Annotated in this window: 98 protein-coding genes (2 of these 98 running past the window's edge); 54 read left to right on the top strand and 44 right to left on the bottom strand. The window is 64.1% G+C overall.

Annotated elements, in window-relative coordinates:
* From WBP06_RS22015 to WBP06_RS21990, 6 genes are all read right to left on the bottom strand, one after another.
* Positions 1-662, bottom strand: the 5' portion of a protein-coding gene (locus WBP06_RS22015; protein WP_395337232.1) for an SDR family NAD(P)-dependent oxidoreductase. The gene continues 241 nt to the left of window position 1, outside the view; the window shows 662 of its 903 coding nt (coding positions 1-662); the start codon lies at positions 660-662; its stop codon lies off the left edge, out of view.
* A gap of 5 nt (positions 663-667) precedes the next feature.
* Positions 668-1246, bottom strand: coding sequence for a nuclear transport factor 2 family protein (locus tag WBP06_RS22010; protein ID WP_395337230.1), 579 nt, complete (start codon positions 1244-1246; stop codon positions 668-670).
* The gene (locus WBP06_RS22005) at positions 1236-2132 is read right to left on the bottom strand and encodes an SDR family NAD(P)-dependent oxidoreductase (protein WP_395337228.1); all 897 of its coding nucleotides are present in this window, start codon (positions 2130-2132) and stop codon (positions 1236-1238) included. Before WBP06_RS22005 ends, WBP06_RS22010 begins: the two co-directional genes overlap by 11 nt.
* Complete coding sequence (locus WBP06_RS22000; RefSeq protein ID WP_395337226.1) at positions 2129-2659, bottom strand: nuclear transport factor 2 family protein; 531 nt, start codon at positions 2657-2659, stop codon at positions 2129-2131. Before WBP06_RS22000 ends, WBP06_RS22005 begins: the two co-directional genes overlap by 4 nt.
* Before the next feature lie 34 nt (positions 2660-2693).
* Positions 2694-3695 (bottom strand): NAD(P)-dependent alcohol dehydrogenase, encoded by a 1002-nt coding sequence (locus WBP06_RS21995; RefSeq protein ID WP_395337224.1) that lies wholly within the window; start codon positions 3693-3695, stop codon positions 2694-2696.
* 231 nt (positions 3696-3926) lie between these two features.
* Positions 3927-5114 carry a MaoC family dehydratase N-terminal domain-containing protein gene (locus WBP06_RS21990; protein WP_395337222.1) on the bottom strand — a complete coding sequence of 396 codons (1188 nt, stop codon included), beginning with the start codon at positions 5112-5114 and terminating at the stop codon, positions 3927-3929.
* Between the two features lie 258 nt (positions 5115-5372).
* Between WBP06_RS21990 and WBP06_RS21985 the strand changes: the two genes are divergently transcribed.
* Positions 5373-7850, top strand: a complete 2478-nt coding sequence (locus WBP06_RS21985) for an EAL domain-containing protein (RefSeq protein ID WP_395337220.1) — start codon at positions 5373-5375, stop codon at positions 7848-7850.
* Positions 7851-7982: 132 nt separating this feature from the next.
* Complete coding sequence (kdsA, locus tag WBP06_RS21980) at positions 7983-8825, top strand: 3-deoxy-8-phosphooctulonate synthase (protein WP_395337218.1); 843 nt, start codon at positions 7983-7985, stop codon at positions 8823-8825.
* Positions 8826-8865: 40 nt separating this feature from the next.
* Here the strand turns inward: kdsA and WBP06_RS21975 are convergent, their stop codons facing one another.
* On the bottom strand, positions 8866-9897 hold the full coding sequence (locus tag WBP06_RS21975) for a KpsF/GutQ family sugar-phosphate isomerase (RefSeq protein WP_395337216.1): 1032 nt from the start codon (positions 9895-9897) through the stop codon (positions 8866-8868).
* A gap of 266 nt (positions 9898-10163) precedes the next feature.
* The gene (locus WBP06_RS21970; protein ID WP_395337214.1) at positions 10164-11174 is read right to left on the bottom strand and encodes a phytanoyl-CoA dioxygenase family protein; all 1011 of its coding nucleotides are present in this window, start codon (positions 11172-11174) and stop codon (positions 10164-10166) included.
* A 174-nt stretch (positions 11175-11348) separates the two neighbouring features.
* Here WBP06_RS21970 and WBP06_RS21965 point away from each other — a divergent pair, with 174 nt between their 5' ends.
* The 5 genes from WBP06_RS21965 to WBP06_RS21945 all read left to right on the top strand — a co-directional run bounded on the left by WBP06_RS21965 (position 11349) and on the right by WBP06_RS21945 (position 17224).
* Positions 11349-12557, top strand: coding sequence for a DUF2279 domain-containing protein (locus tag WBP06_RS21965; protein WP_395337212.1), 1209 nt, complete (start codon positions 11349-11351; stop codon positions 12555-12557).
* Positions 12558-12601: 44 nt separating this feature from the next.
* Positions 12602-13465, top strand: a complete 864-nt coding sequence (locus WBP06_RS21960; RefSeq protein WP_395337210.1) for an inositol monophosphatase family protein — start codon at positions 12602-12604, stop codon at positions 13463-13465.
* Positions 13466-13485: 20 nt separating this feature from the next.
* Positions 13486-15129, top strand: coding sequence for a beta-3-deoxy-D-manno-oct-2-ulosonic acid transferase (locus WBP06_RS21955; protein WP_395337208.1), 1644 nt, complete (start codon positions 13486-13488; stop codon positions 15127-15129).
* 86 nt (positions 15130-15215) lie between these two features.
* Positions 15216-16418 (top strand): glycosyltransferase family 4 protein, encoded by a 1203-nt coding sequence (locus WBP06_RS21950; protein ID WP_395337207.1) that lies wholly within the window; start codon positions 15216-15218, stop codon positions 16416-16418.
* 164 nt (positions 16419-16582) lie between these two features.
* Complete coding sequence (locus WBP06_RS21945; RefSeq protein WP_395337206.1) at positions 16583-17224, top strand: outer membrane protein; 642 nt, start codon at positions 16583-16585, stop codon at positions 17222-17224.
* Between the two features lie 119 nt (positions 17225-17343).
* On the opposite strand, the gene WBP06_RS21940 is transcribed toward WBP06_RS21945, so the two are convergent.
* Positions 17344-18648 carry a sugar porter family MFS transporter gene (locus WBP06_RS21940; RefSeq protein ID WP_395337205.1) on the bottom strand — a complete coding sequence of 435 codons (1305 nt, stop codon included), beginning with the start codon at positions 18646-18648 and terminating at the stop codon, positions 17344-17346.
* Between the two features lie 275 nt (positions 18649-18923).
* Between WBP06_RS21940 and WBP06_RS21935 the strand changes: the two genes are divergently transcribed.
* On the top strand, positions 18924-19463 hold the full coding sequence (locus WBP06_RS21935) for an RrF2 family transcriptional regulator (RefSeq protein ID WP_395337204.1): 540 nt from the start codon (positions 18924-18926) through the stop codon (positions 19461-19463).
* 174 nt (positions 19464-19637) lie between these two features.
* A complete protein-coding gene (locus tag WBP06_RS21930) occupies positions 19638-20846 on the top strand; it encodes an NAD(P)/FAD-dependent oxidoreductase (protein WP_395337203.1) in 1209 nt (402 codons plus the stop codon).
* Between the two features lie 168 nt (positions 20847-21014).
* Here the strand turns inward: WBP06_RS21930 and WBP06_RS21925 are convergent, their stop codons facing one another.
* Complete coding sequence (locus WBP06_RS21925) at positions 21015-22157, bottom strand: Gfo/Idh/MocA family protein (RefSeq protein WP_395337201.1); 1143 nt, start codon at positions 22155-22157, stop codon at positions 21015-21017.
* Between the two features lie 111 nt (positions 22158-22268).
* Here WBP06_RS21925 and WBP06_RS21920 point away from each other — a divergent pair, with 111 nt between their 5' ends.
* The 14 genes from WBP06_RS21920 to WBP06_RS21855 all read left to right on the top strand — a co-directional run bounded on the left by WBP06_RS21920 (position 22269) and on the right by WBP06_RS21855 (position 38279).
* Positions 22269-22655, top strand: a complete 387-nt coding sequence (locus WBP06_RS21920; protein WP_395337200.1) for a c-type cytochrome — start codon at positions 22269-22271, stop codon at positions 22653-22655.
* Positions 22656-22669: 14 nt separating this feature from the next.
* Complete coding sequence (locus WBP06_RS21915; protein ID WP_395337199.1) at positions 22670-23713, top strand: sugar phosphate isomerase/epimerase family protein; 1044 nt, start codon at positions 22670-22672, stop codon at positions 23711-23713.
* 79 nt (positions 23714-23792) lie between these two features.
* Entirely contained in the window at positions 23793-25097 is a 1305-nt protein-coding gene (locus WBP06_RS21910) for an MFS transporter (protein WP_395337198.1), read from the top strand.
* Positions 25094-26008: a hydroxypyruvate isomerase family protein gene (locus WBP06_RS21905; protein WP_395337197.1), complete on the top strand. Its 915-nt coding sequence runs from the start codon at positions 25094-25096 to the stop codon at positions 26006-26008. The genes WBP06_RS21910 and WBP06_RS21905 overlap by 4 nt, the downstream gene beginning before the upstream one ends.
* A 16-nt stretch (positions 26009-26024) precedes the next feature.
* Entirely contained in the window at positions 26025-26852 is an 828-nt protein-coding gene (locus WBP06_RS21900; protein ID WP_395337196.1) for a DUF1080 domain-containing protein, read from the top strand.
* A complete protein-coding gene (locus WBP06_RS21895; RefSeq protein ID WP_395337559.1) occupies positions 26849-27418 on the top strand; it encodes a gluconate 2-dehydrogenase subunit 3 family protein in 570 nt (189 codons plus the stop codon). The genes WBP06_RS21900 and WBP06_RS21895 overlap by 4 nt, the downstream gene beginning before the upstream one ends.
* Positions 27415-28257: a sugar phosphate isomerase/epimerase family protein gene (locus WBP06_RS21890; RefSeq protein WP_395337195.1), complete on the top strand. Its 843-nt coding sequence runs from the start codon at positions 27415-27417 to the stop codon at positions 28255-28257. The genes WBP06_RS21895 and WBP06_RS21890 overlap by 4 nt, the downstream gene beginning before the upstream one ends.
* 23 nt (positions 28258-28280) lie before the next feature.
* Positions 28281-29963 (top strand): GMC oxidoreductase, encoded by a 1683-nt coding sequence (locus tag WBP06_RS21885; protein WP_395337194.1) that lies wholly within the window; start codon positions 28281-28283, stop codon positions 29961-29963.
* Positions 29964-30042: 79 nt separating this feature from the next.
* On the top strand, positions 30043-31080 hold the full coding sequence (locus WBP06_RS21880) for a LacI family DNA-binding transcriptional regulator (RefSeq protein ID WP_395337193.1): 1038 nt from the start codon (positions 30043-30045) through the stop codon (positions 31078-31080).
* Between the two features lie 88 nt (positions 31081-31168).
* Positions 31169-31561, top strand: a complete 393-nt coding sequence (locus WBP06_RS21875; RefSeq protein ID WP_395337557.1) for a Dabb family protein — start codon at positions 31169-31171, stop codon at positions 31559-31561.
* Between the two features lie 279 nt (positions 31562-31840).
* The gene (locus WBP06_RS21870) at positions 31841-33070 is read left to right on the top strand and encodes a glycosyltransferase family 4 protein (protein WP_395337192.1); all 1230 of its coding nucleotides are present in this window, start codon (positions 31841-31843) and stop codon (positions 33068-33070) included.
* Positions 33071-33208: 138 nt separating this feature from the next.
* Positions 33209-34186, top strand: a complete 978-nt coding sequence (locus WBP06_RS21865; protein WP_395337191.1) for a rhodanese-related sulfurtransferase — start codon at positions 33209-33211, stop codon at positions 34184-34186.
* Between the two features lie 278 nt (positions 34187-34464).
* Positions 34465-37029 carry a TonB-dependent receptor gene (locus WBP06_RS21860; RefSeq protein ID WP_395337190.1) on the top strand — a complete coding sequence of 855 codons (2565 nt, stop codon included), beginning with the start codon at positions 34465-34467 and terminating at the stop codon, positions 37027-37029.
* A 41-nt stretch (positions 37030-37070) separates the two neighbouring features.
* On the top strand, positions 37071-38279 hold the full coding sequence (locus tag WBP06_RS21855) for a histidine-type phosphatase (protein ID WP_395337189.1): 1209 nt from the start codon (positions 37071-37073) through the stop codon (positions 38277-38279).
* Positions 38280-38332: 53 nt separating this feature from the next.
* On the opposite strand, the gene WBP06_RS21850 is transcribed toward WBP06_RS21855, so the two are convergent.
* Complete coding sequence (locus tag WBP06_RS21850; protein ID WP_395337188.1) at positions 38333-39109, bottom strand: AraC family transcriptional regulator; 777 nt, start codon at positions 39107-39109, stop codon at positions 38333-38335.
* 74 nt (positions 39110-39183) lie between these two features.
* On the opposite strand from WBP06_RS21850, the gene WBP06_RS21845 reads away from it, so the two are divergent.
* From WBP06_RS21845 to WBP06_RS21820, 6 genes are all read left to right on the top strand, one after another.
* Positions 39184-40734, top strand: a complete 1551-nt coding sequence (locus WBP06_RS21845) for a TolC family protein (protein WP_395337187.1) — start codon at positions 39184-39186, stop codon at positions 40732-40734.
* A 5-nt stretch (positions 40735-40739) separates the two neighbouring features.
* Positions 40740-41825, top strand: coding sequence for an HlyD family secretion protein (locus WBP06_RS21840; RefSeq protein WP_395337186.1), 1086 nt, complete (start codon positions 40740-40742; stop codon positions 41823-41825).
* A complete protein-coding gene (locus tag WBP06_RS21835) occupies positions 41822-43396 on the top strand; it encodes a DHA2 family efflux MFS transporter permease subunit (protein ID WP_395337185.1) in 1575 nt (524 codons plus the stop codon). The genes WBP06_RS21840 and WBP06_RS21835 overlap by 4 nt, the downstream gene beginning before the upstream one ends.
* 333 nt (positions 43397-43729) lie before the next feature.
* Positions 43730-44602, top strand: a complete 873-nt coding sequence (locus tag WBP06_RS21830) for a sulfotransferase domain-containing protein (protein WP_395337184.1) — start codon at positions 43730-43732, stop codon at positions 44600-44602.
* On the top strand, positions 44596-45117 hold the full coding sequence (locus tag WBP06_RS21825) for a sigma-70 family RNA polymerase sigma factor (protein ID WP_395337183.1): 522 nt from the start codon (positions 44596-44598) through the stop codon (positions 45115-45117). The genes WBP06_RS21830 and WBP06_RS21825 overlap by 7 nt, the downstream gene beginning before the upstream one ends.
* Positions 45101-45862, top strand: coding sequence for an anti-sigma factor family protein (locus WBP06_RS21820; RefSeq protein ID WP_395337182.1), 762 nt, complete (start codon positions 45101-45103; stop codon positions 45860-45862). Before WBP06_RS21825 ends, WBP06_RS21820 begins: the two co-directional genes overlap by 17 nt.
* Positions 45863-45977: 115 nt before the next feature.
* Here the strand turns inward: WBP06_RS21820 and WBP06_RS21815 are convergent, their stop codons facing one another.
* The gene (locus WBP06_RS21815) at positions 45978-46199 is read right to left on the bottom strand and encodes a hypothetical protein (protein ID WP_395337181.1); all 222 of its coding nucleotides are present in this window, start codon (positions 46197-46199) and stop codon (positions 45978-45980) included.
* Between the two features lie 566 nt (positions 46200-46765).
* Between WBP06_RS21815 and WBP06_RS21810 the strand changes: the two genes are divergently transcribed.
* From WBP06_RS21810 to WBP06_RS21760, 11 genes are all read left to right on the top strand, one after another.
* Positions 46766-48919 carry a TonB-dependent siderophore receptor gene (locus tag WBP06_RS21810; protein WP_395337180.1) on the top strand — a complete coding sequence of 718 codons (2154 nt, stop codon included), beginning with the start codon at positions 46766-46768 and terminating at the stop codon, positions 48917-48919.
* A 109-nt stretch (positions 48920-49028) separates the two neighbouring features.
* A complete protein-coding gene (locus WBP06_RS21805) occupies positions 49029-49661 on the top strand; it encodes an energy transducer TonB (protein WP_395337179.1) in 633 nt (210 codons plus the stop codon).
* Complete coding sequence (locus WBP06_RS21800; protein ID WP_395337178.1) at positions 49658-50167, top strand: RNA polymerase sigma factor; 510 nt, start codon at positions 49658-49660, stop codon at positions 50165-50167. Before WBP06_RS21805 ends, WBP06_RS21800 begins: the two co-directional genes overlap by 4 nt.
* A gap of 106 nt (positions 50168-50273) precedes the next feature.
* Positions 50274-51272 (top strand): FecR family protein, encoded by a 999-nt coding sequence (locus WBP06_RS21795; protein ID WP_395337177.1) that lies wholly within the window; start codon positions 50274-50276, stop codon positions 51270-51272.
* A 119-nt stretch (positions 51273-51391) separates the two neighbouring features.
* Positions 51392-53893 (top strand): TonB-dependent siderophore receptor, encoded by a 2502-nt coding sequence (locus WBP06_RS21790; RefSeq protein ID WP_395337176.1) that lies wholly within the window; start codon positions 51392-51394, stop codon positions 53891-53893.
* A gap of 38 nt (positions 53894-53931) precedes the next feature.
* The gene (locus tag WBP06_RS21785) at positions 53932-55497 is read left to right on the top strand and encodes a PepSY-associated TM helix domain-containing protein (RefSeq protein WP_395337175.1); all 1566 of its coding nucleotides are present in this window, start codon (positions 53932-53934) and stop codon (positions 55495-55497) included.
* Positions 55494-55784, top strand: a complete 291-nt coding sequence (locus WBP06_RS21780; RefSeq protein ID WP_395337174.1) for a DUF3325 domain-containing protein — start codon at positions 55494-55496, stop codon at positions 55782-55784. The genes WBP06_RS21785 and WBP06_RS21780 overlap by 4 nt, the downstream gene beginning before the upstream one ends.
* Before the next feature lie 20 nt (positions 55785-55804).
* Positions 55805-56116, top strand: a complete 312-nt coding sequence (locus WBP06_RS21775) for a hypothetical protein (RefSeq protein ID WP_395337172.1) — start codon at positions 55805-55807, stop codon at positions 56114-56116.
* The gene (locus WBP06_RS21770; protein ID WP_395337171.1) at positions 56113-58176 is read left to right on the top strand and encodes a TonB-dependent receptor plug domain-containing protein; all 2064 of its coding nucleotides are present in this window, start codon (positions 56113-56115) and stop codon (positions 58174-58176) included. Before WBP06_RS21775 ends, WBP06_RS21770 begins: the two co-directional genes overlap by 4 nt.
* A 204-nt stretch (positions 58177-58380) precedes the next feature.
* On the top strand, positions 58381-58581 hold the full coding sequence (locus tag WBP06_RS21765; RefSeq protein WP_395337169.1) for a hypothetical protein: 201 nt from the start codon (positions 58381-58383) through the stop codon (positions 58579-58581).
* Between the two features lie 360 nt (positions 58582-58941).
* Positions 58942-59376, top strand: coding sequence for a hypothetical protein (locus tag WBP06_RS21760; protein ID WP_395337168.1), 435 nt, complete (start codon positions 58942-58944; stop codon positions 59374-59376).
* A gap of 31 nt (positions 59377-59407) precedes the next feature.
* Here WBP06_RS21760 and WBP06_RS21755 read toward each other — a convergent pair whose 3' ends face one another.
* The 5 genes from WBP06_RS21755 to WBP06_RS21735 all read right to left on the bottom strand — a co-directional run bounded on the left by WBP06_RS21755 (position 59408) and on the right by WBP06_RS21735 (position 65105).
* Positions 59408-60367, bottom strand: a complete 960-nt coding sequence (locus WBP06_RS21755; RefSeq protein WP_395337167.1) for a hypothetical protein — start codon at positions 60365-60367, stop codon at positions 59408-59410.
* On the bottom strand, positions 60364-62964 hold the full coding sequence (locus tag WBP06_RS21750) for a fimbrial biogenesis outer membrane usher protein (RefSeq protein WP_395337165.1): 2601 nt from the start codon (positions 62962-62964) through the stop codon (positions 60364-60366). Before WBP06_RS21750 ends, WBP06_RS21755 begins: the two co-directional genes overlap by 4 nt.
* Positions 62965-62968: 4 nt before the next feature.
* Positions 62969-63757, bottom strand: a complete 789-nt coding sequence (locus tag WBP06_RS21745) for a molecular chaperone (protein ID WP_395337163.1) — start codon at positions 63755-63757, stop codon at positions 62969-62971.
* A gap of 58 nt (positions 63758-63815) precedes the next feature.
* Positions 63816-64430, bottom strand: coding sequence for a hypothetical protein (locus tag WBP06_RS21740; RefSeq protein ID WP_395337162.1), 615 nt, complete (start codon positions 64428-64430; stop codon positions 63816-63818).
* Between the two features lie 150 nt (positions 64431-64580).
* Entirely contained in the window at positions 64581-65105 is a 525-nt protein-coding gene (locus WBP06_RS21735; protein WP_395337160.1) for a hypothetical protein, read from the bottom strand.
* 610 nt (positions 65106-65715) lie between these two features.
* Here WBP06_RS21735 and WBP06_RS21730 point away from each other — a divergent pair.
* Positions 65716-67128: an MFS transporter gene (locus tag WBP06_RS21730; RefSeq protein WP_395337158.1), complete on the top strand. Its 1413-nt coding sequence runs from the start codon at positions 65716-65718 to the stop codon at positions 67126-67128.
* Here the strand turns inward: WBP06_RS21730 and WBP06_RS21725 are convergent.
* From WBP06_RS21725 to WBP06_RS21715, 3 genes are read right to left on the bottom strand one after another with little or no spacing between them, the layout of a single operon-like run.
* Positions 67097-68080 (bottom strand): nuclease, encoded by a 984-nt coding sequence (locus WBP06_RS21725; RefSeq protein WP_395337157.1) that lies wholly within the window; start codon positions 68078-68080, stop codon positions 67097-67099. The genes WBP06_RS21730 and WBP06_RS21725 overlap by 32 nt on opposite strands.
* Positions 68081-68099: 19 nt before the next feature.
* Entirely contained in the window at positions 68100-69281 is a 1182-nt protein-coding gene (locus WBP06_RS21720) for a YdcF family protein (protein ID WP_395337155.1), read from the bottom strand.
* A complete protein-coding gene (locus tag WBP06_RS21715; protein ID WP_395337154.1) occupies positions 69281-71779 on the bottom strand; it encodes a TonB-dependent receptor in 2499 nt (832 codons plus the stop codon). Before WBP06_RS21715 ends, WBP06_RS21720 begins: the two co-directional genes overlap by 1 nt.
* Positions 71780-71926: 147 nt before the next feature.
* Here WBP06_RS21715 and WBP06_RS21710 point away from each other — a divergent pair, with 147 nt between their 5' ends.
* Entirely contained in the window at positions 71927-73039 is a 1113-nt protein-coding gene (locus WBP06_RS21710; RefSeq protein WP_395337153.1) for an ROK family protein, read from the top strand.
* Between the two features lie 30 nt (positions 73040-73069).
* On the opposite strand, the gene WBP06_RS21705 is transcribed toward WBP06_RS21710, so the two are convergent.
* Positions 73070-74689: an inorganic phosphate transporter gene (locus WBP06_RS21705; protein WP_395337152.1), complete on the bottom strand. Its 1620-nt coding sequence runs from the start codon at positions 74687-74689 to the stop codon at positions 73070-73072.
* A 228-nt stretch (positions 74690-74917) separates the two neighbouring features.
* Here WBP06_RS21705 and WBP06_RS21700 point away from each other — a divergent pair, with 228 nt between their 5' ends.
* A complete protein-coding gene (locus WBP06_RS21700; protein WP_395337151.1) occupies positions 74918-75598 on the top strand; it encodes a pentapeptide repeat-containing protein in 681 nt (226 codons plus the stop codon).
* 43 nt (positions 75599-75641) lie between these two features.
* Here WBP06_RS21700 and WBP06_RS21695 read toward each other — a convergent pair whose 3' ends face one another.
* The 3 genes from WBP06_RS21695 to WBP06_RS21685 all read right to left on the bottom strand — a co-directional run bounded on the left by WBP06_RS21695 (position 75642) and on the right by WBP06_RS21685 (position 78261).
* The gene (locus WBP06_RS21695; protein WP_395337150.1) at positions 75642-76289 is read right to left on the bottom strand and encodes a hypothetical protein; all 648 of its coding nucleotides are present in this window, start codon (positions 76287-76289) and stop codon (positions 75642-75644) included.
* Between the two features lie 190 nt (positions 76290-76479).
* A complete protein-coding gene (locus WBP06_RS21690; protein WP_395337149.1) occupies positions 76480-77334 on the bottom strand; it encodes a LytTR family DNA-binding domain-containing protein in 855 nt (284 codons plus the stop codon).
* Positions 77335-77496: 162 nt separating this feature from the next.
* Positions 77497-78261 (bottom strand): FadR/GntR family transcriptional regulator, encoded by a 765-nt coding sequence (locus WBP06_RS21685; RefSeq protein ID WP_395337148.1) that lies wholly within the window; start codon positions 78259-78261, stop codon positions 77497-77499.
* Positions 78262-78370: 109 nt separating this feature from the next.
* Here WBP06_RS21685 and manD point away from each other — a divergent pair, with 109 nt between their 5' ends.
* Complete coding sequence (gene manD / locus WBP06_RS21680; RefSeq protein ID WP_395337147.1) at positions 78371-79579, top strand: D-mannonate dehydratase ManD; 1209 nt, start codon at positions 78371-78373, stop codon at positions 79577-79579.
* Positions 79580-79721: 142 nt separating this feature from the next.
* Here manD and WBP06_RS21675 read toward each other — a convergent pair whose 3' ends face one another.
* On the bottom strand, positions 79722-82397 hold the full coding sequence (locus tag WBP06_RS21675; RefSeq protein WP_395337145.1) for a glycoside hydrolase family 2 TIM barrel-domain containing protein: 2676 nt from the start codon (positions 82395-82397) through the stop codon (positions 79722-79724).
* A gap of 150 nt (positions 82398-82547) precedes the next feature.
* A complete protein-coding gene (locus WBP06_RS21670) occupies positions 82548-83420 on the bottom strand; it encodes an SMP-30/gluconolactonase/LRE family protein (protein ID WP_395337144.1) in 873 nt (290 codons plus the stop codon).
* Positions 83421-83567: 147 nt separating this feature from the next.
* Here WBP06_RS21670 and WBP06_RS21665 point away from each other — a divergent pair, with 147 nt between their 5' ends.
* A complete protein-coding gene (locus tag WBP06_RS21665) occupies positions 83568-84626 on the top strand; it encodes a DUF2252 family protein (protein ID WP_395337143.1) in 1059 nt (352 codons plus the stop codon).
* Here the strand turns inward: WBP06_RS21665 and WBP06_RS21660 are convergent.
* Positions 84616-86208 carry an EAL domain-containing protein gene (locus WBP06_RS21660; RefSeq protein WP_395337142.1) on the bottom strand — a complete coding sequence of 531 codons (1593 nt, stop codon included), beginning with the start codon at positions 86206-86208 and terminating at the stop codon, positions 84616-84618. The two genes, WBP06_RS21665 and WBP06_RS21660, sit on opposite strands and share 11 nt — an antisense overlap.
* 65 nt (positions 86209-86273) lie before the next feature.
* On the bottom strand, positions 86274-88109 hold the full coding sequence (locus tag WBP06_RS21655; RefSeq protein WP_395337140.1) for a diguanylate cyclase: 1836 nt from the start codon (positions 88107-88109) through the stop codon (positions 86274-86276).
* A 227-nt stretch (positions 88110-88336) separates the two neighbouring features.
* Here WBP06_RS21655 and paoA point away from each other — a divergent pair, with 227 nt between their 5' ends.
* Genes paoA through paoC form a run of 3 tightly spaced genes read left to right on the top strand, consistent with a single transcriptional unit; the run spans position 88337 to position 92151 of the window.
* Positions 88337-89008, top strand: coding sequence for an aldehyde dehydrogenase iron-sulfur subunit PaoA (gene paoA / locus WBP06_RS21650; protein WP_395337139.1), 672 nt, complete (start codon positions 88337-88339; stop codon positions 89006-89008).
* Positions 89005-89955 (top strand): FAD binding domain-containing protein, encoded by a 951-nt coding sequence (locus tag WBP06_RS21645; protein WP_395337137.1) that lies wholly within the window; start codon positions 89005-89007, stop codon positions 89953-89955. Before paoA ends, WBP06_RS21645 begins: the two co-directional genes overlap by 4 nt.
* A 6-nt stretch (positions 89956-89961) precedes the next feature.
* Positions 89962-92151, top strand: coding sequence for an aldehyde oxidoreductase molybdenum-binding subunit PaoC (gene paoC / locus WBP06_RS21640; RefSeq protein WP_395337136.1), 2190 nt, complete (start codon positions 89962-89964; stop codon positions 92149-92151).
* On the opposite strand, the gene WBP06_RS21635 is transcribed toward paoC, so the two are convergent.
* Positions 92117-93244: an NAD(P)/FAD-dependent oxidoreductase gene (locus WBP06_RS21635; protein ID WP_395337135.1), complete on the bottom strand. Its 1128-nt coding sequence runs from the start codon at positions 93242-93244 to the stop codon at positions 92117-92119. The two genes, paoC and WBP06_RS21635, sit on opposite strands and share 35 nt — an antisense overlap.
* 272 nt (positions 93245-93516) lie before the next feature.
* On the opposite strand from WBP06_RS21635, the gene WBP06_RS21630 reads away from it, so the two are divergent.
* Together WBP06_RS21630 and WBP06_RS21625 are read left to right on the top strand one after the other, a co-directional pair.
* Positions 93517-94455, top strand: coding sequence for an alpha/beta fold hydrolase (locus WBP06_RS21630; RefSeq protein ID WP_395337134.1), 939 nt, complete (start codon positions 93517-93519; stop codon positions 94453-94455).
* Between the two features lie 98 nt (positions 94456-94553).
* Positions 94554-95297: a hypothetical protein gene (locus tag WBP06_RS21625; RefSeq protein WP_395337133.1), complete on the top strand. Its 744-nt coding sequence runs from the start codon at positions 94554-94556 to the stop codon at positions 95295-95297.
* 10 nt (positions 95298-95307) lie between these two features.
* Here the strand turns inward: WBP06_RS21625 and WBP06_RS21620 are convergent, their stop codons facing one another.
* Complete coding sequence (locus WBP06_RS21620) at positions 95308-96780, bottom strand: esterase-like activity of phytase family protein (protein WP_395337132.1); 1473 nt, start codon at positions 96778-96780, stop codon at positions 95308-95310.
* Positions 96770-99109, bottom strand: a complete 2340-nt coding sequence (locus WBP06_RS21615) for a TonB-dependent receptor (protein ID WP_395337131.1) — start codon at positions 99107-99109, stop codon at positions 96770-96772. The genes WBP06_RS21620 and WBP06_RS21615 overlap by 11 nt, the downstream gene beginning before the upstream one ends.
* A gap of 333 nt (positions 99110-99442) precedes the next feature.
* On the opposite strand from WBP06_RS21615, the gene WBP06_RS21610 reads away from it, so the two are divergent.
* From WBP06_RS21610 to WBP06_RS21600, 3 genes are read left to right on the top strand one after another with little or no spacing between them, the layout of a single operon-like run.
* A complete protein-coding gene (locus tag WBP06_RS21610; protein ID WP_395337130.1) occupies positions 99443-99937 on the top strand; it encodes a nuclear transport factor 2 family protein in 495 nt (164 codons plus the stop codon).
* Positions 99934-100710, top strand: coding sequence for an SDR family NAD(P)-dependent oxidoreductase (locus WBP06_RS21605; RefSeq protein ID WP_395337129.1), 777 nt, complete (start codon positions 99934-99936; stop codon positions 100708-100710). Before WBP06_RS21610 ends, WBP06_RS21605 begins: the two co-directional genes overlap by 4 nt.
* Before the next feature lie 34 nt (positions 100711-100744).
* Positions 100745-101179: a hypothetical protein gene (locus tag WBP06_RS21600; RefSeq protein WP_395337128.1), complete on the top strand. Its 435-nt coding sequence runs from the start codon at positions 100745-100747 to the stop codon at positions 101177-101179.
* A gap of 88 nt (positions 101180-101267) precedes the next feature.
* Here the strand turns inward: WBP06_RS21600 and WBP06_RS21595 are convergent, their stop codons facing one another.
* Complete coding sequence (locus WBP06_RS21595) at positions 101268-103247, bottom strand: alkyl/aryl-sulfatase (protein ID WP_395337127.1); 1980 nt, start codon at positions 103245-103247, stop codon at positions 101268-101270.
* 285 nt (positions 103248-103532) lie between these two features.
* Here WBP06_RS21595 and WBP06_RS21590 point away from each other — a divergent pair, with 285 nt between their 5' ends.
* Positions 103533-104420 (top strand): exonuclease domain-containing protein, encoded by an 888-nt coding sequence (locus WBP06_RS21590; RefSeq protein ID WP_395337125.1) that lies wholly within the window; start codon positions 103533-103535, stop codon positions 104418-104420.
* Between the two features lie 30 nt (positions 104421-104450).
* On the opposite strand, the gene WBP06_RS21585 is transcribed toward WBP06_RS21590, so the two are convergent.
* The 12 genes from WBP06_RS21585 to WBP06_RS21530 form a co-directional block, all read right to left on the bottom strand.
* Positions 104451-104708 (bottom strand): hypothetical protein, encoded by a 258-nt coding sequence (locus tag WBP06_RS21585; protein ID WP_395337123.1) that lies wholly within the window; start codon positions 104706-104708, stop codon positions 104451-104453.
* A gap of 193 nt (positions 104709-104901) precedes the next feature.
* On the bottom strand, positions 104902-106602 hold the full coding sequence (locus WBP06_RS21580) for a thiamine pyrophosphate-binding protein (protein ID WP_395337122.1): 1701 nt from the start codon (positions 106600-106602) through the stop codon (positions 104902-104904).
* A 263-nt stretch (positions 106603-106865) separates the two neighbouring features.
* Complete coding sequence (locus WBP06_RS21575; RefSeq protein ID WP_395337120.1) at positions 106866-108452, bottom strand: FadD3 family acyl-CoA ligase; 1587 nt, start codon at positions 108450-108452, stop codon at positions 106866-106868.
* Between the two features lie 5 nt (positions 108453-108457).
* Complete coding sequence (locus WBP06_RS21570; protein WP_395337119.1) at positions 108458-109660, bottom strand: acetyl-CoA C-acyltransferase; 1203 nt, start codon at positions 109658-109660, stop codon at positions 108458-108460.
* 15 nt (positions 109661-109675) lie between these two features.
* Positions 109676-110053 (bottom strand): nuclear transport factor 2 family protein, encoded by a 378-nt coding sequence (locus WBP06_RS21565; RefSeq protein WP_395337118.1) that lies wholly within the window; start codon positions 110051-110053, stop codon positions 109676-109678.
* A 10-nt stretch (positions 110054-110063) separates the two neighbouring features.
* Positions 110064-110525, bottom strand: coding sequence for a MaoC family dehydratase (locus WBP06_RS21560; RefSeq protein ID WP_395337117.1), 462 nt, complete (start codon positions 110523-110525; stop codon positions 110064-110066).
* On the bottom strand, positions 110522-111307 hold the full coding sequence (locus tag WBP06_RS21555) for an SDR family oxidoreductase (protein ID WP_395337116.1): 786 nt from the start codon (positions 111305-111307) through the stop codon (positions 110522-110524). The genes WBP06_RS21560 and WBP06_RS21555 overlap by 4 nt, the downstream gene beginning before the upstream one ends.
* Positions 111304-112482, bottom strand: coding sequence for an acyl-CoA dehydrogenase family protein (locus WBP06_RS21550; RefSeq protein WP_395337115.1), 1179 nt, complete (start codon positions 112480-112482; stop codon positions 111304-111306). The genes WBP06_RS21555 and WBP06_RS21550 overlap by 4 nt, the downstream gene beginning before the upstream one ends.
* Complete coding sequence (locus WBP06_RS21545; RefSeq protein ID WP_395337114.1) at positions 112479-113534, bottom strand: acyl-CoA dehydrogenase family protein; 1056 nt, start codon at positions 113532-113534, stop codon at positions 112479-112481. Before WBP06_RS21545 ends, WBP06_RS21550 begins: the two co-directional genes overlap by 4 nt.
* Positions 113535-113548: 14 nt before the next feature.
* Positions 113549-114454 (bottom strand): SDR family oxidoreductase, encoded by a 906-nt coding sequence (locus tag WBP06_RS21540; protein ID WP_395337113.1) that lies wholly within the window; start codon positions 114452-114454, stop codon positions 113549-113551.
* Between the two features lie 5 nt (positions 114455-114459).
* Positions 114460-115104, bottom strand: coding sequence for a phenylacetic acid degradation protein PaaY (locus WBP06_RS21535; protein WP_395337112.1), 645 nt, complete (start codon positions 115102-115104; stop codon positions 114460-114462).
* 2 nt (positions 115105-115106) lie between these two features.
* Positions 115107-115343: the 3' end of an acetyl-CoA C-acetyltransferase gene (locus tag WBP06_RS21530; protein WP_395337111.1), read on the bottom strand. Its footprint extends 915 nt past the window's final position; 237 of the gene's 1152 nt are visible here — the last part of the coding sequence; its start codon lies off the right edge, out of view; its stop codon occupies positions 115107-115109.

Raw genomic sequence — 115343 nt, 5'->3', positions numbered from 1 at the left:
TGGCTGGCCATGCCGGGCACCGTCTTCAGGTTTTCGACCGCGCGCTCCGTATAGGTGAAGCCCTGCCAGAGCGAGACGGCGCTGACGCCGGTGTCGCGCAGCTCGTGGCCCATGTCGCGCATCATCCGGTCGGTCGCGGTCTTGGTGGTGCCGAACACAACGTCGTAAGTGTAGGTCGCACCCACATAGCCGGACAGCGCCGCGATCAGTCCCGAACCCTGCGGCACCATGATCCGCGCGGCGTGCCAGGCGGCGATATAGGCCGCACGCATCCCGGTATCCCAGATCTCCCACTCGCCCAGCGGCTTTTCCCAGAACCCGTCGCGCCGGGTCATCGCATCGGGAATGGCCATGGCGTTGTTGGCGAGGATATCGAGCCGCCCTTCGTCGCGGCGCACCTGATCGAACAGCGCCGCGATCTGGTCATCATCCTTGAGGTCCAGCACGACGGAGACGCCCTTGCCGCCGCGTGCGTTCACTTCCTCCACGGTTTCAACCAGCGTGCCCGGTAGCGGGCTCTGCCCCGCCCCGGTGGTCCGCCCGGTGACGTAGACGGTCGCGCCATGTTCGGCCAAGGCGAAGGCGATGCCTTTACCGATGCCGCGCGTGGCGCCGGTAACAACCGCGACCTTGCCCACCAGTCCGTCCGATATCCGCGCCATCTTGCTCACCCCTTCGCCGGATTGCTGGGCGCGCGCCGGTTGACGAGCGGGCGTTGGTAGGACGGATCGTCGTTGCTGCGGCTGGAAACGCCGTTCAGTGCGATATCCGGCACGTCCGCGAAGGGGATCGGCATCGGCGGAGGCAGGCAGCCCCATTCGATGATGTTGGTCCGCAGGGCGATCTTCCAGACTCCGTCCCGCCGCTCCAGACGGTCGATATAGCGGCCGCCGGCGATCCACAGGCTCTCATCGCGATTGCGTCCGACGAACTGGTAGTAGGTTTCGGTGTGTGCGCTGTCGCCGTCGAGGTCGATGGTGGTCTGGAGCAGCGCGTGATGGGTCAGAATCTGGCCGGCCTCGTGCATCGGCACCGCCCAGTCCCAGCAATCCACCGCAGAGCCCACGAAAGGCCCAGCCGCCATCGTCGCATCGTCCCAGAAAGCCGAGAGGTAAGTTTCGCGGTCGAACCGGTCCATTCCGCGCGAAAAGCGGGCCAGGCATTCAAGGATATCCTGCTTGTCCAGCAGTTCGTCCAGCCGCGCCGCGCGGTCCCGGAGGGCTTTAGGGGGTGCTTCACTTGCCACGGTAGTTCACCTCCGCAATGGGCTTCCAGATCGGCGATCCGCGCGAGGCGCGGGCGGACTGGATCACTTGCCCGTCCACATCGGTCAGCCCGTATTCCTGCGCGAGTTCGGCAGTGACGAACTCGCCACCAGAGCGCTTCATCACATCGGGATCGGCGGCCAGCGCTGCAATCACGCGGCCGGGATGCTCCACGCTGCTGCCATGCATCTGGGTGATCGAGGCGGTCATCTTGTCACCCATCTTGGCAAGGTTGTCCCTGGCCTTCTCGGTCAAGGTCAGCCCCTGCCACAGAGTCAGAGAGGCGACGCCGTGCGGCTCCAATTCGATCGCCATGTCGCGCGCCATACGGTCCACCGCCGACTTGGAGGTGCCGAAGATCACGCTGTAGGTGTATGTGACGGCCGCGAAGCCGGAAATCGCGACGATCAGCCCCGACTTCTGCGGCGCCATGATCCCCGCCGCGTGCCAGGCGGCGACGTAGTTGGAGCGCACGCCCACGTCCCACATCTCCAGGTTGGAGAGCGGCTTTTCCCAGAAACCCTTGGGTTCAAGCAGATCGTCGGAGAGGGTGAAGGCATTGTTGACCAGGATGTCGAGCCGCCCCTGCTCGGCGGCAATCCGTTCGAACAGCGCGGCCACGGCGGCATCGTCGCCATGATCGCAGGCGACGGCAATACCGCGCCCGCCGCTCTCCTTGCCGCGGGCGTCGCACTCGGCCGCCGTCCCGCCGACGGTGCCGGGCAGGTAGTAATCCCCCTCCCGAACGGTGCGCCCGGTGACGTAGACGGTCGCCCCCTGTTCGGCGAGGACCAGCGCGATGCCCTTGCCGATACCCCGGCTGGCGCCGGTAACCAGCGCGACTTTTCCGGCCAGCGGCGCGGTCATACCGTTTCTCCGGAAAACCAGCGTTCGCTAAAGTCGCCTTTGGCGCGGCCCGGGAAATGCTCCGCCGTGAAGGGATAGCCCATCACGCCCTTCGACCAGTCAGCGGCGGCACCCCAGTCCTGCTCCCAATCGTAGAGCATCACCCGGTCGGCGATCCGCCATTCGCCTTCGCGCTTTTCGAAAGTGTCGAGGTAGCGGCCGCCGATGCAGGTATCGCGGTCTCCCTCACCCATATCCACGCGGTGGTAGGAGAAGACGTGGCTTTCGACGCGTGCGCTGTCGCCGTCCAGCTCGATCACCGACTGGCCGATCAGGTGCTGCGTGTCCTTGATGGCATCGGCGCCGGGGACCACCCAGGCAAGATAGGCGTCGAAATCGCCGGCGTAGACGCCGTAATCGAACCGCGCCTCCGGCCACCAGCAGGAGCGGATCAGGTCCGCGCTGCGACGATCCTCTCCGCGAGCGAGGCGGGCAATGCAATCCCGGATCGCCTCGCGATCGAGAAGGGTCTGGATTTCTGGCGTCATTGGTCCTCTCTCGTTTTCGGTATCGCGTCCGAATTCACATCTCGATGCAGATCTTGCCGATCTGCTGACCCGACTGCATGTGGGCGATGGCATCCTCCAGCCGGACCAGCGGAAACACGCGGTCTATGGCCGGATGCAGGTCATGCGCCTCGATCGCGCGGACCATCTCGATCTGGTCGCGCCGGCTGCCCACGGTCACCGCTTGCAGGCACAGCCGCTTGGCCTGCACCACGGCGAAGGGCATGGTATCCCGGTCGAACCCCGCCACCGCGCCGATGATCGCGACATGCGCGCCGGTCCGCGCCGCGCGGAAGCTCTGCGCCAGTGTGTTCGGGCCGCCGACTTCGATCACATGCTCGACGCCCAATCCGCGTGTCAGGTCCAGCACAGCATCGCCCCATTCGGGCGTGGCGAGCCGGTCGATCACGTGATCGGCGCCCAGTTCCAGCAGACGCTGGCGCTTTTCCGGGGTCGATCCGATAGCGACGACCACCGCGCCCGCCGCCTTGGCGAACTGCAGCGCGAACAGCGAGACCCCGCCGGTGCCCTGCACCAGCACGTGCTCTCCGGGGCTGACGTGCCCATCTGTCACCACCGCACGCCACGCAGTCACCGCCGCGCAAGGCAGGCTGGCAGCCTCCACCAGCGAGAGATTTTCCGGCGCGCGGGTGAAATGCCACGCCGGCCGCACCACTTCCTCGCACGCGAAGCCATCGGCGGGGCCACCCGGCGAATTGTTCAGTTCCGCGCGATCGACATGACCGTCGCGCCAGTTGGGGTGGAAGGTGCTGATCACCCGGTCGCCAACGGCAAGTCCGCCCGCACCGGCTCCCTCTCCCACCTCCACCACCTCGCCGGCGCCATCCGACAGAGGAATCAGTCCGGACGGCGACGGAAAGATACCGCCGATCACCAGACCGTCGCGAAAGTTCACCGACGCGCCATGCACGCGAACCCGAACCTCGCCGGGCCGAAGCAATGCCGGCGGCAGGTCGACCAGTTGCAACCGCCCTTCGGAAAGGCGCATCGCCTTCATCGAAAATGCTCCGCGCCTGGCCGCTCAGCCAGGTTCAGGCCCTGGTTAGCTGGCGCGAACGGCGAATGCCTGCATGTCGATTGCCGGCAAACCATCAAGACCTCTCCCGTGCGCCGGACTCGTGCGGCTGCAGAGCGTTGCATCGGCGACCCGGCGCGGCCAAAACTTGACCGATCCGGACAAAATGCGCGACTCCCGAGCATTCGCCCCGGCGATGCCGGCGCGCGCCGGTCAGAACGGCAGTTGCACCTCGTTGACGGAAGTGACCACGATCTTGCCATCCTGATTGGTCATCCGCACTTCCACGCGCACGACCGGGAAACCCCATTCAGACTTCTCTATTTTTTCAATGACTTCCCCCTCGATATAGGTGACATCACCCTCGAAGGCCGGGCCCCGGAATTCGCTCTTGGCGTGGCGCACCATGCCGTCATGCCCGGCCCAGAACGCCAGATAATCGGTATTCCAGGCCGCCATCGTCGCGCCGTAGCCATAGGCGCGATGCATGCCGATCTCGCTGGCGCGGCCATCGTCGATATGCCCGCGTGAGGGGCCGAGGTAGAGCCCATCACGCAGGCGCGGGTCGATCAGTGCGCCCACCTCGTCGAACGAGAAACCCTCGATCCAGCCCATGTCCTGATTGACCCAGCAATCGGGCACGCCTTCCACGCCTTGCCAGTAGAAACTGCCCCAGATGTTGAAGATGAAGGCGCGGTATTCAGTAGTGAAGCTGGCGATCGAGTGCGGACCGATCACCCGGCGCGGCAGCCTCTGGCCTACCGACACTTCCTCGAAATGCGGGGACTTGCCCTCTCGGTTGGAAAGGAACCAGTCGCGGCGGATTTGGTCGATCTCCGCCAGTTCGGCCGGCGTCCACTTGCGCGGTGCACCGGCGGTGGAGGCATACATGCCGCGCTTTTCCGCTTCCTTCGCCAGATAGCGGATCACCGTGGGGCACGATTTGGCAACCAGATCGCCCCGCTGGTTGCGGTGGATGGTGTCGCCCCGCTGGAACAGCGTGGGACCGGCGAACTTGGTATCGGTCAGCTTGTAGCCAGTGAAGATGCGTTCATGGCTGAGGTGGTCGCCGGGGCGGACATGGGTGCCGTACCACCACCACTCCTCGCCGCCGAAGATCATGTGCTGGCCCTCGATCCGCCCGACGCAGGCCTGATTGTTGCCGTGCCCGTAATCGAGCGCCACGCAGATCGACTGCGGCGCGATGATGTCTCCGAACCGGGTTTCCTGCGCGAAGCGCTGGTCCCAATGCAGCGGGTTTACATAGTCCATCGCCATGACCCAGCGGCGGATGTCGGTCTTGTTGCACGGCTCCCAAAGCTCGCCGCCGCCGACGCGGTGGCCAAGACGCCATTCGACGTCGCTGATATCCATGGTGGCAGTGCCTTCGCTGGCCGACATGTCCTTGTTCCTTCAGGCGATTGCGTGTGCGGCCATGGTGGCGCATGGGTCATCGGCAGGACTTGACGGATCGCGACAAAAGCGGGCCGGGCCAAATCCCGCACATCACGCTGATCCGGCCGAACTTTTCCGTTTGCAATCAAGCCTTCGCCCGATGTTCGCGGGATTGATGCGATAAATTGCGCGTCGGTTAACCAAATCTACCGGATTTTCCCTAAGATCATCGACAAAAGGTCGCAGATTCCCGAAGAAAGTCCGATGCCCCCCATCCTGCACTGCATCCGTGATCAGCATGATTTTCCGCTAGTGCTTCTGGCGGCCCTCGTTTGTGTGCTTTCCACGCTGGGAACCGTGCGCTTATGCCGCCAGGTCCGCTGGTCGCATGGGCGCGCGCAGACCGGCTGGCTGACGACGGCCGGCGTGGTCGCCGGCCTTGGCATCTGGGCCACTCACTTCATCGCCATGCTGGGCTATGACCCCGGCTTCGTGGTCGGGTACGATCTGGGCGGCACCGCCACGTCGCTGTGCATCGTGCTGGTCACGTCGGTTGCGGCGCTGGTCGTCGCCGCGCATTACCCATCGCGCCTCGGCTATGTTGCCGGCGCGCTGCTGATGGGGGGCGGCGTCGCAACAATGCACTACGTGGGCATGACCGCGCTGGAAATGCCGGCGCGGATCCGTTGGGATGCGGCCTACGTCGCGGTTTCGATCGTGCTGGCCATCGCTCCGCTCCTGATCGCGCTGCCGCTGGCCCTGACCGGCCGTTCGATGCGGACCGGCGCGGCGGCTGCCGCGCTGATGACGGTGGCGGTCGTGCTGCTGCATTTCACCGGCATGACCGCTATCTCGCTGGTCCCCTCGCGCCTCGGCTTCTCTCCCGCATCCTCGATGTCCCCGCGTGCGATGTCGCTCTGGGTCTTCGTGACGGCGGCCTGCACGCTTGCCATCGCAGCGACGGCGGCCATGATCAGCCGCCGTGCGGAGATCGCCCGGCGCACCTCCGAACAGCGGAACAACGAACGGCTGGAACTTATCGGCCGCCGGCTCGACATGGCGCTGGAGAACATGCACCAGGGCCTGTGCCTGTTCGGCGCCGACGGCCGCCTGATCCTGTGGAACCAGCGCTTCGTCGAGATGTATCGCATGGCGCCGGACGAGATGCGGGCTGGCATGACCATGCGCGAGATGGCCCGCGTCGCCATCGGAAAGCGGGCGCCGGCAGGCGAACTGGACCATCGCGTCACGAAGGTTCTGCACAATCTGGAAGCCGCGCTGGAAGGGCACACGCAAGCGCCGGACGTTTCGGAATACGAAGACTTCATCGTTTCGGTCCGTTCTCGCCCGCTGCCCGACGGCGGCTGGGTTTCGACGTTCGACGACATCACCGAACAGCGAATGATCGAAGCCCGCATCCAGCATCTTGCCCTGCATGACGGGCTGACCGGCCTGGCAAACCGCAGCAAGTTCAACGACCTGGTGGACCGCGCCCTGGCGATCGCCGCCCATTCCGGTGAGCGGTTGGGCCTGGTGGTGCTCGATCTGGACGGCTTCAAGGATATCAACGATTCGCGCGGCCACGCGGCCGGCGACGATGCCCTACGCGCCGTGGCCAAGGCCCTGCGCGGAGCCCTGCAGGAAGGGGAGGGCGTAGCCCGTCTGGGCGGAGACGAATTCGCCGCCACCGTCCTGTTCCGCGAAACGCACGAGTTGGCCGATTTCGTCGATCGCATTGCCGCGTGCTTCAATGGCACGACCGGGTCCGAGGCGGGCGATTTCGTGATCAAGGCCAGCCTCGGCGTCGCTGCCTATCCGGATGACGGGCAGGACCGCGAACAGCTCTGCAACAATGCAGACCTCGCCATGTACCGCGCCAAGGACAATCTGGGCGAGCGCATCTGCTATTACGAAAAGGGCATGGACGAGAGCGCGCGCCACCGCCGCCAGATCGCCGCCGATCTTCGCGGTGCCGCCGAGCGGGATGAACTGGTGATCCTGTATCAGGTCCAGCGATCGCTGAAGGACGAACGCATCAACGGGTATGAGGCGCTGCTGCGCTGGCAACACCCGGTTCGCGGCCTGGTCAACCCATGCGAATTCATCCCGATTGCAGAGGAAACGGGCGAAATCTTCGCGATCGGCGAATGGGTGCTGCGCGAAGCCTGCCGCGAAGCCGCCCGCTGGCCCGAATATCAGATGGTGGCGGTGAACCTTTCCGCGGTCCAGCTGGGCCAGGCAAACCTGCCCGAAATCGTGGCCGGGATCCTGGTCGAAACCGGACTTTCGCCCCGCCGGCTTGAGCTGGAAATCACCGAAACCGCAATCATCGGCGACAAGGTGCGCGCCCTGCACATCCTGCGCAAGCTGAAGAGCATGGGCATCAGCATCGCCATCGACGATTTCGGCACCGGCTATTCCTCGCTCGATACGCTGAACTCCTTCCCGTTCGACAAGATCAAGATCGACAAGTCGTTCGTCACCGATTCCGATGAGCGGCCCCAGGCCCGGGCGATCATTCGTGCGGTGCTGGCGCTGGGCCGCAGCCTGGACGTGCCCGTGCTGGCAGAGGGCGTCGAAACGCCCTCTCACGTCGATCTCCTCCAGGCCGAAGGCTGCGATCAGGTACAGGGCTTCCTGTTCGGACGACCGCAATCCGCCCCCAGCCTCGGCCAGGCGGTGGTCAGCCTTAACGGCGTGGACCTGACCGATCTAGAGGTCGACGTCGGCAGCCTGTCATAGAAACGGCCCGGCCGGCAGCCTGCGTCCACATCGGCGACGGGCTCCGGGCTTGACACCATCGCCGCACGCTTGCTGAGAGCCTGACAGACCATGCTTCGGGCAACCCCTGCCCGCCAAGACGAGGAAGCGCCCTTGCCCACTGCCGTCAGCCTTGCCCAGGGCGTCACTTTCGCCAACGACCGCCCGATGGTGCTGATCGGCGGCATGAACGTCATCGAAGGCCGTGACATCGTTCTGGAAGTCGCCGGGGAATTCGCGCGCCTGACCCGGGAACTCGGCATTCCCTATGTCTTCAAGGCCAGTTTCGACAAGGCGAACCGCTCGTCCATCAGCTCGTTCCGCGGGCCGGGGCTGGAAGCCGGCCTGGAAGTGCTGGCCGAAGTGCGCGATCGTTTCGGCGTGCCCGTCCTCACCGACGTTCACGAACCTTATCAGGCGCAAGCCGTTGCGGAAGTGGCGGATATCCTCCAGCTTCCCGCCTTCCTCGCCCGCCAGACCGACCTCGTCGTCGCGCTGGCGCGCACCGGCAAGGTGATCAACGTCAAGAAGCCGCAATTCCTGGCCCCGCACGAAATGCGACACATCATCCGCAAGTGTGAGGAAGCCGGCAACGACCAGATCCTGTTGTGCGAACGCGGCAGCGCCTTCGGCTACAACAACCTGGTGGTCGACATGCTGGGTATGGACGAGATGAAGGCAATGGCGCCCGTCGTCTTCGACGCCACCCACGCGCTGCAACGGCCGGGCGGCCGCGAATCGAGCGCCGACGGGCGGCGGACGCAGGCGGCCGTGTTGGCCCGATCCGGCATCGCCGTGGGGATCGCCGGCCTGTTCCTGGAAGCCCATCCGGACCCCGACAAGGCCCTGTGCGACGGGCCCTGTGCGCTTCCGCTCGACAACCTGAGGCCTTATCTCGAACAGATGCAGGCAATTGACCGGCTGGTGAAGCAGTTCCCGGCGCTGGAAATCGACTGAAGCCGCATTTTCCAAATAGCCTTTGGCGCCGCCCTCGGCGTCAAAGGCCTATGCGCAGGAAATCGTGCAAGTGGATGATGCCGACGGGTTGCTGGTTTCCGGTGGCGAAACCTTCCTCCACCACACTGACGCGGCACTCTTCGTCATCGGCAATGACGAAGGCGCAGGAAATCTTGGTGTCGTTGAGGAAACGCAGCGCATCTTCGGCCATCATGCCGGTCCGCACCACTTTCGGGCGCCGCGTCATAACGTCACGCGCACGCAACTGGTCCAGCGCACGGAAATGGCGGCGCAGATCGCCATCGCTGATGATGCCCACCAATCGGCCCGCCACGTCGACCACGCCGGCGATGCCGAACCCCATGGACGTCATCTGCGAAATGACCTCTTCCATCGGCAGGTCCAGATCGACCAGCGGCAGCTTGTCCTGCCCGTGCATCAATTCGCCCACCGAAGCGAGGCGCAACCCGATCGTGCCGCCGGGATGCAGTTCCTTGAAACCGTCGCGCGAAAAACCGCTGGCATCCATCAGCACCATGGCCAGCGCATCACCCAGCGCCAGCTGCTGTGCGGTCGAACTGGTGGGCGCGATGTTCGACGTGCAGGCCTCCTTGGCCAGCGGCATCAGGATGCAGATGGTAGAGCGCCGCTCCACCATCGAACCGGCGCCCGAAGTCACGCCCACGACGGGTATGCCCCGCCGTTCGGCATGATCGAACAGCACCTGGAACTCCGCGGTATTGCCCGAATTGGACAGCGCCAGAATGACATCGCCCTCGACGACCATGCCAAGATCGCCGTGTGCGGCTTCACCGGGATGGAGATAGATCGCTGGTGATCCAGTGGCCGCCAGTGTCGCCGCGATCTTGCGGCCGACATGGCCGGACTTGCCGATGCCGGCGACCACGATGCGGCCGGTGGCCAGTCCCAGAAGTTCGCAGGCCAGCACGAAGTTCCGGTCAAGCGAAGATGCCAGCTGATCGAGCGTCCGGGCCTCTATTCGGATGACCTCACGCGCTCTTGCCAGAACGCCTTCGCTACCAACCGCCTTCAGGACAACCGACGATGCCAAAATAAACTCCCCTTTAGGCTCCAAGGGAAAATAAGAATTTCGGCCCCCGCCAGAGGCGATTACAATAAGGAGATTGGTATACCACGTTAGCCAACTCAATCGCTTCGCGGCATCGCCAACATGTTACTGCGTAACTCTCGCAATACAGTATGTAAATCCCCTCAAACCCTTAGCCCGCCCGCTTCGTCGCAATTCCGGGCATGTCCCTCGCAAAAGGGACGTGATGCCCTGAAATGTCCGGGGCTATGACAAAGTTCCCGAAACCCTCACGATTCCCCCGCATTGTCCGCCGGCCCACGCACACCCACGGCTTTCCACGGCTGGCCGATGTAGCCTGCCAGACGATCCCTTGCCGCCCACACCCAGCCCACGCGCCGCTCCGCGATGCCGGGCAGGCTCAGCAGATCGCCCCCCAGCCAGGGAACGAACGGATTGCGCCGGGCATAGGACCAGATTTCGACACGTTCCACAGGGCGAACCGAAGCGCCGCGGGCGTGGAAACCGATCGTGTCCGCCACCACCAGAGTATTGCCCGGAACGGCCAGCGGCTCGCCTTCGCCAAGCCGCATCGCGGCCAGATCCTCACTGCTCACGCGGGGCGATCCCCGGCCCGTCAGGCGGGGCATCTCGCGCGGGTCGACAAGGCTGCGGCGATATTCCCATTCCATGCGCTCCGGCGTCAGCCGATGCGATCCGCGCACGTACGTGAACGGCGCTTCGTCGGGCGCCACGGGATTGAGAAACAGCCAGGCCTTCAGCGAAGAGTGGAAGGCATCGGCGTGCAGCGCCTCCTGCGGATCGACGTGCGTTTCTTCATGATGCGTAACGATCGTCTGGATGTAATGCAGGGGCGCGATGCGAAAACCGGCAACGTAGTGGAACAGCGCCTGCAGGTCGGCCCGATCCAGTTGCTGGCGCAATTCGGGGATGGCCGCCAGCATTCCGGGATCGATCGCCAGCCGGCGCGTCACCGCGTCGCCCTGATGCATTTCCCGTGCCTGCCCGCGATAATCGAGGATCGCACGCCGCAACGCAGCGAAAGTTTCGGGCGGAACGAAATCCGAAATCGCGACGAAACCGTCACGATCGAACGCCTCGCGCCAATCGGCGCGGACATGCCGCGCCAGACGCCGCCGGCGCCACGCGCAAAGCGCACCGGCCAGCTTCACGCGTACTCGATGAAGGCCAAGGCGATTCAGTCGCCGGGAACCGATAAGAGGATTATCCAGGAAACTTTTCGCACCCGTTCCCAGCTGGATTACCCAGATCGGGGACATAAAGAATAACTTGACCGACTTGAAAACAATCATGAAAACAGGACCAATCCTTCGGATCGCTCAATGACCCCAACAAGGGGTATTTGGCAACTTCTTTCGCGAGGCTCGTCGCACGGAATGCAAGATCCGTCGCGCCGGCCCACGCGACGGCATTGTTCAGGGCGACGAATATAGATGAAAATTGGCTCTAGCGCAGGGACCGTTCTGGCGCTTATCGGCGCAATCGCCGCCACGCCGGCCTTCGCCGAAGTCTCGACCGCTCCGGAAGGCGCGCCCGGCCCGATTTCCAAATCGCAAGGCCCCACGGCAATCCCGCTGCCCAGTGCGCCGGATCCGATTCCTCTGATTTCCCCCAAGCCGCTTGTCGGCATCGAGCCCTACAGCTGGAACCTCGCGCAGGTTTCCTCCGGCAACGATACGCCGGGCGTTTCGGCCGAAGTCGCCGCCCTCGCCGCGGCCATGCCGGCCGGTGAACCCGACCACTTCGGTACCGGAACCGTTGCCGCCGATCCGCCGGCCGAAGCGGGCCCTCCAAACCTTGCCGCCACCCCCGATGCCCCGCGAATGCGCTGGTCGGACCACCTTCCCCGCAGCGAAGCGCCCTATAACGGATTCTTCGCGCAGGCCAGCACGGTCAAGACCGAAGCCCTGCTGTTCACCGGCTACTTCATGGCGATCAGCGCCCACAAGTTCTTCGAGGATACGGCCCCGTTCCATTTCAAGGATGAAGGCTATTTCGGCAAGAACACGGACAATATCGGCGTCGACAAGCTGACCCACGCATTCGACACCTATCTGATCGCCGAATTCCTGCACAATCGCATTCACAATCGCACCGGTGCATCGCAGGGCGACGCCATTACCGCAGCCATCATCGCCTCTGGCCTGATGGCGTTCAACGAGATTTCGGACGCGATCGAGCCGGACAGCGGTTACTCGCTTCAGGACGTGTCGATGAACATCGCCGGCGCCGCATTGTCCGTTCTGCGCAACACGGTACCGGGAATGAAGGAAAAATTCTCCTTCAAGGTGGAGATCATTCCCAACGACAAGGTCTGGAGCATCCAGGGCAAGCCGCACTACGCCCAGCAGCGCTACATGTTCTCGCTGAAAGGCGCCGGCTTCGAAAAGCTGCACAACACGCCGCTGCGCTTCGTCGACCTGCAGGTGGGCTATTTCGCGTCGGACTTCCTCAACGAGGACCGGGCTGCCGGCAAGGAACCGAAGCGCCATCTCTTCGTCGGCGTGGGCCTGAATCTTGGCGAATTGCTCTTCGCGAAATCGCAGTCGAAGATTGGCCGGATGGCCTACTCGGTGCTTGACTACGTCCAGATCCCTTATACTTCGGTGCGATACGACACCACGGGACAGTTCGACTTCTAATCGGTCGAGCCTATCTTCCCGTCGGCAATCGACGGGAAGAAACGATGACGGACCCGCTTTCGCACGCGGTCGAACAGGCCATGCGCGATGCGGCGCGGCTGGCAATCATGCCGCGTTTTCGGACGACGGACGCGCGTGTTCTCGTCAACAAGGCGGACACAGTCGGGGGCGGTACGGATTCAGCCGCGGAGGAACCCGTCACCGCAGCCGACCGTGAAAGCGAAGAGCTTCTCTCCAACCGCCTTGCCGCGCTGATTCCGGGCGCCGGCATCGTCGGTGAGGAGGCGGCCCATGCCGATCCCGCTCTGCTGCAGCGCCTGCGCCGCGGCACGTGTTGGCTGATCGACCCGCTGGACGGCACCGCCAACTTTGCGGCGGGCAAGGGCCCGTTCGGCGTGCTGGTCGCACTCGTCGAGGATGGGCTGCCCGTGGGCGGCTGGATTTTCGACCCGCTCTCAGGCCGCTTCTGCGCAGCACGGGCGGGTCATGGCGCGAGCATAAATGGGGAACGGTTCACCGTCACGGACCCCCGGCGCGATTGCCCGCTCGTGGCCGTAACCCGCCTGTTCCGCGATCAGACCATGCGGGCCAACCTGATGGAAGCGCTGGCGCCGGACCATGGGGTGGTGGACAGCCCACGCTGCGCCGCAGACCAGTATCCGCGCATCGCCACCGGCGGCAACGACGTTACGCTGTTCACGCGCACGCTGCCATGGGACCACGCGGCCGGCATCACCTTCCTGAACGCCGCCGGGGGTCGCGCCGCGCGGCCGAACGGAACCGCCTATCGTTGCGACGAGAATTCAGAGGGGCTGATCGCCGCCACGTCGCAGCAACAGTGGGATGCAATGGCGCGCAGGCTTGACGAATTGGGTTACGATCTCACCAAGGCAAATGTAACGTTGTGACCCCTGCGGCCGATATCTCCATGACCACCGTCCCGTTCCTGCGCATCCCCCCCTTCCCTGGCCACCGCGCCGGGCCTCTCGCCGTGCCTCGACCGAACGGCGTGACTGCACCCTCAGACCTTTCCGTCGCGGACACGCTGGTATCAGCGCTACGGCAATCGAAGGTGGGCGGAACGTTTTGGGCGGCTTGGCTCGCGTCCGCAGCCGACCGCGACGTGATCCTTGCAGCCTCGTCGACCGAAGACCTTTCCGCCTGCATCGCCTGCGCCCGCGCGGCTGGACTGCTCGGCCGCGCCGTTTCGGTCGGCCCAGTCAGTTCCGAGGCGCTCCCCTCCCTGCCTTCCAGCCTGGACCCATGGCATATCTGCGCCGGTGTTAGCCGCGTGATTGCCTCAGCCAATGACGAGATCACGCTGATCGCTGCCATTCTTGGCCTGCCCCTCACCGTCGTTGGCACGGGCCGCTTTGCCGCGCTCGCCCAGCCCGAAGCACTGGGAGCTGTGGTCGCGGAGGAGCTTTGCCAGCGATGGACCTACCGTGATCCGTTTGCGGACCGCGAGATAGATGCCATCGAAGCCGTGGCTATTCTCGGGCGCTGGCGCGCCCTCATCGACGCCAACCGCGCGGTTGCATCGGTCCTTGGCATTGCCCGTTGGAAGCGGATCACGGCGGACAACCTGCTGTGGTCCGGCTCCAGTCCGGTGCCGCATGACCGCAAGAACGTGCCGGCAAGCGGCGCACAGGCGCTGGCCTGGATCACCCGTAGCGATCCCGCGGCGATTGCCGCGCTGGAAGCCAAGGGCGTGCCGGTCGGTGAGATCGAGGACGGCATGATCCGCTCGACCGGGCTCGGCGCCAATTGCGTGCCACCGCTGTCGATCGTCGTCGATACACAAGGGCCGCATTTCGATCCCGCCCAGGCCAGCGCGCTGGAAAGCCTGCTGGAAACCGCCGAGATCGATGCGCGGTTGCTCGCCCGGGCGGCCGATCTTCGTCGCCGACTGGTGCAGGCGGGCATTAGCAAATATGAGAATGACGGCAACCGGATCGTCGAACGCGAGGACGCGCGATCGGATGGCCGCCGTCTCGTTCTGGTCACCGGGCAGGTGGAGGACGATCGCGCCGTGCTCACCGGCGGCGGTGGCCTTGGCAATCTTGAACTGCTGCGCCGGGCACGGGCGCAGGAACCCGAATCCCGCATCATCTTCAAGCCACATCCGGATGTGGAAGCCGGCCACCGCAAGGGCCACGTACCCGACGCGCAGGCGCTGGAATTCGCCGATGAGATCGACCGCACATCCTCGATCGCCGCGCTGCTGGACCGCGTGGACGCTCTGCACGTCATCAGCTCATTGGCCGGGTTCGAGGGATTGATGCGCGGACGCGAAGTCGTCACCCACGGCGTGCCTTTCTATGCCGGCTGGGGCCTCACGCGCGACCTTGGTCCGGTCCCCGGTCGCCGCACGCGCCGCCGCACGCTGGACGAACTGGTGGCGGCCACGCTCATTCTCTATCCGCGCTACCTCGACCCGGTTACCCGCCTGCCTTGCGAGGCGGAAGTGCTGGTGGAACGCATTGCGGCAGGTCAGGCGATCGTTCGATCCCCCCAGATCTGGCTGCGCGAATGGCAAGGCAGGTTGAACCGTTTGCTCGGACGGCGATGACGTCCGCTGCATCGCTTGCCAATCGATGCAGCCACTTGCTAAGCGCGACAGCCCCAGAGGCAGGCGCCTCCCGACCGGACCAGATCTTGCCAGAAGCCCGTCTCCACCGACATCAAAACCTTGCCTCGCGGCCCATCGTTCTCGACGTCAGCCGCCTGATCTGGCGCCTTTGGCGTGGCCGGTTGCCCACCGGGATCGACCGCGTGTGCCTGGCCTATCTGGACCATTTCGCCAGCCAGTCCTGCGCGTTCCTGCAATGGCGCGATCGCCGGATCGTGCTGGGTCCACGCGACAGCGATCGCCTGTTCGCGCTGCTGATGGATGGCGTCGGCAAGCTGGACAAGCGCCGTCTCGTCCTGCTGCTGGCCCGCGCGATACCCCGAGCGGCGTTGGCTGCCCCCGTTCTGGCCGGACGGATCTATCTGAACGTCGGCCACACCGGCCTGCACGTCGATAGCCTTCCGGAATGGCTGCAACAGCGCGGATTGCGCCCGGTCTACCTGATCCATGACCTGATCCCCATCACCCACCCGAAATTCTGCCGCCCGGGGGAGAAGGACAAGCATGCCGTGCGAATGCGCAATGCCTTGCGCAGCGCCAGCGGTATCATCGTCAATTCCGCCGATACCGGCCGTGCCCTGACGGTATTTGCCGAACAGGAAGCCATCGCCGCCCCTCCCCAACTGGTCGCCCATCTTGGTATCGAGCCGGCGGCACCAAGCCGCAGCGCCGATCCCCATGCACGCCCCTACTTCCTGTCGATCGGCACGATAGAGGGGCGCAAGAACCATATGCTGCTGCTCGATGCGTGGGACAGGCTGCGCGACGAGCTTGGCCCCGACACTCCCGATCTGGTGCTGGTGGGCCAGCGCGGGTGGATGGCAGAGGCGACTTTCGCGCGCCTGGACGAGCCGGCATCGGAGCATGGCCGCGTGATCGAACTGGGGTCTTGCGACGATCACGCGCTGGATGCATGGATCGCCCATGCCCGCGCGGTACTGATGCCCAGCAAGGTCGAAGGCTATGGCCTGCCCGTGCTGGAAGCCATGCTGCGCGGTACCCCGGTCATCGCTGCCGACCTTGCCATCTATCATGAGATTGCGGCCGGCGTTCCGCTGCTTCTGAATCCCGACGACGCAGCGGCATGGGCCGCCGCCGCGCGGTCCTACCTGCAGGACGGCGCCGACCGTGATCGCCAAAAGGCTGCGCTGGAAAAGTTCCCGACGCCTGACTGGGCCAATCACATGGCGCTTGTGGACCCTTGGCTGGCAGGACTGCGAAATCTATAATAAAGCGCCGATTTCTGCGGGCTTCCCACCTAGATTAGTCCCCACTTATGGTGTGGCCTATCCGTCACAGATTGAGGCTAATACCCATTCTGCGACCAATTTTAATGAAACCAATTCTTGGCCTCTCCTGTTGGGCAGCTAGCGACAACCAAAGGAAGTTGGCTATGATTACCAAATCCCTCACGCTCGCGGCGGTGCTGGTTGCAGGCATCGCATCCCAATCGGCTGCAGCCCAGGATACCGACACCACAACTACCTCCACCTCCACCACCAGCAGTAACGGCACCTCCTTCCGGGGCATACGCGTCGAAGGCAACTTCGGCGGCGACCGCTTCCAGTCCGAAGGCAAGCACGACGACAACTTCGGCTATGGCGGAACGGTGGGATTCGACGGCATGTATGGCGACCGCATCGTGATCGGCGCCGAAGGCAGCTATTGGCGTGCAAGCAGCTGGCCCCAGAACTGCCAGGTGCTGCCCGACGACAACAGCATCTGCCACAAGGGCTTCGAGGAATGGGGCGCCGCCGTTCGTGCGGGCTATCTCGTCACTCCACAGCTGCTGGTCTTCGCCAAGGGAGGCTATGTGAACGCTGAACAGCGCCGCCGCATCGACGCGCCTGATGGCAACCAGCTGGTCTATGACCACTACCGCGCCGATGGCTACCAGGTCGGCGGCGGCGTGGAATATACGCTGACGCAGGGCCGGATGCCGGTCTACCTCAACGCCCAGTACGTCTATTCCGACTATCACGGCCACACTGCCCGCCAGCGCGTGATGGGCGGCGTAGGCGTCCGCTTCAAATAGAAGTCACGTCGAAACGGGGCCCCTGCCCCGTTTCCTGCGCGCGCTCCCTGCCGGTCGGCAATCGTCGCTATCCCCTCGGCAGGGGGCACCGCGCCAGATTACATGGCTCCATCACATAATCACATGGCCTCGCCGATGGCTTCCAGCGAACGCCGCTTGGTTTCGGGGAAGAACATCGCCACCACCACGAACTGCACCGCCATCATCGCCGCGAAGAACCAGAACGGCAGCGCCCGTGCGTGGGCGGCGGCGAGCGGGAACCCGAAGGCGATCACCGCATCCATGAACCAATGAACCGATGAGCCCAGGCTCTGCCCACGCGCACGCACGTCCGTCGGGAAGATCTCGCTGATATAGACCCAGATCACCGCCCCTTGCGAAAACGCGAAGAAGGCAATGAATCCGATCAGCAGCCAGAGCAACCAGTCCTGATGCGTGCCGCTGGCGAAGATCGTGGCGACGCCCGCCAGTGCGGCCGTCAATCCCACCGATCCGATCAGCAGCAGCGTCTTGCGGCCGATGCGATCGATCACCGTCAACGCCAGCGCCGTGAATATCAGGTTGCAGGCGCCGATGGCGATGGCCTGGCGATCTGCCGAAACGCCGGTGAAACCGGCGGCAGCGAAGATATCGTTCAGGTAGTAGAGGATCGCATTGATCCCGGAGAGCTGGTTGAAACCGGCAATGGCAATGGCCAGCAGCATCGGCCGGTGATGCCGCTTCCAACTGAGGCGCGGCGCATGGGTTGCTGCCTCCGCGCGGCGCCAGCGCGCCATCTCGCCCGCAACGTCCGCATTGCCCAGCCTGCCCAGCACGGCAGCTGCCTCGTTCTCGCGCCCCTTGGCGAACAACCAGCGCGGACTGTCCGGGATCGTGCGCATCATCACCAGCAGCAGCACTGCGGGAATGGCGGTTACGCCGAATTTCACATGCCAGTCCAGCGCGCCCAGTTGCAAGCTGGATACGAAGTAATTGCTGAGATAGGCCACAAGAATGCCCAGCACGACGTTGAGCTGGAATGCGCCCACCATCATCCCGCGCCGCTCGGCCGGGGCGATTTCGGCGATGTAGACCGGCGCCAGCACGGACGAGGCACCCACCGCGAAACCGGCGAGCACGCGCATGGCCAGCAGCACCGGCCAGTTCGGCGCGAAGAGGCAACCGATGCCGGAAACGAGGTAGAGCAGCGCAATCACCGCCAGCGAAGCCCGCGCGCCGAAGCGGTCGCCCGGTATACCGGCAAGCAAGGCACCGGCCAGAGTGCCCCAAAGCGCACTGGAAACGGTAATGCCCACCCCGGTCGCGTCCAGCCCGAAGGCGGTGCGGATGCCCTCCGTCGTGCCGGCGATCACGGCCGTGTCGAAGCCGAACAGCAGCCCGGCCAATGCCCCCACCAGTACGCCGCGGAAAAGCGTAGCGTTCATCCAGATAGCCTTTCCCAAGCCATTTTTCGATTTTCCAACCGATATTTCCCTGCCGGCAACGAGGGCAGGCACGCCGGCATATCGCGCGAAAATTGCGATTACCAGCGCGCAACCCGATAGCAGTGGGGATACCTTGCCACGCGCCATCAAGGATGGATGTCATTCGTGCGGCGCGCCGGTTATCCGCCGGCATCGACCCTGGAGCATAAACGACGACAAACTTGGTCCTCGTTATTACCTTGACCTAATAACGCAGACTCAGTATATCCGAGTTCATGGCACACCTGACCACCTCCGTCGAATATGCACTCCACGGCCTGCTCTGGCTGGTAGACAGCGATGGACCGCTGAGCACGCGGGAGATTGCCGAGATCCAGGGCATATCGCCCAGCTTCCTCGCGAAGATCTTTCCCCGGCTGGAAAAGGCGGGAATCGTCTCGGCCAGTGAAGGCGTGCGTGGCGGCTATCGGCTTGCCCGCGCTGCGGACCAAATCTCGTTCCTCGATGTCGTCGATGCCGTCGAAGGCGATAAGCCGCTGTTCGATTGCCAGGAGGTGCGCGGGCGTTGCGCCCTGTTCGGCGGCAATCCACCGCCTTGGGCAACCAGCGGCACCTGCGCTATCCACGCCGTGATGATCCAGGCAGAAAAGGCCATGCGCGACGTCCTGGCGACGCAGACGCTGGGCGCCGTTGCCGAACGCTTCGACCGCAAGGCGCCGGAAACCTACATGGCCGATCTGCGCGACTGGTTCGGCGATCGGCATGACCGGCGCACCGCGCGGACCGGACGCCCCCGACGCGAAGGCCCCAGTTGACCCTCTGAACCACGGCGCGGCGCCAATGTATCGTCGCGCGTCCTGACAAGATCTCCGTTTCTTTCCCGTCGCCCACCGGGCGCGGCCGGGAAAGCCGCCTTGCGCATGGCGCGCATAACAGCCGCGCATGGCGGCGCGATGACCTGTGCCCGGCAAACACCAAGGACATGACCAATGACCAAGCAGACCATCCTTGTCGCCGGCTCCGGTTTCGCCGGTGTCTGGGCCGTGCTCGCAGCTGCGCGCGCCATCGCTCTGGCGGGCCGCGAAGACCATGTCGACGTCATCATGGTGGCGCCCCAGCCCAAGCTGGCGATCCGCCCGCGGTTTTACGAAGCCGTGCTTGAGAACATGGACCCCGACGTTTCCGAACTGCTCGAAGCCGTAGGCGCGCGCTTCATCGACGGCATCGTCGAGAGCATCGGCGCGGAGACGCATGAAGCGACGGTCTTGCGCAACGACGGCACGCGCGAGGCCATGGGCTGGGACCGCTTCGTCCTCGCCACCGGCAGCCGCGTGGCCATGCCGCCGATTCCCGGGCTGGCCGAACACGCCTTTACCGTCGACCAACTCGATCAGGCCCATCATCTGGACGCGCATATCAAGGCGTTGCCCGATCTGCCCGAGACGCCGGCACGCCATACCGTCGTGGTCGCCGGTGGCGGCTTTACCGGACTGGAAGCGGCAACCGAACTGCACGAGCGCCTGCGCACGATGTTCGCTTCGCAGGAGCCGCGCGTCGTGATTGTCGATCCGGCAGCGGAGATCGGTGCCGAGTTCGGTGCCGAAGCCGGCCGCACGGTACGTGAGGCGCTGGCCGAGATCGGCATCGAACAACGGCCTGGCGTTCTGCTGGACGCGGTCGATGCGGGCGGCGCGCAACTATCCGACGGCAGCCGGATCGAGGCGGCTACCGTGGTCTGGGCCGCCGGCGTGCGCGCCCATCCGCTCACCGCCGAAGTTCCGGGTGAACACGACGCCGCCGGTCGCGTGGTTGGCGACCTGTTCCTGCGGGCGCCTGCCGCGCCGGAGATTTTCGTCACTGGCGATACCGTCAAGGCGGCCACCGATGATGCCGGCAATTTCAACCTGATGACCTGCCAGCACGCGCTCAGCCTGGGCCGCGTCGCGGGCTACAACGCTGCGGCCGATCTGGTGGGACTGCCCTTGCATCCCTACAGTCAGCCCAAGTACGTAACCTGCCTCGACCTTGGCGCATGGGGTGCCATGTACACGGAAGGGTGGGATCGCCAGGTCAAGCTGACACGGGCGGAGGGCAAGAAGCTGAAGCAGGAGATCAACGGCCTGTGGATCTACCCCCCTGCCGCCGATCGCGACACGGCCTTCGCGGTGGCCAACCCGGACTTCGTGATCGTGCCCTGAGTGATCGTACCCTGACCCACACGACGCCGACCTGCTGATACGGTCAGCCGCGCAGGGTTCTGACCAACCCGCGCTGTCATTTCCGATGGTGCACCGGCCTGTGGGTGATCGCCCACAGGCCGGTGGCCGCGCCTGATCAGGAAACGCCATTGCAGCGAATTGCCGCTTTCACCCGGCGGCAAGCTCCGTCCACTTCCTGTCCGAAGCATTGTTGGCAATGACGCTTTCGACGAAGGCCATCGTCCGCAACCCGGCATCGACCGATGGGAAGCTGCAATCCTTCCCGACTTCGCCCGCGATCCGATTGGCGAAGGCCCGATAGAGATTGGCGAAGGCTTCGATATAGCCTTCGGGGTGCCCCGCAGGGGTGCGCAGCCGCTGCAGGGTGGAATCGGCCAAGCCCGGCCCACCAGCGCGGATGATCTCGGCCGGGCGATCCAGCCAGCGTAAGTTCAGCGTGTTCGGCTCCATCTGGGCCCACTCCAACCCGCCATGTTCGCCATAGATGCGCAGCTTCAGTCCGTTCTCGTCACCTGCCGCCACCTGCGTTGCCTTCAGCACCCCACGCGCGCCGTCAGTCAGGCGAAGCAGGACGCTGACGTCGTCGTCCAGCCGGCGATCGGGAACATGGGTCGCAAGATCCGCGCAGAGTTCCTGCACCTGCAGCCCCGAGACATGTTCCGCCAGATGAAAGGCGTGCGTACCGATGTCACCAAGGCATCCGCCTAAACCGGCACGGGCGGGATCGGTACGCCATTCCGCCTGCTTGTTGCCTTCGCGGTCAATCGCCTGGCTCAGCCAGCCTTGCGAGTATTCGACCTGCACCAGACGAATCTTGCCGAAGTCGCCACGAGCCACGCGAACGCGGGCTTCTTCCACCAGCGGATAGCCGCTATAGGTGAAGGCAAGGCCGAACTGGCGCCCGGAGCGGGCCGCCGCCTGCGCAATCTGGCGCGACTCTTCCATGTTGAGTGCCATGGGCTTTTCGCAGAAGACGTGAAAACCTGCATCCAGCGCGGCAATCGCCATCGGCGCATGGAGGTGGTTGGGCGTCACGATCGACACTGCATCGATCCGCTTTTCGGGCGGCAGGGCCGCTTCCGCCACCAACAATGCGTCGAGCGAGGGATATGTCCGCTCCGGCTCGATCCCCAGCATTTCGCCTGAGCGCCGATTGCGCTCGGGATCGCTGCTGAACGCGCCGGCCACAAGCCGCCAGTCGCCGTCAAGGGCAGCCGCCGCCCGGTGGATGGATCCTATGAAGGCGCCTTCGCCGCCTCCCACCATGGCGAGGCGCAGGGTCCGTTTCATCACCGCTCTCCTTGTTTTTTCGGCTTGCGATAAAGCCATAATTTCAGGTCTTGATCCGATATGATTTACCGGTAAACGTAAGGCAACAAGAAATAAGACGGAGAGTCGAGGATGCGCATGACAGCAAGCCTCAGCCTGACACGCATCGCAGCTGCGGCGGCGGTGCTTCTTGCCCTGCCGCTCACCGGGCAGACGGCCGGCGCACAAACCGCGCCCGCGCCGTTCAACGCCTGTCGCGCCTGCCACAGCGTGGACAAGGGCGGGAAAAGCGGCATCGGCCCCAATCTGAACGGCGTTGCCGGTAGACAGGCGGCATCGGCGCCCGGCTTCAACTATTCCCCCGCGCTCAAGGGCTCCAAGCTGACCTGGGACGACCAGACGCTGGACGCCTTTCTGGCGGCCCCGGCGAAAAAGGTGCCCGGCACCCGGATGCCGATTGCCACGCCCGATCCGGCCAAGCGCGCCGCGATCATTGCCTATCTCAAAAGCCTGAAGTGACGGGACAATCGGCTATGCGCGGTCCGGCAATCTTTCTGGCGCAGTTCATGAGCGACGAAGCACCGTTCAACACGTTGGACAGTGCCGCGCGGTGGATGGCCCAGGCGGGGTACAAGGGCATTCAGGTGCCCAGCAACGATCCACGCTGCATGGACCTTTCGCTCGCCGCGGAAAGCCAGGATTACTGCGACGAACTGGCCGGGCGCTGTCGCGAGGCCGGCGTCGAGATTACCGAGCTTTCCACCCATCTGCAGGGACAGCTGGTTGCCGTACACCCCGCCTATGACGCCGCGTTCGACAATTTCGCACCGGCCGAACTGCGCGGAAAACCTGCCGAACGGCAGACCTGGGCGGTCGATCAGCTGAAGCTTGCCGCCAAGGCGAGCCGGCGGCTGGGTTTGAATGCCTGCGCAACCTTTTCAGGGGCCTTCGCGTGGCCGTTCTTCTATCCTTGGCCGCAGCGTCCGGCGGGGCTGGTGGAAGAGGCATTCGCGGAACTGGGCCGTCGCTGGCAGCCGATCCTCGATGCCTACGACGAAGAGGGTATCGACCTCTGCTACGAACTGCATCCGGGCGAAGACCTGCACGACGGTCTGACCTTCGAGCGGTTTCTGGACGCGGTAGGCGGCCATGCGCGCGCCAATATTCTGTACGATCCCAGCCACTTCGTGCTGCAGGCGATGGACTACCTCCAGTTCATCGACATCTATCATGACCGCATCAAGATGTTCCATGTGAAGGATGCGGAACTCAATCCCACCGGGCGTGCGGGCGTCTATGGCGGCTATGCCGACTGGGTCGATCGCCCCGGCCGCTTCCGTTCGCTAGGGGACGGCCATGTCGACTTCACGGGCATTTTCTCGCGCCTGACGCAGTACGGGTACGAAGGCTGGGCAGTGCTGGAATGGGAATGCTGCCTGAAGCATCCCGAGGATGGCGCGCGTGAAGGGGCCCCTTTCATCGAGGCGCACATGATCCGCCGGCCGGAACGGGCATTCGACGATTTTGCGGGGGGCGGCGATCCCGCCAACAATCGGCGCTGGTTGGGTCTGACCTGACGGAGACGCCAAAACAAACCCGATAACGAATAACCCCGATAACAAACATCACACGGGGCGAAGGGGTAGAGGAGCGGGCATGACGGGCATTAACCGGAAAAGGCTATTCTGGCTGAGCGTTCTGGCGCTCTTCACGGCGTCCATGAGCGCGTCGTTGCGCGCGGCGATAGCCAGCAGCCTGAAAGCGCAGTGGATCGATCCCATCGCGCCGATTTCGGCAGGCGAAATGATCGGGGCCGCGCTCGGCTCCGCATTCCTTGGCTTTTCGATCACGGTCTTCGTCGTCAGTGCCGTTCTCGATCGGGTGGGTATCCGCCGGGTCCTGATCGGCTGCGGCGTCGCCTTCCTGATCGGAACCACGCTGATCGTGGGTGCCGGCGTCTTCGCCACCGGCATGGCGGTCTACCACCTGGTCTGGCTGGGCATGTTGCTGAGCGGGCTTGGCTGGGGCTTTGCCGAAGCATCGATCAATCCGCTGACCGCCCGGCTCTATCCCGAAGACACCACGCATCGCCTGAACGTCCTTCACGCCTGGTATCCGGGCGGGCTGATCGTCGGCGGGCTTGCCGGTGTCTTCCTGGCGCCGCTGATGCCTTGGCAGGCGATCATGGCGCTGGTGTTTCTTCCGGCCATCGGCGTGATCGTGATTGCGGCGACCACCCGTTTTCCCGAACCTCCCGCAGCGGCCGGCGGCCGGGCGATGAAAGAGATGATGCTGGAGGTCGTTCGTCGCCCCAGCTTCTTCGTGTGGTTCGGCGCCATGTTCCTGACCGCGTCCTCCGAACTGGCCCCGGGCCAGTGGATCGACGTTGCCCTCACCAACCGGGTGGGAATGCGCGGCATTCTGCTGCTGGTCTACGTCAGCGCGCTGATGTTCGTATTCCGCCACTTCGCCGGGCGCATCGCCGGGCGCCTGTCCAATCCCGGGCTGCTCTGGGTATCCAGCCTGCTCGCCGCGATCGGCCTGTTCCTGCTGTCTCAGGCCCAGTCGCCGATTTCCGCGATCCTGGCATCGACCGTCTGGGGTCTGGGCGTCTGCGCGATGTGGCCGACGATGCTGGCCTCCGTTGCCGAACGCTATCCCCGCGGGGACTCCTGGGCGCTGGGTCTGGTCGGATCGGCCGGCGCGCTCGCCAGCTTCTTCGTTCTGCCGCGTCTGGGTGAAATGTTCGATCAGGCGAAAGTGGAGATTGCCGGCGGGCCGGAAGCCTTCACCCAGCTGAGCGGCGCCGCGCTCCGCTCTGTGGAAGACGCCGCTGCGTCCCAATCCTTTGCGCGGCTGACCTTTGTGCCGCTGACGCTGCTGATCGTGTTCGGCCTCATCTGGCTGGCCGAACGCCGCGCCGGGCGCAAGACCAACCGCGTCGCGGAGGGCGTCGCATGAGCCTGACGCGACGCTCGGTGATCGCCACCGGGCTGGCCGTCGCGGCAGCTCCGGCGCTATCGGCCGCCACCGGAAAGAGTGGCTCGAATGCCGCCCATTTCTCGCTTGGCTACGCTCCGCACGAAGGCAGCTTCGCCAGTCGCGGCGATCTGCTGGAGCAGATAGCCTTCGCCGCCGATCAGGGCTTTCGCGCCTGGGAAGACAATGAGGCGCGCAAACGGCCGGTCGAACAGCAGGAGGCGATGGCCCGCGCCCTGTCACAGCGCGGCATGACCATGGGCGTCTTCGTCGCCAGTATGCCGAAGTGGTCGGATTTCCGTCCAGTGCTGGGCAGCAACGACGATGCGGATCGCGATGCCTTCCTGGCGGATATCCGCACCTCGATCGAAGTCGCGAAGCGGCTGAATGCCAAGCACATGACGGTCGTCACCGGCTTCATGGACCGCAAGGTGCCTGAGGCAATCCAGACCGGGCGGATCATCGACTGCATGCGCCGCGCCGGAGACATCGTCGCACCGCATGGGCTGACACTGGTGATGGAACCGCTCAACACGCGGACCAATCATCCCGGCGTCTTCATGCAGTCGATCGCGCAGGGCTATGCCGTGGCGCGCGGCACAAACAGCCCGGGCGTCAAGATCCTGGCCGATCTCTACCATGAGCAGATCCAGTCCGGGAACCTGATCCCGACGCTTGACGCCTGCTGGGCGGAGATTGGCTACATCCAGTTCGGCGACAATCCCGGCCGCAAGGAACCGGGAACCGGCGAAATCAACTTCGCCAATATCGCCAGTTGGCTGCGCGCGCGCAACTATGCCGGCGTGATCGGTATGGAACATGGCAATTCGATAGCCGGGCGAGAAGGCGAGGAACGGCTGATCGCCGCTTATCGGACCATCGACAGAACATAAAAAGGGGAGCGAGAGGATGAAGTGCATCCCGATCGGCGTGCTTATGGTGGGGACTGCCCTCGCCGGCACGCTCGTCCACGCAGAGGACAAGCCGGGTTTCAAGGACACGCCGATCCTGCCGGGAGGCAAATGGCATGTCCATGATCCCGATCGCCCGGCACCGACCGTGGTCACGCCCGCATCTGCTCCCGGCGGGGCGCCGTCTGACGCGATCATGCTGTTCTCCGGCAAATCGCTCGACGCATGGCATGGCGAACGTGCTCCCTGGACGGTCGAGAACGGCGTGATGACCGTTCCATCGCGCGAACGGAGCGGCGGCGAGAACAATCTGATCTCAAATCAGGAATTCGGCGACGTGCAATTACACCTCGAATTCCGGTCTCCCAACCCGCCGGAAAAAACCTCGCAGGATCGCGGGAACAGCGGCATCTGGTTCATGCAGCGTTATGAGGTCCAAATCCTCGACGGCTATCAGAACCCGACATATGCGGACGGAACCGTGGGCGCCGTCTATGCGTGGAAACCGCCGCTGGTGAACCCATCGCGCCCGCCGGGCGAATGGCAAAGCTACGACATCGTCTTCGAACGCCCGCGCTTCGATGCGAAGGGCGGGTTGGTCCGCCCGGCCTACGTCACCGTGCTGCTGAACGGTGTGCTGGTGCAGAACCATCAGGCCATGCTGGGCACCACGGTCTGGCGCAAGGTGGCCCAGTATCAGGCCCATGGCGACAAGGCGCCGATCCAGCTGCAGGATCACAATTCGCCGGTTTCCTTCCGCAACATCTGGGTCCGCCCCCTGCCGGAAGAAGCCATCGCGCAGGATCTGAAAGGGGGAGCACGATAATGGACCGCAGAAACGCGCTTGCCGGCATGGTCGCCATGTTCGGCGCCCAGATTTTCGCCCCCCTCGCCCGCGCCGCAGGACTTGCGCCTGCAGCGGCCATTCCCGTGATCGACCAGGGCGCGCCCAGCGTCCGGGTCTTCACGCCGGAGCAGCGCGCGCTGATGACCGCGCTGTGCGAACGCGTCATCCCGACGACCGACACCCCCGGCGCCATCGCGGCCGGCGTGCCGGACTACATCGAAAAGCTGCTGGCCGACTGGGCCGTTGCGGAAGATCGTGAACCGATCCTGTCCGGCCTTGCGGAAATCGATGCCCGCAGCCGGCAGGACTACAAGCTGCCCGCCGTGCAGGCCAAACCCGAACAGCAGGACGCGCTGCTGACCTTGGCGATGAACGACCAACTTCCCGATGGGGAAGAGTTCTTCAAGGCATTCCGGCAGATGGTGATCGTCGGCTACTACACGTCTGAAATCGGCGTGACGCAGGAACGCGAATATTTGCCCGTTCCCGGCGAATACAATGGTGCCTTCCCTTATTCTCAGGTCAACAAGGTCTATTCCGCATGATGATGAATCGTCGATCCATGATGCTGGCCGGCGGCGTTGCCGCGCTTGCGACGCAGCCCTTCCTTGCCGGCCTTGCCCGCGCCGCGCAGATCCGCAACGTGGGCCTGCAACTCTATACCGTGCGCGAACTGTTCGCCGCCGATCCCGTCGCAACGCTCGAAAAGGTGGCCAAGATCGGCTATCGCGAGGTAGAATATGGCGGCGGCGGTTATGACACCATGGATCACGCGCTGCTGCGCAAGACCATGGACCGGCTTGGCCTGAAAAGCCCCTCGATCCACGTCGCTTACGATGCCTTGCTGGACAATTTCGACGCCAGCCTGACCATGGCCAGGACGCTGGGCGCCGAAACCGTGGTCCTGCCCTATATGGTCGACAAGCATCGCAACGGTCCCGCCTGGGATGCCGCGATCGCCAACATCAACCGCATCGGCGAAAAGCTGAAAGCGGCGGGCATGGGCTTCGCCTATCACAATCACGATTTCGAATTCACGGTGAAGCCCGATGGCGTCAGCCTCTACGAACGGCTGGTGAAGGGCACCGATCCCGCCCTGCTCAAGCTGGAACTGGATCTCTACTGGGCCATCTACGCCGGGCAGGATCCCCAGGCGCTGATCCGCAGCCTGCCGGGCCGCATCTATGCCTATCACGTGAAGGACATGCGTCCTGATCGCAGCATGACCTCGGTAGGGTCCGGCACGATCGATTTCGCCAGCATCTTCAAGCTGAACGCGATTTCCGGCGCGCGGCACTTCTACGTGGAGAACGACCAGGCCCCCGCACCGTACCTGCCGGACATCACCAAGAGCTTCCAGACGCTCAGCGCCCTGCGCTTCTGACCATCGACCGGGAGAGGATTACCATGGCTTCTACGGACAGGTTCGATGCAATCGTTATCGGCTCAGGCATCAGCGGAGGCTGGGCCGCCAAGGAACTGACCGAAAAGGGTATGCGTGTGCTGATGCTCGACCGTGGCCACATGGTCGAGCATGGCGAAGACTACACCTATGACGGCAAGCCTGCCTATGAGGTGCCCGCCCGCAACATCATGCCAGACGGCCTGCGGGAGAGCGACTATTTCATCGCCCAGCACGGCTATGTCGCCCCCAGCAACCAGTCGTTCTACAACAACGACCGGCTGAACCCCTACGATTTCGGGGAAGGCAGCAAGTTCTACTGGATCCGCCCCGGCGCGTTCGGCGGCAAGTCGCTGATCTGGGGCCGATGGTGTTTCCGCTGGAGCCCGGCCGATTTCGAGGCGAACAAGCGTGACGGCGTCGGCGGTGAATGGCCGATCAGTTATGATGACGTTGCGCCGTGGTACAGCTATGTCGAAAAGTATATCGGCGTATCGGGATCGCGCGAAAACCTCGACTACCTGCCGGATAGCGAATTTCAACCGCCAATGCCGATGAACGTGGCCGAAAAGTGGATGAAGCCACGGCTGGAATCCGCGTTTCCCGGCCGCAAGATGATCAATGCCCGCCTGTCCAACATGACCGAGGACAAGCCCGAGCAGAACCGCACCAAGTGCCAGTTCCGCAACCAGTGCAGCAACGGCTGTTCGTTCGGCGCCTACTTCTCCACCCAGGCGGTCACCCTGCCCGCCGCGCGTGCGACCGGGCGTTTGACGGTCCGCTCCGATGCGGTGGTCACCAACCTCGAATACGATCCCGCCAGCAAGAAAGTCACCGGCGTGCGCTTTATCGACGCCAAGACCGGGCAGGCGGAAGTCGTCAGCGCAAGGGTGGTTTTCCTGAACGCTTCGACCATGGGCTCGTTGCAGATCCTGATGAACTCGCGCCCGCAGGGCGGCAATCGCAGCCATTTCGACAGCAGCGGAACGCTGGGTCGCTATGTCATGGACCATATCTTCCGCGTCGGCGTGAAGGGCGACATTCCCGGCATGGAGGAATTCATCGAATTCGGCCGTCGCCCCGGCGCCGTTTATGTTCCCCGCTTCCGCAATGTCGGCAAGGACGAAAACCTCGGCTTCCGGCGTGGCTATGGCTATCAGGGGGGCGCCTATCGCGAACCGGCAAAGCCGGTGGGCTTCGGCGCGTCGATGAAGGAAGGGATGCGTCGGTACAGCGGCTGGAAGTTCCAGATGGGCGCTTTCGGCGAATGCCTGCCTTACGAAGACAACCATGTCGCCTTGAATGCGAACAAGGTGGACCGCTTCGGCGTGCCGCTGATGCAGTTCAACGTCACCTTCCGTGACAACGAATTGCGGATGATGGCGGATGCCCGCGAGCAGGGTGAAAAGATGCTGCGCGCCGCCGGCCTGACGAATATCGAAAGCAAGGTAAAGGAACACGTTCCGGGTGACGCCATTCACGAGATGGGCGGTGCGCGCATGGGCAATGATCCGCGTGCATCGGTGCTCAACAAATGGAACCAGGCGCACGATGCCACCAACCTGTTCGTCACGGATGGGGCACAAATGGCCTCCATTTCCTGCGTCAATCCGTCACTGACCTTCATGGCCCTCACCGCGCGCGCGGTGGATCACGCCGTGCAAGCGATGAAGTCGGGCGCGATCTGACGCACACGCCAAACCGCCGTTTCCAGCGCTATGATGGCGCTGGAAACGCGCTATCAGGGGATATGGGGACCGGAACCTGATGGCGAGACGAAACGAGAATGGCGTAACGATCCGTGCGGTCGCGCAGCGCGCGGGCGTGTCTGCAATGACCGTGTCCAACGTCATCAACGGCGCCGGCCGGGCCAGTGCGGCCACGGTGGCGACCGTTCAGGCGGCGATCGCGGAACTGGGATATGTGCCCAATCTGGCCGCACGAAGGCTCGCCAAGTCGCGGGCGACGACGGTGGGCCTGCTATACAGCAACCGCCGCACGCCCTTTCTGGATGCCGTGTTGGTGGGGGCCTTGCGCGCGACCAATGCCCATGGCCTGCAACTGATACTGCGCGACGGCGACGGTGTCAGCCGCGACGAGGCCGAACGCCTCGCGCAAGACCTCGTACGATCCGGTGCCGATGCGCTGCTGCTCATCCCGCCCTTTGCCGAACGATTGAGCGGATCAGACAGCCTGGCGGCGCTGGGCGTCCCCCTTGCGGCGATCGCCACCGGCACCGCAATGCCCGATGTAACGACCGTCAGGATCGACAACCGTGCCGCCATGACGTCCATCACCCGCAAGGTCATTGCCGGCGGCCACCGGCGCATCGCTTATGTCGCGGGCCCCGATCAATACAGCGTGGTCGCGGCTCGGCTCGAAGGGTTCCAGGCGACCATGCGCGATGCGGGGCTCGTCGAAGAGGCAGACCTGATCGTGCGGCATGGCGAATTCGACTATGAATCGGGCAAGGCAGCGGCGCGCACGCTGCTACAGCGAAAGGACAGGCCGACGGCAGTGATCTGCAGCAGCGACGATCTTGCCGCCGGCGTAGTCGCACAGGCCAATCACCTGGGCCTGCAACTGCCCAGAGACCTGACGGTGACGGGCTTCGACGACACCATCCTGGCATCGCGTCTCTGGCCGCCGCTAACAGTGGTTCAGCAACCCGTCGAAGAAATGGCCTTTCGCGCCGCCCAATGCCTGATCGCCGCGCTAGGCAAGGCCGAACCCGGCGTGACCGATGAAATTTTCGATCATGTAATCGTAGAACGGGAATCCGTCGCGCCCATAGACGCCCCGTGACCGCTGCCATGCCGCGCCCCTCACTGCGCGGCGTCCCATTCACACGGAGAATCGCACCATGGAAACAAGCAGACGCGAATTGGCGGCGATGATCGCGTTGGGAACCGCCGGCATCGCGGTTTCCTCTACGCAAGCGAGTACAGGAAAAGGAGCAGAGGCCGTGCAGCCAAAGCTGGTTCACCACGTTTTCTTCTGGCTGAAGCAGCCCGGATCGCAAGCCGACCGCGAAAGGCTGATCGCTGGTCTTCGCACCTTGCGGGCCATTCCAGTTATCCGCCGGCTGGAAATCGGCATTCCTGCCAGCACCGAAAGCCGCGACGTCGTCGATGCCAGTTACGACGTGTCCGAACTGATGTTCTTCGACAGAGTGGAAGATCAGAAGGCCTATCAGGACCACCCGATCCATCAAGCCTTCGTCCAGTCTTGCGAGCATCTCTGGGCGAAGGTCGTGGTATACGACATGGCGGTCGTTCCCGAATAGCGGGGACAGATGCGCGGCCGATCGACCAGTCAAAACCGGCCGCATCTTCCCGTTTCAGGCAAACGAGGTCCGTGTGGACCGCTCGATCCCCGAGAGGAGGAGCGCGGTGGATAATGCGAGGTAACCCTCTTGGCCGCAACGAATTATCGCGCTCGTCGGGTGTAGATAGAGCTCCGGCATTTTGATGGCAGCTTGCTTGGCGGGAAAAAGTGGATCGGCCCGCCACCGCTTATGCCAACGAAATGGCCTGCAGGGAGGAGTATCTGGACGGCAATGGCAATGAACCGCTATCAGCAAGACATTCCAGGTACGGCTGCGGAACTCGCACCGCAGACCGCCGTTTTCGAGCGTAAACATGCCGCGTTGGTGCTTCCGGGACTGACGGCCGGCGGGGCTGAACGTGTCGTCAACATCATCGCCGATGTGCTTGACCGACGCGGCTGGAAGATCAGCGTGATCTGTTTCGCGGAATCCGACAGCCCCTCCTACTACGGATATTCTGCCGGCGTCGACGTGATACGGCTGGACCTTCCGCCCAGCCGCCAATCAGTCCTGACCAGAAAGATATCGGCGATCCGGCGCGCCATGCGGCTGCGCCGGGCGCTGGACGAAGCCGCGCCCGATGTCGTGGTCAGTTTCCTGACGCGCACCAACATCCTTGCGCTTCTGGCGGGACTGGGGCGGCAGACGCCCATCATCGTATCGGAACGCAACAACCCCAAGGAGCAGTCGGTCGGCCCGCTCTGGTCGTGGCTGCGCGCCCGCCTCTATCCACGGGCCTTCGGGCTGGTGACCATGACGAAAGGCGCGATGGAGTGCTTTCCGCCCGCCATGCGCCCGCGCCAGTGGGTCATCCCCAATCCCGTGCTGTGCTTCGAGCGCCGCGACACGGCGCCGACCGCAGACAAGCAGATCACTGCCGTCGGCAGGCTGGTGCCTCAGAAGGGATTCGATCTGCTGTTGAAGGCCTTTGCCAAGGTGGTCGGCGAATTTCCGGAGTGGAACCTGGTCATCTGGGGCAAGGGCCCGGAGCGCTCCAACCTGGAAGACATGGCACTTCGCCTTGGCCTGCAGGACCGTGTGCGCTTCGCCGGCGTCAGCGAACGTCCGGGAGGATGGGTGGACCACGCGGATATTTTCGTGATGAGTTCGCGGTACGAGGGGTGGGGCAATGCCTTGGCGGAAGCCTTGGCTGCTGGAATTCCGGCGATATCGTTCGATTGCAACTGGGGGCCCGGGGAATTCATCGACCAGAACGTCAATGGCCTTCTCGTTCCGCCCGAAGACATTGAAACGCTGGCCGAAAACATGCGCGAATTGATGCGTGACCCCGAACTGCGCAACCGTCTGGGCAATAACGCCAGAGCCATTGCCGAAGCACTCTCCGCCAACAGCGTGGTCGATGCCTGGGAAAAAGTCATGCAGGAAGCGCGGGACAGCCGCACCAGTCCTGCATCCCGACACACTGCACCCTCAGGCCGGATCGAAACCATAATTCCGGGTTGTTAGGCCAATGAATCCGTTGGCATCGAAACCGCTGTTCCAAGGGACCAATCCGGATCTTCCCGCGCACTATCCGCTGCTGCGGGCTGGCACGTTATCGCAAGCCTGCTGACGAACGCGCCGCTTGGCGCTATGGCGCGCGCCATGCATACGCCCCGCCCCACCTCGGATGAACCCTGGCAGGTTGCCGCCCTCTATCGTTTCGCCCGGTTCGACGATTTTGCCGCCTTGCGCGAACCCGTAGAGCGGCTTTGCCGCGAACAGGGCATTCGCGGCACGCTGCTGCTGGCCCACGAAGGCATCAACGGCACCATCGCGGGAACGGCGGAGGGGATCGACACGGTCATCGAATACCTGCGCAGCCTGCCGGATTGCGCCGACCTCGACGTCAAGCTGTCGACCGCCGCCGAAATGCCGTTCCACCGCATGAAAGTGCGCCTGAAGCGCGAGATCGTGACCATGGGCGAGCCCGACATCGACCCACGCGCCAGCGTCGGCACGTACGTCGACGCGCAGGACTGGAACGCGCTGATCAGCGATCCGAACACGATCGTGATCGATACGCGCAACGATTACGAAGTGGCGGTGGGCACGTTCGAAGGCGCGATCGACCCGAAAACCGCCAGCTTCCGCGATTTCCCCGAATGGTTCCGGCGGGAACGCGAGCGGCTGCTGAACAACGGCAAGCCGACCAAAGTCGCCATGTTCTGCACCGGCGGGATCCGCTGCGAAAAATCCACCGCCTTCCTCAAGCAGGAAGGCGTGGAGGATGTCTACCACCTCAAGGGCGGCATCCTGAAGTATCTGGAAACGGTGCCAGAAACGCAGAGCCTGTGGCGCGGCGAATGCTTCGTGTTCGATCAGCGGGTAACGATCGGCCACGGCCTTGTCGAAGGATCCTACGCACTGTGCCATGCTTGCCGTCGGCCGTTGGACCAGGAAGCCCGCCTTTCGCCGCTCTACGAAGAAGGCGTCAGTTGCCCCGCCTGCCATTCAGAGCGCACCGATGAACAGCGGGCCTCGTACCGCGAGCGCCACCGCCAGGAAACGCTGGCGGCCGCCCGGGGCCTTGCCCATGTCGGCGCCGTCCGCGTCCAGCCCGTGAGCGACGACGCCGACTGATCGCAGACTTCCAATGGCTATCGTGCCTGTTGCACGGGACTGGTGATACCGGCGCCCGACGATGGCGCATGCCCCGAAGAATCAGGAACCGTCCGAGCCCCATTCGAACGGCCTAAACCAGACCTTCACACCCAATTATTTATCATCAAATCACAACAAATCTGTCAAAATAACGATACAATCGTATATCGTCTGCAAATTAATAACACCGTCATCGTTCTGTAATTGCCCGCGAGCAGGAGCCCGCTCGCCAAACAATGTTCAGGGATGACAATTTCATGTTGCTGCGTGCTTCGTTGCTTCATCGTGCCTCGCTTTTCGGTTTCGTCGCCGCCGCCATGACCACCATCGCCGCCCCGGCCTGGGCCGAAGAACCCGCCGCAGAAGCCCCGGCTGACACGTCTGCCGACTCTGGCAACGCAATCATCGTCACGGGCGATCTGGCCGCTCAGCGCAAGGCAATCGAAGAAAAGCGCGCAGCCCTGAACACGGTGGAAACGCTGCAGGCCAACGATGTCGGCAAACTGCCCGATCAGAACGTGGCCGAAGCGGTGAAGCGCCTGCCCGGCCTGTCGGTCGCCAACGACCAGGGTGAAGGCCGCTACGTCATCATCCGCGGCATCGACCCCAATCTCGTCAACGTCACGCTGAACGGCCAGACCTTGCCCGCGCCGGAGCCCGATGGCCGCGTGGTGAAGCTGGACGACCTTCCCTCGGCCATGATCCAGTCGATCTCGGTCTCCAAGTCGGTGCTGCCCAACCAGGACGCCAACGCCATCGGCGGCTCGGTGGACATCAAGACCAAGACCGCGTTCGACAGCGCGGCGCCGTTCTTCTTCGACGCGCGCGGTTCGCTGGGCTACTACGGCATGAACCACAAGGCGCCCTATGAACTGGACGCCACTGCCGGCGGCCGCTTCGGTGCCGAACAGCAGTTCGGCGCGGTAGTTTCGGTCAACTACTCGCGCCGCCCGATCGAATCCGAAAACTACCAGGCGAGCGAGGACTACACCACTTACGCGGGCATTCCGGCCGGCAACGGCCTGCGTGACTACAACCTCGTCCGCCAGCGTCTGGGCGTGGTCGGCAACTTCGATTGGCACCCGTCGGATACGGTGAAGCTCTATCTGCGCACCAGCTATTCGAAGTTCCAGGACAACGAGACGCGCGACCAGAACCGCCTTGCCGTCACCTCGGTCAGCAGCGCCGGCGTCATCGCCGGCACCGCGACGATCCTGGTCCGCCATCGTGAGGAGGACGACAATACCAAGTCCGCCACGCTGGGCGGCGAGTTCGACAATCTGGCCGGCGGCACGCTGGAAATGTCGGGCGGCTTCACCCGCGCGACCAAGGTAGACCCCGTCCGCAGCGAATTCACGTTCACCGCGCCCAAGGGCAAGACCGCGATCACCTATGACGGATCGACCGATCCCTACACCATGGTGCCCAGCGACTCCACGCTGTTCACCACGCCTTCGTCCTTCGCCTTCAGCAAGTACAACTTCGAATATCGCAAGGCGCAGGAAGACCTGTGGCAGGGCCGGGTAGATTACACCCACCCCATCGCATTGGGCGACGATTCCTCGTTCGCGATCGGCGGCAAGTATATCGACCGCACCAAGACCGACGATCACGACAAGGTGGACTACAAGTCGACCAAGACGGCCTGGAGCCTTGCCCAGGGTGGCGGCTACATGGGGAGTGATAGCTTCTATGACGGCATGTTCAACTTCGGCACGCGCATCGACTACGACGCGGCACGCACCTATCTGGCCGCGAACCCCGCGGTAGCGGCGGAGGACACCGCCGGCACCCTGTCGGATAGCCTGGCCAGCGACTATCGCGTGCACGAGAAGATCACGGCCGGCTACATCATGGCCACCTTGAACTTCGGCGGCCTGACGCTGGTGCCCGGCGTGCGTATCGAACATACCGAGGACGATACCAAGGCGAAGGCAGTGGATGCCAATTCCACGCTGGACGAAGGCTACAACGTCTTCGGCCACCAGAGCTACACGGACGTGTTCCCGGGCATCAACGCGAAGTACGATTTCGGCAACAACCTCGTCGCCCGCGCCGCCGTCACCACCTCGATCGGCCGCCCGAACTATCCCGACCTTGCCCCCTACGTAGTGGTGGAGGACGACACCGTGCCGAACATCAGCATGGGCAATCCCGACCTGAAGGCGCTGAAGGCGGTCAATTACGACGCCTCGCTGGAATACTATCCGGCGCCGGGCGCCGTGTTCTCGGCCGGTGCCTTCCACAAGTCGATCGACAACCCGATCTATGGCTACAGCGTCCGCCAGACCGGCGTAACTATCGCCAATGTCCTGTACGATACGGCCGATATCTCCTCGCCGATCAATGCCGACAAGGAACAGCTCACGGGCGTGGAATTCAACGCCCAGATGCAGTTCGTGTCGCTGCCCGGCTTCCTCAGCGGGTTCGGCGTATCGGCCAACTACACCCATGTCTGGGGCCATGCCGACGCATCGTTCGTGCGGGACGGCGACATTCCACTGATCTACCAGTCGAAGAACGTGGCCAACGCGCAGATCTTCTACGAAAAGTACGGCTTCGGCGCGCGACTGGCGCTCAACTACCGCTCGTCGTACCTCGACACCCTGGGTGCGGACGCCTCAACGGACGAATATACCGACGGCAACGCGCAGCTTGACCTGCATGTCAGCTATCAGATCACGCCGCAGTTCACTGTGTTCGGCGATGCCATCAACCTGACCGACGCGCCGTGGCGCCGCTATGTCGGCACCAAGGATCAGCTGGTGGAACGCGAACACTACGGTGCCCAGTACCGCATGGGCGTGCAGCTGCACTTCTGATCGCCAAACCCGGACAAGCATAACAGGCAGGAGCAATGCCGATGAGACGTCAAGCATTCACCGGCATCGTTCTTGCCGCCCTCTGCAACGCGGCCACTCCCGTCGCGGCGAAGGCCCCCACGCCTGACCTGACAGTCGATCGGGTTGTGCTGGTCATGCGCCATGGCGTGCGCCCGCCGACCAAGGAACCGGCAATGCCGCCGGGAACTGCGGCCGATGACTGGCCGCGCTGGCCGGTCGCGCCGGGCTGGCTGACGCCACACGGCGCGGATGCCGTGGCGGCGCTTGGCCGTTCCGATGCCCGCGCCTTTCGCGATGCCGGCTTGCTGCCGACCAGCGGATGTCCCGACGCCAACACCATTCGCGTGGTTGCCGACAGCGATCAGCGCACCATCGCCACGGCTCAGGCCTGGCTGGGCGCGCTGGCGCCACAGTGCGCGCTGTCCGCCGAACACCGTCAGCAGGATGAGCAGGACCCGCTGTTCGCACCCATCGAAACAGGCACGGTCGCGTGGGATCCGGCCAAGGCCAACACGGCGGTCGCAACGTCCTCCGGCCCTGGCGGTTTGGTCGCACAGGATGCGCAGGAAAGCACGCTCCTGACGAAACTGAACGCCATACTCTGCGGCACCGCCGGTTCCGGCTGCGGAATTGCCGCAAAGCCCAGCACTTTTCGGCCGGCGACCGCGACATCCCGCCCTAAACTCTCCGGGATGCTGGACCAGGCCTCCACCGCCGCGCAAATCCTGCTGCTGGAATATGCCGAAGGCAAACCGATGGCGCAGGTCGGCTGGGGGCGTGCCAGCGCGGCACATATCGCCGCGCTTTCGCGGTTTCACGCACTGGAATTCCAGCTTCTCGCACGCCCAAGGCCCATTGCCGCGGCCAATTTCTCCGCGCTCGCCCGCATCGTCGAGCAAGGGCTTGCGGGGCCGGCTCGGGTCACCATGATTTCGGGCCATGACACCAATGTCGCCAACCTTGGCGGCCTGCTGGATGTCCACTGGCGCATTCCGGGATTTGCACAGGACGATCCAGCACCCGGCGGTGCCATCCTGATAGAACGCCTTCACGACCGCGCCGGACGGGCCTTCGTGCGCGTATCCTACCGCGCCCAGACCTTGGACGGCATTCGCGCGGCATCGACAGAAGCGGTCCGCCGCGTGCCGATGAGCCCGCCCGGATGCTCGGTCCCCGGCCGCCCGGGCCTGTGCACGCCGGAACAGTTCGCCCACCTGATTGCGGGATAACCTGTTGCGGTGGCGTGGACGATCCGCCCCGCTCGGTGCTCACCTTATCGGCATCATGCCCGGTTCTCCAGATAGGCCCGGGGGGAGACGCCCATGGTGCGCCGGAACATGGCCGTGAAAGCGCTGGGGCTGTCGTAACCATGCTCCAGCGCGACGGCGAGTACGGAAACGCCCGCCGCCAGTCTGGGCAGACTCAGCAGCAGACGCATGCGCCGCACCCAATCGCCGAAGCTCATGCCGAGTTCGCGATGGAACATCCGTGCCAGAGTCCGACTGCTCACGTGGATTTCCTGGGCCAGCGCCTCCAATGTCACCGGCCGGGCGGGATCTGCGATAAGCCTCTGGCATAACCGGACAAGGCGCTGATCACGCGGCATCGGGACATGCAAGTGCAGACGCGGCGCAGCGGCGATCTCGTCGAGGATCAGTTCCATGACCCGCTCGTCCCGGCCACCGATGGCGTAGTCCAGCGGAATGCGCGTGGCGGCGACGATCGCCTCGCGCAAGAATGGCGAAACTTCGATCACCTCACAGGCCTGCGGCAGATCGGGCCGCGCATCCTCCCGGACGAAGACGGTGCGCATCGGCACATCGCCCGCGATGCGAATGGCGTGATCCTGCGCGGGCGGCATCCAGACGGCGCGGCCCGGGGGAACGATCCAGCTTCCATCGGGCGAGGTCACAGTCATGACTCCGCCCAACGTGTGGATGAGCTGCGCGCGACCATGACGATGCGGCGCAATATGCTCCCCATCCGGATGGTCGCTCGCAAACGCCGCCACCGGCCTTGGTGAGGCCTCACAATCTTCGAGCCTGCGCAGCTTGTCCATTTCGCGACGATGATTGTCATTACAAAGCGAGAATGACAACCGCGAATTGTCTAGCAGGCTGGGCTCGTCACCGATTGGCCTCGCTTATCTACTGGACCGCCATGCCTGTTTTCCTGCGCCGCCCGCGCGCCTGCATCCTCGCCTGCTTGCTGCTTGGCGGCTGCGCGCATGCGCCTTCGACACCACCGCAAACTACCATCGCACTGCCGCCGTCCGATGGAACCATCGACGGAACACTGCCCGCACAGTGGTGGCGGCTGTACCGCGAACCAGATCTGGATACGCTGGTGTCCGACGCTCTGGCGAACAACCGCGATCTGCGGGTGGCAGTGGCCAATCTGCTGAATGCACGCGCGGAACTGGGCGAAACAAGGGCGAAGCGCGGCCCCTCGACCGGGCTTTCCGCCGGTGCCGGATATGGCAGCACCTTGCAGGACCAGATTGCCGCCGCATCCGATGGCAGCGATCTCATCCGCACCGGATCACGCTTCGATGCCGGCACCGAGCTGTCCTGGGAACTCGATCTGTTCGGTCGCCTGAAGTCAGGTGTCGCCGCCGCCACGGCAGATTTCGCCGCCACCGCCGCCGATGCCGACGGCATTCGCGTATTGATCGCTGCCCGCGTGACCGGCGCGTGGCTACGCGCCTGCGGCATCGCGCATCAGACCGCCCTGGCGCAAGAAACGCTGGCACTGGCCGAACGCAACCGCGACATTGCGCGGACTCTGCAGGCGGCGGGGACAAATTCACCGACAGACCGGTTGCAGGCCGAGGCACGGGTTGCCGAAACAGCGGCCGAAATTCCGGCACTCGCAGCCGATCGTCATGCGGCCCTGACGGAGTTGGCGATCCTGACCGGCCAGCCACCGTCGCAGATACCGGCATCGGCTGCGGCCTGCACGCGCATACCTGTCCTGGACGGCCCGCTCTCAGCCGGAGACGCCGCATCCCTGTTGCGCCGCCGCCCGGACGTGAGGGCCGCAGAGCAGCGCCTTGCCGCCGCGACGGCGCGGATCGGGATTGCCGTGGGCGATCTCTATCCGCACGTGTCGCTGGGTGGCGGGCTCGGCCTGTCGTCGCCTTCCGCCAGCGGGCTGACATCCCGCGACAACGCCGTCTGGCGTGTCGGTCCTTTGCTGAGCTGGAGCTTTCCGAACCTTAGCGCCGCGCGTGCCCGGATCGCCGGTGCCCGGGCCGAAGAGGCCGCCGCGCTCGCTCGCTTCGATGCCGCGATTCTGGCGGCCCTCGGCGAAGTCGACCGGGCCGCGCAAGACTATCGCACCGCGCTGGAACGTCAGGCGCAATTGCAGGTCGCGCAGAAGCGTAGCGGAAGGATTGTCGCCATGACCCGAGCCCGCCGCACCGTCGGCGCCGCAACCGCGCTGGACATGCTGGACAGCGAACGCGCCGACCTCTCGGCAAGGGCTGCGCTGGCGCAAGCCGACGCCGATCTTGCCGCCGCGCAAGTGCACTTCTTCGCCGCGCTGGGCGGCGGCTGGGAAGAAGCCCCGGCGGTTCCCCTACCCGCCGCCGAAAAATCGCCCCCCACCAGCAGAAACGCCGCCACGGACGCGATCAACAACGCCACCAACAACGCTACCAGCAACAGGGCCTTCGCAAAGTGACCAAGATGACCCCACGCCCTTCCCGCCGCCATCTGATGCTTTGCGGCGGGGCCCTGATCCTGCTTGCGGGCGGAGCCTGCGCATTGCACTGGTGGACGATCGGACGATTTCACGTCGCCACCGACAATGCCTATGTCCGGGCCGATGTCGTGACGATCGCGCCGCGTATCGGCGGCGACGTCGTGGCCGTAGCGGTCACGGACGATCAGTGGGTCCGCGCAGGCGCCGTCCTGGCGCGCATCGACGACCGCGATTACCGCGCCAAAGTCGAACAGGCCTTAGGTCTTCTGGAGACGGCCAGCGCCGAAGTCGCCGCGCAGCAGGCCCGCATTGCCAACCTCGACGCGCGTACAGCCCGGCAACGAGGGACGATAGCGCAGGCTGCAGCCGGCCTCTCCGCCCGCCAGGCCGACGCCCTGCTGGCCCAGCGCGAATACCGGCGACAAGTGCTGCTTGCGAACCAGGAGGTGACGAGCGACCAGATCCGCCAATCGGCCGAAACCGCTGCGCGCCGCACCGGAGCGGAACGGGACGGAAGCCGCGAGGGGCTGGCCGTCGCGCGCGCCGAATTGCCGGTACTCGCCACCGAAAGGACAGCGGCCGTCGCGGATCTCGACAAGGCGCGCGGATCCTTGCGTCAGGCCCAGGCGACATTGGCCGCCGCCCGTCTCGACCTGTCGCGCACGGTCATCCGCGCACCCGCGTCCGGACGCATCGGCCAGCGCAGTGTGCGCACTGGCCACTATGTCGAAGCCGGAACGCCGCTGATGGCGATTGTCCCTGCCGAAACCTACGTCATCGCCAACTACAAGGAAACGCAGACCCGCCGCATACGCACCGGGCAAAGCGTCAGGATTAGCGTCGATGCATTCGGCGGCAGCGAACTACACGGCCATGTCGAAAGCCTCGCCCCGGCTTCAGGCGCGCAGTTCGCCTTGCTTCCCCCCGACAACGCCACCGGCAACTTCACCAAGATCGTGCAGCGGATGCCGCTGCGCATCCGGATCGATCCCGGCCAGCGCGAAGCTGCCGACCTGCGCCCCGGCATGTCCGTGGAAACCAGCATCGACACGGCGGACTTCGACCGATGAGCACGGCTGCAACGGACTCAGTCCCCGAACATGTTTCGCTGCGCGCCTGGGTGGCCGTGCTGGGCGGGGTGGTCGGCTGCTTCATGGCCGGCATGAACGTCCATGTCACCAATGCCTCGTTACCGCAGGTGCGCGGCTCGCTCGGGGCTTCCTTCGAGGAAGGATCATGGATCACCACCGCCTACCTGGTCGCGGAAATCATCGTCATACCGATGGCGGGCTGGCTGGTTTCGGTCTTCTCGATGCGCCGGGTGCTGATGGTGGGAACGGGCGGCTTCATCCTGTTCTCCATCGCCTGCTCGCTGGCACAGGACATCGACACGATGATCGCAGCACGGGCCTTGCAGGGGGCGTTCGGTGGCGTGCTTATTCCGCTCTCCTTCCAGATCATCGCGACGGAGCTGCCGCCCGCCCGCCTGCCTTTCGGGATGGCGCTGTTCGCGGTGGCCAACAATGTCGCGCAGGCGGCCGGGCCGTCGCTGGGCGGCTGGCTGACCGAAGCCTACGACTGGCGCTGGATCTTCTACCTTCAAGTGCCGCCCGGCCTGCTGCTGCTAGTCGTGATCGGCTGGGCGACGCCGCGATCCCCGGCAGCGCTCGACCGGCTGCGCAAAGGCGACTGGGCCGGCATCGCGGCGATGGCAATCGGGCTGGCTGCGCTCCAGATCATGCTCGAGGAAGGCGGACGGAAGGACTGGTTCGCCTCCACCTTCATCATCGGGGCCGCCGCAGTCGCCGCGCTGGGCCTGATCGCCTTCGTTGTTATCGAGTTGTCCAGCCGCGATCCCTTCATCAACCTGCGCCTGCTCGCCCGCCACAATTTCGGCATAGCCAGCCTGATGCAGTTCACTTTCGGCGCCGTGGTTTTCGGCGTGGTGTTCCTGGTGCCCAACTACTTCGCGCAGACGCAGGGCTATAATGCACAGGACATCGGCCTGACTATGATCCCCTATGGCCTCGTCCAACTCGTCATGTCCTTCGCCACACCGCCGCTGATGCGGCTGACGAGCGCGCGGACGATCATCATTCTGGGCTTCGCGATCATGGCGGCGGGATGCCTGATGAACATCCACCTGGACGGCGATGCCGCCGGCAATGTCATCGTTCCTTCGCTGGTGGTACGCGGGATTGGCCAGTCCTTCATCGTCGTCGCGCTGGGGGTCATGGCGGTGAAGGGGCTGGAAAAATCGGAAATGGGCTCGGCTTCGAGCCTCTTCTCCACCGTGCGTAACGTCGGCGGAGCCATCGGCATCGCGCTGGCCGGCCAGTTCGTGGTTGAGCGCGAGAAACTGCACGCCGCGCGCATCGGTGACGCAGTGACGCCTTTCACCCCCGCGTTCAGGGAGCGGACGGTCGAATGGGTGCAGGCGCTGGCCCACCACCATCTGGATCGGCACGCGGCGCTTCACGCCAAGGCGGCGGAGCCACTGCGCCGGCAAGCGCTGGCAATGATGGAACAGGCTCTGCACCACCAGGCGCTACTGCTCGCCTATAGCGATGCCTTCCTCGTAGCGGGCACATGCATGTTGCTGTGTGCGGGCGGAAGTTTCGTTCTCCGGATGAACGAATAGCGTCCTGCTTGGACATTCGCGTCGTTGCTTTGGTTCAGAAACCGGACCGTCTGCAACCACGCTATCCGTGCCGTTGGGATATCCGCCACAACCAGCCATCGATGATACATCGGAGGTAGCGTTCCTCATCTCGGCTGCCTGGAAGCCGCTCTCCTGTCGATGTAGTCACCCGCATGACGAATAATGCGGACTACCCCTTTTGGTCAGGTCGAATAATCGTGCCTTCCGACGCGTATACATGGCGTATATCTTGGTGCGGAGGCGACGGGGCAGATGAATCGGTTTTGGTTTGATGGTCTTATAGGCGATCCCCGCAAGGTGTGGAATCGCGCGATGAGGCCGCTGCGTCTTCACGCGGCGGCAAGGGCTGCCGATGCCTTTCTGGTTTCCTATCCGAAATCGGGGCGAACCTGGCTCCGCTATATTCTCTCCCACTATTTCAATCTGACGCGCGATCTGGCGGTAAAGGTGGACCTCCACAGCACTTTTGCAATTCTGCCCAATCTGGCGCTGGACAGCGCGCGCGGAGTGCCCGGCTTCCATCATACCGGTACGGTGCCGCTGGTCCCCGTCACCCATCTCGCTTACGAAGACCGCCTTTTCGGGAAGGCGCCGATCATTTTCCTGCTGCGCGATCCGCGTGACGTGCTGGTTTCGTCCTATTTTCACGCCACCAAGCACAAGCATCGCTTTTCCGGATCGATCGAGGATTTCCTCGATTGCCACCAGGGGCTGCCGGATCTGTCCACCTACCTCAACTCGTGGTCGCGCGGGCTTGCGAAGCATCCCCATATCTCGATCAGTTACGAAGCGCTGATGCGCGACACCGTTGCCGTCGTTGCCGAAGTGTTGCGCTTCCTAGGCGAGGCCGTCGATTTCGATGCGCTGGGGGTGGCTGTGCGGCGCTCCGATTTCGAAGCAATGCGCCGGGGGGAAATGGAAACCGGCATTCCCGGCCACGAATACGACCGCCTCGACGACGAAGCCTTGCGGATGCGCCGCGGGAAGGTCGGCGGCTATCGCGATTACCTGTCGGACCAAGCGGTGCAGCATATCAACACCCGCCTGTCGCTGGCACTGGAGCCGGAGACCAAATCGCTGTTGCGGCAGACCGGGCTCTTCCTGACGGACCGGCCGGAGGCGCCGGCGGACAAGGCTTCGCCTGTCGGGCCGAAGCGTCGCCCGGATGCATCGGCGCTATGCTAGAACGGCTGTTCAGCCTGGGCGTGGCGGCGGAGCTTCCGTTTTTGCTGCGCTACGCCATGGCCTTGTCGCGGGACGAAACGGCGGCCGAAGATCTGGTGCAGGATACCGTGTTGCGCGCCTGCGAAGCGCGCGGTGCATTCCAGCATGGTCGCCAGTTGCGCCCCTGGCTGTTCTCGATCCTGCACAATCGCTTCATTAGCGATCGGCGGCGCCAGAATACCGAACGCGAAAAACTGCGACAGCTTGCCGATGAAACGGTGGAGGAAGCATCCGATGCCGCCGTTGATCTGGCCGATCTGGCCGCGGCCATCGAACGATTGCCCGACGATCAGCATGCCGTGCTGCACCTGATCGTGCTGGACGGATTTACTTACCGGGAGGCGGCGGAAGTGCTCTCGGTCCCGGTCGGCACAGTCATGTCGAGGCTGAGCAGGGCGCGCGCGTTCTTGAGGAAGGATGAGGGAGCAGAGAGACGGCTGCATGTAGTTGGAGGAAGTTATGTCCAACGATCCTGAACCGATTACCGAGGCAGACCTGCTTGCCTATGTCGATGGCTGCCTATCGGCCGATCGCAGCCTTGAGGTGGAGGATTATCTGGCCAGGCGGCCGGATGTTGCCTCCCGGATCATGGCGGACCTGCGAAATCAGGCGGCGCTGAAATTGCTTCAACCGGTGACGCCGGTTCCCCGTCGATTGCAGGCGGTGACGCAGAAGCTGGAGCGTGCCCTGATCCGGCGGCGCGTGAGGGCCACCGTACCTTTCGCCGCGCTGATGCTGTTGTGCGTGGGCATAGGCTGGGGGGGAAGTGATACCTGGCACTATATTCGCGCAAGGGAAGCGCCGCACCTGCCGTTCTACGTGCAGGAGGCGGTGATGTCGCACAATGTCGCGCAAGTGCGCGCGCGACTTGTGTCGCAGCGCGAAACCTCATTCTACGATGCCGCGGAAATCGGCTCTGCAACCCAGATCGTCTTGCCACGACTTCCCAACGGATGGGTGGTGCGGGACGTGCAGATTTTCCCATCGGACAACGGCCCCAGCCTCCAGGTCACGGTCGACAGCGGACAGGGCGAGCCGCTGTCGCTGTTCGCCATCCGTGCGCGGACGCGCGCGCCGCAGGAACCGGCGATCGTGAAGGAGAAGGGAGCAAACGTCGCCTACTGGCAGGAAGGCGATTTGGCCTATGCGCTGACCGGACAAGTGCCCGGCGCAGAATTGGATCGGCTGGCCACCGTACTCGCGGATGAAATCACCGGTTAAGGCAGGGGAATTTGGCGACGGCAGCACGAGTACCTGTCGAGGCCTAACGAAAGCGGCCGTGACGACAGGGACATACGGGCAGGTCGGTGAAGATCACCGCTCTGCCCGACAAATTTCACATCCAGGAGCGTCCATCCGCCCCACCACAGCCGTATGGGGGCAATTGTCCTTCAAACCGCGCCTTCAGCTTGTGACAGCCCCAGGCCCGCAACGGGGTCGGCATGTATCCATTGAGGGCGATGCCCACTTCATCATACGGGGTCTCAGCCTGGGCAATGTACATGTACCAGCGACCGCCAAACATCACCGTGATCGCGACAAGTACGACGATCACCATTTGAACTACTTTCCGAATCTCAATTCTCCTCAGGGGGTAATCTGGTCAGGTCGACCGCGAGAAGGGAACCAGCAAGAGGCCGCACGCGAAGCACCTCTTCGGAGAGTTCCCGCCTGACCGGCGTGACATAGAGACCGCCTCCATCCGGGGCACAGCAACAACTTGTCGGGCGTGACACGGGGAGCTTGATCCTCTGGCCGAAAAAACCATCCGGCGCAATCTGTTGGGTTGGCGCCGCCATCGAACCGCGTGCTCCAGATCGCTCCATCGGGAAAATCGCCTGACGAACGAACCGACAGAGGCCATGGCCTTTACCTCTAGGGGCCCCGGAATTGCCGGACCAACGCCATCCCGGTGAAGCATGAGCACCCGGCGTCGCGTCCACTTGGCAAGGCAAGCAAGGACCTTTCAGCAATTGAACCCGGCATGTTGGAAAACATCCCCACAGAGCTGCCGAACAGAAAATTCATGCGCGAATGTGATATTGCGTTTGCAACTCATTCGCATTAGTGGCCGCCCGCATAACGACGCCGGTTCCTCCGGCACGCCAATCAGGGGGCTAAAAAATGACCGTCAGCATCAAGCACCGCAGGGCCTATCGCGTCTCGTCCACACTGGCCGCCGGCTTGCTGAGCTTCGGTAGCGCCCACGCCGAGACGACGCCTGCGGAGACGGACGAGAACCCAATTGTCGTGACGGGTGAGACCGAAACCACGGGCCTCAGCCTTTCTTCGCGGGAGACCCCGCAATCGGTAACTGTCCTGGATAGCGTGCGAATGCAGGAACAGGGGCTTTACGACATCTCCGACGTGATGGCGCAGATCGTTGGCATACAGTCCAATCAATCCAGTGCACTTGGCACTGACGGCACAAACTACACGGCGCGCGGCTTCGCGATCGAAAACTACCTCGTGGACGGCATCGCCCGGCCGACCAACATCTACGGGTTCACCGAAGACACTGCGGACATGATCGCCTACGATCGGATCGAAGTCATCCGGGGATCGGCCGGAATGATGACGGGCACCGGACAGCCCTCTGCGGCAATCAACATGATCCGCAAGCGTCCTGGCACGGACCTCACGGCCACGGCGGCCGCAACCGTCGGTTCCTGGGATATGTATCGGCTGGAAGGTGATCTGGGCGGAGCCGTAACGGCCGATGGCCACGTCCGCGCTCGCGTCGCGGGCGCTTGGCAGGACAACGACACCTTCATCGATCGTGAGCACGTCAAGCGCCAGGCGCTCTACGGCATCGTCGAGGCCGATCTGGCGCCGTCCACTTTGCTGACGGTCGGCGTCGAATACCAGAACTTCGCCAACAAGGGGGCCTCGCGCGGGGGCGTACCGCTGTTCTTCACGGACGGAACCAAGACCGATTTTGCACGATCGACCAACGGCGGCGCAAACTGGTCCGATTTCAAGCGCGAAAGCGTCAATATCTTCGCCTCACTGGCGCACGATTTCGACAAGAACTGGCATTTGCAGATCGACGCCGAGCACAAGTCCGGCTCCTACGACGAGACTATCGGTTATTTCTTCGGCTCCGCAATAGACAAGGACACCGGGGATGGCGGTACCCTTTATTCGACGCGCTGGGCCTCGGACCTCACGCTTAATGCGGTTTATGCCAACTTGCGCGGGACCTTCGAAGTTCTGGGCCAGGATCAGCACATCGCGCTGACGCTTAGCCACGCCCGGTCCGACGATGACCAGACCCTTTATCCCGGCTGGTGGTCGGGGAGCGATTACGCGAGGCCGATCAACGCTTACGCATTCTTCCCCAATGGTGATACGCCAAAACCCGATTTGACGGCAACGGGCGATCTCGGCGGCAATCGCGTCGAAACGAGCGGGATCGCCGGCGTCGCGCGTCTCAAGCCCATCAGCCCCTTGTCGGTGATCGCAGGAGGGCGCCTGACCTGGTGGAAGCAGGACAGCTATTCGCAGCCCGCCGGCGGCGTGCGCACATGGTCATCGGTAACCGACGAAAAAGCCGTGTTCACGCCGTACGCCGGCATTGTCCTTGATTTCAGCAAGGCCATCTCGGCCTATGTCAGTTACGCCAGCGTTTTCGACCCGCAGACCGAACGCACCGTGGACGGCGATACGATTGCTCCGCTGGAAGGTAACACTTACGAGGCCGGCCTGAAGGCGGATTTCCTTGGCGGCAAGTTGAGCGCCAGCGCGGCGGTCTTCCGGATGAAACAGGACAACTATGCCCTGGCCGACGGCCCCGGCATCTTCGCGCCGGACGGCAGTTCGGCCTATCACGCGGTATCGGGCATGAAATCATCGGGCTTCGAGCTTGAAGTCAACGGCGAGATCTTGCCCGGCTGGCGCGTGGCGGGCGGCTTCGCCAATGCCCGGGCCGAGGATCGAGATGGCGCTCGCCAGCTTCCGCAGATCCCCAAGAACACCTTCAAGATGTTCACCACATACCGGCTGCCCGGCGCGCTGGACGCCTTGATGGTGGGCGGAAACCTCAAGTGGCAGAGCAAGACCACCGCCGACGGCACTGGCCCCAATGGCGAAATCTATACGCAGGGCAGCCTTGCAACGCTGGACCTTTTGGCCAACTATCGTTTCTCGGAACACTTCTCGCTAACCGCGCACCTCGATAACGTCTTCGACAAGAAGTACTACTCGGGCCTCTATATCGGCAGCGCACGCTTTGCGAAGCCCCGCGCCTTCACGTTGACGCTTCGCGGCACGCTGTGAGAACCGAGCCTTAAACAAGCGCCCCCTTCCCCCTCCTCCGCGCGTGAACCCGCCGCCTTTCCTCTACCGCTTGCGCCGTTCCAAACAAAAGGGTGGAAACGGCGCATCGGTGCGCGCGGCCGCCTTTGCCATTACAGCCGGGGTTCACGTGGCGGCAGCCGCTGTTGCCGCGATCACGCTCGGCTGGCTGCAGGCAGGGGCCCCGGATCACGCGGCACCTGCCACGCTGGTGACGTTCGACGTACATTCGCCTGCGCCCATACGCGAAAAGCCGAACTCCCAAGCGGCGCGTTCACGACGTATCCCGGCATCGACCCGGCCTCATGTCGCCACGCCCCTGCCCATGCGCACCGCAGTTGTGCGGGGAACAAACACCCCCGAACCGCCCGCCACCGCTGCCGCCGGCGGCCTGTCGGACAATCTGCCCGACGTCGCCCTGTCCTATCGACGGGCGCTGATCGCGCGGCTTGAAAGCCAGCGCCGCTATCCGCCAGGATCGCTTCAACATCACGCGCAAGGGAAAGGCTCCTTGCTCTTCCGCATTGATCGCGAAGGGGATTTGCTGGATGCGGTGATCGTTTCCGGCACGGGACATGCAGCCCTTGACCAAGCTGCACTGGCTATCGTCTCAAGGGCGGCACCCTTCCCCCCGATCCCGACCGGGCTTCCGGACGAACTTGCCGTTACTCTGCCCATCGTCTTCCTGATCGATGACGGGGCTGCGTTGGCGGACACACCGTGAACGGAGGTGATGCCGCCATCGTCGGGTCCCATCAGGCCGCGCTGTTCGCTTATGTCCGCTCGCTGGTGGATTCGCCGCCGATTGCCGCCGACATCGTGCAGGAGACCTGGGCCCGGGCCATTCCGTCGCTCCGTTCGGGTCGGGTAGAGAACCCCCGCGCCTTTCTCTACCGCGTGGCCCGAAATCTGGTGAACGACAGGGCGCGGGACAACGGCAAGTGGCGACCCTGGTTGGCAGACGAGGATGCGGGCATTGCCATCGCCGATGACAGCCCGGACGCCGAGCGTCACGTCCTTGCCGCGGACCGCCTGCGCATGGTGCGCGAACTGGTGGAAGACCTGCCCCCGCGATGCCGGGAAATCTTCATTTTGCGCAAGTTCGACAGTCTCGATCAGGCCGACATTGCCGACCGCCTCGGCATCACCCGCGGCGCGGTCGAAAAGCAATTGCGGATCGCCCTGCTGACGCTGGCCACCCGCCTTGGCGAAATCGAGGGGGAAGTATGATGGCCGGCTCACTCCACAACGATTGCCTACTCATACTTGGCCGCGTCGTGTTTGGCTGCCCAATTCCGTCATGGTTGATGAGAAGGCCGACCGAAGGGACGGGAATGTGACCGAAAACGCACCTCGCGCCCCTATTCCGGCTACCATTGCGGAAACCGCCGCAGACTGGATCGTCCGCCGGGACGGCGGAGAATTGTCGGCGGATGATGAACTCGCGTTCCAGAACTGGTTGTCAGAGCCGGCCCACCGCCACGCCTTCGCGCGATTGGAAGACCTTTGGGGCCTGATAGAGAGCGATCCGGCACCCATTGCCATGCAACCCACCCGGTTGCCACCAATCGCACCCAAACGCCGGAGCATATTCCGCCGCAAACGCCGTTCCTCCACCGCTCCGGCCCGCAAGCCGCAGCGGTGGGCCGGAACGGCCGTCGCCGCATCGATAGCACTGGTGGCATTCGCCTCGTTCGGCGACTGGCCGACCCGTTTGCGCGCGGATTATGCCACGGGAGTAGGCGAACGCCGTGTGCTGGCGCTGGAAGACGGCTCACGTGTGACGCTGGGCAGCAGTTCGGCCATCGTTCACGAATTTTCTGGTGCCCGCCGCAAGGTCCGTCTGCTCGAAGGCAGCGCGTTCTTCGAAGTAGCGCCGGACCGCAGCCGCCCCTTCACCGTCGAAGCCGCGGGAGGCAGCGCCACCGCTCTGGGCACGGCTTTCGCAGTGCACGAACGGGGCGGGATCGCCGAACTCGTGGTGACCGAACATCGGGTCCGGGTTATCGGGGGCGGTCGCTCCGGGATCGTCGACGAAGGCCAACGCGTCGATTTCGATGCCGAGACACTGGGCGTTATCGAAACGGCCGGCAATGGCGCCACCGCGTGGACGCGAGGCCGCCTCGTCGTGGTGAACCGCCCCTTGCGTGAAGTCGTGGCCGAAATCGCGCGCTATCGACATGGCTATCTTTCCGTCGCGGGAACAGCGGCGGACGTGAAGGTCAGCGGCGTCTACGATCTCGACCACCCGCTCGCGGCCGTCGACAGCATCGAGCGCAGCCTGAATCTCCAGTCTTTCCGGATTTCGGATCGCCTGATCGTGCTCCATCGCTGAGCCGCGAAAAAACTTTGCAACCGTTAGTCGTCTTTCCCGGCCCTACCCCGTCTCCATTATTGAGAATGCGTCGCAACATCGCAATTGCGCCGTCTCGCAAACATGTGGGGATCAATTCGATGTACGAGAAAATGGGTCATGGCGGCGCGCGCCTGCTGATAGCCGCACTGCTTGCCGGCACCACCCTGGCCGGGGGCATGACCGTGTTCACTTCCAGTGCGATGGCGCAAGAGACAGGCAGCGTGAATGCCTATGCCATTCCCGCCGGCACATTGAGCGACGCGCTGAACAGCTTTGCCCAGCAGAGTGGATTGCAGCTTAACTACGATGCTTCACTCACGCATGGGCGTCAGTCGCAGGGCCTCAACGCGAAGCTGCCGTGGCGCGACGCACTGGCACGGCTGCTGTCCGGCACTGGTCTGGTGGCGCGCGCCAACGGCCCTGCGGCGGTAACAATTTCCCGTGCCACCACCGGGGCGATGACGCTCGATACGCTGCTCATCCCGGCAAGTGCCGAGGCTGCTGCGGCAGGCATACCAAGCGATGAGGACCGTTTTGACCCAGCGGACGACGCGCGACGCGGCGATTCCATCGTGGTCACAGGTCGCAACGACAAGATCGACGCCCGCTCGGCCTCCGGCCCCTGGGGCGACAAGCTCGTCATCGATACACCCTACGCGATCAGCGTGCTCTCGCAGGATCTGATCGAAAGCGTCGTCGCCGGGGACATGGACCAGATGTTCAAGATGAACCCGGTGGTCCAGAACTCCGCACCCTCGACCGTCTATGGCACGCCCTATGTCACCATCCGCGGCTTCGATTCCCAGAAAGGCGTGGTGGACGGCGTCCGGCTCTCCTCGACGTTGACCGGCATTTCGATGGAGGAACTTGCCAATGTCGAGATCATGAACGGCCTGTCCGGCTTCATGTATGGCGTCGGTAATCCGGGCGGCGTGACCAACTATGTACTCAAGCGGCCCACCTACACACCCACGCGCGACATCACCGTGGGCGACTATGGCAACAAGCAGTTCTTCGTCCATGCCGATCTGGGCGGCAAGATCGACCGGGACGGCGTGCTCGCCTACCGACTGAACCTGTCCTATCAGGACGGCGAAACTGCGAAGAAGAACCAGAACATCGCCCGCAGCCTGTTCAGCGGCGCAGTGGACTGGAACGTGACGCCGGACCTGCTGCTGCAAGTGGAGGCGGCGCATACCTATTACCGCATCGACGGCATCGATTCCCGCTTCTACGCCTATGCCGACACCAGTTATGCGGCGATCGACCACTGGATCGAACCGCTTGATGCCAGCAAGACCTGGACTCCCGACTGGACTTATCTGCAGATCAAGACGGACCGCATCGGCACGAATGCAAAGTGGAAACTGAACGACACTTTCAGCCTGCGCGCCGCCTATCTCTACAAGCGTGACGCGCAGGAATCGATCAACGTCTATCCCGCCTATTTCGAGGATGTGGGCTGGAAAGTCGGCTGGGCCTCGCGCAGCGCGCCGTCCTACAACATCGCGCAGGGCGCCTATGCCTATCTCGACAGCGAGTTCGAAACGCTGGGCATCAAGCATCGCCTGACGCTGGGCGCCTCGGGCGACATCCTGCGGGTGAAGCGGCATGTCACCAACTCGGTCAGTGCCGGCTTCTCGCCTGCCTTCACCGATCCGAACGACATGAACACCTGGGCCATGCCCGATACGCTGAACACCTATTCCTGGGGCGCACTCTACAAGTCCAGCCAGTCGCAGAACACCAACGTCATCCTGGGCGACGATATCCAGTTCACCGAACAGCTCAGCGCCATGGTGGGCGTGAACCGCAGCACCGTGAAGGCCCGCAACTTCGGGGCGACCGGCGCGCGCACGTCCAGCTATAACGAAAGCGCCTATACGCCCACGATCTCGCTGGTGTTCAAGCCGGCCGCGCGCGTGACCACTTACGCTACCTACATGGAAGGTCTGGAACAGGGCTCGACGGTTCCGGACGATGCCACGCTCTACAACAATCCGGGCGAGATCATGAAGCCCTACGTCTCCAGGCAATACGAGGTCGGCGCCAAGTACGCCCCGATCGACGCACTGCTGATCACCGCCGCGCTCTACCGGATCGAGAAGGCCAATTCCTTCGACGAGACGGTGAACGGCAAGATCACCCGCACGCAGGACGGCGTGGAGGTCCATCAGGGCGTAGAACTGACGGTCACCGGGCATGTCACTCCCCGTCTCAACGTGATGCTGGGCGGCACCGTGATGGACCTTAAAGTCACCAAGACCAGCACGGCCTCGCTCTTGGGCAAGAAGCCGACCGGCGTCAGCGACATGCTGGCCAAGGTCTACGCCGATTACGAGATTCCGGGATTGGACGGCTTCTCCATCAGCGGCGGCGTCTATCACGCCGGCAAGATGTACAAGGACAGCGCCAATCTCCAGAAGATCGATGGCTATACGATCGTTGACCTTGGCATGCACTACAAGACCGAGATCGACGGCCATCCGATCCGCTTCGACCTCAACGTCGCCAATCTGGGCGGCCTCGATTATTGGGCCACCTCGACCCAGCTCGGCGGCCCCCGCAATGTGGCCTTCGCGGTCAAGTACGGGTTCTGAGCGATGACGGACCGGAATAGACGCGCAAGGACCGCGTCATGAAACAAAGCCTGCGCCAGTCGATGGCATGGCTGCACACCTGGGCCGGGCTGGTGCCGGGCTGGGTGCTCTACGTCATCTTCGTGTTCGGAACGGCCGCGTTCTTCCAGCACGAGATCGACGCCTGGATGCGGCCCGAACTGCCTTCCGAAACACGCGCATCCCCGCGCGCCTTCGCTTCTGCCGACGCGGTGCTGCGTGCTCGCGCGGCGGGAGCGGAGAGCTGGTCGATCTCGCTGCCCGCCGTGCGCGGCGGCAGCGGGTTGGACGTATCATGGCAGATGCCCGGCCAAGGCCGGCGCGAGGGGACGCGGATCACGCTCGATCCCGTCACCGGCACCGAAATCCCGGTGCGCGAAACGAAGGGCGGCTTCTTCCTCTACCGTTTCCATTTCGACCTGCATTTCATCTCGGTCATGTGGGCGCGCTATCTGGTCTGCGTGGCAGCGCTGGCGATGCTCGTCGCAATCCTGTCCGGTGTGGTGACGCACAAGAAGATCTTCACCGACTTCTTCATGATGCGCTTCCGCAAGGGCCAGCGCAGCTGGCTGGACGCGCACAACGCCACGGCCGTGCTCGCCCTGCCCTTTCACCTGATGATCACCTACACCGGCCTCGCGACCCTGCTGTTCACGCTGATGCCCTGGGCGATCTCCGCGAACTTCCCGGATCGGCAGGCCTTCTATGCCACCAGTTACCCGCAGGGCCCCGAGCGGGAGGCCAGCGGAGAGCCTGCCCCGGTCGCCCCGATCGGCCAGATGATCGCCACGGCCCAGCGCCAATGGGGCGGCGCGATGCCGACATATCTTTCGATCGACAAACCCGGCGACAAGGCCGCCGTGGCGACCCTTTATACCGCCAAGTCCGAATGGGGGAACGGCCGACCCGATACCGTCTACCTCGACGCGGCGACCGGCGCGATCCTGCCTTCCACACCCGCCAGTCCCGGCGGCGCCACCGCGACGCACCGGGTGATGGTGGACCTGCACACGGCATGGTTCGCCGGTTACGGCCTGCGCTGGCTCTACTTCCTTTCCGGCCTTGGCGGCGTCGCCATGGCGGCAACCGGATTGTCTCTATGGTGCGTGAAGCGTCGCCTGAAGTTGCCCGATCCGAACCGCCCGCATTTCGGCTTCCGTCTGGTCGAGCGCCTCAACATCGGTTTCATCAGCGGCGCGCCGATCGGGATCGCGGCCTATTTCCTTGCCAACCGCCTGCTGCCTGCTGCCATGGCAGACCATGCGGACTGGGAGATCAACGCGCTGTTCATCGCCTGGGGCGGCACGCTGGTCTGGGCGTTCCTGCGCCCGGCCCGGCGGGCATGGCTGGAGACGCTGACGGTGGCAGCGACACTCTACGCGGCGATCCCATTGGTGAATGCCCTGACCACCGTGCGCGGCCTTGCCCCCAGCATGATGGCGGGCGACTGGACATTCGCCGGTTTCGACCTGGTGATGCTGGCGCTGGCTGCAGGTTTTGCCTTTACGGGCTGGACCCTGGCGCGGCACAAACCCCGGCAGATGCCCGCGCGCAAACAACGCAAGGGCGAGGAGGTGACTGCATGATCCATACTCCCGTCGCTCTCCTGACGCTTGCCGGCTTTGCGCTGCTGCTCATGGCTATGGCCCGCCACCAGCAGGACTGGCTGCGCCGCAAGCTGGCCCCTCGTACCGGCCGCCTGCTGCGCATCGGTGGCTTCGGCCTGCTCGGCGCCGCGTTCATAGCCGCAGGCACCGGCTTTGGCTGGGCCTACGGTACGGTCGCCTGGTTCGGCTGGCTGTCGTTCAGCGCCGTCCTCACGCTCACCGCCCATACCAATCGCGAGCGCATCCTCGCCCGTCTCCGTCGATGAAACCTTCCGGAAATCCGCGCATGATCAAGCCTTTCACCGCCCTTTTCCCAGCCAGCCATCGCTGGTCGGTCGCATCACGCACATTGGCCGGTACACTCGGCGCTTATGGGGTGACAGCGCTCGGCACCGTGGCGCTTTCGCTTGTCCTCGCCGCGCTGGGGATGCCTCGGGCCGAGGCGGTCACCGCCGCTACGCTGGCCAGTTACGCCGTCTTCGCCGTCGTGGCGATGGCCGTATTCCACGCCGCCAGTCCCGCCCGGGCCTGGGGCTGGCTGGTCAGCGCGGCCGTGCCGCTTGCCCTGCTGACCTGGCTGCTGACGGCGACGCGATGAACCCGTTTTCCCTGCTCGTCGCTGGCGCCGCAGCCATGGCCTCCGGCGCCCCCGGCGAAGAGCCGCAGGCCGGCGATCCCGCGCCGACCAGCACGGCGCATGCCGCCACCCCCAGCGGCCCTGATCCGGTCTATCCTGCCGAGTTCTACAAGCCCTTCCAGCCGCAGACCGCGCTGGACATGCTGGAACGCACCCCGGGCTTCATCCTCAGCGAAGGCTCATCGGTACGCGGTTTCGGCGGGGCGGCGGGCAATGTCCTGATCGACGGCCAGCGCCCCACCGTGAAAGGCGGCGGCATCACCGAAGTGCTGCGCCGGATCGGCGCTTCCCGCGTGGAGCGCGTGGTCCTGCTGCGCGGCAGCGATGCCGCCGAGGCGCAGGGCCAGACGCTTGTCGCCAACCTGATCCTGCGCGCGGACGCGGGTGGCTCCGGCAATGCCTCTCTGGCGCTGGCGCATACTTCCGATGGCCATATCTCACCGGACGCGCGCGTCAGCTACGCAAGGCGGGTCGCCGGCTGGCAGACGAATATCGAGCTGTCCGCCCAGACCGTCCGCTATCCTACTCACGCCGTCTATCTGGAGCGCGATGCAAATGGGGCGCTCACCCGCACGCGCAATGAACGGATATCGGCGAACGCGCCGCAATATGGCCTTGCGCTTTCCACGTCAGGCGGCCTGGCCGGCGGCACGCTGACGGTGAACCTGCGGCTCGGCAAGGATGGCTATTCCTCACACACCGGTTACGACATCTTCAACGGCGCGGATGATGGCCAGCCCGATTCCACCCGTACCATCGCCTACCGAGAGGACAGCCGCAGCGGCGAACTGGGCGCGGACTGGACCCGCCGCCTCGGCAACGACTGGAGCACCAAGCTGGTCGCGCTGGGCACCATCGAACGCTACGTCACTTCGGACGATCTTGTCGAACCGGGCTATCGCAGCGTCTCCGAACAGCGCGAGAAACCGACCGAACTGGTTGGCCGCATCACCGTCACGCGCGAAGGCGAGCATCGGGTCCGCCCCGAATTCGGCGCGGAAGTGGCGTACAATCGCCTCACCAGCACACTTTACTATGCCGAAGATAGCGGCGCGGGCCTTGTTCCCATCCCGCTCAGCAACGCAGACACCCGCGTATCGGAACAGCGGGCGGAGGCTTTCGCGAACGCCACCGTGCGGCTGGCCCGGCGCTTCTCGCTGGAAGCCGGCATGGCAATCGAACTGTCGAAGATCACCGTTAGCGGCGAAGCTGCCAGCGAGCAGAGCCTGTCCTATCTCAAACCGTCGGCCGCCCTTGTCTGGTCGCCGTCAGCCGAAACGCAAGTGCGCCTCGGCGTACGGCGAACGGTCGACCAGCTTGACTTCAGCGACTTCGCAGCGTCGGTCAACCAGACCGATGGCAGACCGCTCGGCGGCAATTCCGGGCTGCGCCCGGCCCGCGTGACCCGCGCGCTTGCCCGGCTTGACCATCGCTGGGGCAAAGGTGGTGCGCTGGCGCTCGAAGCCTGGCATCAATGGCACACCGGCCTGCTCGGCTACGTCCTGCTACCCAGCGGGGACGAGGCTCTGGGCACTATCGGCAATGCCCGCCAATGGGGGATGACCGCGCAAGGTACGCTGCCGCTGGAAGCCATACTGCGCGGCGCGCGCCTGACCGTGGACGCGACCTTACGCGGTTCCCATATGCGCGATCAGGTCACCGGCGACGAGCGCCACATGGACGATGTGCTGCCCCGCAGCCTCACTGCCGAATTCCGCCACGATGTCCCCGCGCTCAAATCCTCCTGGGGGGTGACTTATACGGCCGCCGAATATGCGGATGTGTTCTACACGGCGGAAAAGCTGCGCTGGCGCGATGGCCAAAGCTGGGGCGGCTACGTGGAGACGACCGCCCTACCCGGTTTCAAGACCACGCTGGCCGTCTCGGCGCTGGGGGGACAGGACTTCTATCGGCTGCGGCGCTTCTATGCGCCCAGCCGCGCCGGCCTCTACACCGGCAGCGAGGAAAGGCGGCGCCGACAAGGCGCAACGGCGACGTTGACACTGGCCAAGGCGCTTTGAGAATCTGCCTGAAAACGGGGGTTTTATCATGCCAGCCCAGACGTTTTGACCCCGTAGAATGGCGTGGACTGAAGGCTGCCTTCACCCGAAGAGAGCGGCATATTATTGCCCCAACACCAGCCCCTTGAGCATGATTATTATTCCGCTGGATAACTGGCTTCGCGACGTGGACGCTGAGACGTGATCGGCGCTAGCGGCGCGTGCATGAGTATTATTGCCCAAATCATGAACTCGACGACTGGCGAAATCATCCAGAAGTTGAAATTCGAACGTATGCCCAAGCCGTGGGTCACCTTTCATCTTTCGACCGGCGAGCAGGTCACTGCTGATCGGGTGCATGTCGGGAAGCCCGCTCCCGGCAAGTTCATCACGCCGGTCGAAGTTTGGGTAACGCCCAAGGGCTGAGGAAGCCCGTCTATTCTCATATCAGGTCAGGCGAATCCGGGCTAACGGCTTGGGTTCGCCTTTTTCATGCTGTCAAAGCCGGCGATCACGCCGTGCGGACATGCCCCACCAACCGCAAAAAGGCCCGATGGTCGCCGCTGGGAAGCGGAATACCGCGCTCGTCGAAAAAGATGGGAACCGATGCGCGCCTTCCGCGTTCGCGGGGGCGGCTGAGCAAAGGGTGACCGGCGAACGGCCGGCGCCATGGATCGTTCCGGAAGGGCCAGAAGCACCGTCCAAATAGCTAACAGCCCTTAACCATGCCGTTTAACCGCAGTTTAGCCGGGTTGCGCCATTGAGTACTTCGACAGGAGGATTGTTATGTCCAGGTCTGGAATGAAGTTCGGCACGGCGGCGGCGGTAGTGCTGCTTGGCTGCGCAACGTCTGCCAATGCCTATGATGGTGCGTCGATCTCGATCACGGGACGGGTTCCCACCGTCTGCCAGGTCAGCCTTGCAACGGCACCGGTACAGACGGTCCAGTCGGGCACCAACGACCTCGGCGTCATGCGCGAACTGTGCAACGACCTTTCCGGCTACACCGTCACGCTTTATCATCCAGCCGGTCTGATCGATGCCTGGGTGGACGTTGGCGGCGTGCGCGTGCCCATTTCGCCGGGCGAAACGCACACCGTGATCGTCGACAAGCGCACACCCGCCTTCCGGGAAACGCCCCTGCGCCTGGTTCTGAACCAGACCCCCGACACGACGATGAACCTCAGCCTGGAAGCAGAGCCCAAGGGCGCGGTTTATTGATTTCCGCCAACCGCGCCGGTTGCTAAGGGCATCACTGGCGGGTCGGCGAACACCCATCCCCGCCCGACAGGCCAAGGCGTGGTGAGAAGGTCAGCGTCACCACATCGGCATACTGGCCGGCCGGCAGGCGTTGCAGGTCGCGCGCCGAGAGTTCCACTTGCACTCCGTGGCTGCGGCCGCCCGGGGCCGGCGTCTGGCTGCAGGCGATCGTGGATTGGCGCGTCACGGGAAAGCCCGAAACCTTGAGCGCGTAGGGCAATACGGCATCGTCATTGTCGAAGCGCTTCATGGCGCCGCGTTCCTCGTCCACACGAATCTCGTAAGGCACCGTGGATTGCGCCGTAACCGTCAGCCCGCGCGTCACGTTGCCGCTGGAACCGTCGATATCGCCGAAATCGATCCGCCCGCGCTGATTTCCGGCCGATCCCACGAAGGTGGAAATCCGTTCCGGCACCGTCACGTCCACGGCAACCTGGCTGCCAAGCTGCATGCCCCGATCGATCTCGTCACGCCCCGCCATGCAGGCGAAACGCACTTCCAGCGGCTGGTAGTACCGGCCCGCGACAATGCCCTGCCCGGCCGGGATCTGGATGCGGAAGCTTTCGTTGACGTTGTCGCCCGTAGCACCGGCCCCGAACTCGATCAGCGCGCCATTGGTGGCGTTCGGCTGTTCCGCGCCGGAAACCAGGATCGTGCGCCCACTATCGCGAACCCAGCGGATATCATAGCGAACCGATTCGTTGCGGCCCAGTGCCGCCCCGCGATTGATGGCGCCGGGATTGGCGAGGACGACGCGCACGGCGGTGATCCGGGGATCCAGCCTGCGGACGTGGATGGTGAAAGAGCGCTCCACTTCCGATCGGTTGAACGGATCGTAGTCCAGGCTCAATTCGCTGCTGGAAGCACGGAAGTCCGCGCAAGCTGCCTTGGCGGCCTGCGGCATGGCCCATGCAAGAATGCCGCATGTCAGAAGAGTGGCGGCGATCCTCATGGTGTTCCCTCCGGCTTCAGCGCACCGCCGCGTTGCAGGGCGGCGCTGGTTGTCGTCACGTCGATCATATAGACGAGCGTACCCTCGTCGCTTGGCATTTCGATGCGCCACTTGCCTGCGCGCAGCCCCTGAACGGCGAAGTGGCCGGTCCGGTTGGTGAACATCTCCACTGGCTTGCGATCGGCCGACTGGTGATTCGGGGGCGAAACTTCGATCGCGCGGCCACCCACCAGTGCCAACGGCGTGCCATCCGGCTTCAGCAGTTGCCCGGTGTAGGTCACGAAATAGTCCGAACCGATCTCGATCAGCGATCCCGAACGATAAGGCGGCTTCAGCTGGATAATGCCGGGGCCGATATCGTAACCTGCCGGTGCGCTTGGCACGTCGTACGTCATCAGACGCGGCGAATAGGCGGTAAGCTGCGGCATCACCGCGCCGCCGAACAGGCCGGACTTGGCGATATATTCGTCGTCGCGCGGATCGAGATAGACCGCCTTGCCCTCCAGCGAGCTGTGCGGCTTGACGATGGCGAAGCTGTCGTAGATCGGCCGTGACAGCGCGACGCTGCCCCCGGCATAGGCCAGCGAGAACGCCGTTCGCACCGATGTGCGCTGATCGATGATCGACCCGCTGTTGGAGAACGAAGTGTAGTGCGCCGCGCCTAGTTCGGCCCGGTTGGTCAGCACGTTCACCGCCGCATTGACGCCGATCGAATCGTCCACCCGATCGAGATTGGCCGATGCGTTGTACGATCCCACGCCGGTTCCACTGGAGCGCTGATAGCTCAAACGCGCGCGGTCGTTATCGGTGTCGAAATCGGCGTTCGCGCTGGAATTCCGGTCGAAGCGATAGATCAGCGAGATGCGGGCGCCGGGGCCGGTGCCCCTGTCATTGCGCTCGTAATACCCTTCCGCCGTCAGCAGCAACCGCTGGTTGGGCCGCCAGCCATAAGTGACGCGCCCGGTGGATTGGTCCTTCTTCGCACCGCGGCCGACCGAGTAGTAACCGTCCAGACTGAAATAGTGGTCTGCGCCCAGCGACTGCGAATAGGTCGCGCCGATTTCCACCGAGTAGGGATTGCTGGCGGTGATATTGTCCGGCAGCGAGAAGTCCTTGCTCGTCGCCTGCAGCGATGCCGTGAGCGAACGGGCATTGCCACCCTTCCCCACGCGCGAGAATTCATAGCCGATGTTGATCGCATAGCCGTTTCCGGCGGTGTTGTTGTGCGATCCCGCCGCGTTCAGCGACCAGGTACCGATCGGCGATGCCCAGACGACTTCGGCACCGCCGACGCCGCCCCGGCTCTGGATCTGGAAGTTGCCCCCCAGCGTCAGTTCGTCGGTCAGACCGTGCCGGTAGAAGCCGGAGGCGATCGGATCGTTGGTATAGTGGCGTCCGCTGGTGCGGAAGGGTGTCTTCACACCGGCATAGACGCCGAATTCGCTGAGCCCGGCCGCCAGCAATGTCCGATCGAAATTGATCGAGAACGAGATGACGTTTTCACGGCCGCTGTCGTCCCGCACCAGCAACTGCACGTTGTTCGACCCTTGCGCGAAGGGGAAATCGCCGATGTCGTAAGTGCCGGGGTTGAGGCGCGTGACCTGCACCGACTGGCCGTTGACGATGGTCTCCACCGTGGAGGCGCGCGTCAGCGTGAACGAGCGTTGTCCGCGCGGCTGGATGTTGCGCTGCGGATCAAGGTCCGCATAGACGCGCGACATCGACAGGCCGGCCATCGGGCTGGTGCCGGAAAAACCGCGCGCCACCGGCTCCAGATCGCCGGCGGTATAGCGTGCCGTATGGCGCTCGTCGTCGTAGACCAGGCGCGTGCCTTCGCGGCGGAAGCTGTCCTGAATGCTGCCTTCGTTCTCGAGCACAAAGCCCTTCACCCGCACCGCGCTGTCGTACACGATATTGGGCGTCATGAAGCCGGTTTCGGCGCCGGTGTAGACGTAGTCGCTATTGATGTAGGCGGTGACGTACGCGGAAACGTCTTCGGCCGGCTGGATCGGGCCGGACACCTGCGCGGCCCCACCCATGACCTGGATCGACTGGCGCTGGCGCAATGTGGGATCCACCGACAGCAGCAGGCCAAGCGTGGACGGATCGTAGACCAGATTGATACCGAAACGCGGCAGGTCGGCAGTGGACACGACCTTCTTATCGGCCAGCGCATCCGAAACGCGGGCCAGATTGGCATCGGAAAGGACGCTGTGAAGCAATTCCAGCAGGTCCGGAACTTCGACCAGAATGCGGTCGTCCGCCGTCAGCGTGTAAGAGACCTCCCCCAGCACGAAGCCGCCGTCCGTAACTGGCCCACCCATCGGGATGTCGCGCCCGGTGGTGTTGATGCGCTGTGCACCGAACGTGGGCGTGGGTGCGGTCTTGCGCGCTGCGTTGGCGTCGGGATCGGTATCGGGCGCGGCTGCGCCGGTACCCGTGCCCATCGGCGTGACCGCGACAGTGCCGCTACCCAGCGCCGTGCCTGCCATCAGCCCGGCGGGCGATGCCGCATAGGCAGGCGGGCAAGGCGCTATCGAGCCAAGCGGGGCCAGCCCCGCCAGACCTAGCAGGAAGAGAGAAACCCGTTGCGGCACGGCGTCATTTTCCGGCCGGCGTGAGTTCGATGGACAGCGTGCCCGTCGCGTCCGGAAGCTCCACATTCATCGGCAGCACCCGGCTCGCTTTCGCAGGCACCAGGCCAAGGCCCATGGTTTCGCGGATTTCCTCGGGCTCGAACGTCTTGCGGAACGCTTCCGAACCATCGCCGCGCCGCTCGATCAGGGTCATGCGGTTGTTGGCGACATAGCCGTATGTCGTGCCATCGTTGGCGATAGTGACGACCGGCTGGGGCTTCCCGTTCGCATCCGTGCCGACCTTCGCCTCTACCAGCTTCAGCGAGGCGGCATCACCCGCCGAGCCCACGCTGACCAGCACCTTGAAACGATGGAGCACCTGAATGGTGTTCTGATTGCCTGCCATGGTGACCGGCAACTGGGCGATGGTCACGTAGAAGTGCTCACTTTCGCCCGGCTTGGGTTCACCGATCCACTGGACGCGGAAGGCCTGCGATTGATTTCCAGCCAGCGTGGCCTGGCTGGGGAAGACTAGAATATCGTCGGTATCCTGATCCTCAGCCTCGCGCAGTTCACCGTCGACGACGCGAACGGGATGCACGGTGACTTCGACCGGAACCGGATCGGGAAAAGTGTTCTGCAAGGTGACGATAGCCGATGCGCGGCGACCGGCGGTCTGCAGGTCCACCACAACCGGCTGCACGTTCAGTGCAAAGGAAGGTGCGGTGCTCGCCAGCAGTCCCCCGAACAGCGTCAGGGCAGTCAGCAGCGGGCGCGCGCCATGGCGCGTGAAGCGTGAAGTCATCTTGCTCATCTGAAAATGCCTGAACCGGAAAGGATGGAGGCGGGCCGAAGCCCGCCTCCGGATAAAATCAGGCAGCCGGGGTCAGTTCGATCGAAACATAACCGCTGTAGTTGCCAGCAGCCATCCGACGATCGGTGAGCGAGCTCCAGTTGGTTGCCGTGCGGTCCGAACCGTTGCTCGAAGCAACAGCGGCACCGTCGCTGGTGGCGCGGGCGAACTGCACGTGGGTCGAGGCTTCGCTCAGGCTGTCGTGGCCGCCGAAGCGCTGGGCGACAGTCGAACCGTTCGGGGTCGAGGTCGAGTCAAGGGCCAGGCCGTTGATCGAGGTGTCGAGGTTGTAACGGATGAACTGGGCGAAATCGCCCTGGGCCAGGCTGTTGCCGGTCGCGCCGTCGAGGGCGAGAACAGCGCGCTGAACCTTAACGGTGCTGCCGCCGTTGTTGCAGAACGCGACGACGTTGGCAGCGTTCAGCTTCTGGGCGATCTCTTCGGTCACGGTCGAACGGACCTTGGCGTTGGCGTCGGTCAGGTCTTCGAGCGAGATCGACGAGGCCTGCGACGAGATGCCGCACTTGCTGTTGACCTTGGCGTTGATGTTAATCTGGGCCGAAGTGGCAGCCTGGGCCGAACCGGCAACGGCGAAAAGAGCAACCGCGCTGGCGGCGAGGATCGAACGCTTCATATTCAACTCCCTAGACAAAGTTTGGCGCAGAATGACGCCGGAGAATTCAAGACCGCTTGCGCGGACCATGCGTTACATCGGTTGCCGGGCGGCGCCGATGGCTGAACGGTGCGCCGACCCGCGCCCCGCCCTTCAGATGGTGGGTTGCGTCTATGCGCGTGGCCCAACCACCAGAATTAGAGTGTCCTTGTAGTGCCCCGCGGCCAGCCGCGGTTCGGCGGCGGCCTGCGACGGCCAGTCGATGGTGATCACTGCGTTGCGGCCGACGCTGATCCCTGCGCCGGACTTCAATCCGCGCCCCGGAACCATGCTGGCAAAATCGCAGCGACCGCCTTCTTCCATTTCATCCGAGGTGCAGCGGGTGCTGCGCACCACGCCCTTGTCCGTTTCGAGCGCCACGGAGACGCGATAACGCTTGCTGAAAGCGTATCCCGAACCGTCATCGGCGTTGTCGACGTTGAGCAGTGCCCCGCTCTGCGAGGTGACGCCCAGGGCATAAGGGGTGTTGCAATCGAGGCCGACCGCCAGAGAGAAGTTCGCGGCGGTTTCCAGATCGCGCGGCGCGGCGACCGCATCGGGACCGGCGGCAGCGAAGCCGCAGCGTTCCTTGATGCGGGCGGTGACATCGATCGCGACCGAGTCGGTGTGCGCCTGGGCCGAAACGACCGTCAGCATCGCACCTGCAAGGACACTCCCGCCGCCAACAATAGCGCGCGAAATCCGCCGAAATGGAACGGAAATCATTAAGCCCCCACTTAATGGCGTGCCAGCCTGCCAGCCCCCTGCTGACCGAATCTGAGGCATTTCTGCCGTGACCCGGGGCTTAGAAAGCGTTCACGGATCAGGCAAATGCAAATTGTTAGTTAACAACTGAATTGTCCATTTTGGGACATATTGATTCCAATTGCTTACCAATCTTCGTCTTGTCACTTCTCGATGATCACCGATTCGATCGTCATCGAAATCTCTGTTTTCCGCGCCCAAACCCACCTTTTCGCCACCTTCGACCATAGGTCCCGGCCTTGCGCGGCACCCCGTCCCGCGTTCGCATCGGCGATGCCGTGATTTAGGTCACACCCTTGCCAGCGCGGATTACGTCTTGCGGGATTCCGGATCGCGGATCGGAATCCCGGAATCGTCCCGTCCAAACAGGTGTCCGACGATGTCTGTAATCCCGGCCACCAATCAGCACCGGCTCTCAGGGGAATCGACTGTCCGTGAACTGACATAGTCATGCCCTAGGGCGGCGCCGGCCGACGCATGCCCTGTCGGCGCAGCGGGCAAGATGATGTCGACTTCGGGCCAAACGGCCGAGCCACGCTACCGATCGCCCGGATGGTTCGGCGTGGAAAGCCGCCTGATCACCTATGCGTCCGGAAATTTCGGCAAGAATCTGGTCTTCGCCGGCGCGGACCTGACGTTCCTTTATCTGCTGACCGACCTGTTCGGCTTTTCCGGCACCACTGCCGGTATCCTGATGCTGGTGGCACTGGCCGGCGATCTCGTTTTCGATCTGCTCGCCGCGATGCTGGTCATCCGCCTGCGCCGGTCCGGCCGTGGCTATCGCTGGCTGATCGTTGCAGGGGCAGTGCCGGGTGGCCTTGCCTTTGCGCTACTGTTCGCGATGCCGGCGATGGGCATCGACCGCGCATGGATCCTCGCTTTCGCGCTGCTGGTGTTTCGGGGCGCCTATGCCCTGATCGACGTGCCGCACAATGCGCTGATGACGCGGATCACCGCCGACAGTCGGGCGCGCGGGCGGGTTTCCGGCTATCGCTTCTTCTTCAGTTCGGCCAGTGCGCTGACGGTTGCCGGCGTGCTGACCCCAGCCGTGCAGTCCGCCGTTCACGCGCAAGACTTGCCCAGCCTGGCCCTGACCGGCGGCGTGGCCGGTTGCCTGTTCGCGCTGACGATGATCGCCTGTGGCCTGGCGAGCGACCGGCGCTGCAGCGTGCCCGAACACGGCGATGGGGACGGCGATGGCATCGACGTACCGCTGCGCGATCCGCTGGTGCTGGCCATGGCCGCCATCGCGGCAATCACCGGTTTTGCCATGCCGGCATTCGAGCGGATGCTGCTCTATCTCTGCACTTATGTAATGGAACGGCCCGAACTGGTCACTTCGTTGCTGTTGGCGAAGACGCTGGGCCAGTTTCTGGGGGTCGCGGTCTGGACGCCACTGGCGGGGCGGATCGACAAGGGCCGCGTGCTGGCGGCGGGCCATGCAATCTCTATCGTCGGTTTCCTGTTGTTCGGCCTGGCGATGGACCGGCCAAGCCTGCTGCCCGCCTGCGCGCTGCTGATGGGTTTCGGGCTGAGCTGCGTGTTCATGCTCCCCTGGGGCCTTCTGGCCAATGCCGTGGATTTCGTGGCCCTGCGCCATGGGCGCCGGTTCGAAACCGGCCTTTTCGCGTTCTATCTGGTGGTCGTGAAAGCCAGCGGTGCGGCGGCGTCCGTCGTCATCGGCCTGGTGCTTGGCCGGCTGGGCTATGTTCCCGGCATGGAGCAATCCGCCATGGTCAAAGCCGGCATGATCGCGCTGGGCCTGGGCGTGCCGGTGCTGGGAAGCCTTGCCGCTGTCACGCTGTTGTCTCGCATGGGGATGGGCCACGAACGACACGAACGTGTGCTCGCGGCGCTCGCAGCCCATCGTGCGACCCGATGGTTCAGCCCGGCGCGGAGCCGGTCTCGGGATTGAACTTCGGATTGGTGAAATCGAGCGGGGCGGGCACCACCTTGACCGGCGGTGCCGCGCTTTGGGCCCAGGCACGACAGATCATGTCGCGCAGCATGGCGGCACCGCTGCTCGTCTGGACATAGACCATTTCGCGCGTGTCGTGATCGGCGAAGTTGGTGAAGTGATTGCGCTTCTCCAGCTTGTAGACCTGCTCCATCTTGTCGCCGGCGGTGTCGAGGTAGGCGAGGATCGCCTCGAACATGTCGCCCTCCCGGTGCCCCGGCGCGCCGATGCGCGGCGCGAGATCGGCAACGGTCAGCTTCATGCCGTCCACGAAGCCGCTTTCGAACCGGCCGTGGATCGTGCGATCGCGCGTGTAGTCGTGCGGGTTGTCGCCCCGCCAGCCGTCGCTGTTGACCGAATCGTGCAGCGGCTGTGCGCCATCGCCGATGTAGTGACCAAGGCGGATCACCTGGAATGCGCAGTGCTGCTCCGGCACCGACGCATCGCCGCCCTCCGCATTCGCCTTGCGGACATAGCGCATGCAGGTGATCAGCCGCTGGTAGGCCTCCATCGCCGCATAAGGCAGCGTGCCGGTCCAGCGCACATTGGTGCGCGCGGCGGTGGCGGGATCACTGTCCTTGATCGTCTCGTAATGCTTGTAGAGCGCCAGTACGAATTCGTAGCGCGACCGCGGGATCGGCTTCAGGAACGTGAACTGTTCCCGAAACCAGCCGTGGTTGGGATCCTCTTCGATCTTGGAGAAGTTCTCATCATCCCCGCGCCAACTGTCGGGCAGCGATGCGGAGGCGCCGATGTAGTCCTCATACTTGCGCAGGAAGACCGGGCCATCGGCGGGGATCGCCTCGATCGCCGCGCGGTCGATCACGGCGTGGGCGGTGCCACCCCAGGCATGGGCGGCAACGGAATGGAGGGCGAGCGCGCCGAGCGCGGCGATCACGGGAAAACGCATCTTCGAACGGCCTTTCCTATCAGGGATCCAGCGGATCGCGCGGATCAAGCCGCGCCGACTTGGCGGAAGGACGAAATTCAAGCTCGGTGGGGGACAGCCGACGACCGATTTGGCCCGGTTGATAGCCGAGTTCGTCCAGATTGCGCTGCGCGAAAAGCGGGGTTTCGATGTAGGCGCTCTGCCCCGGGTTGCAGACGATCAAGGTATCGCGATCGAGCGGCGCACCCATCGCCATCAGGCGGCGCGTGGCATTGCGCAAGTTGGTCGTGGTGTGGCGGGCATAGGGCTCGATCACGATGGCATCGGCGGGAATGCCGTATCGCTCGATCAGCGCACGACGCAGTTCCTCCGCCTCGGCGAAGCGCGTTGCGCGGGGATGCGCGCGGCCGCCGGTGACGATGATGAAGGGAATGTCCCCCGCCGCGAAGCGGTTCGCCGCCAGCCGAACGTGCAGCTTGCTGAGCGGGCTGAGCGCCATTTCCGGCACTTCGGGGCCAACGCCGGTGACGATCATCGCCGAATAGCGATAGCGCTTCCAGTCGATCGTCTTCGCCCGCGCCATGGCCGGGGCGTTCAGGCCGCCGGTAATCGGCTCATAGCCGATGGCGTCCGTGCGGTCGTTGGCATCCAGCAGCGCCAGCGCGAATTCCACGCTGGTATCCAGCCCCTGCGCCGATCCCGCACGCGGGGTGCGGGCAAGCGTCAGCGCCGCCATCGTGCGGTTCTTCGCTTCATCGCTATCCGGCGCGATACCAGAACCGTCGATCTGCGGATAGCGTGGAGCAAGGCCCAGCGCATAGGTGCGGATCACGGTGTTGATGCCGTCGATCTCCCGGTCCAGCCCGGCAAGATTGCCGTCGTCGCTTTTACGCGTGGCGACGAGCCCGGCCGCCGCCGTGCCCAGCGTCGCCTTTTCGGCATCGCTCCAGACCAGCGCCTTTGCCGCGCAAAGCGCATCCTCTCCGCAGGCCGCCTCGCGCGCGCGGCGCGCTTCCAGCAATGTTGCCACATCATAGCGGGCCTTCAGCGCCGCCACCGCGCGGGCATCGCTGCCCACTTCGCCCAGCATCGGGAACAGGTGATCCGACAACAGTTCGACCTTCCGGTCGCGAACCGCCCCGGCCGAAGCCGGGACGGTCGAAACCGGAAGCATGGCCGCCATGAGGAGGCTGGCGGCAAGGCCCCGCGAACGCAGTGCCATCACCACGCCTTGCTCACGACGAGACGGAAGTTCCGACCGAAGATCGGACGGCCATAGATCGCCTCCGCACTGCCCTGCCCGCTCAGCGAGTCGGTGCGGGTATTGCCTTCGGTCAGGCCGTGGGCGTTGAACAGGTTGTCACCCACCACCTGCATCTGCCAGGTGCCGCGCGTCAGCGTGAAGCCGGCGCCAACGGTGCCGTAGGCGGGCAACGCCGTGTCGTTGTAGAGATCGACGTAGCGCTTGCCCATGTAGGTGTAGCGCCCATAGATCGATACGTCCGTGCCGCTGGTGGTGAAGTTGAAGCTGGGGCGGATATTGCCGTAGACCTTGGGTTCGCGAACGATCTGGTTGCCTTCCACCTGCTCCGGATCGGCGCCCGTGGTGCTCTGGAAGCTCTTGTACTTCGGATCGCTGATCGTCAGCGCGCCGTTCAGCGTGAACCACGGGGTGACCGACCAGGCACCGTCGAACTCCACGCCCTTCACTTGCGCTTCACCCACGAACGGCACGTTCACGTCGTTGCGGCCCGTTGTCGGGTCATAGGCAAGGAACGAGGCGTTGAGCGGATCGAAGTTGGTGTAGAACCCGGTGACATAGAGGTACGAACGGCCCGAGGCGAGCTTCAAGCCCACTTCGTACTGGTCCGCGATCGTGGTCAGGATCGTGGGATTGATGCTCATCACGGTCTGCACGTTGGGCGGCGTTTCAAGGTGCGAAGCGCGGCCGTAGATGCCGATGTGGTTGCTGAAGTCGTAATTGGCGCCCACCGTCCAGTTGGTGACGTTGGGCTTCAGCTTCTGGTTGATGATCGCCCCGGTGAAGCCGCGCGTGGCATCGTCGGCCAGCGTGGTGGCATCACCCAGGTTCACCTGCTCGGTCAGCGCTGCCCAACCCTTGTAGCTGTAGCGTTCGTGACGGATGCCCGCATCGATGCGCAGGCCGGGCACGATTTCCCAGGTGTCGTTCGCATAGATTGCGAACATCTTGGCGTCGCTATCGCCCTGGTTCAGCGTGGCGGCATAGTTCAGCACGCCATTGTCGGTGACGGAGCCGATCGCGGTGCCGGCTGCGTTGTAGGCCACGAGGTCGAGCGTGCGGGGCTTGCCCGCCACTTCGATCAGGTAGTTCTGATAGAGCGTCTTGCTGTCTTCGCCATAGGCACTGGCATAGAGGCCCAGCTTGATGTCGTGGCTGCCGATCGCGGTATCGAACTTCCTCGCGACGGACAGGTTGCCCTGCGCCGAATAGAACTTGGAGTGGATGTCGCGGTACTGCCCCTGCATGACAAGGCCGGAGGCAGCATTGGGATCGTAGAGGGTGTTGGTGCCGGCGAGCACGTAGCCCATATGATCGACCGCGCCGAACGCCGTCGTCGCACGGGCGAGGTAGCTGCTGGCGAAGGTGTCGGCATCGGCCGGGTTGGTGGTGGAATAGAACGCCGTGAAGTCCAGCTTGCCCTGCGTGTAGCCGGCCTTGGCGGACACCAGCCAGCCGTCGAAATCGGCATCGTATTGCGCGCCGAAGTTCACCATCTGCATGTGGCGGCCATCGGAAAGGTCGCTGTTCCGGCTCTGGATCACGCCGGCGCCATCGCGATACTTCAGGTTCACGTTGCGGAATGCGGGCGAGTTCATCGTGCCGGTGAAGTAGTCGATGTACTTGTCCAGGCTGACGCTGGGATCGCGCGGGTCGGCCGTGGGGATCGGCAGGTAGAAGACGTTGTGATCGTTGACGTAGTTGAGGCTCAGCTTGATCGAGCCGTTCTCAAGGTCATGCTTGATGTTCGCGCGGATCTGGCCGCCCTTGTCGTTGGGGAAGCCGTTGTCGCGATAGCCGTCGTGGTAACGCATGAAGCCGCCCACGGCGTAGTAGGTGTTCTTGCCCAGCGGACCGGCTTGATAGGCATCGAAGCGGTAGAGGCCGGTATCACCCAAAGTCACTTGCGCCTTGCCGCGCGCCACGTCGCTGCCGGTGACGGTGATCGCGTTGATGATCGCACCCGAATAGCTGGCATAGACCGGCGCCGGGCCGCCGCGCACCACTTCCAGGCGGTCGGTCATCAGGTCCGGCTTGATCAGCGCGTCACCGCGGAAGAACACGCCGTCGTTCTCATGGAACAGCGGCAGGCCGTCCTGCTGGAAGCTGACGAAGCCGCCGTCGCTGGGCAGGCCGCGAATGCGGTAGATGTTCTGCACTTCGCCGCCGGTAATTTCGGTCTGGAATCCGGGAAGCTGGCCGATCAGGTCCGCGAAGTTGACCGGGGCGATCTTCGCCATGTCATCCTGAGAAATCGTGTTGATTGCATAGGAGACGTCGAAGCGGCGCTGCGCACGGGTCGACCCGGTAACGATGATGTCGCCGGACGTCGCTTCGCCTGCAGGCGCATCCGCACCATTGCCGGCGGCTGCGGCTTCGTCCGCAGCGTAAGCGGGCGTCGCAAGGACGGTGCAGATGGCGGTAAGCGCCGTGCCGGCGGCGAGAACGGTCTTGAACATGAAGCCCCTCGATTCGAAAATTCGAAAGCCGCCCGATGCGGCGACGTGGGGGCACTTGACGGCTCAAGGTGACATTTTTAAATATTTCATAGAAAATAATTAATATCTGCGACCAGCCGATTTTCACCTCAACGGAACCCGTCGAAAATGCAGCTTCCCCAAATCGACAAGGACCAGCGCAGGATCATCCGCGAACTGCGCAAGGCCGGGCCCCTGTCCCGCTCCGCGCTGGGATTGCGCCTGGAAGTGAGCGGCGCGGCGCTGACCAAGCTGTCCCGCTCGCTGATGACCTTGGGCATCCTTGAGGAGATGACCGGTGCGGAAGCGCAGGCGCGCGGCCGGCCGGCGGTGCCGCTGCGCATTGCGCCGGGCGGCGGCTACGCAGTCGGCGCCACCGCACACAAGGGCCTGCTGGACATAGCGCTGCTCGATCTGGCGGGCGGCGTGATCGCCGCCCATCGCGAAACCATACCGCCGATCACACCCGGCGAATTCGCCGGCAGACTGCGCGGGATCACGCATGGATTGGTGGATCGGCACAACCTGCTGGGCCAACGGATGCTGGGCCTTGGCGTGGCGGTACCCGGCCCTGCCATGTCGATCGATGGCGAGCGTTGGAGCGTGGTGGATGCCCTGCCCGAATGGCGCGATGCCCCCTTGCGTGAGATCATGGCGCGCGAACTGGGCTGGCCGCTCTGGCTGGAAAACGACGCCAATGCCGCTGCCCTTGCCGAATTCTATGTGGACGGCCTGCTGCGGGACTTTTCGACCGTGGTCGTCGTCCTGCTCGGCTACGGCATCGGCGCGGGGGTCATCGTCGACGGGCGGCTGGTGCGCGGACAGTTCGGAGTGGCGGGCGAAGTGGGCTGTCTGTTCCCGATGGATCAGCCGCGCCCCAGCCCGCTCGACCTGCTCACCAACTTGCGCGCAGCCGGTTGCGCGGTGACCTCCGTGGCAGAGATTGATCCTGAAGCGGCGGACCAGCGCGATACGATCGAGGCATGGATGGACCGGGCCGCGCGTCAGCTCGAACTCGTCTGCAACACGGCCTTCGCGTGGCTGGATCCCGGTGCGATCGTGCTGGCCGGGCCACTGCCACCGGCGATCCTGCACGGCCTGGGTGAAAGGCTGGACGGCGCCCACCTTGTCACCACATTCGGCGTGCGGCGGCCACCCGTGCGGGTTTCGGGCTTGCGCGGATCGCCGATCACGCTGGGCGCCGCGCTGCTGCCCATCCACGCCCTTTCAGCCGAGGACTGAAAAGGGCGTGGGCCCGCGCTCAAACGCGCTTCAGACCGCCATGCGGAACAGCCAGTAAAGCAGCGCCGCCAGCGCGATCGATGCCGGCAGCGTCAGCACCCATGCCACGGCAAGATTGCGGATCGTGGACATCTGCAGGCCCGATCGGTTCGCCGCCATCGTGCCGGCCACGCCGGATGACAGCACGTGGGTCGTCGAAACCGGCAGGCCCAACGTGTCCGCCCCCATGATCGTGCCCATGGCCACCAGTTCGGCCGCGGCACCCTGCGCGTAAGTGAGATGGGATTTGCCGATCTTCTCACCCACGGTGATGACGATGCGCCGCCAGCCGATCATCGTGCCCAGGCCCAGCGCCAGCGCAACCGCAACCTTGACCCAGGTGGGAATGAAGCGCGTGCCCTTGTCCAGCGAATCCTTGATGCGCGAAAGGGCGGCGTTGTCGGCCTCCGACAGCCCTGCTGCCTGGTCCTTTTCCAGTCGCTTGATCGCTTCGGACGCCAGATACATGTCGTTGCGCACGTTCTTGACCGCTTCGGCCGGCACCCGCGCCAGCGATCCGTACTGGCGCACCTGATCGTCGATATCGGTCACCAGTTCGGCTACGGCGTGACGGGTATCGGGGCCGTACTGCTTGTCGGCAATGTAATGCGTCACCACGGCGCGCGCGGCCGCCGGTGCCATCCGCTCGGCCGGAGGCTGAAGCACCGAAACGGCCGCGACGGCGTTGACGTGGAACTGTTCCGTATATTGTGCGGGCACGGCGCGGTTCAGCGCATAGGCGGTGGGAACCGTACCGATCAGGATCAGCATGATCAGGCCCATGCCCTTCTGCCCGTCGTTCGATCCATGCGCGAAGCTGACGCCGGTGCACGTGAAGATCAGCAGCACGCGGATCCACAGCGGCGGCGGCACGCCCGGTTCCGGCTCACGATAGAGCGCAGGATGACGCACCAGCGCTTTCATTGCCAGGAACAGAAGCGCAGCCAGCGCGAAGCCGATCAGGGGCGAAAACAGCAGGGCCTGCCCGATCTCCACCGCCTTCGACCAGTCCACGCCGGCCGTACCGGACTTGCCCTCCAGATAGGCATTAGCAATGCCGACGCCGATGATGGAGCCGATAAGCGTGTGCGAACTGGAAGAGGGGATGCCCAGCCACCAGGTTGCCAGATTCCAGATGATCGCCGCGATCAGCAGCGCGAAGACCATCGCGAAGCCAGAGTGAGAGCCCACTTTCAGGATCAGCTCCACCGGCAGCAGCGAAACGATGCCGAAAGCCACCGCGCCGCTGGACATCAATACGCCCAGGAAATTGAAGAAGCCGGACCATACCACTGCCGTCGTCGCCGGCATGGCGTTGGTATAGATCACCGTCGCCACGGCATTGGCGGTATCGTGGAAGCCGTTCACGAATTCGAACCCCAGCGCGATCAGCAGGGCGATGAACAGCAGAACGAAAGGCAGGAACGCCGTCGGGTGAACATGCGCCGCCTGCGCATCCCGGAAAACGCTGGACGCGACGTAGAGGATCGAGGCCAGGATCGCCGCCGAAAACCCGAACACACCGGCCTTGCCAAGCCCTTTGTCCAGATCCGGCCGCGCACTTGACGTGCCCCGCAAATCGGACTGGGCGATGCCGATCGTATTATGCATTCGTGCCTCCGGCCAGGGCCCGGACGCCCGCCTTCTGCAAACGACGATTTTCGCGCGGAAAGGGCGAGCGCAGGCTGCTCGAGATATGACGGCGGACAGTCTGGAGCCGATTCACTGCCGTCTTGTGACAGGTGCGTCACATTTCAGGATTGCCCCTTAGGAATATTCCCCAGGGCATCGCCACGCCCCCCGCCTTGCGACAATGTGCGCGTTGCTCATAATGGGGCCATGAACGATTCAGCGAAGCTGACCGATCGCATCATCGGCCGTGACGACCTCCACGCCGCCTGGTCGGCAGGCACCCGGATCCTGACGGATTGCGATCTGGATGAGGGCGATTTCTCGGGTCTCGATCTGGAAGACCTCGTGCTCGAACGATGCTCGCTACGCGGCGCCCGTTTCGACGGGGCAACGCTGGCAAGCGCGCGATTCCTTGGCTGCCGGGCTGCCGAATCCGCGTTCGTCGGCGCCGACCTTGGCAACGCGCTGATCAGCGGCGGCGATTTCAACAACGCCTCTTTCCGCCGCGCGCGCCTGGTGTCTGCCCGGTTCGAACGGTGCAAGTTGACCGGCGCGGACCTGACCGATGCGTCCACGATCGGCATCGCTCTGGAGGAAACGCTGCTGTCCTACGCTCGCCTGCCCGGCATTTCGCTGCGAAAGGCCGTTCTCAAGCGCGTGGACTTGTCCGAAGCCGATCTGCAGAAGGCCGACTTTCGCTTGGCGGTGTTCGAAGACAGTTCCCTGCGCAACGCAACGCTTGCCGGTTCGCGGTTCGAACAGGCAGACTTGCGCGGCGCGGACCTGGGCGGCATCGAACTGATGGACGCCCGCCTGTTTCGGGGGGCGACCATCTCGCGCATCCAGGCAGCCGAACTGCTTTCTCAACTGGGGCTGATCGTCCTGTAGACGCCGACGGCGAAGCCGGCGCCTGAACGAACGCCTCAGCCGATCACTTGCCAAGCGCCTTGGGCGTCTGCGCGCGCACTTCGGTCAAGAGCACGCCAAGGTACTGCTCGGCTTCGGCGGCGTTGCTCTGCGGATAGGCTGCCGTCATTCGGCCGCTCCAATGGCCGTAGTCCACCGTCGTCAGACTGAAACGCCAGGGCTGGTTGTCACGCGTTCCGCTGAACGTGCCGCGATACGCATCCAGTTTCGGATCGGTGGGGATCTTCACCGGACCTTCGGAAACGATCGTCGGCGCGGAAAAGTGCGACATGGCCGCCTGCCGCATGATCAGATAGTGGTCATGGGCCGACATCTCGTCGATCTGGACCACGGCAAAACGCACCACGACGCTTTCCTTGCTGCCGCGCAGCGGATGCGCATAGCTGATGGCCACGTACTGGCCGCTGGGATCGTTGGCCTGTTCCTTCAGGCGCTTGAACCCCTTGAAATTCGCAGGGAAGCGCAGCCCGCTGGCGACGTGGATCAGCGTCGTCCCATCCGGTGCGAACGCGAAGCCTTCCGGAACCGCATTCGAAACGGCTGCCGATGCGGAAGATGGGGCAACAGGCGCCTGGCCTGATGGCGCAGCCACCGCCGGGGCAGCGAGAAGAAAGCCGAGCAACGCGATCGAGACATGGCTTGATGGGGACATCACGCATTCCTGTGACTGAGAGACATGAGGACGGCTTATTGACGCAATCGGTATGCGGCCCGCGAATGATCGTGCGTTCTGTTCTCTTGTCCTGACAATACGATAGAATGCGTGTGCGTCTATCCGTTTTCGCAACACGAATAGTCGCTTCGTCTCATCCCCGACTGCGCGCCTTCAATGAAGCTTTTCTTCAGGGCAGTTCGGGAAGGAAGCCGACCCGCTCCAGCCGGGGCACCGAATCCCGCGCAACCGGCGCCACGGCACCGTTGGCAAGCCTTATCGTGCGATTGCGCCCATCCGCAGTCACTTCCGCTATACCGTCGCGCGCCACCCACCAACTGCGATGCACCTGCTCGCCCGGCATCCCGTCCATTTCGGCGACCGCATCGCGCAGGCGGATCAACACCATTTCGCTGCCGCCCCTGCCGTGAACGCGAACGTAGTGATCCTCGCTCTGCAAGGCGATGACGGGCGCGTTGAATCCAGGGGCCAAGCGGCGCAGCAACCGTGGCCCGTCTGCATCGTCGGCCGCCGCATCCCCGCTGCGATCCGAAACGACTGTTTCAGGCTGCTGCGTCGGCGCCGGATAGGTCCCTTCGTCTGCATCCCGCACGCCGCCGCTGCTGCTGCTGCTACCAAGGGCATCGCGCAACTGTTCGTCGGCCTGCTTTGCCCAATAGGTTACGGCCAGCACGGCGATCGCGCTCAGTACCGAAAAGGGCAGAATTCCGGCGAACCCGTCCAACGAATGGAAATAGGCGCTGGCGCTCCAGGTCCACAGCAGCGCCAATGGAAAGCTGGACAACAGCACACCCCAGAACGCCATGAGCCGTCGGGGCAGAGAAGTCGCATCGGCGATGGCAGTCCAGAGCAGGATCGAGGGGCGGACGAGTACATAGGCCCCCATCAACTGCATCCACCAGCGCCATGTCCGCGCGGCAAAATCGCCGTTGAAGTAGGTTCCGAACGGACCAAGGAATCCGATGATGGCCGCAAAGACCACCATGGCCCAAAGCTCGATCAGGATACGGCGCAGCCAGGTCACACGAACTTCTCCCGGTTCACGACGCGCCAGCTGGAATTTGGCAGATCTTCCCATGTCTTGACGACGCTACCATCGTCCTAGCGCGATTCCGGTTTCCGGCCAATCGTCCCCCGCCATGGCATGCGCAACACCGCCGGTGCGGCAGGGGCCGCCCTTTCGGCGTCACTCCATGGCGCGACGATAGCGGGCGCGCTTTTCGGCAGCATCCTGCCGCGCCGCCGCGATCGCGCGCTCCTCCGTTGCGAATAGCAGTCCTTCGAGAACCGAGCCGAGATGGCGGCGCATCGCGTTTCTGGCCTCCGCCGGATCGCGCGCCTTCAAGGCGTCCAGGATTGCGGTGTGCTCCTCCACCACCGGCTTCACGTTCGCAGTCCGCGCTTTGGCGTGAAGCAGGGCAGCCTCGGGCGATTTGTAGCGCAACTGCCATAGCCGCTCGACGGCTTCGAATATGGCCTTGTTGCGGGTGGCCCGCGCGATGGTGAGGTGAAAGGCCTCGTCCGCCTGCACCGTACCGGCGGGATCGTTGTTTTCCCGCGCGATGGCATCGATCAGCGCTTCGATCTCCCCGATTTCCTCGTCGCTGATCTGGGTTGCCGCCAGCGCCGCCGCCTCTCCTTCGAACAGCAGGCGGGCCTCCGTCAATTCGATGGCGGAGATGTCGAAACCGGAAAGATGCGTCTTGCCCGGCAGGCTCACCACATAAGTGCCCGCCCCGATCCGCACTTCCACCAGGCCCTGCACTTCCAGCGCGATGATCGCTTCCCGCACCGTGGGCCGGCTGACCGAGTAGGTTTGCGCCAAGTCCCGCTCGGCCGGCAAGCGCGTGCCGACCGGCCAGACGCCGTCGGCGATTTCGGCCAGCAGCTTTTGCGCAAGGTCCTGATAGAGCCGGTCGTTCACCCTCGTTCCTCGTCCAATGTTCTTCATGCGGGCGATACCTGCCCGACGGGCTTGCTCAATATTGGCCTGACCAATATGGTGATGCGGTTCGGCCCTTCACAGGGCATCGTGCAACCAATTCGGGAATGCAAGGCAAATGAAAATCACATCGGCCAAAGTGATCGTGACCTGCCCGGGCCGCAATTTCGTCACCCTGAAGATCGAGACGGACCAGGGCGTCCACGGCATCGGCGACGCGACGCTGAACGGGCGCGAGAAATCGGTGGTCGCCTATCTTGAGGATCATGTGGTGCCCTGCCTGATCGGCATGGACCCGCACCGGATCGAGGATATCTGGCAATATCTCTACCGTGGTGCCTATTGGCGGCGCGGCCCCGTGACGATGCGCGCAATCGCAGCGGTGGACGTGGCGTTGTGGGACATCAAGGCCAAGATGGCGGGTATGCCGCTTTATCAGCTTCTGGGCGGGCGCAGCCGCGACGGCGTGATGGTCTATGGCCATGCCAACGGCAGCGACATCGCCGAAACGGTGGAAGCGGTCGGCCAGTATATCGACATGGGCTACAAGGCGATCCGCGCGCAGACCGGCGTGCCTGGAATCCGCGATGCCTATGGCGTGGGCCGGGGCAAGCTCTACTATGAGCCCGCCGACGCGGCGCTGCCCTCGGTAACCGGGTGGGATACGCACAAGGCGCTGAATTATGTGCCGAAGCTGTTCGAAAAGCTTCGCGAGACATACGGGTTCGATCATCACCTGCTGCACGACGGGCACCATCGCTACACGCCGATGGAAGCCGCGCGGCTAGGCAAGGCGCTGGAGCCCTATCAACTGTTCTGGCTGGAGGATTGCACCCCCGCCGAAAACCAGGAAGCGTTCAGGCTGGTGCGCCAGCACACCACCACGCCGCTGGCCGTAGGTGAGGTCTTCAACACGATCTGGGATGCCAAGGATCTGATCCAGAACCAGCTGATCGACTATATCCGCGCCACCATCGTCGGCGCCGGGGGATTGACCCATCTGCGGCGGATCGCGGACCTTGCGGGCCTCTACCAGATCCGCACCGGCTGCCATGGCGCCACCGATCTCTCGCCCGTCACCATGGGGACGGCACTGCATTTCGATACTTGGGTACCGAATTTCGGCATCCAGGAATACATGCGCCATTCCGAAGAGACCGATGCGGTTTTCCCGCATGACTACCGCTTCGAAAAGGGTGAGCTGTTCTGCGGCGAGACGCCCGGCCACGGCGTCGACATCGACGAGGCGCTGGCCGCGAAATATCCCTACAAGCCCGCCTATCTGCCGGTGGCTCGCCTGGATGACGGGACGATGTGGAACTGGTGAGCCAAGTCTCCGCCCCGCCCGGCGCAGGGTCGGGCGGAGCGGAGACTTGGGTTTGGGCGCTTGCCTCAGGCGATTTCCACGACGGATATTAGCGAGAGCCCATCGCCTACAAAAGCGCGGCGATCCAGCATGGCCGTTCTGCTCAGCGCGCGATTTCGATCGCGGCAAGCGCCGCATTGCCCTCTGCGCTCACGAAATCGAGCTTGAGATGGCCGCCGGTGACCGTCACCGGGAACGTGCGCACCAACCCTTTGAGCGGGCCTCCCGCAGCATTCGCGACATTCAGGCCCGTAATCACCGGCGTACCGTTGGCAGTCACCGTCAGGGCCTGCTGCGATGAAGCATCCTTGCGCGGCTCGAATAAGTGAAGCGTGACTTGCCAGGTCCCGTCCTTCAGCGGAATGTCATAGGAAAAGGCATTCCCTTCGCGCCAATAATCGAACAGTTGCGCGTCGGCCGCCTCGACCGTGCGCATCGGCGTCAGGGACCGCCCGCCGAAGCCCGACATGTTGAGAACAGCCGGCTTGCCGCCGCTGACGAACGTGTCCGAACCGAACCGGCGCGCTCCAATCTGCAGGCCCGCAAGGCTGCCCACATCGATGCGAAGCCCTTCCCGCTCGGGATCGGGGCCGTTCCAGACCGCCGTATCGCGCAGCGTTCGCCCGTTCGCGCGCGCCGTCACCACCGCCTCGTTCGCGCCGGGCCGCAGTGCCACGTTCTTCCATTCGCAGACGAAACCGGTGCAGGGCACTTCACCCACCGGCTTGCCATTGAGCGTCAGCGTTGCGGACGGCGCCGTGGCATAGGCCTTGATGCTCGTTACCGGATAGGCGCGATCGACATAGTGCTTGCCGGCAAGATGCAGTTCCGGACCCTGACTCCACGCCGTCCTGTAGAACCAGAAAGCATCCTTTCTGGTCTTGCGATCGGCGGTGACCAGCCCCTTGTCATTGAGGTCCACCGCCGCGCCCTCGCTGCGCAAGTCGCTGGAGAAATCGAACATCGCCCAGACCCAGCTGGCAAAGACGAAATCGCGCTTGGCAATTTCCGGCCATGATTGTTCATGGACCCAGGCCTCGTACTCCTCCGGATGCGGGCGACCGATGAAGTTGACGAAACCGCTCGTCACATCGTCGCTGTGCTGGGTGACCGCCCCGCCCGCGCCATATTCGCTGAGCGACAGGGGAAGCTGCGGATGCGCGCCGTGCAGCTTGTCCAGCGTGGCGCCAAGATCGGCACCGGCCTTCAACGGATTGGGATAATACCAGCCGTAATAGCGGTTATACCCGATCAGATCGGTCGTTCCCGCCAGTTGCTCACCGGCGGTCTGCATCATGCCCACGCCCTCGCAGCAGTCGGCGAAGGTCGTCGGGCGATCGGGATCCTCCTCCTTGGCGACGGCGTTGAGCCGCTTCAGCAGGGCAAGCGGCCGGGGCGCCTCACCCTGAATGCCGAAGCCCTTGGCGGAATCGACTTCGTTGCCCACCGACCACATCAGGATCGCGGGGTGGTTGTAGTTCTGCCGGATCTGTTCGCGCAGCTGCTGTTCGGCATTGGCCCAGAGCGCGCTCGATCCCTCTCCACCGGACAGGCTGGGCGTGGTCACGTAAGGCACTTCGGCCCAGACGACCATGCCCGCCTGATCGGCAAGATCGGACCACTGATCGGCATGTTGGTAATGCGCCTGACGCACCGTGTTGGCGCCCAGTTCCACGATCTGGTGCATATCCTCCGCATGTTGCGCGGGGGTCAGTGCCCATCCGGAGCCCAGCACATCCTGATGGCGGGAAACGCCGTGCAGCTTCAGATGATGGCCATTCAGGAAAAAGCCGGCATCGGCGTCGAACCGGAACGTGCGCAGGCCAAGCGGCTGGCGCACGCTATCCAGCGCCAGCTTCCCGTCCAGCAGCGTGGCGGTGACGTGATAGAGATAGGGATCGGCCCGCCCGTCCCAGCGGTGCGGACGGTCGATGGCCAGGTTGGCCTTCACCTCGGCCGTGCCCGAAGGCAGCGCCACCGCACGGCTGTCCCGCGCGATCAGCTTGCCGGCGGCGTCGCGGATCTCGGTCAACAAAGTCAGGTCGCGCGATGCGGCACCGGAATTGCGCAGACGCGTGCGGACCTCAACGGCGGCGTGCGCATCGGAAATCTCCGTAGCCCGCGCATAGACGCCCGGCCCGCCGTAATCGAGCGGGTCGATCGCGGCAGCAGGCAGTTGCAGCAGCGACACTTCGCGATAAATCCCGCCGTGCACGAAGAAATCACCCGAGAGCGGCAGCACCTCCGCGGTGGAACTGCCCGGTTCGGGCTTGGTGTTGTCCGCGCTCACCACCACCAGATTGCGCGCGCCGGACTTCCACGCGTCGGTCACATCGATGCGGAACCGCGCGAATGCCCCCTTGTGCGTGCCGACATGCCTGCCGTTCACCCAGACTTCGGCAACCCTGCCCACCGCCGCGAAGTCCAGATACTGACGATCCCCCGCCTTCACCGGCGGCGCATCGACCCACAGGCGATACCAGCCCAACCCGTGCCGATTGTCCGTCTCGGCTCCGCGCGTCAGCGCGTAGGCGCCCAGATGATTCCAGGTGTGCGGCACCGAGACCCGATCCCACCCGCTGTCATCGAACGCCGGATCGACCACGGCTTCGGGAACCTTGCCAAAATGGAAACGCCAGCCCTGTGAAAGATCGCGCACCTGCCGGCCATCGGGCGCGGATGCCGCCGGCCCGGCGACGGCGATCGTGGGTGCGATCACGGTCGAACCGGCAACCGCGCCAAGCGCGAGACATGCACCAACCAGTCTGCTGACGGCCATTCCAGAACTCTCCCTGCCGGCTGGCCATTGCGGAGCCAGCTGTGCCAAGCCCGCGTCGGAGCCTTCAAGGACGATAGTGTCAAGCCATTCTAGATAATTGGTCAAGCCAATTTTGTGGAATATCGCCAGCCCGCTACGGTTCGATTGCCATCAAAGGCGGCAACGCGCTTCGGGCAATCCCCGCACGCCGAGGCCGGTGATGCGATAGAGGTAGCCTGCGCCGCCCTCCGCCGGCATCCCGAAATAGGCTGTATCGGCCGTCGTCACGTAGAGTTCATCCAGATCGGCGCCGCCGAACATGACCGAGCCCGGCAGCGAGACCGGCAGGTCTATCGTGCGTTCCAACGTGCCGTCCGGCGCGAATGCGGCGATTTTGCCGCCACGCATGATCGCCACCCAGAGGCGGCCCGCATCATCCACCGTCGCCCCATCCGGCAACCCGCCCAGTTCCTCTGTCGACGCGAAAACGCGCCGCCGACCCGCTGCACCGGTCTCGACATCATAGTCATAGGCATAGATGGTCGAGCGCGCGCAGTCCGAGAAATAGAGCGTGTGGCCATCGGGCGAGAAGCAGGTGCCGTTGGATTGGGCGATGTCTCCAGCAACCCGCGCAAGCCCTGTGGGTGGATCGAAACGGAAGATGCCGCCCACCGGCTGTGGATTGGCAAAATCGGTGGCGCAGGAGCCGATCAGGAAACGGCCCTGCCGGTCCGTTTTTCCATCGTTGAAGGTGGCCTCACGCGGTTGATCCAGCGCCGTTGCCAGTACCGTGCATTCCCCGGTTGCCAGGTTTAGCGACTGCACCGTGTTGCCGATCGCCAGCAGCGCGGTGTCCTCCTCACTCAATGCAAGAGCCGTCGCGGGGCCGGGCGTCACCCATTGTGCCAGTAAACCGTCCGATGGAGCATAGCGCAGCAGGAGGCTCCGGCCGATATCGAGCAGGAATAGCGCCTGCTCCGCCGGGTCCCACACGGGCGCCTCCCCCAAGGCACACCGCACCGCGTCGATCCGCTCGATCTTCATGATCCTCCCCCCAGAGCTTTGCCGCTTACTCTGTGCTCATGGAAAGATTTCGGCAAGCACGTCCCGAGCAACGCCTCACGCGGATGGACGTTTACGCCGTCGCGATCCATGATCGTCGTGTGTCGCCGCAAAGACGGGATCCAGCGCATGAAAGATTTCGGCACATCGATGGCCGCCTTCGAAACGGACTTGAAAAGCCGCCTCGGCGCCGAGTTCTATCCGCCGGACATCGACAAGAAGCATCGGAAGATGGCGCGAAACCCGTTCCTGTTCCTGCGTGCGACATGCTGGCGGTGGGCCGAAGCGGCGGCAGCGATCTGCCCGGAACTGATGAATGCGCCGCCTGTACCCTCCGTAGGCGATGCCCATGCCGGCAACTTCGGGTTATGGCGTGACGCCGAAGCGCGACTGGTATGGGGGATCAACGACTTCGACGAAGCCGCCCGGCTGCCCTATGTGCTGGATCTGGTCCGCCTTTGCGCCAGCGTGTTGCTTGCCGACGATGATGCCGATGCCGGCCAGACGGCTCGCTCGATTCTGGAAGGCTATCGCGCAGGGCTGGACGATCCCACCGCCTTCGTCCTCGAACGCCATCACCTATGGCTCCGCAACGCCTTTGCGGCGACGGACGACCAGCGGGAGGCATTCTGGGCGGAACTGGAAGCGGACAGTCGCGATGGGCCAACCGCCGCCATGAAGAGGGCAATGGTGGCCGCCCTGCCGACACCCGCACCACCGGTTGTCTACGCGCGCCGCTCCGCCGGGGCGGGCAGCCTGGGCCGTGCCCGCTTCGTCGCCTTCGGATCCTATCGCGGAGGACCTATAGCGGTAGAGGCCAAGGCACTGATACCCTCCTGCTGGACGACTGCTGGCGAGGACGGGCTGGCGGAAAAGCTGGCCGGCAACCGCTGGCGCTCGCCCGATCCTTTCCTGAGCTATCAAGAGCACTACGTCGTCCGGCGATTGGCGCCCAACAGCCGGAAGATCGATTTGAGCGAAGCCAATACCGGCCTGCGCGCCAAGTTGCTCGATGCCATGGGGCGCGAACTGGCAAGCATTCACTTGGGCCTTGAACCCTTACGCCAGCCCATCGTCCATGATCTGGAACAGCGCACCGATGACTGGCTGGCCACCGCCGCCAAACGCGTGGCCAAGTGGACGGAAGACGAATTCGAAGCCTTTCGCGCAGGCTCCCTTAAGGCATGACGTCTGTCGGTTCCTTCGTCTTGGCTTTGACGAAGGACGGTTTACGCCCGGCATTGTTCCGCTCGAAAAAGGCAATGAATTCGGCGGGGGAAAGGGCCTTGGCATAAAGCCAGCCCTGCACGAACTCGACACCCGCTTCACGCAGATAGGCTTCCTGTTCGCGCGTTTCCACGCCTTCGGCAACGATGCGCAAGTCCAGCCCGTGCGCCATCTCGATCACGTGCGGGACCACCACGCTGGTCGCAGCCCCCTTGCCGATGGCCTCCACGAAGGACTTGTCGATCTTCAGCGTATCGAGCGGCAGCCGCTCCAGCAGCGAAAGGCTGGAATAGCCGGTACCGAAATCGTCGATGGCGACCAGATGGCCCCGTGCCCGCGCCTTGTCGACCGTCCTCCGCGCGGCAGAGGCGTTCATGAAGCCCCGTTCGGTAGCCTCCAGCCAGATTTGCCGGGGGGCGACGCCGGACGCGGCCATCGCGCGATCCAGCACCGGCAGGAAGCGGCCGCTCTGCATGTCACTGGAGGAGATGTTGATGGCGATGTGCACGCTACGCTCCCGCCGAAGCATCGGCGCAAGGTCGCTCAGCACGGTATCGATCATCAGATCGGTCAGCTTGTCGATCGCCCCGTGGTATTCGGCGAAAGGGATGAAGAAATCGGGATGCACCGAACTGCCATCCGGCCGCTGCCAGCGCAGCAGCGCCTCTGCCCCGACGCACAGGCCGGTCGATAGTTCCATGATGGGCTGGTAGAAAACGCGGAATTCCCGCCGGCGAATGCTGATCGCCAGTTCGCGCTCCAGCGACAGGCGCTGATGCGATATCCAGAAGATCAGCCCCAGCAACATCGCCGAAACCAGCAGGCCGACCGGGATGAGAACCCATACCTCGCGGTCTACCCGGGCCTCCACCAGCGAACGGTCGGTAATCGCAAAGGCACGCAACAGCCCGTTGCTTTTGAAGGAGCCGGCGTAGGCATCCGAACGATCCAGCGCGCCGCCTTCGGCCATCCGATTGGCCACGGCCGGATCGACTTTCCCGTTCACGGCAACCAGCCGCCCGTCCAGTGTCGCCAGGCCCAGCGTCATGTCGGTATCGGTGAGCACGTCGACCAGGCGATCCGGACTGATCAGCGTGGTATAGTCGCCGCGCGAAATCTCCAGCATGTGCGTCGCGCCGGTGACGGTGCGCTGCACGTTCAGGCGTAGGCCGAACCCGTCCGGCAGCATGACCTCCGGCTTGTGCTTGCGAATATCCACGCTTCCCGGAACGACACCCCAACCGGTGCACGCCAGTTTGCCATCGATGAAATAGCCGATCTCGTCGACCGCGCCGGACTGAATGGTCAGCAGGCGCATACGGGCGATATGGGCGGGCGAACAATCGTGCCAGTTTTCCGCCTGCAGCTTCGCCATGATCGTGCGCGCCCGGCCGAAACTGTGATCGGCGCGCTTCAGCGTCCAGTCGCTGTATTCCTGCAAGTGCGCCTGTTCCGCCTGCTGCGCACGGATCCGGCCATAACCTGCAATCGCGACGAGCGGGATCAACGCAGCCAGAACGGCCAGGAGACCTGCAATGATCACGATCCTAAGCCGTTGCATGGCCGCCACTATGTCAGAATTGCCAAGGCATACTACATGGAGTTTTGTTAGCTATTTTCGACTGCCCGACGCGCCGAAGCAATGGAACCTGTCATGACCGGCCGGTCGGCGGCGATCACCATGCGATCCCTTCCCTCCTCCTTTGCCCGCAGCAGAGCGGCGTCGGCGCTGGCGATCAGGTTCCGGACCCCACCCTGCACCGGATAGAGCGCCACGCCCATGGAAACGGTTACCGGACCAAGCGGCTGCCCGTGGTATGCCAGTTTCAGACGCCCCAGCCTTTCCCGGATCGCCACTGCCCGTTCTACCGCCTGCGCCTCATCGAAACCGGGCATCAGCATCAGGAACTCTTCGCCGCCATATCGAAAGACAAAATCCTGATCCTGCTGCACGCTGGCGAACACGCTGGCAACGGTGCGGATCACCAGATCACCCGCATCGTGCCCGAAGGTATCGTTCAGGGCCTTGAAGTGATCGATGTCCAGCATCATGCAGCCCAGCATCGTTCCCGAAGTGTCGGCGTCGGCAGCCAGCCGCGCCAATGTCTCGTCGAGATCGTGGCGGTTGCGCAGGCCGGTCAACGGATCGAACAACGCCTTCGCGCGCAAGGCCTGACGCAAGTTGAGATTGGCAAGCGCAAGGCCGATCGTTTCAGACATCAGTTCAATATAGGCGATCATCGCTTCGTCCGGTTCATGCGCCGGCACCAGATTCTGCAGGACCAGCAGACCGATCGTTTCGCTTTGCGCTGCCAGCGGCACGCAGATCGTCGCGCTCACCGCTTCGGCAGCGACGTGCCTGCAAGGCACGTCGGTAAGCTTGCTGCCGGGGATGTGCACCTGCCCGCGCCGCAAGGCCCAGCAATCGTCCGGTCCGAAGCTGGTTTCTCCGCCCAGCGGCCCCTGCCATTCCGCCGCACAGACCATCATGGAGCGCGACGCATCCAGCACGAACAGCCGCCCGGCAAGCTCAGGTGCAATCTTGGGGGCAAACAGGCGGACGATATCCAGCAGATCGTCCACGGATTCGCAGCCCTGCAAGCGCTGCGCCATGCGGGCCAGCAGTTCGCGAACCGCCCAGTCCGCATCGCGCTGCCGTTCCAGTTTCTGACGTTCCAGCCCGTTCTCCCGGAATATGCGGATCGCCTGCGCCATGTCGCCGATTTCATCCACGTGCGAAAACTGCGGCGGCTCCACCTCGTAATCCTGCTCGGCCAGCCGGTTCACCACGTCACTCAGTCGCACGACGGGCTTCAGGATGCGGCGCTTGAGGATGAAGGCCAGCACGAACAGGAACAGCATGGCGGTAATTCCCACCATGACCTCCGAAACCGATCGCAACCGCTGTGAGGCGACAGTCGCCTGTTCCACCGCAAGATCCGAACGCTGATCAAGGAGATAGCGGAAGCGCTCCATCTGGAAATGCGCGCGTTCAAGCTCCCTCTCATATTCCGGGCCGAAGACGATCCGGCGCGCGCCGTCTGCATCGCTCTTGCGCATGGCGGCGATGGCCGCCTGCTGCTCATCCTCCAGGCTGGCGGCCTGCGTCAGTGCATCCTTCAGCGAATGAAGTTCCTGCTCACCGGCACCCAGATCGCGCAGCCGATTGACGCGCTGCTCGATCGAGCCGATGCCCTGCAGCGTGCGGGAATAGACGATTTCATGGCTGGGATCGCCGGAAACCGCGAAGAGCCGCGCCTGATCGGTAAGCTCGGAAAGGTCGTTCTCGATCTGGGCCGTCAGTTCGTCGAACCTGTCGCGCTGCTGCACGGCATCCCGTTCTACCCGGTCAGCACCGGACGCCAAGATCATCGTGATGCCAGCGGCTATCGTCAGCGCAACCGTCGCCCCATAGGCCCAATTGGTGATCGTCGCGATGCGCATGTTTCCCCTCTTCTAAATGCCCATCGTTACGATTCAATACCCGCTCCACTAGGTAGACGCGAGAAGGGATGCATCCGACGTGGCGGCACGACAGTATTCATGAGGGCCACTCATGATTGCAATGTAGAGGCAGCGATTGAACCGCGCAGCGATTTATGCGTTATCTTCGTTACTCTAAGCGCGCAGGCGATACCTGCGATAAAACGGCCAAACAGCACCAGACCAACATGAAGGGCGACGCGATGGAAATCGGCGGAGATTTGAACCTGTCTCGCCGCGGCGTGCTGGCGGCGGGCGCCACGTCGGCTGCGATAGCCACCGCACCTGCGGCAGTCGGCGCATCGCTTTCACCCCCCTGTGCTTCGGCCACGCCGACCATGCCCGTCCGTTTCACCGTCAATGGCAAGCCCGTCCGCCTCACCTTGGATACCCGCACCACGCTGCTCGACGCCCTGCGTGAGCATCTGCGGCTGACCGGCACCAAGAAGGGCTGCGACCACGGCCAGTGCGGCGCCTGCACGGTGATCGTCAACGGCATGCGCATCAATTCCTGCCTCAGCCTGGCGATTCAGCATGAGGGGGACGAAGTCACGACGATCGAAGGGCTCGGCACGCCGGAGCATCTCCACCCGATGCAGGCGGCCTTCATCCGCCATGATGGTTATCAGTGCGGATATTGCACCCCGGGCCAGATTTGTTCGGCGGTATCGGTGCTCAACGAAATCGCGCAGGGCGTGCCCAGCCATGTGCAGGACGACATCGTCGCACATGCCAGCCCATCCAACATCGAAATGCGAGAGCGGATGAGCGGCAACATCTGCCGATGCGGCGCCTATTCCAACATTGCCGAGGCCATGGCCGAAGTCGCCGGTATCGCTGGCGGGGAGACGCAAGCATGAGGGCGTTTACTTATGAACGAGCCAGCAGCCCGGCGCAGGCTGCGGCGGCCGTAACCGCCCACCCCGGGGCGCGTTTCCTGGCGGGGGGTACCAACCTGCTGGACCTGATGAAGCTGGAGATCGAAACGCCCACGCATCTTGTCGACGTGCAGGATCTGGACCTCAACCGCATTGAGGAAACCCACGAGGGCGGGCTGCGGATCGGCGCGCTGGTCACCAATACGGCGCTGGCGTCTGACCCGCGCGTGCGGCGCGACTATGGTGTATTGACGCGCGCCATCGTCGCCGGGGCAAGCGGGCAGCTTCGCAACAAGGCCACCACGGCGGGCAACCTGATGCAGCGCACCCGCTGCCCCTATTTCTACGATACCAACATGCCCTGCAACAAGCGTCGCCCCGGTTCGGGGTGCGGCGCGATCGAGGGCTTTTCCCGCCCGCTTGCCGTGATCGGCAGTTCCGACCAGTGCATCGCCACCTATCCCGGCGACATGGCCGTGGCGCTGCGCGTGCTGGATGCCACGGTGGAGACGATCCGCGCGGACGGCGCCGCCCGCTCCATCCCCATCGCCGAATTCCATCGCCTTCCCGCGAACGAGCCCCAGCGGGACAATGCGCTGGCGCCGGGCGAACTGATCACCTCCGTCACCCTGCCCAAGCCAATCGGCGGCACGCATCTCTATCACAAGGTGCGCGACCGGGCGTCCTACGCCTTCGCTCTGGTATCGGTGGCGGCGGTGATTTGCCGCGACGGCACCGGCCGCGTCGCCTTCGGCGGCGTGGCAGCCCGGCCCTGGCGGGTGGAGGCGGCGGAAACGAAGATGCCGCAAGGCGCGCGCGCAGTGACGGCCGAAGTCTTCGCCGATGCCCGCCCCACCGAACAGAACCGGTTCAAGATCACTCTGGCCCAGCGCACCTTGGCCCGCGTGATCGACGAAGCGAAAGGCTGACCCGTCATGAAGTTCGAGGCTGCCGCAGGCGAAAACCTGTTCGACCGATCCAGGCTGGTCGGCCAGTCCACGCCGCGCATCGACGGTCCGCTGAAGACCACCGGCACCGCACCTTACGCCTATGAACGGCATGACGTGGTGGCGAACCAGGCCTATGGCTATATCGTCGGCGCCGCCATCGCCAAGGGCCGCATCGTTGCCATGGATACATCCCATGCCCGCGCGGCGCCCGGCGTTCTTGCGGTTATCGCCGCGCCCGAGACCAAGCCCGTGGGCAAGGGTATGTCGAACAATGCCCCCCTGTTCGGGGGCAGCGAGGTTTCGCACTACCATCAGGCCGTGGCCTGCGTGGTTGCCGAAACCTTCGAGCAGGCGCGTGCCGCCGCCGCGCTGATCCGCACGCAGTACCAGCATAGCCAGGGCAATTTCGACCTTGGCAGTGCCGCACCCACCGCGCCACTGGCGAAAGGCGATGACGGCAAGCCCGATCGGCAGACGCTGGGTGACTTCGAAACCGCCTTTGCGGCCGCGCCGGTCACGGTGGATGCCCGCTATACCACGCCTGACGAAAGCCATGCGATGATGGAGCCGCACGCCACCATCGCCGCCTGGCAGGGCGAGCAACTGACCTTGTGGACATCGAACCAGATGATCGCCTGGGCCAAGCGCAGCATGGCGAAAATCCTTCAGATGGATGAGGCCAACGTGCGCATCGTTTCGCCCTATATCGGTGGCGGTTTTGGTGGAAAGCTGTTCGTTCGCGCCGATGCCGTGTTGGCTGCGCTGGGTGCGCGCGCCGCGGGACGGCCGGTCAAAGTGGCGCTGCAACGTCCGCTGATGGCGAACAATACCACGCATCGGCACGCCACGATCCAGCGACTGCGCATCGGTGCCGGTCGGGACGGGCTGATCACCGCCATCGCGCACGAAAACTGGTCCGGCAACCTGAATGGCGACGATGGCGAAAACGGCACGCTTCAGACGCCTAAACTCTATGCCGGTGCCAACCGGCTCGTCGCCAACTACATCGCCACGCTGGATTTACCCGAAGGCAATGCGATGCGCGCGCCCGGTGAAGCGCCCGGACATCTCGCGCTGGAAGTGGCGATGGATGAACTGGCCGAAAAGCTGGGAATCGATCCGATCGAACTGCGCATCCGCAACGAACCGCAGACGGTTCCCGGCGGATCCGGCAAGCGCTTTTCGGACCGCAATCTGCTGCGGTGCCTGAAAGAAGGGGCGGAACGCTTCGGCTGGTCTCGCCGCAATCCGCGCCCAGGGCAGGTTCGCGAGGGGCGATGGCTGATCGGCATGGGAGTCGCCGCCGGCTATCGCGGCGCCCCCACCATGCAATCGGGCGCGCGGGTCAGTCTGGGGTCCGCCGGCCGACTGACCGTGGAAACCGACATGACCGATATCGGCACCGGATCCTATACGATCATCGCACAGACGGCGGCCGAGGTGATGGGGCTGCCGCTCGACAAGGTGACGGTCGTATTGGGCGATTCCGCCTCCCCCGCTTCGTCAGGTTCCGGCGGGCAATGGGGCGCGGCCAGTTCGACCGCCGGCGTCTATGCCGCCTGCGTCAACCTGCGGCGGGCGATCGGGCAAAAGCTGGGTTTCGACGGCGATGCCGCGCTATTTGCCGGGGAACGCATCGTGGCGGGAAATCGCTCGTTCGAACTGTCGGATGCAGGGGAAATCTCGGCAGAGGACACGATCAGTTTCGGCGCCTTCAAGCGCGACTATGACGTGGGCACGTATGCGGGCCATTTCTGCGAAGTGGCCGTAGACGCCTATACCGGTGAATGCCGCATCCGCAGAATGCTCGCCGTGTGCGACGCGGGGCGCATCCTCAATCCGCTATCCGCGCGCAGCCAGGTCATCGGCGCGATGGTCATGGCAGCCGGGGCCGCGCTGATGGAGGAACTGGCGGTGGACAAGCGGTTCGGCTTCTTCGTCAACCACGACCTTGCCGGCTACGAGGTGCCCGTTCACGCCGATATTCCGCATCAGGAAGTGATCTTTCTGGACACGCTGGATCCGATCGTTTCACCGATGAAAGCCAAGGGCGTGGGCGAACTGGGCATTTGCGGCCCGGGTGCCGCCGTTGCCAACGCCCTTTACAACGCCACCGGCACAAGGGTGCGCGATTATCCGATCACGCTGGACAAGTATCTGGACCACTTGGCCTGACAGCACCCAGCATGGCCGCCACCCGTTCGGCGATCGCCATGGAGGATGTGAGACCGGGCGATTCAATGCCGAACAGGTTGATCAGCCCGGGCAACCCGTGGGTTTCCTCTCCCTGCAGCACGAAATCCGCGGTTGCCATGCCCGGCCCGGCAAGCTTGGGGCGGATCCCGGCATAAGCGGGTTGTAGCCGCTCCTCCTCCACGCCGGGCCAGATCCGCCGTGCAGCCGCCAGAAATTCGGGCTTGAGCGCCGGATCCACCGTGTAATCGATCGCGTCGACCCAATGGATATCGGGGCCGAACCGCGCCTGCCCACCAAGATCCAGCGTAAAATGCGTACCAAGGCTGGCTGGGCCAGGCACCGGATAGATCAGCCGGGCAAACGGGACCTTGCCGCCATAGGAGAAATAGCAACCCTTGGCGAGGAACAGCGGCGGCACCAGCGCGGGATCAAGCGCATCGATGCACCGAGCGACGGCCTGCGCGCCAAGCCCGGCGGCATTGACGAGGATCGGCGCCGTCACCCGCGTACCGGCCACCGTAGCTTCCCAGCCGGACCCGGTTCGGGCCACGCGCTCCACAGGCGCGTCGCACACCAGCATCGCGCCGTTCGCCTCCGCCTCACCCAGCAGCGCCAGCATCAGTTCGTGCTGGTCGACGATTCCACTGGAGGGCGAATGAACGGCGCCAAGGCACGCCAGTTCCGGCTCGATCGCGCGAACCTGTGCCGGATCGAGCCGAACCAGATCCTCCACCCCGGCCGCGGCACCCCGCGCCAGCACGGCATCGATAGCGGGAAGCTCCGCCTCGCTCGTGGCGATGATCAGCTTGCCGCAGCGCCGATGGGCAACGCCGCGCCTTTCGCAGAAATCATAAAGAAGGCGGCGCCCTTCAACGCAAAGCCGTGCCTTCAGCGATCCGTCTGGATAGTAGAGCCCGGCGTGGATGACCCCGCTGTTGCGCGACGACGTGATCATGCCGAACTGCCGCTCGCGCTCAAGGACCAGCACTTCATGCCCGGCGAGCGCCAGCACTCGCGCAACGGCGAGCCCCACGACCCCTGCCCCCACCACGATTGCGCCCGTTTCTTCCATGCTTTCACAGTACTCCGCGATGCGATCCGGTCGAGCCCTATTCTCGCGCCATCATGACCCCGCGCCATCAACGGCACAGTATGCAGCAAGTCATGGATAAATCACCGGATTGCGCAACGCCGGAAAAGATGTCACCCCTCGCTTGCGCATAGGCCTGCAGCCAGATTCATTGACTATATTACACCGGCAAAACAGGCGGACGCGCTCTGCAATAATGGGATCGAGATCGAATATACCGGGGCACCGACAGGGCACCAGATAGGGGAAACAGGATGAAACGCGCGACCATTGCCACGCTTGCCGTTCTTCTCTCGCTATGGGCCGCGCTGCCGGCTGTCGCCCAGGACTTCGTGTTCCCCGCCGGCTTTCGAACCGAAGAAATCGCTACCAACGGCACAACCCTGCACGTGCGCGTGGGTGGATCGGGCCCTGCCGTGCTGCTGATCCACGGCTATGGCGATACCGGCGACATGTGGCAGCCCCTTGCCGCCGAGCTGATGCGCGATCACACCGTCATCGTACCGGACCTGCGTGGCCTGGGCTTGTCCGCCACTGCCACCACCGGCTTCACCAAGAAGAACCAGGCCGAGGACATGGCCGGCGTGCTTGATCGCCTCCACGTGAAGCAGGCGGACGTCGTCGGCCACGATATCGGCAACATGGTGGCCTTCGCCTTCGCCGAAGCACATCCGGACCGTACCACTCATCTGGTCATGATGGATGCACCAGTGCCGGGCGTTGGCCCCTGGGACGAAATCCTGAAGAATCCCCTGCTCTGGCACTTCCGCTTCGGCGGGCCCGACATGGAACGACTGGTGGCCGGGCGTGAGCGCATCTATCTCGATCGCTTCTGGAACGACTTCGCCGCCAGCCGCACGGCATTTCCCGAAAGTGCGCGCGTTCACTACGCAAAGCTCTATGCGGCGCCCGGGCGCATGCACGCGGGCTTTTCCCAGTTCGCGGCCTTCGATCAGGACGTGATCGATAACCGCGCCTTCGTTGCCCGCGGTCCATTGCAAATGCCCGTGCTCGCAATCGGCGGAGGCCATTCGCTGGGGTCGGCAATGGCAGGCATCATGCGCACCGCCGCAGGCAATGTGACCGAACTGGTGATCCCGGATTCCGGCCACTGGCTGATGGAGGAACAGCCCAAGCAGACGGTCGGTGCCATCGCCGCTTTCCTGCGCAAGAGCCCTGCCCAATCGAATTGAACACGACCCGCCGATTAATCGAATTTCATCGCAAAGCCACGAATTATTAAGAAGAGCAACATAGCCCTCGACCAATAGGTGCCACACAAGAGGGCGATATGTTGAAGCAGACGGCGGCCGCGGCGGCGGTTGTTCTTGGCGGTGCTTATATGTTCGGGGCCCTTGGTCCTCAAAGCTATTCCCGGGACGTCGGCAGGCCCGAAGGCGAAGTGATGGCCGCGCTGGCGGATTTGGACATCACGGCGCAGCCCGGTGCACCGGGAGGCACAGCGGAACGGGCGGGTGGCATACGGCCGATCTTCAGGTTGGAGAAGGCGGCCGACCACATGACCTGGTACGTCATGAGCGGCGACCAGGTCGCCACCGCGATGACCGCACATTTCGAACCATTCGACAATGGCCGGCAAACCCACGTTACCACCAGCGTCGAACGCGGCGATGCCCCTGACGATTTCGTGTCACCCGCGTTTCGATCACGCGGGCTTACGATGGGCCTTTTCGGCATGGCGCTGGAGGACGAGCTGAACAAGCTAACCAAGCCCCGCTCCTACAACGTGGCGACCTGCGAGCAGATCATGGCCGATTTCCAGCGCGCAAACGAAGCGGCCGGGGTGAGCCGCCCCGACAATCTATCTCAGGCCGTCGGCGGAACCGCGAAGACGATTATGCGGATGCAAGCCGTCGAAGCCGAGTTACGACGCAACGGTTGCCCCATGGGTGACAGCGATCAAGGCTTCAAGCCCGTGCAGTCAACCATGGCCGGCAGTTCCCGTTCGATGACCGAAGATGGCCCGAATTCGGAGGCCGGCGGCTGGGGGCCGACAACCACGACCGCCAACTGAGCATTACCATCTATCGCAGCGGCGCGGGCAGCCTCACCCGGTAGACGAGTATCCGATTGTCGTTATCGATCGCGGAATCGCAGGACTGGCCTGACATTCGGCAGTGCCGGGCGATGAAGTCGTTGTCATTGCCGACGAGCAGGAAATAATCAGCCGGATGCTCCCGATCCATTGCCGGGGCCAGGTCCATCGCTTCCCACTTCTCGGAAAGTGCCGCGATATCCAGTCCGAAGCGTGCCAGTTGCGGTGGATTGAGCAAGTTTACGAACTCCGCCCGCTCGGCCGGCACGATCTCAGGCCGCAAGGCCGGGGTATCCGGGTTCTGCAGGATCGAGGCCCCACCGGTTTCGTATCGGGTACCCGCGATGTTGGTCGCTCCTGCCAGGTCCACCAGCAGGATCGACTTGTAGACGATCGGTCGATCCCCCTCAGCCCCGCGCCCGGCGGCATCGCGTGCGAGCATCAGGAACCGGTGATCGTCCAGCGCGCGGATCTCGCTCTGCGCGGCGGTACGATTGGCCACGCTGCCATCGCCGGCATCATTGTACGCGGGCAACTGCATGACGTAATGCCCGATCGGCCGTGCCGGCGTGGGCGAAGCTTGCACGTCATAGGCCAGCACGCGGATGGCGGTGCGGCCTGCGGCATTGCCACTGGCGCTGTCCTGCATCAATGCGCTCTGCAGTGCGACCAGCAGGGTGCGGCCATCAGGTGAAAGCGACATGCCCTCTGGGCCCTGGTTGTTGCGCCGCCCCGTTTCCGGCGGCTCCAACGAACCGAAATAGGCCGCCCCGCCACGCTTCGGCACAACGGCCGGTGGTGGCTGGATCACGCCGCGCAGTCTGCCGCCCCGGTCGAAGTAATAGACATTCGCGGTATATTCGTCGCCGATGTAGAAACTGCCATCGCGCGTGAACTGAAGGGATTCCGCGTCGAGCGACACTTTGCCATGCCCGGTCCCATCAGCCGGAGCCGGCAGCAGGACACTCCGTTCGGTCAAGGTCCCGTCACCCGGATCGGCGCCGGTGAACGGCCGTCCGCGGAAGTCGCGCAATTCAAGGCCGCCGTCCGGCACGATATCGACTTGTCCGTCGCCCGGCGCAAACCGGATGCGGAAGCGCTCCAGCCGTGCCGGATAGTCGAAGAAGAGCCGCGCGGCAGGATCGTTTCGCCCCCGGTCTGGCAGTGTCCAGAGGACGCCTTCGTAGTGATCGCCAACCCGCTTCCAACTGCCCGGCGCGATCTGCAGCGAGGAGAAGGAGCCGAGCGTATCACCCAGAAAATCCGCCGTGCCCGCCGGAACGGTGCCGGTGCCGACCAGCCCGAGATTGGCGTAGGTCCGCCCGCGCAGCGTCACTTCTTGCGTGCCGGCGTTCTGATCGAGATGCGGCCGCGTAATGGGCTCCTCCCCACCGGCGAAGGCGGGGAGGGCCGTGCACAGGCTGACCAATGCCAGCCCGGCGGTCAGTGTCTTAGAAATCAACGCTGAGCGTTCCGAAGAACTGGCGCGGCGCCGAGGAGTGGAACACCACGATGCTGCCCGCCGCGTCATCCGGCGCGAACACGCTGTTGTCGAAGTTCGACGCATAGCGCTTGTTGGTGAGGTTGGTGACGTTCAGCGCCAACTTGGCCCCCTTCACCGCGCCAACCGAACCAAAATCGTAGGTAAGGCCCAGATCGAAGGTGGTGTAACCACCGAAGCTCTGGTCGTTGGTGTAAGTGTAATAGCGTCGGCCGGTGTACTTGCCCTGCACCATCGCCGAGACCGCGCCCTGCGTCAGCGTCAGCACGCTGGCCAACATCTCCTTGGGCGTATCCACCTGCTGCTTGCCCGCCGTCGCCTTTACGACGCACGTGGTGGTGCACCAGTTCAGATCGTCATCATAGGTGGACTTGTTGTAGGAGGCAGAGTTGTACCAGCTCATCCACGGTGCCGGCTTCCACAGCACGCCCAGTTCCACGCCCCGGCTGGTGACGCTGCCGGCGTTGTGGAACGAGTTGCCGCAACCCGGGTTCTGCTGCTGGTTCGTCGGGCACGGATTGTACTGCAGCAGGCGATTGTCGAACTTCACCCAATAGCCACTCAGCGCAACCTGCAGCGGTCCGCTGACATAGCGATAGCCGCCTTCGACGCTCTTGGAGGTTTCCGGCTTCAGCGTCTTGCCCTGCGCGTCCCACACGGTCTGCGTGACAGACTGCGGGCCCAGCTTGAAGCCGCCCTGGTACATGGCCATGTTCTCGGCATAGCTGGCATAGAGTTCGTGGCGCGGGGCCACCTGCCAGTGCACGCCCACTTCCGGCAGGAAGTAGTCCTTGGCGGTGAGCGAACCTGTGGCGAACTGCGTGCTAGCCGGCGGGGCAGCCTTGGCGATGCCGTCCTGCGCTTCGGCGTTCGAGCGCGAATAAGTGCCCTTGAAACCGAAATCGACCGTCAGCGCGTCATCCAGCAGGCTCACCGTGTCCTGCACGTAGAACTGGCGCGTCTTCCACTTGGTTTCCTGCACCCACTGCGCGGTATCCGGCTGACCCTTAAGGAACTGGCCGATGTCAAACGGCCCGGTGACGTTGGCCCAGATATAGCGCGCGGCGCTGCTCTTGTTCTCTTCAAGCCAGAAGCCGGCCTGGAAGTGGTTGAAGGCAAGGTCCCAGCTCAGGCTGCCAAGGGCGCCGGTGCGGTTGATGGTGTAGCGCGTGTCGCGGATCTGCACCGGCACGTCATCGGCCGTCGTCGCCGTGCCCTGCTTGGACCAGCCGACGATCCAGTTGTTGCCCGCGCCCTTGTCGGTGTGGTGGTAGACCTGCGCGTGCGCCTTCAGCGTGCTGGTCACGTCGAAATCGCCGGCAAGGTAGAACAGGTTGTCGTTGCGCAGGATCTGGCCGTTGGTGAAAGTAACGTCCGAATTCTTCTGCGGCTTTGGCGCGGCGACGCACTTCGTCGGTGCGGTCGGCCCGGTCACCGAGCAATAGGCGACGCCCAAGTAGGAATTCCAGTCCGGCGCATAGCCGCCCCAGTCCCAGCCCAGACGGCTCAGCATATCCTTCGACAGATAGGCATCGTCCGCCTGATTGGTGCGCGACAGGTCGGCAAATGCGGTGATCGTGCCGCCGGTGAATTCATACTTCGCCTTGGCGTTCAACTGCTTGCCGGTGGAGCGGTTGTAATCCCGCTGGTGCACGAATAGATCCTGTTCGCTGTATTGGCCGGCGACATAGGCTGAGAAACCGCCATGCTGGCCGGTATCCAGCCGCACGAAGGTGCGCAGGCTGTCCGCGCTGCCGCCGGTTTGGCTGAAGGCAACGCCCATATCCTTGTGCGGATCGCTGCTGGTGTAAGTGAGCGCGCCGCCAAGGTTGCTGGTGGAGGCGATACCAAGACCGGCGATCCCGGTTGCCAGATCGGCGCGACCCAGATTTTCGGAAATCAGGGCGCGGCTGATCGAAAGGCCGTTGTAGTTGTTGTAGGCACCGTCGCCCAGCGGCATCCCGTCCAGCGTATAGCCCAGGTGGGTGGTGCTGAAGCCGCGCACCTGAAGCGACATCGATTGTTCGTTGACGCCCAGCGCGTCGATTGACTGCGCGCTGACGCCGGGCAGGAAGTTCAGCGCCTTCTGCACACTGGTGCCTGGGGGCAGCACGTCGAGGTTCGACGGCAGCAGCGTGGAGACCGAGCGGGTCTGCCCGCTGCCGATGACGACGATATCGTGGACTTCAGTGCCGTCCGCTGCGCCGGCGTCAGCATCCTGTGCCTGCGCCTGAACGGATGCCGTAAAACTGGCGGCAACCGCCAAGGCTACCACGGACTTCTGCAACATTCATGCCCCCATGTATCTGAACAACGCCGGCGCTTTACGGATCGCGGCAGCTTTTTCCCGGGGCGGGCCTATTCCACGCGTTGATGACGCTTTCGCTACAATCCGGAAATATAAGAGAAAAGTTCGCATCGGCTGGCGCGTTACGGCGAACGACTTCGACAGGGCCGCGCTTGCCGGGGCCGGCGGCGGTAACGCCCCGGTGAAGTTTGCGGCACGCGGCCTGCCGCTATGGACGATGCCGGGATGGCAACATACCCTTTCGCGCGACCCGCATACGAACGGGCTCGACCGGCAAACCGGCAGAGAAACACGACACCCGGGGAGGGGATTGCGATGGACGTCGAAGCCCGTCTGGCCGCGCTGGAAGCGCGCTGCCGCAAGGCAGAGGATCACTTGGAAATCCTCAACCTGCTGAACACTTACGGCCCATTGGTAGACAGCGCCATGGCCGCGCCCGCTGCCGATCTGTGGAGCGCGGGCGGCGGCTATACCTTCACCCTGCCCGACGGCGGCACCAAACGCCTTTCCGCGCCCGACGAGATTGCCGGCATGTATGGTTGGGCCGGACACCTGGATCTGGTGAACACCGGCTGTGCGCATCTTACCGCCACGCCGAAGATCACTATCGACGGCGATGGGGCGCAGGCGGTGGGTTACTCCGTGGTGATCCTGCGCGAGGATGATCGCTGGTTCCTCTGGCGCGCGGCGGTGAACCACTGGACGCTGGGCCGTACTGCAAACGGTTGGCGCATTGTCGAACGCCTCAACCACGCGCTCGACGGATCGCCCGAAAGCCATGAGATCATGCGCAAGGTGGCGCGGATATGAGCCGGTTCGAAGGAAAAGTCGCGATCATCACCGGCGCGAGCACCGGCCTCGGCCCGGTAATGGCCGCCATGATGGCCCAGGAAGGCGCCCGGCTGGTACTGGCGGCAAGGCGACTGGAACTGGTGGAGCAGGTCGCCGCATCGATAGGCACCGCCGCGATCGCCGTGCGCTGCGATGTAACGGACGAGGCAGATGTCGCCGCGATGGTGGAGGCGGCGATGACCCACTGGGGCCAGGTCGACGTGATGATGAACAATGCGGCCGTGCCGGGCACCGACAAATGGATTTGGGAGCAGACGGTCGACAACTTCCTGGAGACATACCGCACCGACTGCATGGCCGCGATGCTCTGCACGCGTGAGGTGCTGAACCGTTCGATGCTGGAACGGCGGACCGGGTCGATCGTCAACTTCTCGTCCAGCGCGGGGTGGGACGGGATGGCGCGGAAGAGCCACTATTCCGCCGCCAAGGGCGCGCTGCGCATCCTTACCAAGTCCATCGCCCGCGAAGTGGGGGAGTTCGGCATTCGCTGCAACTGCGTGGTTCCCGGTGCGATCGGCACCGACCTGATGGTCAACTACATGAAGCGCATCGCGGGTGAGCAGGGGAAGACGTACGAGGAGATCGAGGCGGGGCTGGTGGCCGGGCTTCCGCTGAAGACTTTCTCCAGCCCCGAGGATGTGGCGCGGATGGCGCTGTTTCTGGCGTCCGACGAGGCGCGCACGATCACCGGGCAATCGATCAACGTCGATGGCGGTCTGGTGATGTCGTAACCGGCCGCGAACTTCGGAAAAACGGGAGAAGCACATGGCGAATGAAATGCCCGGGTCGAATGAATTTTCCGGCCTTACCCGCAAGGTGATCGAATATAGCGAGGCGTTCTCTCGCCTCGTCGAAAAATCCAAGACGCGGCCGCTGGAGGACGCCGATTGGGCCGACATCGAGCGCCTTGTCGATGTGGACAGCTACGTTCGCATGGGCGTGTTCCTCAGTCCGCAGGCCGAAGTGATCGATTGGGCGAAGTACAAGTATTACATCACCCAGTATGCGGCCGGAACGTCGTGGGAGGGAACGTTGCGGCACGTCACCGAGCAGCCGGGCCGCGTGATCCTGGAACTGGAGGAACGCAACGCGCGCGGTGGGGTAACCGACGTGTCGAACACCGTGACGATCTACGAATTCGACGATGCGGAACGCATCCGCCATCTCGACGTCTATGTCATGCCCCTTGAAAAGCGGTGACCGGCGGGGGCGCGATTTCCGCGCTCATGGATCGCCCGCCGCATGAGCGGCGGGCGATCGCTCTGAACTGACGCATCAAACAGCCCCATCAGGGGGTTACGATGTTGAACCAGAACTCGAACGTGTCGAGGTTCGAGACGAGATCGCCGACCTTTGCCTGATCACCGACGATCTGCATTTCGCCGGACGAAACGGCATCCTGGAATTTGGTCTGCTGCAGGATGATCCGGTTCAGCGTGTCGCGCGAGAGCGTTACGGTGGCGTCGGCATTGGGCACGTTACCGGATGAGTGGTTGAGCACCCCGTTTTCCAGTTCGAGCAAATAGGTGCCGTCCTTGCCCAGATCCAGGTTGATCCTGGCCTTGGCATTCGCGGCCTTCTCCGCGTTCAGGCGCACGGCCAGATAGTCCAGGAACATGTCTACCGACATGGCCTTCACCGTATCGGGGCTGGCGGTATTCGGCGTCGGCAGCTTTGCAACGCCCTTGCGCAGCTCCTGCGCGCCCGTCAGGTAGAAGTTGCGCCAGGGCCCGGATTCCGCCTGGTAGCCAAGCTGTTCAAGCGCATCGGCTTCCAGATTCTTGGCCGCCTGATTGCTGGGATCGGCGAAGACAACGTGGTGGACGACCTGAGCCACCCAGCGGTATTCGCCATTGTCATAGGCCCCCTTGGCGCGCTTGAGCACCGCATCGGCGCCGCCCATGAATTCCACGTACTTCTTGCTCTCCTCGACCGGGGGCAATTCGTGAAGCGTTGCTGGATTGCCATCGAACCAGCCAAGGTAAAGCACATAGGTCGCCGCGACATCGTGGTAGACCGAGCCGTAATAACCACGATTGGCCCAGACGTTGGCGAGGCTGTCGGGCATCTTGAACGCCTCGGCAATCTCGCGCATCGTCATGCCCTGATTGGCCATCCGCAGCGTTTCGTCATTGATGAAACGATAGAGATCGCGCTGGCTCTTCAGCAGCGAAACGGCCTTGTCGTTGCCCCAGGTCGGCCAGTGATGCTGGGCAAAGATCACGTCGACTTTGTCGCCCCACATCGCCAGCGCCTGATTGAGGTACTTGGACCAGGGCAGAGGCTCACGGATCTTGGCGCCGCGCAGGGAATAGGTGTTGTGGAGCGTGTGGGTGGCATCCTCGGCCGATTCCATCGCTCTCTTTTCCTCGATGAACCACATCATTTCCGCCGGAGCCTCGGAACCGGGGGCCATCAGGAATTCATAGGTCAGCCCGTCGATCACCTGCTTCTCGCCGGTTTTCTGGACATAGTCGGTCGGTGCGATGAGGGTCACGGTGCCGGCCGACGTCGTCGTGCCCAAGCCTGCGCCGACCTGCCCCTTGGGGTCCGGCTTCAGCAGGTTCCCGTACATGTAGCTCGCGCGGCGGCTCATCGCGTTGCCGGCCATCACGTTTTCGGCAACCGCGGCCTCAAGAAAGCCCTCCGGCGCGTAGATCTTCACTTTGCCGGCCGCAACGTCCGCCTCGCTGACGACGCCCTTCACGCCGCCATAGTGGTCGACATGGCTGTGCGTGTAGATGACCGCCTTCACCGGCTTCTGCCCGCGGTGCTTGAAATAGAGATCCATGCCCACTTTGGCCGTTTCGGCCGAGATCAGCGGATCTATCACCGTCACGCCTTCCTTGCCTTCGACGATCGTCATGTTCGAAAGGTCTGCATTGCGGACCTGGTAGATCCCGGGAACCACCTCGAACAGGCCGCTGATGGTGATCAATTGGGCCTGTCGCCAAAGACTGGGATTGACCGTGGCCGGCGCCGCAGAGTCCTGCTTGATGAAGCTGTATTGGCGCGGATTCCAGATCACGTTGCCGGAACTGCCCTTTATCGTCTCTTCGGGCAGCGGCGCGATCAGGCCCCGTCGGGCATCGGCGAAATCCGATTTGTCGGAAAACGGCAGGGTGCGCAGCAGGCTGTCATTGGCCTGTTTCGTCGCCTCCGTCGCATCGTTGCGGGCATCCTGGCTTTGCGAAGCAACGGGCGTGGTGAGAATTGTGCCCAGCAAGAATGCCGGAAACACACGCGCCAATCTGATCTTGGATGTCATCGATGTTCCCCTGTCGATCGTCCGAAGCAGCCGAATTTCCTGACCCCACCCACGCGCGAAAGCGGATTATAACCGCCTCGATCGCGTCAAATCGCACCTGAAATCTTGAAACCGCGAGCACGGATCTTCCATTTTCGGCACTTTTTCTGCGCATATCACGCGCTTTGAAGGTGCCACATCGGTGATCTCCCCGATGTGGCGGGGGATTTTCTCTGGGAGCACTCTGCGGGGAAGAGGCCCGAACAGCGCATCGCGCTTTCCCGGCCGAACTGCTAGAGGATCGCCATGAAGCTTCCTGACTCGAACGCCCCCTTCGCTCCGGACCAGACCGCACCTGCCGAACAACCGGACTTCGTCGTGGTCGACGTGGAGACCGCCTGTGCGCGGGTCAGCAGCATCTGCCAGATCGGCATCGTCGGCTTCCGGGCCGGTCAGGAGGTGTTTGCCTACGAAACGCTGATCGACCCACAGGACGAATTTTCCCCATTCAACATCGGCATCCATGGCATTTCGCCGGACCATGTGGCGGGCAAGCCGGCATTCGGCGCTATCCATGGCATCATCGCAGAGCACCTGACGGGGCGCGTCACGGTCGCGCATTCGGGATTCGACAAGGGCGCGCTGTCCGCTGCCTGCCGGATCGGCGGACTGCCCTTCATCGAAACGACCTGGCTCGACAGCGTGCGTGTGGCCAAGCGGGCATGGCCGCAATTGCCCAATCACCGCCTCAACACGCTATCCAGCCACTTGAAAATCCGCCACCGCCATCACGATGCGCTCAGCGATGCGCGTGCAGCGGGCATGGTGATCCTGCGGGCCATCGAAGACACCGGCATCGACCTGCAAGGCTGGCTGGCCAAGCCCGCAAAGCCAGGCAAGGCTCCACGCGCCGCCGAAACCGGCCCACTGAAAGGCCAGCGTATTGCCATCCTGGGTGAACGGCGCGACGAGGCGCTGGCCCAGTTCCTTGCAGCACACGGGGCGCGCGTCGTCTCCAGCGTCGGCACGACCACGACGATGCTGGTCATCAGCACCCACCAGACTTTCGGTCGCTGGGCGGCAGCCCATGCGGAACATCACAAGGCGGAAAAACTGCGCGATTCCGGGGCAGCCATGGAGATCGTCACCGAAGTGGAACTGCGCGCCCGGCTTTTGGGAAATCTTTCGGCTTAAGATCTACCAAGGTCGCGGCTGCTTGCCCGCTCACTCGCTTTCGTAATCGTCGTCGTCAAAATCTTCCGGCAGATCATCGTCCGTATATTCGCCGCTCAGGAATTGCACGGGATCGAGATCGAGGTGGATCACGACTTCCCGCCGCGTCGCCAGAACCGATATCTCCTCGCCATCCTCCAATTCGATGACGGTCACCTGATCGTCGCGCCCCTCGACAAGATCGACGACATCCGTCGAATTGACCAGCACCTCATCGCCATCCGGCGTTTCGAACATGAATTTCGGCATCGTTCGCTCCTGCATTGCCAATAGAGCAGTTTCCGATCCGATTGCATCGGATCAACTGCTCTAAGTTTTTGGTTTATCGTGTTTTCCGAGTCATCAGGTGATTCCACCTGATTAGAAAACGCTCTAACCAAACAATGATCCGCAACTGCGTTTCCCGGTCGGCCTGCTCGCTGCGATTACACCGGCCATGCGATCAGGCGCCGGGACCGCGCAGGCTGTGCCAGGCCTCGCGAACCTTGGCGATGCCGAAGCGCAGGACTTTGGCCGGATCGATGTGCGGCATGGTCGGCAACTCGTCGGGATCGACGATGGCGTGCAGGATCGCCGGCCCGGGCGCGGCAAGAAACTGCGCAATCGTCGCATCCAGCTGGGCGGGATCGCGCACCGTGAAGCCTTGCGCTCCGCAAGCCTTGGCGAAGGCGGCAAAGTCGATGTTCGGGAACGTCGAGCCCTTGGCTGCCGGCAGCCCGGCCACTTCCATCTCGAGATGGACCAGGCCCCACTCGGCGTTGTCGTAGACGACGATCTTCACCGGCAATTGATGCTCCACGCTGGTCATGAATTCGCCCAGCAGCATCGTCATGCCCCCATCGCCGACATGGGCGATCACCTGCCTCGAGCGGTCCAGAAGCTGCGCACCGTTAGCCAGGCCCAGCCCCGTGCCAACCGCTGCGTTGTTGAACGAACCGGTGTGCTGCTGCCTGCCGCTCTGCCGCCACCAGTTCGCCGCCCAGAGCGTCACTTCGCCAGTATCGGTAACCACGATCGCATCGTCGGCCGCATGATTGCTGATCGCCCGCGCCAGTGCGGGCGGATGAAGTTTGCCGGGCGTGCGTGCAACGTCTGCCCGCTTGTCCAGCATCGCGTTCCATTCGTCCCGCGCGGCCTGCGCCTTTTCAAGGAACGTGCGGTCCGATCGGGCGGAAAGACGTTCCAGCAGCATCGTCAACGCCGGGCGCACCGAACCCACGATCCCCAGAGCCACCGGAGCGCGTCTCCCCAAGGCAAGTGCGCGTTCGTCGATCTGGATAATCCGGCCATGTTGGGGCAGGAATTCGGAATAAGGATAGTCGGTGCCCAGCATCAGCAGCAGGTCCGCCCCATTGATGGCGTCCACCCCGGCCTTGGAACCAATCAGGCCCACCCCGCCGATCCAGCAGCGATGATCGAATGGAAGAATGCTCTTGCCGCGGAACGTGTGCATGAGGGGCGCCTGCAACCTGTCGGCCAATTGCTCCAGCTCGGAACCCGCACCATGGCAGCCCTGCCCGCAGAACACCGCAACGGTCTTCGCCTCGCCGATCATCCGGGCGGCTTCGGCCACATCGGCCGGCGACGGCGCAATTTCGGGTCGCGGCCGCAGCGTCGCCATGCTGGCGACGTCGCTTTCGACCTTTGCCGCAAAGACCTCCGGCGGCACGTTGATATGGGCAACGCCGCGTTCGGCATAAGCGGCGGCGATCGCTTCGCGGATCACGGCGGGGGCCTGTTCCGCCGCACTGATCACCTGGCTGTAGACCGCAACGTCGCGAAACAGCAGGGCTGGATCGTCCTCCTGGAGATAATCCGTCCCTCGCTTCTCAGCCGGCACGCCCCCGGTAATGGCCAGCACCGGAGCATGATCCTTGCGCGCCTCATACAGGCCCGCGACAAGGTGATTGCCGCCCGGCCCGGTCGTCCCGCAGCACACACCAAGGCGGCCTGTCAGTTTGGCTTGCCCGGCGGCCGCCAAAGCGCCGCCTTCTTCATGGCGGACGCCGATCCAGTCGATGGCATCCTCCGCGTCGAGAGCATGGGTGAATGGGTTGAGAGCATCGCCCACCACACCAAACACATGACGAACGCCCAACTGCGCGAGGGTGTCGACCAGCAATTCGGCTACCGTTCGGGACATAAGGGCCTCTTCGTTCCGCTGTCAGCGTGACAACGCATCACGCCCCGGTCCGCTCCCTGTCTCTACCCTTGTTTAAGATGATCGACGCTTCGTGGCTTCCTGTTGTTGGTGGCGATCTGCGCCGCAAGGTCATGGCAAGGGGCCTCGACGGCCGGGGTTAGGCCCGCCGTCGAGGTCAGATATCTGTTGCGCGTTACCGCTGCGTCAGGCGACCCGGGAACCGCCTTTCAAGGAATGCGCGGGGGCCGCGAGAGGATCGGGGATCACGCCCGCAGTTCGGTCTTCAGCACCTTCCCCGCAGCGTTGCGCGGCAGGTCCGGCACCAGCACGAAGCTACGCGGCACCTTGTAGTTCGCCATGTTCGCCTTCGCCCATGCGGCAAGATCGTCTGCGCTCAGCGCCGCACCGCTGCGGGCGATCACATAGGCGCGGCCCACTTCGCCCATGCGCTCATCCGCCACGCCAATCACAGCCGCTTGCGCCACCGATGGATGGGCGTTCAGCAGCTTCTCCACCTCGGCCGGATAGACGTTGAACCCGCCCGAGATGAACATGTCCTTCTTGCGGTCGGTAATCGCCAGATAGCCGCGCGCGTCGACGGTGCCGATGTCACCGGTATGCAGCCACCCCTCCGCATCCACCGCTTCCGCCGTGGCAACGGGATCGTCGAGATAGCCGCGCATCACGGCATGGCCGCGCACCAGGATTTCACCCGCTTCGCCCGGCGGCAGGTCACGCCCCGCATCGTCGACGCAGCGCACCTCGATCCCCGGCAGCGGATAACCGCAGGTGTGAGCAATCGTCTCGGCATCGTCGCCCTGCCGCGTCATCGCGATGGCACCGCATTCGGTCATGCCATAGCCGTTGACGACGTTGGACATGCCCAGTTCACTGCGCATTCGCTCCACCAGCACCGGCGGCACTGGCGCCGCACCGGTCACCGCCACGCGCAGCGAAGAGAAATCGCGCGGCCTACCGCCCGCCAGTTGCTCGCCCGCCAGTTGATCGCCGGCCAATTCCTGCAAGAGCGACTGGTAGATCGTCGGCGGGCCGGGGATGAAGCTGATCTTCGCGCTTTCGATCAAGCGGACCATCTCGCCCACGTCGAATGTGACCATCGGCACGATCGTCGCGCCGCGCAACAGGCAGGGCACCCAGCCCGCCTTGTAGCCGAAGGTATGGAAGAACGGATTGACGATCAGGTAGCGGTCGCCCTCCCGCAGGTCCACGCGCACGGACCAGTCACCGAAGATCTGGATCGCCTGCCGATGCGCCGTCAGCGCGCCCTTGGGGCGGCCGGTGGTGCCGGAGGTGAAGATCACGTCGCTGATGTCATCACCGGTCAGGCGCGCCATTGCGGCATCGATCGCCGGGTCTTGCGGCCCTTTGCCACGCGCGACGAAGGCGTCCCAGCCGCTGTCGATGCGGACCGTTTCGGCAAGATCGGGCAAGTCCTCCCCCGCGATCAGGTCCGCAAAGTCCTGCCCCAGGAAATTGCCCGGCGCGAACAGCAGGCGCACTTTCGCACGACGCAGGATCTCGCCCGCCTCCGCGCCTTTGAAGCGGGTGTTGAGCGGCACCACGGTCGCCCCGGCGATGTGCGTCGCCAAGGCCGCCAGGATCCATTCGCGCGTGTTGGGTCCCCAGATGGCAACCCGATCGCCGTGGCCCACGCCGCTGGCCATGATGGCCGATGCCGCCGCCCGCGCATCGGCCCATAGCTGAGCAAAAGTCCATTGCCGATCGCCCACGATCAGCCCCGTGCGATCCGGCCAGCGCTCCGCCGCCGCCGCCGCCGCACCGGGGATCGTCGCCGGCCAGATTCCCATCGCTTCCGTCATGCGGCTCATGCCCTTCAGGCGACTTCGAACAGACCGGCGGCGCCCATGCCGCCCGCCACGCACATCGAGACGACGACGTATTTCACCCCGCGCCGCTTGCCCTCGATCAGCGCATGGCCGACCAGCCGTGAGCCGGTCATCGCGAAGGGATGGCCGATGGCGATGCCACCGCCGTTGACGTTCAGTTTGTCCGGATCGATGCCCAGTTCGCGCTGACAATAGATCGCCTGGCTGGCGAACGCCTCGTTGATTTCCCAGAGGCCGATATCGTCGATCTTCAAGCCGTTGCGTTCCAGCAGCTTGGGGATCGCGAAGACCGGGCCGATGCCCATCTCGTCGGCGCCGCAACCCGCAACCTGAAAGCCGCGATAGAGCCCCAGCACCGGCAGCCCTTCCTTCTGCGCGGTGGCAAGGTCCATGACGATCTGCGCCGATGCGCCATCCGAAAGCTGGCTGGCATTGCCCGCCGTTACGTGGCGGCCTTCCTTCACGACCTGCCCGTTCTTGAACACCGGCTTCAGCTCGCTCAGCTTCTCGAACGTCGTGCCAGCGCGGATGCCTTCGTCCTTCGTCAGCAGGACTTCTTCCTTGCCGGTTTCGTTGCCCTCCTTGTCGAACAGCGCCTTGGTCAGCGCGATCGGTTCGATCTCGGCATCGAAGCGTCCGGCTTCCTGCGCGGCGGCGGCGCGCTGCTGGCTGAGCGCGGCAAAACGGTCCTGATCCTCACGGCTGACGCCATAGCGTTCGGCCACGATCTCCGCCGTCTCGATCATCGCCATGTAGGCGTAGGGATCGTGTTCCTTCACCCATTCCGAACGGTTGCGGAAATTGGGGTAGTGCTTGTCGATCGTCAGCGAGACGTTTTCGGTGCCGCCCGAAAGCGCCACGTCGATCTCGCCCGCGATGATGCCGCGCGCCGCGAAGGCCAGCGCGTTAAGGCCGCTGGAACACTTGCGGTCCATCGCGAAGCCGGCAGTGGTGTCGGGCAGGACGGAGCCGTGCACGGCAAGGCGGCCGATGTTGTAGCTTTGCGTGTTCCACTGGTTCGCGCAGCCCATGTAGACATCGTCGACGCGGGCGGGATCGATCCCGGCACGGGCGATGGCGGCGTTCACGACATGGGCGGCCATGCGAGGCGCCTCCGTATCGTTGAACGCCCCGCGATAGGCCTTGCCGACGCCGGTGCGGGCCGTGGAAATGATGGCGGCTTCGCGCATTGTCTCGATATCCTCTCAGGTAAATCCGTGCATGTTGTCAGGGCCCCAGAAGGCCCGCATCTCGGCGACCTTTCCGGCCTCGTCGAAACGGAAGCTGTCGATCACGTCGATCCGCTTGGCGCCGCCCTCCCATTCGAGGTGGACGGCAAAGGCGAAGACCGCATAGTCGGTCACCACCCGCACCGGCCCTTCCAGCGTCAGTTTCGCGCCGGTCGCCATCGATGCCGAGTAGAAGGCATGGATCGCGGCCAGCCCTTCGTGGATGGGCGATCCAACCGGATCTTCGACAGTGGCATTCTCGGCAAAAAGCGCGGCAACGCGGTCTGCGCTGCCGGCAGAAAAGGCCGCCACGTATTCGTGCACTGCGGATTCCATATGCTTGGGATCGGGCATCCTTCTCTCCTTACGGGTAGTATCGGCTGATGGTGTCGATAACGAGCGCGGGCTTCTCACCCCCCTCGATCTCGACGGTAACGCGCACGGTCGACTGGACCGCACCCTTGATCTCCTCGACCGCGACAATCTCCCCCCGCGCGCGCAGCCGCGATCCGGTCAGGACCGGGGCCAGAAACCGCGTGCGGTCCATCCCGACGTTCACGCCGGCGGAAAACCCGCGCACCTCGATCATCTGCGGCAGGAACATGTTGACGAGACTGAGCGTCAGGTAACCGTGGACGATCGTACCGCCGAACGGCCCCGCCTTGGCGCGCTCCACATCGACATGGATCCACTGGTCGTCGCCGGTCACTTCGGCGAAGGCGTTCACCCGGTCCTGATCGACGGCGAACCAGTCCGTCGGCCCCAGTTGCGTTCCTTCCGCGCCAAGCAGCGCAGAGGGCGTTTCGAAGACGAACGGCCCGCTCATGCGTGCTGGCTCGATACCGGAACGATCTCTCCGGTCATGTAGGACGACAAGTCGCTGGCCAGGAACAGCATGACGTTGGCCACTTCCCACACTTCCGCCGGACGACCGTAGGCCTCTCGCTTGACCAGTTCAGCCAAGGTTTCCTCGGTCGTCACTTTGGCAAGGAAGGGATGCATGGCCAGACTGGGCGCCACCGCGTTGATGCGCACGCCGTGGTCCGCCGCCTCCATCGCCGTGCAGCGGGTGAAAGCCATGACCCCGGCCTTGGCGGCGGCATAGTGCGCCTGCCCCTTCTGCGCGCGCCAGCCGAGTACAGAGGCGTTGTTGACCATCACGCCCCGGTTCGCCGCATACATCACCGGCAGGAACGCCCGGGTCATGCGGAACAGCGAGGTGAGCGTGACGTCCAACACGCGGCTCCACTGGTCATCGGTCATGTCGACCACGTCGACCTCGCCGCCCAGCCCGGCATTGTTGATCAGCACATCGACCCCGCCCAGCCGCGACACTGCCGCGTCGCGCAGCGCCTGCACCTGCTCCTCGACGGTCACGTCGCAGACGAACGTCTCCGGCCGCGTGCAGCCCACTTCGGCGGCGATGCGATCGGCCGCTTCGCCAAGGCGGCGCTCATGGAAATCGCTGATGAGCAGGCGCGCGCCCTCCTCGGCGGCACGCTTGGCGACGGCAAAACCAATGCCGGTGCCGGCCGCGGCGGTGACCACCACCGTGCGCTCCTTCAGCATGCCGAGGGGAGTGGGATAGGCAGGAACGGGAACGGTCACAGGTCACCTCTGGGTTCTTTGGGCAAGCCGAGGCCACGCTCGGCGATCAGGTTGCGCTGGATCTGATTGGTGCCGCCGTAGATCGTATCCGAGCGGCTGAAGAGAAACAGGTTGGGCAGCATCGGCCATTCGTAATCATGGCCCGGCGCGATCTCGCCCGCCTGGCCAAGCACATCCATGGCCAGTTCGCCCAGGTTGCGCCGCCATGTCGCCCACTGGATCTTGTAGGTGAGCGCGGCGCCGTCGATGGCGGAATGATCGGTGTTGGAGAGCATCCGCAGCGCGCCGTAACGCATCAGGCGAAGGCCGATCTCCGCCTCCGCCACGCGCTGGCGGATCACCGGATCGCGGTCCTTCCCATTGGCCTTGGCAGCGGCAATGATGCCGTCCAGCTCGTTGCGGAAACCCATCTGTTGGGCCAGCGTCGACACCCCGCGTTCGAAGGCGAGCAGGCCCATCGCCACGCGCCAGCCATCGCCGGGCGTGCCGATCAGGCTGCCCGCCGGGCAACGCGCATCGGTCAGGAACGTCTCGTTGAACTCCGCCTCTCCGTTCATCTGGCGGATCGGGCGCACTTCGATACCGGGTTGGTCCATCTCCATCATCAGGAACGTCAGACCCTTGGGGCCTTTCGAGCCTTCCTCGCTGCGCGCGATGACAAAGATCCAGTCGGAGAAGTGGGCAAGGCTGGTCCAGACTTTCTGACCGTTGACCACCCATTCATCGCCGTCCAGCCGCGCCTTGGTGCGCACGTTGGCAAGATCCGACCCGGCATTGGGCTCGGAATACCCCTGGCACCAGATCGCGGTTCCCGCCGCGATACCGGGAAGGAACCGCGCCTTCTGCTCCTCGGTCCCAAAGGCAAGGATCGTCGGCCCGGCGAGTTCGACGCCGATGTGGTTGATGCGGCCCGGCGCACCGGCGCGGGCATATTCCTCGGCAAAGATCACCTGCTGCGCCAGCGTCGCGCCGCGTCCGCCCCATTGTTCGGGCCAGCCGATGCACGACCATTTGTGCGCGGCCAGTTGCTGTTCCCACTCGCGCCGGCGCTCCACCTTGGAGACGAGATTGGGAATGCCGCGAATATCGGCGAAAGGCCCTGTCATCTGCGCCTGCAGCCATGCGGCGCATTCGCTGCGAAAGGCCTCGTCCGCCGTCGAAAAGCCCAGTTTCATGTGGGTTCTCCCATGACGAAGCGCGCCACTTCCGCGCGGTGCCACTGGCTGTCGCCATAAAGCGTCGCGATCGAGCGGGCGCGTTTGAAGAAGAGGTGCGCGTCATGCTCCCAGGTGAAGCCGATCCCGCCGTGAAGCTGGATCATGTTGCCCGCACACATGCGGTAGGTATCGGCGCAGAAGGCCTTGGCGGAATGGAGCGCCAGCTTCGCTTCCTCGGCCTGCTCGTCGACCGCGCAAGCCGCCCAGTAGACGGCCGAGCGGGCCTGTTCGATTTCCACCATCATGTCGGCAAGGCGGTGCTTGTACGCCTGGAACGAGCCAATGGGTCGGCCGAATTGCACGCGTTCCTTCGCGTATTCCACCGTCCGGTCGAGGCTGGCCTGTGCGCCGCCCAGCGCCTCGGCGGCAAGGCAGATCCAGCCTGCGGCCTGAAGCCCTTCGATCGCGGCCGCGCCCTGTTGCAGCGCTTCGGCCCGGACGCCATCAAGCGTCACCGTCGCGAGCGGGCGCGTCTGGTCCATGGTGACATGCGCGGTGCGGGTAACCCCCTCGCCGTTCAGATCGACCAGCCAAGCCTGTCCACCAGCCTGAAGCAACAGGACATCGGCCGTCGCACCATACGGAAGATAGGGGATCGTGCCACTGACGGCCCCATCCACCACCTCGAAAGCAGTATCCCACGCCACCGTCGCGATGAGTTCTCCGGCGGCAAGACGCGGCAGCCATTCGGTCTTCTGCGCGTCCGATCCGCCGCGCACCAGGGCTTCGGTCAGCATGGCATGGCCCAGCAACGGCAGCGCGGCGACTTGCGCGCCTGCCGCCTCCGCCACCACGGCCAGTTCCACCATGCCAAGGCCGGCGCCGCCGAAGTCCTCGGGAATGCCGAGCCCGGCAAGCCCCAGTTCCCCGGCAAAGGCGGACCACAAGTCGCGGTCGATACCGTCAGCTCCCATCGCCGCGCGGGTGCGCTCGCTAGTGGCGTTTTCGGCGAAGAAAGCGCGGACGGTGTCCGCGATCATCGCCTGTTCGTCGGTCAGGGCGAATTCCATCGCGCCGTCTCCCCTCAGGCCGTGCCCCAGACCTTGCGCGGCGGAACGCGCTCAGCCAGCAGGCGATCCACTTCCGCACCCACCTGCGCAGGCTGCCAGCGCGCCGCCTGATCGACGAACGGGCCTTCTCGCCAGCCTTGCTCGATCATGATCTTGCCGCCTTCCAGTTCGAACACGCAGCCGGTGACATGGGCGCTTTCGGTCGATCCCAGCCACACCACGGTGGCGGCGACATTGGCCGGATCCATCACGTCGAACGTGGCTTCCTGCGTCGCCATCTTGTCGGCAAAGGCCTGCTCGGTCATGCGGGTGCGGGCGGAGGGAGCCAGCGCATTGGCGGTGATGCCATAGCGGCCCAGTTCGGCGGCCTGCACCAGCGTCAGCGCGGCAATCCCGCCCTTGGCGGTCGAGTAAGCGGCCTGCGCGATCGAGCCCTGGAGGCCCGCGCCGGACGAAGTGTTGATGATCCGCGCATCGACCGGCTTGCCGGCCTTCTGCTGCCCGCGCCAGTAATCCACGGCGTGGCGGGAGAGGCAGAAATGGCCGCGCAAGTGGACGTGCATGGTCGCGTCCCACTCTTCCAGCGTCGCCGAAACGAACATCCGATCGCGCACGATTCCGGCGTTGTTGACCACGACATGAAGATCACCGAACGCGTCCAGAGCGGCACCTACGATGCGCTGGGCGGCATCCCAGTCGGTGATGTCCTCGTAATTGGCCACGGCCTTGCCGCCGGCGGCGCGAATTTCCTCCACCACCCCGTCGGCGGCGCTGGTGTCGCGTCCGTCACCACCCAGCGAGGTGCCGATGTCGTTGACGACGACGTTGGCCCCCTCCGCCGCGAAGGCGAGCGCGTATGCGCGGCCCAAACCGCGCGCGGCGCCGGTGATGATGACGGTACGATTGTCGCAGATACCCACGAAAGTCACTCCTGTTCGATGGTTTGCGCCGCGCGGGCTTCGCGCAGGGCGGCGGTGCGGCCGGAAAGGCGCACGGCAATGGCTTCCGACGCCAATCGGCGTCGGTCGGGTTCGGGGGCGGACAGCGGCGTGACTTCGACGATCCCGTCCAGCGCCTCGCGCGCAAGGCGCTGGTATTCGCCCTGCCCGTCGTTGCGCCATGTCACCTGATGTGGTTCGAATGTTCGCACGACCTTGGCGGGGTTGCCGGCGAGCAAGCTGCGCGGCGGCGTTTCCGTTTCCGACTTCACCAGCGCCAACGCGCCGATGAGGTTTTCCGGGCCGATCACCGCTTCGTCCAGCACCACGGCGTTCATGCCGACCAGGCTGTTCTCGCCGATCTCGCAGCCGTGGATGATGGCGCCGTGCGCGATCGTCGCGCCCCGGCGGATCACGGTGTCGCGGTTGGAATTGGCGTGGATCGTTACGCTGTCCTGGATCGAGCTGTCACCCTCCACGACGATGCGGCCGAAATCGCCGCGCAGCGAGGCGCCCGGCGCGATGAAGCAGCCGGGGCCGACGATCACGTCCCCTATCAGCGAGGCCAATGGATGGACATAGCTGGTCGGATCGACGACCGGAACGATCCCCTGATAGGCGTAGCAAGGCATCGTCACAGCCGCTCGATAATGGTGACGTTGGCCTGCCCGCCGCCTTCGCACATGGTCTGGAGGCCGTAGCGAGCACCGGTGCGTTCCAAGGCGCCCAGCAGCGTCGTCATCAATCGTACGCCGGTGGCGCCGATCGGATGGCCCAGCGCGATGGCGCCGCCCTGCACGTTCACCTTCTCATGCGGGATGTTCAGTTCCTTCATCCAGGCGAGCGGGATCGAGGCGAACGCCTCGTTGCA

It is taken from the genome of Novosphingobium mississippiense (assembly GCF_044029535.1).
GTDB lineage: Bacteria > Pseudomonadota > Alphaproteobacteria > Sphingomonadales > Sphingomonadaceae > Novosphingobium.
This window is presented reverse-complemented; position numbering and strand designations above follow the sequence as displayed.

Coding starts and splice junctions, on each gene's coding strand:
- WBP06_RS22005 (WP_395337228.1), bottom strand. CDS start 2,132: ATGACCGCGCCGCTGGCCGGAAAAGTCGCGCTGGTTACCGGCGCCAGC.
- WBP06_RS22000 (WP_395337226.1), bottom strand. CDS start 2,659: ATGACGCCAGAAATCCAGACCCTTCTCGATCGCGAGGCGATCCGGGAT.
- WBP06_RS21995 (WP_395337224.1), bottom strand. CDS start 3,695: ATGAAGGCGATGCGCCTTTCCGAAGGGCGGTTGCAACTGGTCGACCTG.
- WBP06_RS21990 (WP_395337222.1), bottom strand. CDS start 5,114: ATGTCGGCCAGCGAAGGCACTGCCACCATGGATATCAGCGACGTCGAA.
- WBP06_RS21985 (WP_395337220.1), top strand. CDS start 5,373: ATGCCCCCCATCCTGCACTGCATCCGTGATCAGCATGATTTTCCGCTA.
- WBP06_RS21970 (WP_395337214.1), bottom strand. CDS start 11,174: ATGTCCCCGATCTGGGTAATCCAGCTGGGAACGGGTGCGAAAAGTTTC.
- WBP06_RS21965 (WP_395337212.1), top strand. CDS start 11,349: ATGAAAATTGGCTCTAGCGCAGGGACCGTTCTGGCGCTTATCGGCGCA.
- WBP06_RS21960 (WP_395337210.1), top strand. CDS start 12,602: ATGACGGACCCGCTTTCGCACGCGGTCGAACAGGCCATGCGCGATGCG.
- WBP06_RS21955 (WP_395337208.1), top strand. CDS start 13,486: ATGACCACCGTCCCGTTCCTGCGCATCCCCCCCTTCCCTGGCCACCGC.
- WBP06_RS21945 (WP_395337206.1), top strand. CDS start 16,583: ATGATTACCAAATCCCTCACGCTCGCGGCGGTGCTGGTTGCAGGCATC.
- WBP06_RS21940 (WP_395337205.1), bottom strand. CDS start 18,648: ATGAACGCTACGCTTTTCCGCGGCGTACTGGTGGGGGCATTGGCCGGG.
- WBP06_RS21935 (WP_395337204.1), top strand. CDS start 18,924: ATGGCACACCTGACCACCTCCGTCGAATATGCACTCCACGGCCTGCTC.
- WBP06_RS21930 (WP_395337203.1), top strand. CDS start 19,638: ATGACCAAGCAGACCATCCTTGTCGCCGGCTCCGGTTTCGCCGGTGTC.
- WBP06_RS21925 (WP_395337201.1), bottom strand. CDS start 22,157: ATGAAACGGACCCTGCGCCTCGCCATGGTGGGAGGCGGCGAAGGCGCC.
- WBP06_RS21920 (WP_395337200.1), top strand. CDS start 22,269: ATGCGCATGACAGCAAGCCTCAGCCTGACACGCATCGCAGCTGCGGCG.
- WBP06_RS21915 (WP_395337199.1), top strand. CDS start 22,670: ATGCGCGGTCCGGCAATCTTTCTGGCGCAGTTCATGAGCGACGAAGCA.
- WBP06_RS21910 (WP_395337198.1), top strand. CDS start 23,793: ATGACGGGCATTAACCGGAAAAGGCTATTCTGGCTGAGCGTTCTGGCG.
- WBP06_RS21905 (WP_395337197.1), top strand. CDS start 25,094: ATGAGCCTGACGCGACGCTCGGTGATCGCCACCGGGCTGGCCGTCGCG.
- WBP06_RS21900 (WP_395337196.1), top strand. CDS start 26,025: ATGAAGTGCATCCCGATCGGCGTGCTTATGGTGGGGACTGCCCTCGCC.
- WBP06_RS21890 (WP_395337195.1), top strand. CDS start 27,415: ATGATGATGAATCGTCGATCCATGATGCTGGCCGGCGGCGTTGCCGCG.
- WBP06_RS21885 (WP_395337194.1), top strand. CDS start 28,281: ATGGCTTCTACGGACAGGTTCGATGCAATCGTTATCGGCTCAGGCATC.
- WBP06_RS21880 (WP_395337193.1), top strand. CDS start 30,043: ATGGCGAGACGAAACGAGAATGGCGTAACGATCCGTGCGGTCGCGCAG.
- WBP06_RS21875 (WP_395337557.1), top strand. CDS start 31,169: ATGATCGCGTTGGGAACCGCCGGCATCGCGGTTTCCTCTACGCAAGCG.
- WBP06_RS21870 (WP_395337192.1), top strand. CDS start 31,841: ATGAACCGCTATCAGCAAGACATTCCAGGTACGGCTGCGGAACTCGCA.
- WBP06_RS21865 (WP_395337191.1), top strand. CDS start 33,209: ATGCATACGCCCCGCCCCACCTCGGATGAACCCTGGCAGGTTGCCGCC.
- WBP06_RS21860 (WP_395337190.1), top strand. CDS start 34,465: ATGTTGCTGCGTGCTTCGTTGCTTCATCGTGCCTCGCTTTTCGGTTTC.
- WBP06_RS21855 (WP_395337189.1), top strand. CDS start 37,071: ATGAGACGTCAAGCATTCACCGGCATCGTTCTTGCCGCCCTCTGCAAC.
- WBP06_RS21850 (WP_395337188.1), bottom strand. CDS start 39,109: ATGGACAAGCTGCGCAGGCTCGAAGATTGTGAGGCCTCACCAAGGCCG.
- WBP06_RS21840 (WP_395337186.1), top strand. CDS start 40,740: ATGACCCCACGCCCTTCCCGCCGCCATCTGATGCTTTGCGGCGGGGCC.
- WBP06_RS21835 (WP_395337185.1), top strand. CDS start 41,822: ATGAGCACGGCTGCAACGGACTCAGTCCCCGAACATGTTTCGCTGCGC.
- WBP06_RS21830 (WP_395337184.1), top strand. CDS start 43,730: ATGAGGCCGCTGCGTCTTCACGCGGCGGCAAGGGCTGCCGATGCCTTT.
- WBP06_RS21825 (WP_395337183.1), top strand. CDS start 44,596: ATGCTAGAACGGCTGTTCAGCCTGGGCGTGGCGGCGGAGCTTCCGTTT.
- WBP06_RS21820 (WP_395337182.1), top strand. CDS start 45,101: ATGTCCAACGATCCTGAACCGATTACCGAGGCAGACCTGCTTGCCTAT.
- WBP06_RS21815 (WP_395337181.1), bottom strand. CDS start 46,199: ATGGTGATCGTCGTACTTGTCGCGATCACGGTGATGTTTGGCGGTCGC.
- WBP06_RS21810 (WP_395337180.1), top strand. CDS start 46,766: ATGACCGTCAGCATCAAGCACCGCAGGGCCTATCGCGTCTCGTCCACA.
- WBP06_RS21790 (WP_395337176.1), top strand. CDS start 51,392: ATGTACGAGAAAATGGGTCATGGCGGCGCGCGCCTGCTGATAGCCGCA.
- WBP06_RS21785 (WP_395337175.1), top strand. CDS start 53,932: ATGAAACAAAGCCTGCGCCAGTCGATGGCATGGCTGCACACCTGGGCC.
- WBP06_RS21780 (WP_395337174.1), top strand. CDS start 55,494: ATGATCCATACTCCCGTCGCTCTCCTGACGCTTGCCGGCTTTGCGCTG.
- WBP06_RS21775 (WP_395337172.1), top strand. CDS start 55,805: ATGATCAAGCCTTTCACCGCCCTTTTCCCAGCCAGCCATCGCTGGTCG.
- WBP06_RS21770 (WP_395337171.1), top strand. CDS start 56,113: ATGAACCCGTTTTCCCTGCTCGTCGCTGGCGCCGCAGCCATGGCCTCC.
- WBP06_RS21765 (WP_395337169.1), top strand. CDS start 58,381: ATGAGTATTATTGCCCAAATCATGAACTCGACGACTGGCGAAATCATC.
- WBP06_RS21760 (WP_395337168.1), top strand. CDS start 58,942: ATGTCCAGGTCTGGAATGAAGTTCGGCACGGCGGCGGCGGTAGTGCTG.
- WBP06_RS21755 (WP_395337167.1), bottom strand. CDS start 60,367: ATGAGGATCGCCGCCACTCTTCTGACATGCGGCATTCTTGCATGGGCC.
- WBP06_RS21745 (WP_395337163.1), bottom strand. CDS start 63,757: ATGAGCAAGATGACTTCACGCTTCACGCGCCATGGCGCGCGCCCGCTG.
- WBP06_RS21740 (WP_395337162.1), bottom strand. CDS start 64,430: ATGAAGCGTTCGATCCTCGCCGCCAGCGCGGTTGCTCTTTTCGCCGTT.
- WBP06_RS21735 (WP_395337160.1), bottom strand. CDS start 65,105: ATGCTGACGGTCGTTTCGGCCCAGGCGCACACCGACTCGGTCGCGATC.
- WBP06_RS21730 (WP_395337158.1), top strand. CDS start 65,716: ATGATGTCGACTTCGGGCCAAACGGCCGAGCCACGCTACCGATCGCCC.
- WBP06_RS21725 (WP_395337157.1), bottom strand. CDS start 68,080: ATGCGTTTTCCCGTGATCGCCGCGCTCGGCGCGCTCGCCCTCCATTCC.
- WBP06_RS21720 (WP_395337155.1), bottom strand. CDS start 69,281: ATGGCACTGCGTTCGCGGGGCCTTGCCGCCAGCCTCCTCATGGCGGCC.
- WBP06_RS21715 (WP_395337154.1), bottom strand. CDS start 71,779: ATGTTCAAGACCGTTCTCGCCGCCGGCACGGCGCTTACCGCCATCTGC.
- WBP06_RS21710 (WP_395337153.1), top strand. CDS start 71,927: ATGCAGCTTCCCCAAATCGACAAGGACCAGCGCAGGATCATCCGCGAA.
- WBP06_RS21705 (WP_395337152.1), bottom strand. CDS start 74,689: ATGCATAATACGATCGGCATCGCCCAGTCCGATTTGCGGGGCACGTCA.
- WBP06_RS21700 (WP_395337151.1), top strand. CDS start 74,918: ATGAACGATTCAGCGAAGCTGACCGATCGCATCATCGGCCGTGACGAC.
- WBP06_RS21695 (WP_395337150.1), bottom strand. CDS start 76,289: ATGTCCCCATCAAGCCATGTCTCGATCGCGTTGCTCGGCTTTCTTCTC.
- WBP06_RS21685 (WP_395337148.1), bottom strand. CDS start 78,261: ATGAAGAACATTGGACGAGGAACGAGGGTGAACGACCGGCTCTATCAG.
- manD (WP_395337147.1), top strand. CDS start 78,371: ATGAAAATCACATCGGCCAAAGTGATCGTGACCTGCCCGGGCCGCAAT.
- WBP06_RS21675 (WP_395337145.1), bottom strand. CDS start 82,397: ATGGCCGTCAGCAGACTGGTTGGTGCATGTCTCGCGCTTGGCGCGGTT.
- WBP06_RS21670 (WP_395337144.1), bottom strand. CDS start 83,420: ATGAAGATCGAGCGGATCGACGCGGTGCGGTGTGCCTTGGGGGAGGCG.
- WBP06_RS21665 (WP_395337143.1), top strand. CDS start 83,568: ATGAAAGATTTCGGCACATCGATGGCCGCCTTCGAAACGGACTTGAAA.
- WBP06_RS21655 (WP_395337140.1), bottom strand. CDS start 88,109: ATGCGCATCGCGACGATCACCAATTGGGCCTATGGGGCGACGGTTGCG.
- paoA (WP_395337139.1), top strand. CDS start 88,337: ATGAAGGGCGACGCGATGGAAATCGGCGGAGATTTGAACCTGTCTCGC.
- WBP06_RS21645 (WP_395337137.1), top strand. CDS start 89,005: ATGAGGGCGTTTACTTATGAACGAGCCAGCAGCCCGGCGCAGGCTGCG.
- paoC (WP_395337136.1), top strand. CDS start 89,962: ATGAAGTTCGAGGCTGCCGCAGGCGAAAACCTGTTCGACCGATCCAGG.
- WBP06_RS21635 (WP_395337135.1), bottom strand. CDS start 93,244: ATGGAAGAAACGGGCGCAATCGTGGTGGGGGCAGGGGTCGTGGGGCTC.
- WBP06_RS21630 (WP_395337134.1), top strand. CDS start 93,517: ATGAAACGCGCGACCATTGCCACGCTTGCCGTTCTTCTCTCGCTATGG.
- WBP06_RS21625 (WP_395337133.1), top strand. CDS start 94,554: ATGTTGAAGCAGACGGCGGCCGCGGCGGCGGTTGTTCTTGGCGGTGCT.
- WBP06_RS21615 (WP_395337131.1), bottom strand. CDS start 99,109: ATGTTGCAGAAGTCCGTGGTAGCCTTGGCGGTTGCCGCCAGTTTTACG.
- WBP06_RS21610 (WP_395337130.1), top strand. CDS start 99,443: ATGGACGTCGAAGCCCGTCTGGCCGCGCTGGAAGCGCGCTGCCGCAAG.
- WBP06_RS21605 (WP_395337129.1), top strand. CDS start 99,934: ATGAGCCGGTTCGAAGGAAAAGTCGCGATCATCACCGGCGCGAGCACC.
- WBP06_RS21600 (WP_395337128.1), top strand. CDS start 100,745: ATGGCGAATGAAATGCCCGGGTCGAATGAATTTTCCGGCCTTACCCGC.
- WBP06_RS21595 (WP_395337127.1), bottom strand. CDS start 103,247: ATGACATCCAAGATCAGATTGGCGCGTGTGTTTCCGGCATTCTTGCTG.
- WBP06_RS21590 (WP_395337125.1), top strand. CDS start 103,533: ATGAAGCTTCCTGACTCGAACGCCCCCTTCGCTCCGGACCAGACCGCA.
- WBP06_RS21585 (WP_395337123.1), bottom strand. CDS start 104,708: ATGCCGAAATTCATGTTCGAAACGCCGGATGGCGATGAGGTGCTGGTC.
- WBP06_RS21580 (WP_395337122.1), bottom strand. CDS start 106,602: ATGTCCCGAACGGTAGCCGAATTGCTGGTCGACACCCTCGCGCAGTTG.
- WBP06_RS21575 (WP_395337120.1), bottom strand. CDS start 108,452: ATGAGCCGCATGACGGAAGCGATGGGAATCTGGCCGGCGACGATCCCC.
- WBP06_RS21570 (WP_395337119.1), bottom strand. CDS start 109,660: ATGCGCGAAGCCGCCATCATTTCCACGGCCCGCACCGGCGTCGGCAAG.
- WBP06_RS21565 (WP_395337118.1), bottom strand. CDS start 110,053: ATGCCCGATCCCAAGCATATGGAATCCGCAGTGCACGAATACGTGGCG.
- WBP06_RS21560 (WP_395337117.1), bottom strand. CDS start 110,525: ATGAGCGGGCCGTTCGTCTTCGAAACGCCCTCTGCGCTGCTTGGCGCG.
- WBP06_RS21550 (WP_395337115.1), bottom strand. CDS start 112,482: ATGAAACTGGGCTTTTCGACGGCGGACGAGGCCTTTCGCAGCGAATGC.
- WBP06_RS21545 (WP_395337114.1), bottom strand. CDS start 113,534: ATGGAATTCGCCCTGACCGACGAACAGGCGATGATCGCGGACACCGTC.
- WBP06_RS21535 (WP_395337112.1), bottom strand. CDS start 115,104: ATGCCTTGCTACGCCTATCAGGGGATCGTTCCGGTCGTCGATCCGACC.